The organism is Streptomyces sp. NPDC003016, from assembly GCF_053591455.1.
On the sequence record NZ_JBSFTV010000004.1, the window covers coordinates 20781 to 130673 of the forward strand.

112 protein-coding genes, 1 tRNA gene and 1 pseudogene (1 of these 114 cut by a window edge) are annotated in these 109893 nt (G+C 71.2%); 59 read left to right on the plus strand and 55 right to left on the minus strand.

What is annotated here, in order from left to right:
* Nucleotides 1-359: 359 nt before the first annotated feature.
* The 3 genes from ACWDZ4_RS04195 to ACWDZ4_RS04205 form a co-directional block, all read right to left on the minus strand.
* Complete coding sequence (locus ACWDZ4_RS04195; RefSeq protein WP_451506908.1) at nt 360-2339, minus strand: FUSC family protein; 1980 nt, start codon at nt 2337-2339, stop codon at nt 360-362.
* 148 nt (nt 2340-2487) lie between these two features.
* Nucleotides 2488-2739: a DUF2630 family protein gene (locus ACWDZ4_RS04200; protein WP_451506909.1), complete on the minus strand. Its 252-nt coding sequence runs from the start codon at nt 2737-2739 to the stop codon at nt 2488-2490.
* A 136-nt stretch (nt 2740-2875) separates the two neighbouring features.
* On the minus strand, nt 2876-3682 hold the full coding sequence (locus ACWDZ4_RS04205) for an alpha/beta fold hydrolase (RefSeq protein ID WP_451506910.1): 807 nt from the start codon (nt 3680-3682) through the stop codon (nt 2876-2878).
* A gap of 93 nt (nt 3683-3775) precedes the next feature.
* Here ACWDZ4_RS04205 and ACWDZ4_RS04210 point away from each other — a divergent pair, with 93 nt between their 5' ends.
* From ACWDZ4_RS04210 to ACWDZ4_RS04225, 4 genes are all read left to right on the plus strand, one after another.
* Nucleotides 3776-5143 (plus strand): aminotransferase-like domain-containing protein, encoded by a 1368-nt coding sequence (locus ACWDZ4_RS04210; protein ID WP_451506911.1) that lies wholly within the window; start codon nt 3776-3778, stop codon nt 5141-5143.
* A 62-nt stretch (nt 5144-5205) separates the two neighbouring features.
* The gene (locus tag ACWDZ4_RS04215; RefSeq protein WP_451506912.1) at nt 5206-6216 is read left to right on the plus strand and encodes an ATP-binding cassette domain-containing protein; all 1011 of its coding nucleotides are present in this window, start codon (nt 5206-5208) and stop codon (nt 6214-6216) included.
* Entirely contained in the window at nt 6213-7079 is an 867-nt protein-coding gene (locus tag ACWDZ4_RS04220) for an ABC transporter permease (RefSeq protein WP_451506913.1), read from the plus strand. The genes ACWDZ4_RS04215 and ACWDZ4_RS04220 overlap by 4 nt, the downstream gene beginning before the upstream one ends.
* A 109-nt stretch (nt 7080-7188) precedes the next feature.
* Nucleotides 7189-7812, plus strand: coding sequence for a tellurite resistance TerB family protein (locus ACWDZ4_RS04225; protein WP_451506914.1), 624 nt, complete (start codon nt 7189-7191; stop codon nt 7810-7812).
* Between the two features lie 33 nt (nt 7813-7845).
* Here the strand turns inward: ACWDZ4_RS04225 and ACWDZ4_RS04230 are convergent, their stop codons facing one another.
* Nucleotides 7846-8268 carry a hypothetical protein gene (locus ACWDZ4_RS04230; RefSeq protein WP_451506915.1) on the minus strand — a complete coding sequence of 141 codons (423 nt, stop codon included), beginning with the start codon at nt 8266-8268 and terminating at the stop codon, nt 7846-7848.
* Nucleotides 8269-8407: 139 nt separating this feature from the next.
* On the opposite strand from ACWDZ4_RS04230, the gene ACWDZ4_RS04235 reads away from it, so the two are divergent.
* On the plus strand, nt 8408-8845 hold the full coding sequence (locus tag ACWDZ4_RS04235; protein ID WP_451506916.1) for a VOC family protein: 438 nt from the start codon (nt 8408-8410) through the stop codon (nt 8843-8845).
* A gap of 150 nt (nt 8846-8995) precedes the next feature.
* Here ACWDZ4_RS04235 and ACWDZ4_RS04240 read toward each other — a convergent pair whose 3' ends face one another.
* Both ACWDZ4_RS04240 and ACWDZ4_RS04245 read right to left on the minus strand, forming a co-directional pair.
* A complete protein-coding gene (locus tag ACWDZ4_RS04240) occupies nt 8996-9976 on the minus strand; it encodes a hypothetical protein (protein WP_451506917.1) in 981 nt (326 codons plus the stop codon).
* 276 nt (nt 9977-10252) lie between these two features.
* On the minus strand, nt 10253-11671 hold the full coding sequence (locus tag ACWDZ4_RS04245) for a TerD family protein (RefSeq protein ID WP_451506918.1): 1419 nt from the start codon (nt 11669-11671) through the stop codon (nt 10253-10255).
* A gap of 126 nt (nt 11672-11797) precedes the next feature.
* On the opposite strand from ACWDZ4_RS04245, the gene ACWDZ4_RS04250 reads away from it, so the two are divergent.
* Entirely contained in the window at nt 11798-12217 is a 420-nt protein-coding gene (locus ACWDZ4_RS04250) for a hypothetical protein (protein WP_451506919.1), read from the plus strand.
* A gap of 53 nt (nt 12218-12270) precedes the next feature.
* Here ACWDZ4_RS04250 and ACWDZ4_RS04255 read toward each other — a convergent pair whose 3' ends face one another.
* The 7 genes from ACWDZ4_RS04255 to ACWDZ4_RS04285 all read right to left on the minus strand — a co-directional run bounded on the left by ACWDZ4_RS04255 (nt 12271) and on the right by ACWDZ4_RS04285 (nt 17456).
* Complete coding sequence (locus ACWDZ4_RS04255) at nt 12271-12513, minus strand: DUF397 domain-containing protein (RefSeq protein ID WP_451506920.1); 243 nt, start codon at nt 12511-12513, stop codon at nt 12271-12273.
* Entirely contained in the window at nt 12510-13379 is an 870-nt protein-coding gene (locus tag ACWDZ4_RS04260; RefSeq protein ID WP_451506921.1) for a helix-turn-helix domain-containing protein, read from the minus strand. Before ACWDZ4_RS04260 ends, ACWDZ4_RS04255 begins: the two co-directional genes overlap by 4 nt.
* 12 nt (nt 13380-13391) lie before the next feature.
* Nucleotides 13392-14501, minus strand: coding sequence for an LLM class flavin-dependent oxidoreductase (locus ACWDZ4_RS04265; RefSeq protein WP_451506922.1), 1110 nt, complete (start codon nt 14499-14501; stop codon nt 13392-13394).
* 100 nt (nt 14502-14601) lie between these two features.
* Nucleotides 14602-15873 (minus strand): cation:proton antiporter, encoded by a 1272-nt coding sequence (locus tag ACWDZ4_RS04270; protein ID WP_451506923.1) that lies wholly within the window; start codon nt 15871-15873, stop codon nt 14602-14604.
* Between the two features lie 3 nt (nt 15874-15876).
* Nucleotides 15877-16347 carry a cation:proton antiporter regulatory subunit gene (locus tag ACWDZ4_RS04275; protein ID WP_451506924.1) on the minus strand — a complete coding sequence of 157 codons (471 nt, stop codon included), beginning with the start codon at nt 16345-16347 and terminating at the stop codon, nt 15877-15879.
* A 417-nt stretch (nt 16348-16764) separates the two neighbouring features.
* Nucleotides 16765-16935, minus strand: a complete 171-nt coding sequence (locus tag ACWDZ4_RS04280; RefSeq protein ID WP_451506925.1) for a hypothetical protein — start codon at nt 16933-16935, stop codon at nt 16765-16767.
* A 113-nt stretch (nt 16936-17048) separates the two neighbouring features.
* Nucleotides 17049-17456: a hypothetical protein gene (locus tag ACWDZ4_RS04285; RefSeq protein ID WP_451506926.1), complete on the minus strand. Its 408-nt coding sequence runs from the start codon at nt 17454-17456 to the stop codon at nt 17049-17051.
* Nucleotides 17457-17590: 134 nt separating this feature from the next.
* Between ACWDZ4_RS04285 and ACWDZ4_RS04290 the strand changes: the two genes are divergently transcribed.
* Entirely contained in the window at nt 17591-18175 is a 585-nt protein-coding gene (locus ACWDZ4_RS04290) for a DM13 domain-containing protein (RefSeq protein WP_451506927.1), read from the plus strand.
* Nucleotides 18176-18211: 36 nt separating this feature from the next.
* Here ACWDZ4_RS04290 and ACWDZ4_RS04295 read toward each other — a convergent pair whose 3' ends face one another.
* Entirely contained in the window at nt 18212-18667 is a 456-nt protein-coding gene (locus ACWDZ4_RS04295) for an ATP-binding protein (protein ID WP_451506928.1), read from the minus strand.
* Nucleotides 18661-19581 carry an MEDS domain-containing protein gene (locus ACWDZ4_RS04300; RefSeq protein ID WP_451506929.1) on the minus strand — a complete coding sequence of 307 codons (921 nt, stop codon included), beginning with the start codon at nt 19579-19581 and terminating at the stop codon, nt 18661-18663. The genes ACWDZ4_RS04295 and ACWDZ4_RS04300 overlap by 7 nt, the downstream gene beginning before the upstream one ends.
* A 249-nt stretch (nt 19582-19830) precedes the next feature.
* Here ACWDZ4_RS04300 and ACWDZ4_RS04305 point away from each other — a divergent pair, with 249 nt between their 5' ends.
* Nucleotides 19831-20232, plus strand: coding sequence for a VOC family protein (locus tag ACWDZ4_RS04305; RefSeq protein ID WP_451506930.1), 402 nt, complete (start codon nt 19831-19833; stop codon nt 20230-20232).
* 77 nt (nt 20233-20309) lie between these two features.
* Here the strand turns inward: ACWDZ4_RS04305 and ACWDZ4_RS04310 are convergent, their stop codons facing one another.
* Entirely contained in the window at nt 20310-20507 is a 198-nt protein-coding gene (locus ACWDZ4_RS04310) for a hypothetical protein (RefSeq protein WP_451506931.1), read from the minus strand.
* A gap of 349 nt (nt 20508-20856) precedes the next feature.
* On the opposite strand from ACWDZ4_RS04310, the gene ACWDZ4_RS04315 reads away from it, so the two are divergent.
* From ACWDZ4_RS04315 to ACWDZ4_RS04340, 6 genes and pseudogenes are all read left to right on the plus strand, one after another.
* Entirely contained in the window at nt 20857-21060 is a 204-nt protein-coding gene (locus tag ACWDZ4_RS04315; RefSeq protein WP_451507092.1) for an acyl carrier protein, read from the plus strand.
* On the plus strand, nt 21057-22310 hold the full coding sequence (locus tag ACWDZ4_RS04320) for a beta-ketoacyl-[acyl-carrier-protein] synthase family protein (protein WP_451506932.1): 1254 nt from the start codon (nt 21057-21059) through the stop codon (nt 22308-22310). Before ACWDZ4_RS04315 ends, ACWDZ4_RS04320 begins: the two co-directional genes overlap by 4 nt.
* 53 nt (nt 22311-22363) lie before the next feature.
* On the plus strand, nt 22364-23278 hold the full coding sequence (locus tag ACWDZ4_RS04325; RefSeq protein WP_451506933.1) for an alpha/beta fold hydrolase: 915 nt from the start codon (nt 22364-22366) through the stop codon (nt 23276-23278).
* 210 nt (nt 23279-23488) lie between these two features.
* Entirely contained in the window at nt 23489-24367 is an 879-nt protein-coding gene (locus ACWDZ4_RS04330; protein WP_451506934.1) for a chaplin family protein, read from the plus strand.
* Between the two features lie 235 nt (nt 24368-24602).
* The gene (locus ACWDZ4_RS04335; RefSeq protein ID WP_451506935.1) at nt 24603-24839 is read left to right on the plus strand and encodes a hypothetical protein; all 237 of its coding nucleotides are present in this window, start codon (nt 24603-24605) and stop codon (nt 24837-24839) included.
* Between the two features lie 90 nt (nt 24840-24929).
* Nucleotides 24930-25175 (plus strand): annotated as a pseudogene (locus ACWDZ4_RS04340) (flavoprotein); the annotation flags it as partial.
* 37 nt (nt 25176-25212) lie between these two features.
* Here the strand turns inward: ACWDZ4_RS04340 and ACWDZ4_RS04345 are convergent.
* A complete protein-coding gene (locus ACWDZ4_RS04345) occupies nt 25213-25722 on the minus strand; it encodes a hemerythrin domain-containing protein (protein WP_451506936.1) in 510 nt (169 codons plus the stop codon).
* 118 nt (nt 25723-25840) lie between these two features.
* Between ACWDZ4_RS04345 and ACWDZ4_RS04350 the strand changes: the two genes are divergently transcribed.
* Nucleotides 25841-26791, plus strand: a complete 951-nt coding sequence (locus tag ACWDZ4_RS04350; RefSeq protein WP_451506937.1) for an endonuclease/exonuclease/phosphatase family protein — start codon at nt 25841-25843, stop codon at nt 26789-26791.
* Here the strand turns inward: ACWDZ4_RS04350 and ACWDZ4_RS04355 are convergent.
* Nucleotides 26788-27207 (minus strand): ATP-binding protein, encoded by a 420-nt coding sequence (locus tag ACWDZ4_RS04355; protein WP_451506938.1) that lies wholly within the window; start codon nt 27205-27207, stop codon nt 26788-26790. The two genes, ACWDZ4_RS04350 and ACWDZ4_RS04355, sit on opposite strands and share 4 nt — an antisense overlap.
* A 255-nt stretch (nt 27208-27462) precedes the next feature.
* On the opposite strand from ACWDZ4_RS04355, the gene ACWDZ4_RS04360 reads away from it, so the two are divergent.
* Entirely contained in the window at nt 27463-27759 is a 297-nt protein-coding gene (locus ACWDZ4_RS04360) for a DUF397 domain-containing protein (RefSeq protein ID WP_451506939.1), read from the plus strand.
* On the opposite strand, the gene ACWDZ4_RS04365 is transcribed toward ACWDZ4_RS04360, so the two are convergent.
* Together ACWDZ4_RS04365 and ACWDZ4_RS04370 are read right to left on the minus strand one after the other, a co-directional pair.
* The gene (locus tag ACWDZ4_RS04365; protein WP_451506940.1) at nt 27756-28175 is read right to left on the minus strand and encodes an ATP-binding protein; all 420 of its coding nucleotides are present in this window, start codon (nt 28173-28175) and stop codon (nt 27756-27758) included. The genes ACWDZ4_RS04360 and ACWDZ4_RS04365 overlap by 4 nt on opposite strands.
* 76 nt (nt 28176-28251) lie before the next feature.
* Nucleotides 28252-29427, minus strand: coding sequence for a PP2C family protein-serine/threonine phosphatase (locus ACWDZ4_RS04370; protein ID WP_451506941.1), 1176 nt, complete (start codon nt 29425-29427; stop codon nt 28252-28254).
* Nucleotides 29428-29626: 199 nt separating this feature from the next.
* Between ACWDZ4_RS04370 and ACWDZ4_RS04375 the strand changes: the two genes are divergently transcribed.
* The gene (locus tag ACWDZ4_RS04375) at nt 29627-29959 is read left to right on the plus strand and encodes an STAS domain-containing protein (protein ID WP_451506942.1); all 333 of its coding nucleotides are present in this window, start codon (nt 29627-29629) and stop codon (nt 29957-29959) included.
* Nucleotides 29960-29976: 17 nt separating this feature from the next.
* On the opposite strand, the gene ACWDZ4_RS04380 is transcribed toward ACWDZ4_RS04375, so the two are convergent.
* The 7 genes from ACWDZ4_RS04380 to ACWDZ4_RS04410 form a co-directional block, all read right to left on the minus strand.
* A complete protein-coding gene (locus ACWDZ4_RS04380; protein WP_451506943.1) occupies nt 29977-30420 on the minus strand; it encodes a response regulator in 444 nt (147 codons plus the stop codon).
* Nucleotides 30417-31976, minus strand: a complete 1560-nt coding sequence (locus ACWDZ4_RS04385; protein WP_451507093.1) for a sensor histidine kinase — start codon at nt 31974-31976, stop codon at nt 30417-30419. Before ACWDZ4_RS04385 ends, ACWDZ4_RS04380 begins: the two co-directional genes overlap by 4 nt.
* A 95-nt stretch (nt 31977-32071) precedes the next feature.
* Nucleotides 32072-33277, minus strand: a complete 1206-nt coding sequence (locus ACWDZ4_RS04390; protein WP_451506944.1) for a PP2C family protein-serine/threonine phosphatase — start codon at nt 33275-33277, stop codon at nt 32072-32074.
* Between the two features lie 141 nt (nt 33278-33418).
* Nucleotides 33419-33919, minus strand: a complete 501-nt coding sequence (locus ACWDZ4_RS04395; RefSeq protein ID WP_451506945.1) for a MarR family winged helix-turn-helix transcriptional regulator — start codon at nt 33917-33919, stop codon at nt 33419-33421.
* A gap of 108 nt (nt 33920-34027) precedes the next feature.
* Nucleotides 34028-34921 carry an RNA polymerase sigma factor SigF gene (locus ACWDZ4_RS04400; protein ID WP_451506946.1) on the minus strand — a complete coding sequence of 298 codons (894 nt, stop codon included), beginning with the start codon at nt 34919-34921 and terminating at the stop codon, nt 34028-34030.
* A gap of 163 nt (nt 34922-35084) precedes the next feature.
* Entirely contained in the window at nt 35085-36245 is a 1161-nt protein-coding gene (locus tag ACWDZ4_RS04405; protein ID WP_451507094.1) for a serine/threonine-protein kinase, read from the minus strand.
* 163 nt (nt 36246-36408) lie between these two features.
* Nucleotides 36409-36885: a carboxymuconolactone decarboxylase family protein gene (locus ACWDZ4_RS04410; protein WP_451506947.1), complete on the minus strand. Its 477-nt coding sequence runs from the start codon at nt 36883-36885 to the stop codon at nt 36409-36411.
* Nucleotides 36886-37010: 125 nt separating this feature from the next.
* Between ACWDZ4_RS04410 and ACWDZ4_RS04415 the strand changes: the two genes are divergently transcribed.
* Nucleotides 37011-37973, plus strand: coding sequence for a LysR family transcriptional regulator (locus tag ACWDZ4_RS04415; protein ID WP_451506948.1), 963 nt, complete (start codon nt 37011-37013; stop codon nt 37971-37973).
* Here ACWDZ4_RS04415 and ACWDZ4_RS04420 read toward each other — a convergent pair.
* Together ACWDZ4_RS04420 and ACWDZ4_RS04425 are read right to left on the minus strand one after the other, a co-directional pair.
* Nucleotides 37917-38237 carry a DMT family transporter gene (locus tag ACWDZ4_RS04420; protein WP_451506949.1) on the minus strand — a complete coding sequence of 107 codons (321 nt, stop codon included), beginning with the start codon at nt 38235-38237 and terminating at the stop codon, nt 37917-37919. The genes ACWDZ4_RS04415 and ACWDZ4_RS04420 overlap by 57 nt on opposite strands.
* A gap of 34 nt (nt 38238-38271) precedes the next feature.
* Entirely contained in the window at nt 38272-38634 is a 363-nt protein-coding gene (locus ACWDZ4_RS04425) for a DMT family transporter (protein ID WP_451506950.1), read from the minus strand.
* A gap of 1015 nt (nt 38635-39649) precedes the next feature.
* Between ACWDZ4_RS04425 and ACWDZ4_RS04430 the strand changes: the two genes are divergently transcribed.
* Nucleotides 39650-40363, plus strand: a complete 714-nt coding sequence (locus ACWDZ4_RS04430; protein ID WP_451506951.1) for a transglycosylase family protein — start codon at nt 39650-39652, stop codon at nt 40361-40363.
* A gap of 113 nt (nt 40364-40476) precedes the next feature.
* Here ACWDZ4_RS04430 and ACWDZ4_RS04435 read toward each other — a convergent pair whose 3' ends face one another.
* Nucleotides 40477-41094 (minus strand): isocitrate lyase/phosphoenolpyruvate mutase family protein, encoded by a 618-nt coding sequence (locus tag ACWDZ4_RS04435; RefSeq protein ID WP_451506952.1) that lies wholly within the window; start codon nt 41092-41094, stop codon nt 40477-40479.
* Between the two features lie 808 nt (nt 41095-41902).
* On the opposite strand from ACWDZ4_RS04435, the gene ACWDZ4_RS04440 reads away from it, so the two are divergent.
* Nucleotides 41903-43249, plus strand: coding sequence for an LCP family protein (locus tag ACWDZ4_RS04440; protein ID WP_451507095.1), 1347 nt, complete (start codon nt 41903-41905; stop codon nt 43247-43249).
* A 461-nt stretch (nt 43250-43710) separates the two neighbouring features.
* Here the strand turns inward: ACWDZ4_RS04440 and ACWDZ4_RS04445 are convergent, their stop codons facing one another.
* From ACWDZ4_RS04445 to ACWDZ4_RS04475, 7 genes are all read right to left on the minus strand, one after another.
* Nucleotides 43711-45573, minus strand: a complete 1863-nt coding sequence (locus tag ACWDZ4_RS04445) for an ABC transporter ATP-binding protein (RefSeq protein ID WP_451506953.1) — start codon at nt 45571-45573, stop codon at nt 43711-43713.
* Nucleotides 45570-46004: a lasso peptide biosynthesis B2 protein gene (locus ACWDZ4_RS04450; RefSeq protein WP_451506954.1), complete on the minus strand. Its 435-nt coding sequence runs from the start codon at nt 46002-46004 to the stop codon at nt 45570-45572. Before ACWDZ4_RS04450 ends, ACWDZ4_RS04445 begins: the two co-directional genes overlap by 4 nt.
* Nucleotides 46001-46255 (minus strand): lasso peptide biosynthesis PqqD family chaperone, encoded by a 255-nt coding sequence (locus ACWDZ4_RS04455; RefSeq protein ID WP_451506955.1) that lies wholly within the window; start codon nt 46253-46255, stop codon nt 46001-46003. The genes ACWDZ4_RS04450 and ACWDZ4_RS04455 overlap by 4 nt, the downstream gene beginning before the upstream one ends.
* Nucleotides 46256-46283: 28 nt before the next feature.
* Nucleotides 46284-48140, minus strand: a complete 1857-nt coding sequence (locus tag ACWDZ4_RS04460) for a lasso peptide isopeptide bond-forming cyclase (protein WP_451506956.1) — start codon at nt 48138-48140, stop codon at nt 46284-46286.
* Nucleotides 48141-48164: 24 nt separating this feature from the next.
* Nucleotides 48165-48275 (minus strand): keywimysin-related RiPP, encoded by a 111-nt coding sequence (locus ACWDZ4_RS04465; RefSeq protein ID WP_451506957.1) that lies wholly within the window; start codon nt 48273-48275, stop codon nt 48165-48167.
* A 1175-nt stretch (nt 48276-49450) separates the two neighbouring features.
* Nucleotides 49451-50569, minus strand: a complete 1119-nt coding sequence (locus ACWDZ4_RS04470) for an NADH:flavin oxidoreductase (protein ID WP_451506958.1) — start codon at nt 50567-50569, stop codon at nt 49451-49453.
* Nucleotides 50570-51093: 524 nt separating this feature from the next.
* Nucleotides 51094-51237, minus strand: coding sequence for a hypothetical protein (locus tag ACWDZ4_RS04475; RefSeq protein ID WP_451506959.1), 144 nt, complete (start codon nt 51235-51237; stop codon nt 51094-51096).
* Between the two features lie 195 nt (nt 51238-51432).
* On the opposite strand from ACWDZ4_RS04475, the gene ACWDZ4_RS04480 reads away from it, so the two are divergent.
* From ACWDZ4_RS04480 to ACWDZ4_RS04490, 3 genes are all read left to right on the plus strand, one after another.
* Nucleotides 51433-54195, plus strand: a complete 2763-nt coding sequence (locus ACWDZ4_RS04480) for a hypothetical protein (RefSeq protein ID WP_451506960.1) — start codon at nt 51433-51435, stop codon at nt 54193-54195.
* Between the two features lie 595 nt (nt 54196-54790).
* Nucleotides 54791-56011: a Shedu anti-phage system protein SduA domain-containing protein gene (locus ACWDZ4_RS04485; RefSeq protein ID WP_451506961.1), complete on the plus strand. Its 1221-nt coding sequence runs from the start codon at nt 54791-54793 to the stop codon at nt 56009-56011.
* Entirely contained in the window at nt 56008-56334 is a 327-nt protein-coding gene (locus ACWDZ4_RS04490; RefSeq protein WP_451506962.1) for a hypothetical protein, read from the plus strand. The genes ACWDZ4_RS04485 and ACWDZ4_RS04490 overlap by 4 nt, the downstream gene beginning before the upstream one ends.
* Before the next feature lie 288 nt (nt 56335-56622).
* Here ACWDZ4_RS04490 and ACWDZ4_RS04495 read toward each other — a convergent pair whose 3' ends face one another.
* The 3 genes from ACWDZ4_RS04495 to ACWDZ4_RS04505 all read right to left on the minus strand — a co-directional run bounded on the left by ACWDZ4_RS04495 (nt 56623) and on the right by ACWDZ4_RS04505 (nt 57592).
* Nucleotides 56623-57024, minus strand: a complete 402-nt coding sequence (locus ACWDZ4_RS04495) for a PIN domain-containing protein (RefSeq protein WP_451506963.1) — start codon at nt 57022-57024, stop codon at nt 56623-56625.
* On the minus strand, nt 57021-57269 hold the full coding sequence (locus ACWDZ4_RS04500) for a hypothetical protein (protein ID WP_451506964.1): 249 nt from the start codon (nt 57267-57269) through the stop codon (nt 57021-57023). Before ACWDZ4_RS04500 ends, ACWDZ4_RS04495 begins: the two co-directional genes overlap by 4 nt.
* Before the next feature lie 249 nt (nt 57270-57518).
* Nucleotides 57519-57592: transfer RNA gene (locus ACWDZ4_RS04505), tRNA-Gly, on the minus strand.
* A gap of 441 nt (nt 57593-58033) precedes the next feature.
* On the opposite strand from ACWDZ4_RS04505, the gene dcd reads away from it, so the two are divergent.
* Both dcd and ACWDZ4_RS04515 read left to right on the plus strand, forming a co-directional pair.
* A complete protein-coding gene (gene dcd, locus ACWDZ4_RS04510) occupies nt 58034-58609 on the plus strand; it encodes a dCTP deaminase (RefSeq protein WP_093799907.1) in 576 nt (191 codons plus the stop codon).
* An 8-nt stretch (nt 58610-58617) separates the two neighbouring features.
* The gene (locus ACWDZ4_RS04515; protein WP_451506965.1) at nt 58618-59121 is read left to right on the plus strand and encodes a phosphoribosyltransferase; all 504 of its coding nucleotides are present in this window, start codon (nt 58618-58620) and stop codon (nt 59119-59121) included.
* A 95-nt stretch (nt 59122-59216) separates the two neighbouring features.
* Here ACWDZ4_RS04515 and ACWDZ4_RS04520 read toward each other — a convergent pair whose 3' ends face one another.
* From ACWDZ4_RS04520 to ACWDZ4_RS04535, 4 genes are all read right to left on the minus strand, one after another.
* Complete coding sequence (locus ACWDZ4_RS04520; protein ID WP_451506966.1) at nt 59217-60140, minus strand: Yip1 family protein; 924 nt, start codon at nt 60138-60140, stop codon at nt 59217-59219.
* Nucleotides 60141-60252: 112 nt separating this feature from the next.
* Entirely contained in the window at nt 60253-60402 is a 150-nt protein-coding gene (locus ACWDZ4_RS04525) for a hypothetical protein (RefSeq protein WP_451506967.1), read from the minus strand.
* A gap of 444 nt (nt 60403-60846) precedes the next feature.
* Nucleotides 60847-63123 (minus strand): (Fe-S)-binding protein, encoded by a 2277-nt coding sequence (locus ACWDZ4_RS04530; protein WP_451506968.1) that lies wholly within the window; start codon nt 63121-63123, stop codon nt 60847-60849.
* 141 nt (nt 63124-63264) lie between these two features.
* Nucleotides 63265-63756 (minus strand): sugar transferase, encoded by a 492-nt coding sequence (locus tag ACWDZ4_RS04535; protein ID WP_451506969.1) that lies wholly within the window; start codon nt 63754-63756, stop codon nt 63265-63267.
* Nucleotides 63757-63936: 180 nt separating this feature from the next.
* On the opposite strand from ACWDZ4_RS04535, the gene dnaK reads away from it, so the two are divergent.
* Genes dnaK through ACWDZ4_RS04555 form a run of 4 tightly spaced genes read left to right on the plus strand, consistent with a single transcriptional unit; the run spans nt 63937 to nt 68157 of the window.
* Nucleotides 63937-65793, plus strand: a complete 1857-nt coding sequence (gene dnaK / locus ACWDZ4_RS04540; protein ID WP_344489166.1) for a molecular chaperone DnaK — start codon at nt 63937-63939, stop codon at nt 65791-65793.
* Nucleotides 65790-66467 (plus strand): nucleotide exchange factor GrpE, encoded by a 678-nt coding sequence (gene grpE, locus ACWDZ4_RS04545; RefSeq protein WP_451506970.1) that lies wholly within the window; start codon nt 65790-65792, stop codon nt 66465-66467. The genes dnaK and grpE overlap by 4 nt, the downstream gene beginning before the upstream one ends.
* A 48-nt stretch (nt 66468-66515) precedes the next feature.
* Complete coding sequence (gene dnaJ / locus ACWDZ4_RS04550) at nt 66516-67706, plus strand: molecular chaperone DnaJ (RefSeq protein WP_451506971.1); 1191 nt, start codon at nt 66516-66518, stop codon at nt 67704-67706.
* Between the two features lies 1 nt (nt 67707).
* On the plus strand, nt 67708-68157 hold the full coding sequence (locus ACWDZ4_RS04555; protein WP_451506972.1) for a heat shock protein transcriptional repressor HspR: 450 nt from the start codon (nt 67708-67710) through the stop codon (nt 68155-68157).
* A gap of 456 nt (nt 68158-68613) precedes the next feature.
* Here ACWDZ4_RS04555 and ACWDZ4_RS04560 read toward each other — a convergent pair whose 3' ends face one another.
* Complete coding sequence (locus tag ACWDZ4_RS04560) at nt 68614-69624, minus strand: LuxR C-terminal-related transcriptional regulator (RefSeq protein ID WP_451506973.1); 1011 nt, start codon at nt 69622-69624, stop codon at nt 68614-68616.
* An 84-nt stretch (nt 69625-69708) separates the two neighbouring features.
* Nucleotides 69709-70719, minus strand: coding sequence for a helix-turn-helix transcriptional regulator (locus tag ACWDZ4_RS04565; RefSeq protein ID WP_451506974.1), 1011 nt, complete (start codon nt 70717-70719; stop codon nt 69709-69711).
* A 104-nt stretch (nt 70720-70823) separates the two neighbouring features.
* Here ACWDZ4_RS04565 and ACWDZ4_RS04570 point away from each other — a divergent pair, with 104 nt between their 5' ends.
* Both ACWDZ4_RS04570 and ACWDZ4_RS04575 read left to right on the plus strand, forming a co-directional pair.
* The gene (locus ACWDZ4_RS04570; protein WP_451506975.1) at nt 70824-71042 is read left to right on the plus strand and encodes a hypothetical protein; all 219 of its coding nucleotides are present in this window, start codon (nt 70824-70826) and stop codon (nt 71040-71042) included.
* On the plus strand, nt 71039-71359 hold the full coding sequence (locus ACWDZ4_RS04575) for a (2Fe-2S)-binding protein (RefSeq protein ID WP_451506976.1): 321 nt from the start codon (nt 71039-71041) through the stop codon (nt 71357-71359). Before ACWDZ4_RS04570 ends, ACWDZ4_RS04575 begins: the two co-directional genes overlap by 4 nt.
* A gap of 148 nt (nt 71360-71507) precedes the next feature.
* Here ACWDZ4_RS04575 and ACWDZ4_RS04580 read toward each other — a convergent pair whose 3' ends face one another.
* On the minus strand, nt 71508-71924 hold the full coding sequence (locus tag ACWDZ4_RS04580) for a pyridoxamine 5'-phosphate oxidase family protein (protein WP_451506977.1): 417 nt from the start codon (nt 71922-71924) through the stop codon (nt 71508-71510).
* Between the two features lie 120 nt (nt 71925-72044).
* Between ACWDZ4_RS04580 and clpB the strand changes: the two genes are divergently transcribed.
* Complete coding sequence (clpB, locus tag ACWDZ4_RS04585) at nt 72045-74630, plus strand: ATP-dependent chaperone ClpB (RefSeq protein WP_451506978.1); 2586 nt, start codon at nt 72045-72047, stop codon at nt 74628-74630.
* A gap of 123 nt (nt 74631-74753) precedes the next feature.
* Entirely contained in the window at nt 74754-75290 is a 537-nt protein-coding gene (locus tag ACWDZ4_RS04590; RefSeq protein ID WP_451506979.1) for a YbjN domain-containing protein, read from the plus strand.
* Between the two features lie 132 nt (nt 75291-75422).
* Here ACWDZ4_RS04590 and ACWDZ4_RS04595 read toward each other — a convergent pair whose 3' ends face one another.
* On the minus strand, nt 75423-76634 hold the full coding sequence (locus tag ACWDZ4_RS04595) for a pyridoxal phosphate-dependent aminotransferase (protein WP_451506980.1): 1212 nt from the start codon (nt 76632-76634) through the stop codon (nt 75423-75425).
* 143 nt (nt 76635-76777) lie between these two features.
* Between ACWDZ4_RS04595 and ACWDZ4_RS04600 the strand changes: the two genes are divergently transcribed.
* The 15 genes from ACWDZ4_RS04600 to ACWDZ4_RS04670 all read left to right on the plus strand — a co-directional run bounded on the left by ACWDZ4_RS04600 (nt 76778) and on the right by ACWDZ4_RS04670 (nt 91299).
* A complete protein-coding gene (locus ACWDZ4_RS04600) occupies nt 76778-76987 on the plus strand; it encodes a hypothetical protein (RefSeq protein ID WP_451506981.1) in 210 nt (69 codons plus the stop codon).
* Between the two features lie 339 nt (nt 76988-77326).
* The gene (locus ACWDZ4_RS04605; protein WP_451506982.1) at nt 77327-77845 is read left to right on the plus strand and encodes a DUF2617 family protein; all 519 of its coding nucleotides are present in this window, start codon (nt 77327-77329) and stop codon (nt 77843-77845) included.
* 54 nt (nt 77846-77899) lie between these two features.
* Nucleotides 77900-79519, plus strand: coding sequence for a polyamine aminopropyltransferase (locus ACWDZ4_RS04610; RefSeq protein ID WP_451507096.1), 1620 nt, complete (start codon nt 77900-77902; stop codon nt 79517-79519).
* A gap of 99 nt (nt 79520-79618) precedes the next feature.
* Entirely contained in the window at nt 79619-80473 is an 855-nt protein-coding gene (locus tag ACWDZ4_RS04615) for an SRPBCC family protein (RefSeq protein ID WP_451506983.1), read from the plus strand.
* A gap of 106 nt (nt 80474-80579) precedes the next feature.
* Nucleotides 80580-81368, plus strand: a complete 789-nt coding sequence (locus ACWDZ4_RS04620) for an aldose epimerase family protein (protein ID WP_451506984.1) — start codon at nt 80580-80582, stop codon at nt 81366-81368.
* A 36-nt stretch (nt 81369-81404) separates the two neighbouring features.
* Nucleotides 81405-81944 (plus strand): orotate phosphoribosyltransferase, encoded by a 540-nt coding sequence (pyrE, locus tag ACWDZ4_RS04625; RefSeq protein WP_344489117.1) that lies wholly within the window; start codon nt 81405-81407, stop codon nt 81942-81944.
* A 198-nt stretch (nt 81945-82142) separates the two neighbouring features.
* Entirely contained in the window at nt 82143-83165 is a 1023-nt protein-coding gene (gene fbaA, locus ACWDZ4_RS04630) for a class II fructose-bisphosphate aldolase (RefSeq protein WP_451506985.1), read from the plus strand.
* A gap of 230 nt (nt 83166-83395) precedes the next feature.
* Nucleotides 83396-83809 carry a DUF3151 domain-containing protein gene (locus ACWDZ4_RS04635; RefSeq protein ID WP_451506986.1) on the plus strand — a complete coding sequence of 138 codons (414 nt, stop codon included), beginning with the start codon at nt 83396-83398 and terminating at the stop codon, nt 83807-83809.
* A gap of 188 nt (nt 83810-83997) precedes the next feature.
* A complete protein-coding gene (locus tag ACWDZ4_RS04640) occupies nt 83998-84840 on the plus strand; it encodes a tryptophan 2,3-dioxygenase family protein (RefSeq protein WP_451506987.1) in 843 nt (280 codons plus the stop codon).
* Complete coding sequence (gene kynU, locus ACWDZ4_RS04645; protein WP_451506988.1) at nt 84833-86137, plus strand: kynureninase; 1305 nt, start codon at nt 84833-84835, stop codon at nt 86135-86137. Before ACWDZ4_RS04640 ends, kynU begins: the two co-directional genes overlap by 8 nt.
* Before the next feature lie 62 nt (nt 86138-86199).
* Nucleotides 86200-87072 (plus strand): alpha/beta hydrolase, encoded by an 873-nt coding sequence (locus ACWDZ4_RS04650; protein WP_451506989.1) that lies wholly within the window; start codon nt 86200-86202, stop codon nt 87070-87072.
* 85 nt (nt 87073-87157) lie between these two features.
* Complete coding sequence (locus tag ACWDZ4_RS04655; protein ID WP_451506990.1) at nt 87158-87985, plus strand: NAD(P)H-binding protein; 828 nt, start codon at nt 87158-87160, stop codon at nt 87983-87985.
* 130 nt (nt 87986-88115) lie between these two features.
* On the plus strand, nt 88116-89402 hold the full coding sequence (locus tag ACWDZ4_RS04660; protein ID WP_451507097.1) for a sensor histidine kinase: 1287 nt from the start codon (nt 88116-88118) through the stop codon (nt 89400-89402).
* Nucleotides 89399-90067 (plus strand): response regulator, encoded by a 669-nt coding sequence (locus ACWDZ4_RS04665; protein ID WP_451506991.1) that lies wholly within the window; start codon nt 89399-89401, stop codon nt 90065-90067. Before ACWDZ4_RS04660 ends, ACWDZ4_RS04665 begins: the two co-directional genes overlap by 4 nt.
* 20 nt (nt 90068-90087) lie before the next feature.
* Nucleotides 90088-91299: a cytochrome P450 gene (locus ACWDZ4_RS04670; protein ID WP_451506992.1), complete on the plus strand. Its 1212-nt coding sequence runs from the start codon at nt 90088-90090 to the stop codon at nt 91297-91299.
* A gap of 217 nt (nt 91300-91516) precedes the next feature.
* Here the strand turns inward: ACWDZ4_RS04670 and ACWDZ4_RS04675 are convergent, their stop codons facing one another.
* On the minus strand, nt 91517-92332 hold the full coding sequence (locus ACWDZ4_RS04675; protein ID WP_451506993.1) for a diacylglycerol kinase: 816 nt from the start codon (nt 92330-92332) through the stop codon (nt 91517-91519).
* Nucleotides 92333-92497: 165 nt separating this feature from the next.
* On the opposite strand from ACWDZ4_RS04675, the gene ACWDZ4_RS04680 reads away from it, so the two are divergent.
* Entirely contained in the window at nt 92498-93781 is a 1284-nt protein-coding gene (locus tag ACWDZ4_RS04680) for an adenylosuccinate synthase (RefSeq protein ID WP_451506994.1), read from the plus strand.
* Between the two features lie 86 nt (nt 93782-93867).
* Here ACWDZ4_RS04680 and ACWDZ4_RS04685 read toward each other — a convergent pair whose 3' ends face one another.
* The 3 genes from ACWDZ4_RS04685 to ACWDZ4_RS04695 form a co-directional block, all read right to left on the minus strand.
* The gene (locus tag ACWDZ4_RS04685) at nt 93868-95565 is read right to left on the minus strand and encodes a serine/threonine-protein kinase (RefSeq protein ID WP_451506995.1); all 1698 of its coding nucleotides are present in this window, start codon (nt 95563-95565) and stop codon (nt 93868-93870) included.
* 81 nt (nt 95566-95646) lie between these two features.
* Nucleotides 95647-96120, minus strand: coding sequence for a MarR family winged helix-turn-helix transcriptional regulator (locus ACWDZ4_RS04690; RefSeq protein WP_451506996.1), 474 nt, complete (start codon nt 96118-96120; stop codon nt 95647-95649).
* On the minus strand, nt 96117-96740 hold the full coding sequence (locus ACWDZ4_RS04695) for a DJ-1/PfpI family protein (protein WP_451506997.1): 624 nt from the start codon (nt 96738-96740) through the stop codon (nt 96117-96119). The genes ACWDZ4_RS04690 and ACWDZ4_RS04695 overlap by 4 nt, the downstream gene beginning before the upstream one ends.
* A 160-nt stretch (nt 96741-96900) precedes the next feature.
* On the opposite strand from ACWDZ4_RS04695, the gene ACWDZ4_RS04700 reads away from it, so the two are divergent.
* The 3 genes from ACWDZ4_RS04700 (at nt 96901) to ACWDZ4_RS04710 (ending at nt 99837) form a co-directional block, all read left to right on the plus strand.
* The gene (locus ACWDZ4_RS04700; RefSeq protein ID WP_451506998.1) at nt 96901-98259 is read left to right on the plus strand and encodes an aminotransferase class III-fold pyridoxal phosphate-dependent enzyme; all 1359 of its coding nucleotides are present in this window, start codon (nt 96901-96903) and stop codon (nt 98257-98259) included.
* Between the two features lie 132 nt (nt 98260-98391).
* Nucleotides 98392-99093: a GntR family transcriptional regulator gene (locus ACWDZ4_RS04705; RefSeq protein WP_451506999.1), complete on the plus strand. Its 702-nt coding sequence runs from the start codon at nt 98392-98394 to the stop codon at nt 99091-99093.
* Between the two features lie 93 nt (nt 99094-99186).
* Nucleotides 99187-99837: a hypothetical protein gene (locus ACWDZ4_RS04710; protein ID WP_451507098.1), complete on the plus strand. Its 651-nt coding sequence runs from the start codon at nt 99187-99189 to the stop codon at nt 99835-99837.
* Between the two features lie 24 nt (nt 99838-99861).
* Here the strand turns inward: ACWDZ4_RS04710 and ACWDZ4_RS04715 are convergent, their stop codons facing one another.
* Nucleotides 99862-100617 (minus strand): SLATT domain-containing protein, encoded by a 756-nt coding sequence (locus tag ACWDZ4_RS04715; RefSeq protein ID WP_451507000.1) that lies wholly within the window; start codon nt 100615-100617, stop codon nt 99862-99864.
* 258 nt (nt 100618-100875) lie between these two features.
* Between ACWDZ4_RS04715 and ACWDZ4_RS04720 the strand changes: the two genes are divergently transcribed.
* The 7 genes from ACWDZ4_RS04720 (at nt 100876) to ACWDZ4_RS04750 (ending at nt 107307) form a co-directional block, all read left to right on the plus strand.
* Entirely contained in the window at nt 100876-101211 is a 336-nt protein-coding gene (locus tag ACWDZ4_RS04720) for a YbaB/EbfC family nucleoid-associated protein (protein WP_451507099.1), read from the plus strand.
* A 71-nt stretch (nt 101212-101282) separates the two neighbouring features.
* Nucleotides 101283-101882: a recombination mediator RecR gene (recR, locus tag ACWDZ4_RS04725; protein ID WP_451507001.1), complete on the plus strand. Its 600-nt coding sequence runs from the start codon at nt 101283-101285 to the stop codon at nt 101880-101882.
* Entirely contained in the window at nt 101875-102537 is a 663-nt protein-coding gene (locus tag ACWDZ4_RS04730) for a DUF5063 domain-containing protein (protein WP_344489056.1), read from the plus strand. Before recR ends, ACWDZ4_RS04730 begins: the two co-directional genes overlap by 8 nt.
* Before the next feature lie 229 nt (nt 102538-102766).
* Nucleotides 102767-104038, plus strand: coding sequence for an aspartate kinase (locus ACWDZ4_RS04735; protein WP_214899771.1), 1272 nt, complete (start codon nt 102767-102769; stop codon nt 104036-104038).
* The gene (locus ACWDZ4_RS04740) at nt 104035-105093 is read left to right on the plus strand and encodes an aspartate-semialdehyde dehydrogenase (protein ID WP_451507002.1); all 1059 of its coding nucleotides are present in this window, start codon (nt 104035-104037) and stop codon (nt 105091-105093) included. The genes ACWDZ4_RS04735 and ACWDZ4_RS04740 overlap by 4 nt, the downstream gene beginning before the upstream one ends.
* A 295-nt stretch (nt 105094-105388) precedes the next feature.
* Nucleotides 105389-106048: a SigE family RNA polymerase sigma factor gene (locus tag ACWDZ4_RS04745; RefSeq protein WP_093799857.1), complete on the plus strand. Its 660-nt coding sequence runs from the start codon at nt 105389-105391 to the stop codon at nt 106046-106048.
* Complete coding sequence (locus ACWDZ4_RS04750) at nt 106045-107307, plus strand: hypothetical protein (protein ID WP_451507003.1); 1263 nt, start codon at nt 106045-106047, stop codon at nt 107305-107307. The genes ACWDZ4_RS04745 and ACWDZ4_RS04750 overlap by 4 nt, the downstream gene beginning before the upstream one ends.
* A 68-nt stretch (nt 107308-107375) precedes the next feature.
* Here ACWDZ4_RS04750 and ACWDZ4_RS04755 read toward each other — a convergent pair whose 3' ends face one another.
* Both ACWDZ4_RS04755 and ACWDZ4_RS04760 read right to left on the minus strand, forming a co-directional pair.
* A complete protein-coding gene (locus tag ACWDZ4_RS04755; protein WP_451507004.1) occupies nt 107376-108242 on the minus strand; it encodes an SURF1 family protein in 867 nt (288 codons plus the stop codon).
* A gap of 122 nt (nt 108243-108364) precedes the next feature.
* Nucleotides 108365-109893 carry the 3' portion of a prolyl oligopeptidase family serine peptidase gene (locus ACWDZ4_RS04760; protein ID WP_451507005.1) on the minus strand. The gene runs 274 nt beyond the window's last position, so only the last 1529 of its 1803 coding nucleotides appear in the window; its start codon lies beyond the right edge, outside the window; it ends in the stop codon at nt 108365-108367.

Genomic DNA, 109893 nt, shown 5'->3' on the forward strand with positions numbered 1-109893 from the left:
CCCCCCGCCCCTTCCCGAACCGGGGGCAAGCCCCCCGCCCCTTCCCGAACCGGGGGCAAGCCCCCCGCCCCTTCCCGAACCGGGGGCAAGCCCCCCGGGCCCCCGGACGCCCTCCGGGCGTGTCCTCGATCGCCGGACGGGCTCAATTTCTGCGCGGTGGCGGGAGGGGACGCGCCGGGGCGCTCCCCGCAGGGCGTTGAACGCAACCACCCCGAAGAAATCCCCGTACCCGAACGTTCGACGCCCGAGGAGACGCCCCGGCGCGGCACCGACCCCGAAGCCCCGCGCTTTCAAGCCCCGGCGCGGCACCGACCCCGAAGCCCCCGCGAAAGACGCCCACCGCCCCCGGCCCGGCGACGTCACCCCCGTGGTCGCACCGGCGAAGCCACCGCCCGCGCCGCCGCCACCTCCTGCCGCAGCGGCGCGAGGACGCTCTCGTCGTCGCCGGGGAGGTCCGTCCGTACCTCCACCAGCGTGTCGCTCGCCCGCAGCCCCTCCGCCAGCTCGCGCAACTCCCGTGCAACCTCCGCCACTTCCGACTCGCCCGGTGGCTGCGCCCCGTGGTTGACGCGGACCCGGGCCGCCGTCGTCGCGTCCACGATCCGCTCGGTCGCGACCACCAGCGGCCACCATGCCGCCGCCCGCGCCCCGGTCGGCGGCGGCTCGGTCAGGGCGCGCTGGAATTCGGAGCGGACGACCGACAGGTCCCGGTAGAGACGGCGCCGCAGCCGCTGCCGCAGCCGTTCGCCCTGGAAGCTGGGCGGGCCGAACGCGCACTCCACATAGCCCGCCGTGTCCGCGACCGTGTCCGCGAGCCGCGCGCCCACCCGCGTGCTCCAGCTCTCCGGCCACAGCAGGTACCCGGCCAGCAGCGAGATCGCGCAGCCGAGGAGGCTGTCGTACAGGCGCGGCAGGACCAGCCCGAACCCCTGGTGGTTCAGCACGTCCGACAGCAGCAGGATGACCGGCGTGATCGCGGCCGTCTGGAACGCGTACCCCTTCGCCGTGAAGACCGGGATGAGCGCGGCGAGCACCACCATCACCGGTACGTCCCACCACCCGCGCTCCAGCTCCGCCAGGATCGCGGCGGCGACCACCAGACCGAGCGCCGTCCCGAACGCCCGCTGCACGGCCCGCGAGAAGACCGACCCGAAGTCCGGCTTCAGTACGAACACCACGGTCAGCGCGACCCAGTAGGAGCGCGGTACGGAGACGAGCGAGACGAGCGCCTGCGCCAGGCCGATGCACAGGGCGAGCCGCAGGCCGTACTGCCAGGAGGCGCGGGAGAGCAGGACGTTGCGGGTGGCGCGGCGGACGCGTACGCCGAGGGCGGCGGGGCGGCCGAGCCGGTCGTCGACGTTGGCGTACGGGTCCGCCGCGTCGGAGTCGGTGCTGAGGACGACGGCCGCCGCGTGCCGCAGCGCGTGGTCGACGGCGCGCCCGGACTGCGAGGTGGGCGCGGGCAGGTCCGTCCCGGCCTCGGCCGCACCCGCGCGCCCGTCCGCGACCGCGTCCGCCAGCCCCCGCACGGCGGCCGGGATCTCGGGCGGCAGCGGCCGCCGCCGCAGATGCGCGGCGGGTGCCGACTCGACGAGCGGTACGACGACGTTGAGCTGCGCGAGCAGCCGTACGAGCGGACTCCTGCGGCCGTGGTCGCGGGCCCGCCGGGCGAGGACGAGGTCGTACGCCGTGTTCAGGGACTGCGTGACGGCCTGGCGCCTGGTGTCGTACGTGTCCGGGTCCCGCCCCGCCGCCTCCAGCAGATCGGCGGCCGCCCGGTACGTGTCCGCGACCGCGTCCCGTTCCGGCACCCCGCCCCGCAGCGGCCAGGCGACCAGGGTCAGTACGAGGACGAAGAGGCCGCCCAGGGTGAGCAGCAGCGGCGCCGTCCACCAGGGGTCCGGCATGGGCAGCCCGGCTCCGACGACGGCCTGGAGCAGGAGCAGCAGACCGGACACGGAGGCGACCGCACCGATCGTCGAGATCATCCCCGACACGAGCGCGACCAGCGTCAGGGCTCCGACGGCGAGCCACCCGTGCCCGTACACGAGCGTGCCGAGGGTGACGCCGACCGCGCCGAAGAGCTGCGGGACGGCGATGTTGAGCAGGCGCATCCGGTACGCGTCGGCGGTGTCGCCGATGACGCCGGACAGCGCGCCCATCGACACGAGCGCCCCGTACACCGGCCGGTCGACGGCGAACCCGACGGCGAGCGGCGCGGCCATCGCGATCCCGGCCCGGACGGCGGCGGCCCACGGGACCGGTGCCCGCTGTGGTCGCAGCCCTTGCGTCAGCCACTCGGGCGGCGTCAGCCGGCCCCCTGCTCTCTGCTCAGCCATGCCCTCAACAGCTCGAAGTCGAACTCCTTGTGCACGTCAGCGACTCGGAGCGGCATTACTGTCCACAGCCTGTGGACAACTTGTGGGAGCGGGACATCTCCGCGTTTATGCGTCCACTTCCTGTGGATTTCTGTAGGTTCCTGCGGATTCAGTTCTTGTAATTCTCGACCTCGACCGCCGGCCGCACCTTCGCCTCACCCGGATCCTCGCCGAATTCCGACTTCGCGCGGCGCTGGCGCAGCAGGTCCCAGCACTGGTCGAGCTGGACCTCCACAGCCTTCAGCCGGGTGCGCTCGGTGTCGTCGAGGCCCAGGTTCCGGGTGGAGCGCTCGCGCAGCTCGCGTTCCTCGCCGACCAGACTGTCGATGGTGTCGAGAATCTTCTGGTTGGCGTCTTCCATGGCGGCTCGCCTCCGTCGGATCGGTCGGACCGGTCGGATCGTTCGGACCACTCCAGTACCCCACCCCCACCCCAGCACACCTCCAGCCGCTGTGCAGCTCCAGCGCGCGGTTACGGCGTCACCGGCGTCACCGGCGTCACCGGGCGAGGCGGGCGCAGCGGTCCAGGTGGGCGCGCAGGGCGCTGTTGAAGACGCCGGGGCGTTCCAGGTTGGGAAGGTGGGCCGCCGACTCGACGACCGCGAGCGTCGAACCGGGGACCGCCGCGTGCATCGCCTCGGCGTCGGAGACGGGCGTGTACGTGTCGTCGCGGCCCACCACGATCAGCGTGGGAACGCTCACCCGCGTCAGCAGGTCGCGGTAGTCGGGCCGCTCCGCCCGGCCGCGCAGGGCGGCCGCCGCGCCCTCCGGGGAGGCGGCGGTCATCATGCGGTGCACATGGGCCGCCGCCTCGGTGTTGTACGGGGCGACCATCTTGTCCAGCACCTCGTCGGCGTACCCCTTCATGCCCTCACCGAGCAGCCGGTCGGCGAGGGAGTTGCGCCACCGCTTGCCGTCTTCCGTCTCGGCGGCGGGGAAGGTGTCGGCGAGGACCAGGCCGGTGATGCGCCCGGGGAAGAGGCGGTAGCACTCCATGACGATCTGGCCGCCCATGGAGAGCCCGCCGAGCACGGCGCGCTCGATGCCGAGGTGGTCGAGCAGGGCCGCGATGTCCGTGGCGAAGACGGAGAGCGGGGTGGTGCCGGGGACGACCTGGCTTTCGCCGTAACCGCGCAGGTCGGGGACGATCACGCGGTGGGTGGCGGAGAAGGCGTCGACCTGCGGGGCCCACATCGTGCGGTCGAAGGGGTGGCCGTGGACCAGGACGAGGGGGGCGCCGCTGCCCCGGTCGGTGTAGCCGACGGTGATGCCGTTGACGTCTGCTGAGAGCTGCGCGGTGGTCATGTGCAGGAGGCTAGACGTGGTCAACTACTCGGTGCAATAGGATCTTTGCTCTCGGTGCAATGTCGGTGCGGAAGCGGAAGAGCGGAGGCCCTGATGGCGGAGGATTTCCGGCGGGTGGCCGATCAGGTGGCCGCCGAGATCGCGGCGGGCCGGCTGCGCCCCGGCGACCGGCTGCCCACGCAGCGCGCCTTCGCCCGCAGCCGCCGGATCGCGAACTCCACCGCGATCCGGGTGTACGGCGAACTGGTGCGGCGGGGCCTGGCGGTGGGCGAGGTCGGGCGCGGCACGTTCGTCCGGGCCGCGCCGCCCTCGCCCGGACACGCCCTCGCGGAGGAGGCGGCGGCGGACGGCCCCGCAATCAATCTGGAGCTCAACTACCCCGTGGCGGAAGGCCAGTCGGAACTCATGGCGCGGTCGCTCACCGGCCTCCTGCGCCCCGACGTCCTGGAAGCGGCCACCCGCCCGGCAGCCGCCGACGGCACCCCCGCCGCGCGGGAGGCGGCAGCGTCGCTGCTGGCCAGGGGCGGCTGGCGGCCGGACGCCGGGCAGCTGCTCTTCGCGGGCAACGGCCGCCAGGCCATCGCCGCGGCCATCGCCTCGTGCGTAGGCCCGGGGGGCCGGCTCGGCGTCGAGGCGCTGACGTATCCGCTGGTGAAGGCCGTCGCGGAACGCCTCGGGGTGAGCCTGGTGCCGATCGCGGCGGACGGTGACGGCCTGTGCCCCGACGCGCTGTCCGCCGCGCACCGGAGCGCGCCGCTCAGCGCGGTGTACGTACAGCCGACCCTGCACAACCCGACGGCGGTGACGATGAGCGAGGAGCGCAGGGCCCACCTGGCGGCGGTGTGCGCCCGGCTGGGCATCGACGCGGTCGAGGACACCACCTGGGCCTTCCTCGCCCCCACGGCCCCCGCTCCCCTGGCCGCCCACGCCCCCGGCCGCACGGTCCTCGTCGACAGCCTCTCCAAGCGCCTCGCCCCCGGCCTGACCACCGGCTTCCTGGTCGCCCCCACCGCCCGCACCGGCCTGCTCGCCGACGCCCTGCGCTCCGGCGCCTGGACCGCCGCCCGCTTCAACCTGGAGGCCGCCGTCCGCTGGATCACCGACGGCACGGTGGCCGCCGTCACCGCCGCCAAGCGCGCGGACACCGCCGCCCGCCACCGCCTCGTCCGGCGTCACCTGGGCGGCTTCCGCGTCCGCACCGACCCGCACGCGTACTACTGCTGGTGGGAGCTGCCCGCGCCCTGGCGTACGGACACCTTCGTCGCGGCGGCCGCGGCCCGGGGCATCGCGCTCTCCCCGGGCCGGGCCTTCGCCGTACCCCCGCACACGGCCCCGGACGCGGTCCGGATCGGCCTGGCGTCCCCGTCCGCCGAGGCGCTGTCGTACGCCCTGGGGGTGCTCGCCGAACTGGGCCGGTCCGAGCCGATCCGAGCCGTAGGACCAAAGAACGATTACTTCTGAGGGCGGGGGCGGTCAACACTGGGAAAGAGGTTCCGATCGACCTCCCCGGAGGGGCGGAAGACATGAGTGGACACCCCGGCCCGGAGCTCGCCGTCGAGACGACGGGCCTGGTCAAAGTGTTCGGTGGGAACCGGGCCGTCGACGGCATCGACCTCGCCGTGCCGACCGGCACCGTGTACGGCGTCCTCGGGCCCAACGGCGCCGGCAAGACCACCGCCGTGAAGATGCTCGCGACCCTGCTGCGCCCGGACGGCGGCGAGGCGCACGTCTTCGGCAAGGACGTGGTGCGGGAAGCCGACGCGGTGCGCGGGAGGGTGAGCCTCACCGGTCAGTACGCGTCGGTCGACGAGGACCTGACCGGTACGGAGAACCTGGTGCTCCTCGGCCGCCTCCTCGGCCACTCCAAGCCCGCCGCACGCGCCAGGTCGGCCCAGCTCCTGGAGGCGTTCGGGCTCGCGGAGGCGGCCGGCCGGCAGGTCAAGAACTACTCCGGCGGCATGCGGCGCCGCATCGACATCGCCGCGAGCATCCTCAACACACCCGACCTGCTCTTCCTCGACGAGCCGACGACCGGCCTCGACCCGCGCAGCCGCAACCAGGTGTGGGACATCGTGCGGGCGGTCGTGGCGCAGGGCACGACGGTGCTGCTGACCACGCAGTACCTGGACGAGGCCGACCACCTGGCGTCCCGCATCGCCGTGATCGACCGGGGCAAGGTCATCGCCGAGGGCACGAAGGGCGAGCTCAAGGCGTCGGTCGGCTCCGGTTCCGTACACCTGCGGCTGCGCGACCCGGCGCAGCGCCCCGAGGCCGAGCGGGTGCTGACGCGGGCGCTGAACACCGCCGTACAGCTGGACGCGGACCCGGTCGCCCTGACGGCGACGGTCGACGGGCACGCGAGCGACCTCGGCGCGGCGGAGCAGGCCGCGCGGGCGCTGTCGGAGCTCACGGCGGCGGGCATCACCGTGGACAACTTCGCGCTCGGCCAGCCCAGCCTCGACGAGGTCTTCCTGGCCCTGACGGATCAGAAGAGCGAGACGGCGGACGAGACGACGGCAGGAGCCACGGCATGAGCACCGTCGCGACCAAGGACAAGAACAAGGGCCTCGACGCACTCGCCCTCGAAGCACCGAAGGCCGGGGAACTGGCCGCGCTTCTCGTGAGCAAGGACCGGCCGCGGCGCCCCAGCGCGCTCTCCGCGTCCCTCACCTTCGGCTGGCGCGCCATGCTCAAGATCAAGCACGTGCCGGAGCAGCTCTTCGACGTGACGGCGTTCCCCATCATGATGGTGCTGATGTACACCTACCTCTTCGGAGGAGCGCTGGCCGGATCGGTGGCGGAGTACATCCAGTTCCTGCTGCCCGGCATCCTGACCATGAGCATCGTCATGATCACCATGTACACGGGTGTCTCCGTCAACACCGACATCACCAAGGGCGTCTTCGACCGCTTCCGTACGCTGCCGATCTGGCGCCCGGCGCCGATGGTCGGCTACCTGCTCGGTGACGTGATCCGCTACCTGATCGCGTCCGTCGTGATGCTGACGGTCGGCCTGATCATCGGCTACCGCCCGCACGGCGGGGTGCTCGGCGTCGTGGCCGGTGTGGCGCTGCTGATGGTCTTCGCGTTCGCGTTCTCGTGGATCTGGACGATGTTCGGCCTGTTCCTGCGCACCGAGAAGTCGGTGATGGGCGTCAGCATGATGGTGATCTTCCCCCTGACGTTCCTGAGCAATGTCTTCGTCGACCCGAAGACGATGCCGGGCTGGCTCCAGGCGTTCGTCAACAACAGTCCGGTGACGCACGTGGCCACGGCGGTGCGGGAACTGATGGCCGGGAACTGGCCTGCCGCCGACATCGGCTGGACGCTCGGCTGGTCGGCGGTGCTGCTGGTCGTCTTCGGCACGGTCACGATGCGGCTCTACAACCGCAAGTGACGGCCTTCTTTACTCCGGCTTTGCCCTGCGGGAACCCGGTCACTCCCTGAGACGTTCACCTGACAGAACGCGAAGGCAATCGACAGCCGTACAACCCGAGGTGGCACCAGTGGTGAATTGGGACCGGATCAAGGACCAGGCCAAGAGCTTCCAGCAGTCCCAGAGCAATCGGGGCACGGGCGGGGGGCACGGGCAGGGCGGGGTCCACGGCCAGGGCGGGGTCCACGGGCAGAGCGGGGTCCACGGACCGGGTTCGGCCTCGGGCTCGTCCTCGGGCTCGTCCTCGGGCGGGTCCAAGGCCCAGCTGATCGGGCTGTTCAAGACCCAGCTCGCGTCGGTCAAGACCGAGCTCAAGAGCGGCGCCTACCGGGACGCCAGCATGGCGATGTGCGCACTGGTGGCGGCGGCCGACGGGCAGGTGGAGCCGGCGGAGCGACAGCGTGTGGAGGAGCTGATCGTCTCCAACGAGGTCCTGCAGAACTTCCCGGCGGACCAGCTCCGCCAGCGCTTCAACCAGCATGTGGACCGGCTCCTGGCCAACTTCGAGCTGGGCAAGGCCGAGGTGCTCCAGGTGATCGGCAAGGCCGCCAAGAAGCCCGCGGAGGCCCGCGCGGTCATCCAGACCGGCATGGTCGTCGCAGGCGCCGACGGGTACTTCGAGCCGTCCGAGCAGTACGCCATTCGCGAGGCCTGCGCCGCTCTCGGTGTGCCGCCCACGGAGTTCGGCATCTGAGCGCTGCGCGCCACCGGCCCCGCCGCGCCGTAGTCAGCGGCCGCGGCTGCCACGCCGCTCCCCGCTCTCGTGCGGGACGACGACGATCTGGTGCGCGTCCTCGTAGACGACGCGCCCCGGATCGGCCGACCGCACGAGCTGCCACTCGACGCCGTGGGCCGCCAGGATCTCCAGATAGCCGCCCACACGTGCGATCAGCTCCACGGCGGTGGGCTTGAACCAGGCCGCCGCGCCCGGATTGACGCGCTCGTCGTAGACGGCCGGGTCGACGGTGCTCGGGTCGGTGTACGCCGCGTCGTACCAGTCGTTGTGCGTACGCCGGAACCGCTCCTGCGCAGCGGTCAGCTTCCCCTCCCGCGCAAGGCCGTTGACGAGCCCGAAGACCCCGGGAAAGTTCCCCCGCGCCCGGGGAACCGTGCCCTGGAACCGTACGTACTGGATCGGATCATGAGCCATCACGTCATCGTAGGCACCGGCACCGGCACCGGCCCTGCGGCAGCGATCACGGCCACGTGCGATCGATGCGGTCGCATCGCACCGCGTAGGCGGCCGGGCCCATGGAGACGACGAAAGACCCCGCCTCTACGATGAACCGATGGCGTCGATCAAGCAGTTCCAAGTCACCTTCGACTGCGCAGAACCTGAGCGCGTCGCTCGTTTCTGGTCCGAGGTGTTGGGGTACGTCGTACCGCCGCCACCGGAGGGTTTTGCTACGTGGGACGATTTCGATCGCTCGCTGCCGCCTGCGTATCAGGGGCCGGCGTTCGCATCATGCGCTGATCCCTCAGGCGTGGGCCCGCGACTGTTCTTCCAGCGCGTTCCCGAAGGGAAGGTCGTCAAGAATCGGGTGCATCTGTGCGTGCGGGTCGGCACCGGGCTCGTGGGTGAAGAGCGCCTGGCCGCGCTTGAGGCCGAATGCGCACGACTGGTCCCGCTCGGCGCGGTACGCGGGCGCCTCCTGCTTGCCGATGACGACAACGAGTCGTGCCTCGTGATGCAGGACATCGAGGGCAACGAGTTCTGTCTCGACTGAGTGGCCGCGAACGCGGCACCTTCAGGAGTCGACTGGTGCAGTCGCCAACCGTCCTGATCCAGAACCACTCTTCGGGACCGGGCCGTACGGGGTGTCGAAGGCGGCTCGTACGGCCTCGGCCGGTCGGTCAGCCTGCGGACTCGAACGGGCTCAGCCGCCATCCCACCTCCGCCTGTACTGGCCCGGTACCGGCTCCGAGCCGTGGGGCGGGTACTTCGCGGTGTGGGCCTCCCAGGCCGCGTCCTGGCGGCAGCGTCCGCAGTGCGTCTCGTCGTCCAGCGGGCGGAAGAGGTGTTCGGGGCCGGGTCCCTCGCAGGTGACGAGGGGCTTGGGCCGGGGCGGGGCGTCGTGCGAAGGGCGGTCGTGCGACGGGCGTACGACGGCCCGCTCCTGCGGCATTTTCTCGGTCAGTCGGTGCCGCAGGAACCCGACGGCGGACCGGACGCCGGTCGGTGGCAGTCCGCTGGTCAGCGCGTGACGCAGGTCCGCTGCGCTGATGCCCCTGCGCAGCCAGTCGGCCGCGACGGCGGAGAGCGTACGGGCCTCACGCTCACCCAGGTGCAGTTCGCGCCGCGTCTGGCGCAGGGACAGCAGCACGTTCTCCGCGAGTGCGCGTTCGGAGTCGTCGGTGACCTCTTCGGTGACGCCCTCGGCGGCAGGGGCCGCCGGTTCCGTTTCGGGCTCCTGGGGCTTGGGGGGTGGGTGGGGAGTGTTCTTCTCCCCGTTGTTGTCCCCCGGAGGGGAGTCACCGACCACCCGAGGAGCCGGTTCACCGACCGTCCGCATGTGCGTACTCGGCAGACCGCCGTCCCGGACGGCCGTCGCCTCCTGGGGGGTGAGGCGGACGTTGGCGAGGAGCTGGTCGGTCACCCACCGGCCACGCTCGTTCTGGTGGCGCCACTCGTGCAGGAAGCCGCAGGCGCCGAGGAGTTGCTTGACCTTCTGGTACGCCCGGCCCTTGATCCCGAGACGTTCCGCGTGCGCGCTGAGGGACTTTGCGGTCGAGCCCTCGGGGAGACCCTGTACGTACAGGAGCAGGATCTTCGCGTCGCTGTTCAGACGCGGATGTTGCACGACGTCGTGCGAAGCCTTCGTGTAGCGCCGAAGGGGCGCGATAGCATGCCGAAGCATCCTCGGGACTCCTGTTGGTCCTCGAAGGTGAAGGTCCTCGGATGGTGTTCCAGCACCGCCGGGGACCGCCCCGTGTCCGGTCGGACACGAAGGGTGATGATGTGGTCACCGTACAGCACCGCGCCCAACTCCCGCATATGCCCAGCGAAATGCCCCCACGGGCCGGTTCAGGCCGGGGAGCCCGGCAGCGGCGCACCGTTCCGGCATCGGCATCGGCATCGGCTGCGGCATCGCGGCGGAACCGGCCGGCACGGCCACCGCCTCTCCGGAGTCTTCTCAGACCGCGCGGACCTTCATCCGCCACGAGCCTTCGGTGGACTGGAACAGGAGGAGGAGGGGCCCCTGGGCGAGAGGAGCGCTCACCCTGCTGCTGCGACCGGCCTCATTGACCAGGAGGCTCTGGGGGGCGTCGGCGATGGCCGTGTGGCCGGCGACCTCGTATCCGTACATGAAGTGGTCGCTCCCCCCGGTCTGATCGCGGAACCTCACCGTGAGATCTGCCACCGGCCCCAGGTAGAGCAGCGCTTCAGGACCGCGGCCGGTCAGTTCGCTCTCAAGCCGGCGTGCGTGGGCGAGTGGCTTGAAGGTCAGCGTCCACCGATGGTCAGCCTGCACGCGCAGGCGCAGCGGGTGGCCTTCGAGCGCATCGACAGCCGCAGTGCCGTGGAAGTTCTCCAGAGCGGAATTGAAGACCAGTTTGTCGTCCTTGTTCCGCTTGTTCAGGCTGTAGACGCAGAAGTCGCCGTCGCCTTCACACACCATCTCGACCAGGACGGGACCCGGCGGAACGCTACGGTCCACGGTGACGACCTGCCTCCCCTTCCCCTCGACGGTGTACGGCTCGAAGACCGGTCCGAAGGTCCACGCGCCCCCGGGAGAAGCCTGCGTCGGCGAGACAGGCGGTGCCGTGGGAACGGCTGCCGGGGCGGGCTGGGGCGGTGCGAAGGGCGACGGGGCGCTGGGGGCGGGCTGGGGCGCTGCGAAGGGGACCTGACCGGCGGATACGGGCGCCGTCGGTGCGAACGGAGGCGGACCACTGGTCTTCGACAGCCCCGTGAGCGGAACCGGGCCGGGCGACGGCGGAACCGGAACCGGAAGCGGTACGGGCGGCGCGGGAGCCGTCCCCCCGGCCGTCCCCCCGGCCGTCCCCCCGGCCGTCCCCCCGGCCGTCCCCCCGGCCGTCACCGCGATGCCGAAGTCCGTCGCGAGGCCCGCCAGTCCGGAGGCGTAGCCCTGGCCCACCGCACGGAACTTCCAGCCGCCCGCGCGACGGTAGAACTCGCCGAAGACGAACGCTGTCTCCGTCGTAGCGTCCGTCACCGTGTAGCGGACGACCGAGACACCGTCCGGTGCGAACGCCTCCACCGTCGGTTCCCCCAAGGCCCCGACCGTGCCGTTGTCCGTCGAGCACACGACCAGGACGCGTTCGACCGTCGCCTCGATGCGGGGCAGATCGAGTTCGAGCCACTGCGCGGAGGCGTCACGGGCGTCGCCCACGTGCCGTACCGCGCCCGAGGGATGGACCGGCCTGCCGTGAAAGACCATGTCGGCGTCCCTGCGCGCCCTGCCGCTCACGTCCAGCAGCAGAGCACAGGCGTCGACCAACGGGGCTCCGGGCCGGAGTTCATGGCGCACGGCGACGCGGAGAGCGACGGTCGGTACGAAGGAGTTGGCACCCTTGGCTATGTGGTTCATGCCGGACATCATGCGGGACGTACTCGGCGGAGGCGACCAATCCACTTGGCCGCACGTCGACGTACTCGCATGCATCTGAGTACGTGCGCTCTGGTCGGTCACGAGTGGAGGCGGAAGTCTCGGGCCATGCGACAGCGACTGCCGGAACCCGTTCTCCACCTGTTGGTGACCTTCGTGCCCACTGTGGTGGCGGTGGCGGCGTGGGCCGCCTGGCTGGGCTGGGACCAGCACTACGACGTGCAACCCGACGGGTCGTCGACCGGCCCGTACGAGGCGTGGCAGGTGATCGGACTGGTGCTGACGCTGCTCGCGCCGGTGTACTGGGCGGCGTCCCGGCACCACTTCGCCCTCGCCGTGCCCGGCGTCCCGCTCGGCCTCACCGTCGCGGCCTTCTACGACTGGTCGGACGACGCCAGCGGCCTCTTCATGGTCGGCGTGGTGACGGTCCTGATGGGGAGCCTCGCCGTGACCGCCGCCTTCGCTGCCGTAGTCGCCTCCGTGAAACGACGAGGACGTCGGTCCGACGCGGCACCGATCGGAGCATGACGGCCTTCAGGACCTCAACCAGGTCCCGAAGGCCGACAGTTGGCCGGACGGAGTCAGGCGCGGGCGTACGAGACGAACGCGGCCCAGGAGTCCGGGGCGACCGCGAGCTGCGGGCCTTCGGTGACCTTGGAGTCGCGGACGTGGATGGTGGTGGGGTGCGCGGCGACCTCGACGCACTGGCCGCCCTCGCCGTCGCTGTAGCTCGACTTGCGCCAGTCGTAGGCGACTTCGACGCACGTACCGCCTTCACCGCCGCTGTAGCTGGACTTGAACCAGTGGAGTTCCGTGGTGTTCATCGTTCTCCCAGCATCTTCTCGATCAGTGCCAGCGACTCCCTGGGCGTGAGAGCCTGGGCTCGGATGATCCCATAGCGTTCGGTGAAGGTGCTGACCCCTTCGGAGTCAGTGATCAGCCGGGGGTAGCCCTGGATTTCCGTGTACGCAACCTGATGGCGCCCTCTGGGCGTCAGAAGAGTGAACGGCCCGTCCATGCTTGGGTGTTCCTCGCGGCCGGTTGGCATTACCTGTAGCTCGATGGGGCGCATTCGACCGTATCGCAGCAGTTGCCTCAACTGGTCCTTGTGGACACTTTGGCCGCCGATCGGTCGTTGGAGAACCGCCTCCTCAAGTACGTAGCTGAAGGTAGGCGCCGGCCAGCGTTCGAATATTTGCTGACGCGCGAGCCGGTCTGCGAAGCGCTTTTCGATCGTCTCCTCGTCCAGCAAGGGACGACGCTGGGTGAAGACTGCTCGGGCGTAGTCCTCTGTCTGAAGCAAGCCGGGCATGGCCTGGTTGGCGTACTCGTGGAGCACGACGGAGTCCGCCTCCGCCTTCGCGTAATCACGAAACCAATCCGGGTGCCGCGTCCGAGCCCGCGCCTGCGCCTCCCGTACGTCCGGAATCGCCGCCCGCAGCACCCCGCCCGCCTTCAGCGCGCCGTCGGCCCGGTCCAGGAACTCCGGCTGCGGCGTCCGTACGCCCCGTTCCATCGCGGAGATGAGGTCGAGACCGCAGTGGGTCGCCGTGGCCAGTTCCCTCTGGCTCATGGCGAGGTTCTCGCGCAGCACCCGGATCTGTCTGCCGATCGCACGGAACAGGTGCGCGGTGCCGTCCGCCTCCGAGGGCAGCTCGGGGCGTGATTCCTGGTTCACGGATTCCGTCATGCCGTACCGCCTTCATGACGTCACCTCTTCGCTGTCTTCCTGTTCCTGTGCGGTCGCCGCGGCCACCCGGGACGCGTGGCTCGGCGCGTCCGGCACGTTCGCCGGGCGGTTCTTCGCGAACTCCTCGCGCAGCACCGGGACGACCTCCTCGCCGAGCAGGTCGAGCTGTTCCAGGACGGTCTTGAGCGGGAGGCCCGCGTGGTCGAGCAGGAACAGCTGGCGCTGGTAGTCGCCCGCGTACGCGCGGAAGGCCAGCGTCTTCTCGATGACCTGCTGCGGCGAGCCGACGGTCAGCGGGGTCTGCTCGGTGAACTCCTCCAGGGAGGGCCCGTGCCCGTACACCGGCGCGTTGTCGAAGTACGGACGGAACTCGCGCACCGCGTCCTGGGAGTTCTTCCGCATGAACACCTGGCCGCCGAGCCCGACGATCGCCTGGTCCGGGGTGCCGTGCCCGTAGTGGGCGTAGCGCTCGCGGTACAGCGCGACCATCCTCTTGGTGTGGTCGGCCGGCCAGAAGATGTGGTTGTGGAAGAAGCCGTCGCCGTAGTACGCCGCCTGTTCGGCGATCTCGGGGGAGCGGATGGAGCCGTGCCAGACGAAGGGCGGTACGCCGTCCAGCGGGCGCGGTGTGGAGGTGAAGCCCTGGAGGGGCGTGCGGAACCTGCCCTCCCAGTCGACGACGTCCTCGCGCCACAGGCGGTGCAGCAGCGCGTAGTTCTCGACGGCGAGCGGGATGCCCTGGCGGATGTCCTGCCCGAACCACGGGTAGACGGGGCCGGTGTTGCCGCGTCCCGTCATGAGGTCCACCCGGCCGTCGGCCAGGTGCTGGAGCATCGCGTAGTCCTCGGCGATCTTCACCGGGTCGTTGGTGGTGATCAGCGTGGTGGACGTGGACAGGATGATGTTCTCGGTGCGCGCGGCGATCCAGCCCAGCATGGTCGTGGGCGACGAGGGGACGAAGGGCGGGTTGTGGTGCTCGCCCGTCGCGAAGACGTCGAGTCCGACCTCCTCGGCCTTGAGCGCGATGGCCGTCATGGCCTTGATGCGCTCGCGCTCGGTCGGCGTCCTGCCGGTGGTGGGGTCGGTCGTCACATCGCCGACGGTGAAGATCCCGAACTGCACAGCGCTCACCTCCGAGGCGGGGAAGCCTCTAGTTGAATATTGAACAAATACTGCAACGGTGCGCTCTCCCGTCGTATTCCACGGCGGCCCGCAGTCCCGCTCAGGCGCCGCGTTCCGGCTCCGGCGCCACGTGCGCCGTCAGGCCGACCGCCTCGCGGTGGAGGGACGGCGGGCCCGGCTCCCGCGCCCCGGCCGTCCGCCCGGCCCCCTTCCCCCGCCCCCGTCCCCGCCGCATCCGCGAAACCAGCGGTTCGGTCCAGCGCGCCGCCAGGGGGCCCAGGAGGACCAGGATCAGCACGTACGCCGCCGCGATCGGCCCGATCCGGGGTTCCGTCGCCACCGCCAGGCCCGCGATCACGATCGAGAACTCGCCGCGCGCCACCAGCGCCCCGCCCGCCCGCAGCCGGCCCCGCGTGCCGATGCCGGCCCGCCGGGCGGCGTACCAGCCGGTGAGGATCTTCGTGAACGCCGTCACGACGGCCAGCAGCAGCGCGGGCAGCAGCACCGGCGGGATGTCCGCCGGAACGGTCGACAGGCCGAAGAAGACGAAGAAGACAGCGGCGAAGAGGTCCCGCAGGGGTGCGAGGAGCGTGCGCGCGCCCTCCGCCACGTCCCCCGACAGCGCGATGCCGACCAGGAACGCGCCGACCGCCGCCGAGACCTGGAGCTGCTGCGCGACACCGGCCACCAGCACCGTCAGCCCGAGTACGACGAGCAGCAGCATCTCGGGGTTGTCGGACGACACGGCCCGGCTGATGAGGCGCCCGTGGCGCAGCGCGAGGTACAGGACGATCCCGACCGTACCGAGCGCGATCACCAGCGCCACGCTGCCGCCCGCCAGGCCGACGCCCGCGAGCAGCGCGGTCAGCAGCGGCAGGTAGACCGCCATCGAGAGGTCTTCGATCACCAGGATGCCGAGCACGGCCGGGGTCTCGCGGTTGCCGAGGCGGCCCAGGTCGGTGAGGACCTTGGCGATGACGCCCGACGACGAGATCCAGGTGACGCCCGCGAGCGCGACGGCGGCGACCGGCCCCCACCCGAGGAGGAGCGCGGCGGCGGCGCCCGGTGTCGCGTTGAGGACGAAGTCCACGGCGCCCGACGGGTACTGGGTCCTGAGGCTGGTGACCAGCTCGGACGCGCTGTACTCCAGCCCGAGCAGGAGCAGCAGCAGGATGACGCCGATGTCGGCGCCGACGGCCACGAAGTCCTCGCTGGCGTCGAGCGGCAGCAGCCCGCCGTGCCCGAAGGCGAGTCCGGCCAGCAGATAGAGCGGTATGGGGGAGAGGCCGACCCGTCCCGCCAGTCTGCCGATGAGGCCGAGCGCGAGGATGAGCGTGCCGAGTTCGATCAGCAGCGCGGCGGTGTTGTGCACGGTTCAGCCCCCCGCGATGATCCCGGCGAGCGCGTCGACGCCCTCGCGCGTGCCGACGGCGACCAGCGTGTCCCCGACGGACAGCCGGAAGTCCGGTCCGGGTGACGGCGACACGGCGGTCCGCCGGAGCACGGCGACGACCGAGGCGCCGGTGCGGGTGCGCGCCCGGGTGTCGCCGAGCGGCCGTCCGGCGTACGGGGACTTGCCGGTCACGGGGATGTGCTCGGTGACGAGGTCGATCCCGTCCGTGCGCACGGCGTCGGCGGGCTCCGCGTCGATGAGGTGGGAGAGGGCCGTGGCCTCGTCGGGCGTCAGGGGTACGGAGAGCAGGCACGCGTCGGGGTCGTCGCGGTCGTAGAAGCCGAGGAAGCGCCGCCCGTCCTTGTGCGCGACGACGGAGATGTGCTGGCCGCTGTCGGTGGTGAAGTCGTACTGCGTGCCGACGCCCGGCAGCGTGGTGCGGCGCGTACTCATGCTCTGCCTCCCGGTCTGCTGCCCGGCCGCGGCAGGGACGGACTTCCGGGCGGCGGCCGAAAGCACACAAAGCGGCCGGCTGCTTTGCCTACGCATTACCCTACTCCGGGCTCGGGCGGGGCTCCTGTCGGGCGTAAGCGCAGCTCAGGCGCTGTGGGGAAGGCGCGGGGAAGGCGGCGGCGGTTCCGGTCCGGCCCGGGCCCGGGACCGCCGCCGCCTTGTGTTCCGGGCGTTCCGCTACGTGTTCCGGGCGTTCCGCTACGGGGCGAACTCGTGCGGCAGGCGGTCGAGTGCGGAACTCTTCCGTACCTCGTCGGTGGCGACGACCCGGGTGACCCGCCGGCGCTCGGCCGGGTCGACGGTGCCGGACTGCGGCGGGCGAGCCCACCACCGGTTTCTACGGCCGGGGAGGAGCCGTCAGGGGCGGCATCCGGCCGTCGGGCCCTCTTCGCCGCCGCTTTCGCCGCCCCTGTCGCACTGCTGCGGCTCGTGCCGCTCCGGGGACGGGTCCACGGCGGACGGATCGGACGAGCGGGCGACTTCGGCGCGCAGCATGGCGTTCAGGGCGGCGTACGGATCGATGGGCATGGTGAACGTCCTTACGGTCGAGGGGGTTCAGCGCTGAAGCGAGGCGCAGGCGCGTGGCGCGCAGGCGCGTGGCGCGCAGGCACGTGGAGCATGGCGCGCAGGCGCGGGCCCCCTCAGCAGCGCAGCACCACACACCGCCGTACCGCGCGCGCCAACGGCCCCTCGACCGGCAGCCCCAAGCCCCGGGGCCGGGCCGCCGGGCGCGGGAGCCGGTGCCCGCTCCGCGCACGCCGGTACGACACCACCACCCCCGCGCTTGCCGTGCGGCCCCTCGCGCGCCCCCGCCGGGCCCCGCGGGACCCCTCGCCGCCCCCGCGCGCCTCACTGTCGGCGGCGTCCGACGGCTGGCCCTCGGCCCCGGCCCCCAGCGCCGCTTCGGCGGCGGGCATCACCGGCGACCGGGCCTGTACGGCGCCCCTCTCGCCCAGCACCACGGCGAGAACCGCGGTGAGTACCAGCAGCGCCGTCAGCACACCGCGTCGCACCGCGCGCGGGACCGGGCCGGGGCACAAGGCAGGCATGTGCGTCTCGTCCCACGACCGGGCCGGTTTTTAGCCGTACGACACGGAAATCCCCTCCACCGGGCTAGCGCCGTAAGGCTTTCGTCACCGGAACAGCCGAAGCCGGAGCGGGCTTTCGGGCGTTGAATGGGCGCATGAATCGCATACTCGGCAAGCCCGTGGTCGTCGGAGCGCTGCTCGCCGCCGTCGTGGTGGCCGGCGTGGGTCTGTACTGGTTCCAGCCGTGGAAGCTGTGGGTGGACGACACGGTGCGGGACGAACTCCCTGTCGCGGCCCCCGCCACCCCACCGGCCGCCCCGGCCATCCCGGACACCGAGACGACCACCCCGGCCACCCCGGCTGCCCCCTCCGCCCCTTCCATCCCCCGGACCCTTGCCTCCGGCTCCCTGATCAGCCACGAGCACCGCACCACCGGTACGGCGAAGGTCATCCGGCTCCCCGACGGCTCCCACACCCTGCGCCTGGAGAACCTCGACACCAGCAACGGCCCCGACCTGCACGTCTGGCTCACCGACGCGCCGGTGAAGGAGGGCAAGGCCGGTTGGCACGTCTTCGACGACGGCACGTACGTCAGCCTGGGCAAGCTGAAGGGCAACAAGGGTGACCAGAACTACGCGCTGCCCACCGGCCTCGACCTGAAGGGCCTCACCAGCGTCAGCATCTGGTGCGACCGCTTCGACGTCTCCTTCGGCGCCGCCGAACTCACCGCCCCCGCGTAACCCGCGTAACCCGAGTAACCGGCCGGACCGGTCGCCTCAGCCCGGCAGCACCATGGCGAACGTCACCACGCTCCCGGCCGGCCCACCCGTTCCACCCGCCTCGCCCGCCCCGCCCGTGATGGCCAGCCGGTCCGTGATCAGGCGCGTGAGCCACAACCCCCGGCCGCAGTGGCTGCCGCCGAGCCCCGGCGCCAGCTCCGGGATGACGGAGGGAGCGAAACCGGGCCCCGAGTCGCTGACCGTGCATTCGAGCGCGCCGGAGGCGCGGCGCAGCAGCAGCCTGCCGCCCCCGCCGCCGTGCTCGACGGCGTTCGTCGCCACGGCGTCCGCCGCGAGGACGAAGTCGCCCCTCCGGGGCTCCGCGAGTCCCGCCCAGGCGGCGTACTGGTCGACCAGTACGCGCAGCCGGGGCAGGTCGTCCTGGACGAACGTGAGCTCCAGCAGCCGCTCCCGCGGTCCGCCGCCGTTGAGGTGCACCCCTCCGGTCACCATTCCCGGACCGCCTCCGTCAGCGTGAGGCGCCGGACCCTGTCCGAGCCGAGTCTGCGCAGCAGCACCGCCTGTGCGGTGCCGCAGCGGATCTCGACGCCGCCGTGTCCGGCGGTCCCGGCGGTCCCGGTGGCCCCGGCGGCGTGGTGGATGTGATCGACGAGTTCGATGAGGTCGAGGGCGCACCGTACGCCGAGGAAGTGCAGAGACATCAGATCCACCAGCAGCCGGGATCCGGCGGTCCGATCGAGGGCGTCGCGCAGGGCGGTCACGAAGGGCTCACGCGTGGCGTGGTCGGCCTCGCCCGCGATCCTGACCGAGTCGTCCGCGTGCAGGATGCGTAACTCCCCGAGGGCGGAGAGGAGCGAGCGCGGGTGCGCCTCGGACATGGCGTCGAGTACGTCGCCGTCGAACGCGCGCCGGTCGTAGGAACAGATCTCGTTGTAGGGCCGGCCGTCGAAGAGGTGCCCGGCGTGGGACTCGCGGTGCATCATTGCGGCGACATCGGCGTCGAGATCCGCCACCCAGTGCATGTCGATGAACGCCCGCAGCCCCCGGTACCCCTGCGCGACGGCGAGCGAGGTCTCTTCGCGCAGGCGCTCCCACTGCCGCTCGGGGGTGAAGCGGCGATCGGGCCGGATGAGCGCGCGCATGCTGCTGTGCGTCAGCTGTCCCCGCCCGCGGGCCTCGGCGAGCAGCGGGCTGGTCCCGTCCAGGCGCATGCGTACGTCGTCGGGGTCGAGCTGCGGCGCCGCGAAGACGATCACTTTCTCGCCGCGCGCCAGCCCGGAGCGGGTGTAGGTGACGAGCGCGTCCCAGTTGGCTTTGTCGTCGTCGTAACCGAGGAACGCGTGGTCACCCGCCCGCATCCCCTGAACGGGCATCAGGCCCGGGTGCGTGTATGCCCGTTCGTCCATCGCTTCCAGGGGCCCCTTCCCACTCTTCGCCCAACCCTATGGATACCGGACCGGTCCGGGCAGCCGTACCGGAAGCCGGTCGCCGGCACTCGAAAGAGGTGGCCGCGCCGCAGGTCCCGGCCGCTGCCCGCATCACATGACAGATACGGGAGTCCGTCCTAGGATCGCCCGTACGGCATCGCGTGTCGGTCACCGGCCGGGTGAGGCATGGAGGTAGCCCGTGAGTTTGCCTTACGGAGGCATTCCACAGTGTCGGTACAGCTGAATCACACCATCGTCCACTCCCGGAACAACCGGGAATCCGCCGAGTTCTACGCCCACTTCCTGGGCCTGGAGATCTCGGCCGAGTGGGGCCCGTTCATCGCCATCGAGCTGAGCAACGGCGTCACGCTGGACTTCGCGACCGTCCCCGCGGAGACGATCGCCGCCCAGCACTACGCCTTCCTCGTCACGGAGGAGGAGTTCGACGGCATCTTCCAGCGCGTCAAGGGCGCCGCGATCACGTACTACGCCGATCCGCACGGCAAGCGGCCGGGCGAGATCAACCGCAATGACGGTGGTCGCGGCATGTACTTCGTGGACCCGGTCGGCCACTTCCTGGAAGCGATCACCCGCCCGTACGGCAGCGGCGGCGAAGAGAAGCAGAAGTGACGCGGTGACGCGGTGACGCGGTGACGCCCTGAGCGGAGGGGCCGGCAAGACGCTTCCCGGCCCCTCCGCCTTTCCTGTCACTTTTCCCGCGGGTCCTGCGGGCCGTAGTGGCTCTGGAACATGTCCACGCCGCCGGTGATCAGGCGCTCGGTGAGGCCGTCGTCGATGGCCGTGCCGTACGCGCCGAAGACCATGTGCGGGAAGGCCGGCAGCGCGTACAGCTGGATGATCGCGGTCTCCAGGTCGGGGACGACGAGCTGCCTCTGCCCTGCCATGCCCTGCCGAGTCCGGGGAAACGGTGCGGTTCGGCCGCGACCAGGTTGCGCGGGGCGATGACCTCCTGGTGGGTCCTGACGGCGTTCACCCAGGTCCTGGCGGCGCCGACGAGCGCGACCATCTCCCCGGCCCCCGGCCCCCGTCCCGCGAGACAGGCCGCAGTCGGCCGGCGGACTGCACGTGCACTGAAATCCCCCCGGTTTCAGCGAATTTACGTACGCACGCACTAGTCGTCATTACATCGGGCGAATGAGGTGCGGAGCCTTCCGGGCAGGCGCGTATAAAGGTTGCCGGACGAACTCAGAGGAGCGACCGGTGGCCAGTGCGACAGACGTCGTCAGCGCGTTGATGGTGCAGGAATTCGGAGTCGACCCGGCGGCTGTCCGCCCGGAGATCCCGCTCTACGAATTGCGCATGGATTCGCTCGCCCTGGAGGAATTCCGCGTCATCATCGAGGGCCGGATGAAAATCGACCTGGAGGACGCCTCGCTGACCTCCAGGAACACCGTGGGCGAGCTCGTGGCCCTCGTGCACAACAGGACCCTCGGGTGACCAGGCCGGCTGCTCCGCCCTTCACGGCGGCGGTGACGGGGCTCGGCCTGGTCACGGCGGCAGGAGTGGGAGCCGACGAGGTGTGGCGGAACGTCACGCGCGGTGAGGTCTCCCCGTCGTCCGTGGTTCCCCGGGAGGAACTCCGCGACCTGCCCTGCGACTTCATGTACTCCATCGGCGCCGGCGACCTGGACACCGCGCAGCGCCTCGGCGTGGCGGCCCGACGGCTGATGGACCGTTTCTCCCAGCTCGCCGTACTGGCCGCGCGCGAGGCCGTCGCGGACGCCGGACTCGATCCCTCGGTCTGGGACAGCGACCGGGTCGCGGTCGTCATCGGCTCCGCCCACGGCGGCCTCCCCTTCTACGACGACCAGCACGCCGTACTGACCGAGCAGGGCCCGCGCCGGATCTCGCCCAAGATCGCCCCGCTGACCATGGTCAACAGCGCGGCCAGCAGCGTCTGCATCGACCTCGGCGTCCGGGGACCGAGCATGGCGGTCTCCACCGCCTGCTCGTCGGGCACCGTGGCGATCGGCACCGCGCACCAGTTGCTGCGCGCCGGTGTCTGCGACATCGCCGTGGCGGGCGGCGCCGAGTCGGTCTGCTCACGGCTGCTGATCGCCAGCGCCTGCCAGTTGCGGGCGGTGTCCACCCGCCGCGACGACCCCGCCTCGGCCTGCCGGCCGTTCGACGCGGACCGCGACGGCTTCGTCGTCGGCGAGGGCTCCGGCCTGCTCGTCATGGAGCGCCCCGAGCACGCCCGGGCCCGCGGCGCCCGGGCCCGGGCGGGCATCGCCGGGTACGGCGCGTCCAGCGACGCGTACGCGCTTGTCGCCCCCGACCCCGAGGGCAAGGGCATCGAGAGCGCCCTGCGTACCGCGCTGACGGACGCGGGCGTCACGCCGTCCGACATCGGCCACGTCAACGCGCACGGCACCTCGACCGTGTTCAACGACCTCATCGAGGCGACCATGCTGCACCGGCTGCTGGGTCCGGGTCCCCTCGTCACCTCGTCCAAGGCCATGACCGGCCACACCCTGGGCGCGGCCGGCGGAATCGAGACCGCCCTGACCGTGCTCGCCCTGGAGAACCAACTCGTCCCCCCGACCGCCAACCTGGAGTCGCTCGACCCGCGGATCCCGGTCGAGGTGGTCGCCAAGGCCGCCCGCCCGGCGGCGTTCGACTGCGCGGTCAAGACATCGCTCGGTTTCGGCGGGCACAACGCCGCGCTCGTCCTCACCCGCGGCTAGCCGGCCGGGGGTGGGACGCGACCGCGATCCGCCTGTTGAAAAGGAGAAGAAGCGTGCCTGAGGAAACCGTCCGCTCTCTGTCGGTGGACGGGCTGCGCTACTCCTACCGCCTGTTGGAGCGGACCGGTTCGGTCACCGGCCCGGTCACCGAACCGGTCGTGGTTCTCGGCGGCGCGCTGCAGGGAATGCTCGGCTGGCCCCAGATCGAGGCACGGCTGGGACCGGTCGCGACCGTCGTGACCGCGGACCTGCCGGGTATGGGAGGTGCGGCGCCCCTGCCGCCCGGCCCGAGCGCGGACCTCCTGTGCGCGGCCATCACCCGGATCATCGACGAGCTCGCCGTGCCGCGTGTCAATCTCTTCGGCTTCTCCTACGGCGCCGGCCTCGCCTTCCGCTGTGCCCGGCGCAGCCCGGACCGCATCGCCCGGCTTGTCCTCGGCGGGGTCCCGGCGCACTTCACCGACGCTCAGCAGGCCCACTGGCAGCGGGCCACCGACCGGCTCGCCGCCGGGGACGGGGACGGCTTCGCCACTCTGGTGACGGAACTCCTGATGTGCCTCGATCCGGAACGGTACGTCGCCCGCAGAGACCTCGCCCACCGGTACGTCAAGCGGTCCTTGCTGCACGCGGCCGCGCACTCCCCGCACGTCCTGGACTCCGTGCGCCGCGCTCTCGGCGAACGGCCGGACTTCTCGGGCGGCCTGTCCGGGGTGCCGGCACTGGTTTTCGCCGGGGAGCACGACACGGTGACCTCGCCGGAGCGCCAGCGCGCCTTCGCGGCGACCATCCGGGGCAGTCGTTTCACCATGATCCGGGACGCCGATCACTGGGTCGTACTCGAAAAGGCCGAAGAGGTCGCGGACCTGGCACTGCGCTTCTTCACCGACCGCCCGCTGGATTCGGCCGGTTATCTGACTTCAATTCCGCATCGGGAGCGGGTTTCCGAAGAAGACGGGGCCTTCGGGTGACGTCAGGGAAACAGAGCCTTTTGCCGAGTTTCCTCGGCGCGTTCCGATCGTTACGGATGTCGACGGCTGTGCGCCGCGACTTGACCGGTCGATAACGAGTGCGTCAGCCAGTGGTTCTCAGTCCGGACGAAATGTCCGGCCGATCGAACTTCCCTCATCGCGCGTGAGCAATCGGCTCACCCGCACGCATCAAAGACAGGGAATGGCAAAGTGCGACAGGTATTGAGCAGAGGCGTACTCGCTGCGGCGGCCGCCTCCGGGGTCCTCGCCATGACCGGCGGCTACGCTCACGCGGATGTCCAGGCACACGGCGGAGCCGGTAATTCGTCGGGCGTCGGGTCCGGCAGCACGGCCCAGGGCCCCGCACACACTCCGGTGAACATCTGCGGCAACACCGTCGACGCCGTCGGTGCCTTCAACCCGGCGGTCGGCAACGACTGTGCCAACGGCGAGGAGGGTATGCCGCCGTCCTACCGGGACCACGGCGAGGGCGCGCCCGGCAAGGGGCACCAGGGCAAGGCGCACCCCGGCATCGATCACCCGGACAACGAGTTCCCGGACCACGGGTTCCCGGACAGGGAGCACCCGGACAGGGAGCACCCGGACCACGAGCACTCGGGTGACGGGCGCTCTGAGGGCGGCCACCCCGGTGACGGGGGTCCCGGCCATGGGTGGTCGGGCGAGGAGCCGCCCTGCGACGAGGCGCCGGGCGGGAAGCCGCCGGTCGGCGTGGACCCCGGCGAGGAGACCCCCGGGGCGAAGCCGCCGACCGCGAAGCCGCCGACTGCGAAGCCGCCGGTCGACGCGGAGCCCGGTGCGGAGGCTCCCGGGGGCAAGCCGCCCGTCGGCAAGCCGTCCGGCGAGAAGCCGTCCGTCGACGGACCTCCCAAGGTCCAGCCGGTTGTGCACGAGGTCCCGGCGGGCGAGGCCCCGGCCGACGAGACCCCTGTGAAGGAGACCTCGGTCGTCGGAGCCCCGGCGCTGGCCCACACGGGCAGCGGCGAGATCGGAACTGCCGCCGCGATCAGTGCCGCGCTGCTCGGCGGCGGAGTGCTGATGGTCCGCCGTCGCAGGGCCGCGCGGGTCTGAGCCGCCGGTCGCCGGTGTGTCCGATGGAGCGGGTTCTCCGGAGCCTGCTCCATTGCCGTGTCCGGACCTTTTCAATCCCGGCATCCGGGTGAATCGCAAGAAGCGTCCCGGGCTTCAGTTTCTCTCCGTCCGGGCCTTCGTTAGTCCAGGTGTAAGTGGCATGGAACAGCAGCGTCAGAGTGTTATGGGATTCGTAGGTCGTGGCTTTACGCCAGCACAAAAAAGGATTACTGGAATGAAGTACATGAAGGCCGCTTCGGCCATTGCCATTTCGATGATCGCTGCGGGAGCGGCGTCGCCGGCCATGGCCGCCGGCCAGCTGGGCGATGCTGTCGTCGACTCCGTCCCGCGGACCGCGACCAAGGCCGTGCAGCACCTCAACGAAGGCGATTCCAAGGAGCTGGTGCTGGAAGGTGCCGAAGGTGCCGTGGAGGCCACCAAGACGCTCGGTGGCCTGCCGCTCGGGAGCTGAGGCAGCGCCCGCCCTTCCGCGCAGGGCTGCGAAGGCCGGTATGTACGCCATCGGGTGTGCGTACCGGCCTTTTCGCGTGCGTGCGTACGTACGGGGCGGGGCGGGGCGGGCGTGGTGACGGCCGCCCCGGCGCGGGGGTGGGACCGGGAGGCGGCCGAGCGCGTCGGACCGACCCTGCCGGAGACGGGCGTGTGCGGCGGCTCGGGCCTGTTCGAGGCGCCCGACGCGGCAGTCGCTGGGGCGGGGGAAGAGGGCGATGGTGGCTGCTGTGCCGCTCCGGCCGCCCAGGTCCTTCAGGCCGGTACCGGCGGGACGGCCGCTTCCGGCGGGTGCTGATCGGCCGACGGATGGGGCGGGCGGGCTGCCTCCGGGGTCACTCCGAGTTCGCGATGACCTTGCGTACGTTCTCCAGGCTTCCGCAGTTCTGCTGGAGCAGCCGGTCGCGCTCGCGGACGAACGCCGCGCCGAGCTCCGCCCGTCGCTCGTCCTTCACGAGTTCCCTGGCGTGGTTGAGGAGGGTGCGCTCTTCCTCGTCCGTGTGGTGGGTGATGGCCTCCGAGAGCTCCTCCAGCTTCTCGTCCCACTCGTCCGAACCCACCTCCGACACCTCCAGCAGCGCCGCCAGGGCCTTGTTGCCCTCGGTGTGTTCCTCCTCGCCGTGCTCGACCTCCTCGTCGTCGACCTTCTTGTAGCGCCGCAACGCCGGATAGACCTCGGCCTCCTCGGCCTCGCCGTGCGCGATCAGCAGGTCCGCGAACTCGCGGAGCGCGGCGGCCCGGTCCGCCTCCACGCTCCGCATCGCGTGGAAGAGGTCCTCCATCCGCCGGTGGTCCTGGATGATCAGTTCCACCACATCGGTCGTCTCGGTAGCGCTCCGGGTCATTCCGTCCGCCTCCTGGGTCTGGATGCTGGGGTACGTCGTTCCATCCGCCTTCCCGGCATTTCGTCCGTCACTCTCCGGCAGTTGCCGTGGTGAGCGGCGCGGCCCTACGGTCGGGGCGATGAGCCAGGAGCGCGACAGAAGCCGGTGGAGCGGGCGGGGGCGTGTGCCGGTCCCGCTCGCCGCGGTGGTCGCCGGTCTGCTGGTGCTCCATGCCGCTGTGCCCGACGGGGGCGGCCGCTTCGGCAGCCTCCTGGAGACGTTCCTGCCCTGGCTCGGTCTGGCGGTCCCCGTACTGCTGGCCCTGGCGCTGCTGCGCCGCTCCCGCCCCGCCCTCCTGGCGCTGCTGCTGCCCGTCGTGGCCTGGCTCGGCTGCTTCGGCGGGCTGCTGCTGCCGGCGGACGGTCCGGCGGCGTACGACGTCGTCGCGGTCCAGCACAACGTCAGCGACGAGAACGCCGACCCGGCGGGCACCGCGCGGGCCCTGATGAAGACGCGCCCCGGCCTCATCGCCCTCGAGGAGCTGACCCCCGGCGCGCTGCCCGCCTACGCGGCGACGCTGGCGCCGGAGTATCCCCACCACGGGGTGGTGGGGACGGTCGGGATCTGGTCGAAGTACCCGCTGGCGGGCACGCGGCCTGTGGACATCAGGCCGGACGGCATCGGGGCGGACTGGAACCGCGGTCTGCGGAGCGAGGTGCGGATGCCGGAGGGCGGGCCGGTGGCCGTGTACGTCGCCCACCTGCCGTCCGTACGCCTCGGACCGACCGGGTTCGGCTCCGGGCGGCGGGACGAGAGCGCCGCTCTGCTGGGCGCCGCCGTCGCCGCCGAACCCCTGGACCGGGTGATCCTGCTGGGCGACCTCAACAGCACGGTGGACGACCGGGGGCTGGACCCGGTCGTCCGGCGGGTGGACACGGGGGTCCGGGGCTTCGCCTTCAGCTGGCCGGCCCGGTTCCCCGTGGCGCGGATCGACCAGATCATGGCCCGGAAGGCAACCGTCACCGAGGTGTGGTCGCTGCCCGCCACGGGAAGCGACCACCTGCCGATCGCCGCCCGCATCAGGTTTTAGCGACGCACGCACTCGAACCACACTGTCTTGCCGCCCCTGCCCGGTTCCGGAAACACCCCCCACCGGTCGCTGACAGCCTCCACGAGCGCCAGTCCCCGCCCGCCGTCGTCCAGCGGCCCCGCGCTGCCCGCCTCCGGAAGCCGCGGGCACGTGTCCGCCACCTCCACGCGCACGCCGTCCTCCGCGCGGAGGATCAGCACCGAGCAGTGTCTTCCGGGCACATGGCGCACGACGTTCGCCACCAGCTCCGTGAGCGCCAGCTCCGCCGCGTCGGAGACCTCGGCGAGCGCCCAGCTCGCGAGATACGACCGCAGGATGCGCCGCAGATGCCGGGCCGAATGCTCACCCACGGTGAAGCTCGCCCCGTAGCCCGGGGTCTCAACTTCCCTGCTCTGTTCACCAGTTACGTGATTCACGTCACCAGGATGTGGCCTCCTGGCTACGCTCGGCCACGGCTGGAAGAAAACATTACGTTGTGTGATCTTGATCTTGAGTCGGGGAGAACCCGTACGGCCACCATCCGTGGCCTCGATCCCCATGCCTCCGCGCTCGACTCCTACGGCGCCGACCGTACGCGGAGACGGAGGCGCGGACGGCGTACATCTCTCGGAGAGCTGTGACTCCGGGCGCATGGGGGTGGACTCCCAAGTGATCAGGGAACGTTCGGCCGGATGTGCTCGCCCGCAGACTGCGGCTCTCTCCTGAGGACTCGGCTGTCTTGCCCGCCCGCGTGGTGGAGGATCGCTGGGGAGGCCGGTCGGAGCCTGACGGGCGCCCAGTGGCGCAAGTCGACGTACAGCGGAACCAGCGGCGGCGAGTGCGTCGAGGTCGCCGGCCTCTCCGCCCCCATCGCGGTCCGGGACTCCAAGGACTCCAAGGACCCCGAGGGCCCCGCCTTCACCGTCACCCCCGCCGCCTTCTCCGCCTTCGTCGCGGCGGTGGCGGCTTCGGCCCGCTGGGTGCTCTAGATGCTGATGGCCGCGCAGATCTTCTTGCCGCCCTCGGAGGTCGGGGCGACCGTGACGAAGCGGGACAGGAAGTTGACCAGGGTGAGGCCGTAGCCGCCCTCGTACCCCGTGATGTCGGGGTGGCGGGGGCGTGGGCGTGCCGGGCTCGGGTCCTGCACGGTCACCTTCACCGTGGTCCGGCCCGCTGCCAGGCGCAGCTTGGTGATGCCGCCCGCGTGCCGCAGCGCGTTCGTGACCAGCTCGGAGACCACCAGTATTACGTTGTCGGTGGTCTCCGGGCCGGGCACCTGGGCGAGGCCGGACAGGAACGCGCGCGTGGCATCGCGCGCTTCGCCCGCCGTGGCGGGACGGACCGTCCGGTGGGCGAAGCGGACCCGGTGGCTCTTGTGGTCACTGATGGCGTGCGGGTGGTTCATGTAGTTCACCCTCGGTGGCAGGAAATCAATCTCCGGTGACCTTGGGGCTTCTGCCCTGTTTCACACCGCGTTAACTTCAGCCCTCGTTCCGGCCGAACCAGTCCAGGCACACGACGAGGGCGTCGTCGGCGATGTCCACGTCGGCGTCGCGGGTCGACGCCAGTTCGCGCAGGACCGCGCGGGGGACGGCCGCGGCGGGCAGGAGGCCGGCCGCCTGGACGGCCCGTGCCAGGGCCCGTTCGCCGTACGCCTCTCCGGCGCGGGTCGCGGCGGCGTACACGCCGTCGCTGACGAAGATCAGCCGGTCGCCGGGGAGCGCGCGGAACTCCTGGGCGACGTACGCCGTCTCGTCGAACATGCCGAGCGGGAGCTGCGCCTCGAAGGTCATGCGCTCGACGGTCTTGTCGCGCTGGCGCCACAGCTGGGGGGACCCGGCGTCGACCACCTGCGCCCGGCCGGTGGCCAGTTCGAAGGAGAGGAGGAGGGACGAGACGTACGCCGCTCCGCGGTGCTGGCCGTAGATGGCCTGGTCGGCGAGCGCGGCCTGGTCGGCGATGCCGATCCCGGCGCGGCGGGCGTTGCGCAGCGCGTTGACGGCGAGGTTGGTGAGGAGGGACGCCTCGATTCCCTCACCCATTCCGTTGGTGACGGTGAGGGTGAGGGTCTCGGCGGTGGTGGCCCAGTCGAAGTTGTCGCCGTGGATGGCGTACGCCGGCTCCAGCTGGGCTCCGATGGCGTACTCCTGGCGGGAGCAGGCGCGGCCGGGCAGCAGCTGCCACTGCATCTCGGCGGCCAGGGTGAGGCGGCTGACGCGGCGGGCCTGGAGGTACAGGTCGGTGTCGCGCTCGGCGACGATGATCTCGTGGCCGAGGAGTTCGGCGATCTCGGTGAGTTCTTCGATGGTCTCGGGCGTGCATCTGTGTCTGGAAAGCCTCACGGTCAGGATGCCGAGGCGGTCCCCGCGCACGGTCACCGGAAGGTGCAGGTCCACCGCGCCGTCCTCGGCGACGTACTGCCCGTACGGCTCCTGGCTGCCGAAGGCGCGGCCTTCGGGGCTGGCGTGGACGGGGAAGGACTGCGCGGTGTGGGGCAGGGCGGTGACGGGCTGGAGGACCGTGAGGCTGTAGTCGGCCATCAGCAGGTCGACGGAGGTGGCTTCATAGTGCTCGACCAGCGCGGCACGTGCCGTATCGAGGAGGGCGTGCGGTGCGGCGGTGCGTACGGCACGCTCCACGGCCAGGAAAGACGTCACGGTCGGTCGGCCTCTTTTGTCAGGAGTGGGGTACTGGGGGTCGGTGCGAACTGTTGACAAGTAGGGAGTGTTGCCAAGTGGCAACTGTTCGCCCTAGGGTGATTCTGCCGCACCATCGGGGCAGCCTCGCCGGCACCAGCCGGTTTCCGCTGCCACATCTGAGGGGCCAGTTGTGCACACTTGTAGCACCGATCAGCGCATGCTCCTTGTCAGCCACCGATCCGAACGCGCTCACATTCTCGCTCTGCGCGGCGAAGTGGACCTGAATTCCGTCGAACCCCTGCGCCTGGCGCTGGACCGCGCCGGGCGCCAGGGAGAGGCGCCGGTCGTACTGGACCTGTCGGCCGTCCGGTTCGCCGACACCGCGATGATCAACGCGTTGCTGCGGGCGCGTCCCCGGCTCGGGGACCGCCTGCGCCTCGCCGCGCCCCCGGCGCCGGTCCTGCGCCTGCTGCGGGTCCTGGGACTGGACACCGCCTTCATCATCCGCGACAGCCGGGACGCGGCGATCGGCGCCGTACCCGGGCCGTAGCAGGACCGGGGCGGAGGTCAGTGGCGGGGCAGCCTCACCACGGTGACGAAGAAGTCGTCGATCTGACGGATGGCCAGAATGAACTGGTCCAGGTCGACGGGCTTGGTCACATAGGCGTTGGCGTGGAGCTTGTAGCTGCGCAGGATGTCCTCCTCGGCCGAGGAGGTGGTGAGGACCACGACCGGAATGTGGCTGAGGTCCGGGTCGGACTTGATCTGCTCCAGCACCTGGCGGCCGTCGTACTTCGGCAGGTTCAGGTCGAGGAGGATGAGGTCGGGCCGCGGCGCGTCCGTGTACTCCCCGCGCCGGTAGAGGAAGTCGAGGGCCTCCAGGCCGTCCCGTACGACGTGGAGGGTGTTGCCGATCTTGTTGTCCTCGAACGCCTCGCGGGTCATGAGCTCGTCACCCGCGTCGTCCTCGACGAGAAGCACTTCTACCGGCTCGGGCTGCGGGGTGGTCATGCGGGGTTTCTCCCGGTGGTGACGGGGGCCTCCTGGGGCCCTTCGGCGGACGGCTCCGAAGCCGTCTGCGACGCGGCGTCGGGGAGCGTGAAGACCAGGCGGGTGCCTTCGGCGCGTGTGGTGTCGATCCAGATGCGCCCGCCGCTGTGCTCGACGATCTTCTTGCACAGGGACAAGCCTATTCCGGTGCCGGCGTAGGTGTCGCGGGCGTGCAGCCGCTGGAAGATGACGAAGACCTTGTCGGCGAACTCGGCGGGGATGCCGATGCCGTTGTCGGCCACCGCGAACTGCCAGAAGCCCGGCTCCTCTCCGCGGTCGACGGTGATCTCCACGTGCGGCGTGCGCTCCGGGGCGCGGAACTTGACCGCGTTGCCGATCAGGTTCTGCCACAACATGGTGAGCAGGGTCGGGTCCCCCGTCACCTGCGGCAGCTCCTGCGGCCGCTCGACGCGCGCGTCGGTCTCCTCGATGGCGGCGGCCAGGTTGCGTACGGCCCGGTCGACGACCGTGTCCAGTGCCACGGCCTCCTGGGCGTCGTTGAGACGGCCCACGCGGGAGAACGTGAGCAGGTCGTTGATGAGGACCTGCATGCGCTTGGCGCCGTCGACCGCGAAGGCGATGTACTGGGTGCCGCGCTCGTCGAGCTGGTCGCCGTAGCGCTTCTCCAGCAGCTGGCAGAAGGAGGCGACCTTGCGCAGCGGCTCCTGGAGGTCGTGCGAGGCGACGTACGCGAACTGCTCCAGCTCCTCGTTGGACCGCCGCAGTTCGACGGCGTGGGCGTCGAGGTCCGCCGCCTGCCGGGTCAGCGCGGCTTCGCTGGACTTGGAGGTGGTGAGTTCGGTCACCACGCGCCGGCGCATCGCCTCCACGGCCCGCGCGACCGCCTGCAGATCGGCGGGCCCCCGGGCGGGGATGTGGTGGTCGAAGTCCCCGTCCGCGACGCGCCGGGCGGCCGTGCGCACCGCCGCGAGCGGACGGGCGACGGTGAAGTGCAGGAGGACCGCCAGCGCCACGCCGGTCAGCAGGAACGCGACGATGACGGCGTAGAGCGCGCGGTCCCGCTCGGTACGCGCCGCTTCGAGGGCCGCGCGCGCCCGGGTCTGGTCCTGCTCCAGCCGGGTCTGCTGGGCGTCGAGCCGTTCGCGTACGACGTCGAAGGGCCGCTTGCCCTCGGCCACGGAGGCGGCGGCGTCGTCGCCGGTCTCCCGCTCGCCGGCGATGGCCGGGGCGGCGAAGTCCTCGCGCCAGGTGCGCGCCGCCCGGTCGACCGCGCGGAGGTCGGCGGCCTGACGGGGCGAGCGGCGGGTCAGCTCCGCCAGCCGTTCGCGCGCACGGGTCTCGGCGGTGAGTCCGCGCCGGTAGGGCTCCAGCAGCGCCTTGTCACCGGTCAGGAGGTAGCCGCGGACGCCGGTCTCCTGGTCCAGCAGGGCGGCCTGCAACTGGAAGGCATCGGCGCGGGCCGGGGCGATGTCGTCGACCAGGTGGTCCGCGGCTTCGGTGGTGCGCGACAGCACGGCCGCTCCCACCCCGGCCGCGACGACGGTCATGGCGCCCATGACGGCCAGGGCGAGCAGGAACCAGCCCCGCACGGTCAGGCGCCGGGTCGGCTCGGGGCCGGCGGACGGGTCCTGGCGCCGGCGCTGTACGGGTGTCACGTGGTGCTCTTCCATTCCAGGTGGAGTACGGCGACGTCGTCGGCCAGTCCGCCGCTGTCCGCCGCGAGTGTCTGCGCGGTGTGGATGAGGGAGTCGACGAAGGCGTCGGCGGGCCGGTGCGCGTGGCGGCGGGCGACGTCGAGGAGCCCCTGCTCGCCCAGGCGCTCCGTGCCCTGCCCGGTGCGCCCCTCGATCAGTCCGTCGGTGAACAGCACCAGGGCCGAGCCGACCGCCACCGGGAGCGGGGTGACCGGCCACCTGGCCATGCCGGGCAGCAGCCCGAGCACCGGGCCTCCCGGTACCTCCTCCAGGTGTACGCCGCCGTCCGGCGAGCGCATCAGCAGGCCGGGGTGACCGGCCCGCAACACGTTCACGTGACTCTCCCCCGCGGTGTGGCTCAGGCAGGTGAGGGTGGCGAAGATCTCCGGTCCGGAGCGTTCCGCGACGAGCATCCGCTCCAGCAGGCCCAGCAGCTCCTCGCCGCGGGACCCGGCCAGCACGAACGACCGCCAGGCCACGCGCAGGCACACACCCAGGGCGGCTTCGTCGGGGCCGTGGCCCGACACGTCGCCCACCACCGCGTGCGTCGTGCCGTCGGGGGTCTGCACGACGTCGTAGAAGTCCCCGCCGAGCAGCGCCTGGGCGCGGCCCGGCTGGTAGCGGGCGCAGACCTCGACGCTCTTGTCGAGCAGCAGGGGGGTGGGCAGCAGGCCGCGTTCGAGCCGGGCGTTCTCCTGGGCGCGCAGCTGGCCGGCCTGGAGGGCCGAGGCCGCCTGCTCGGTCTGCTTGCGCTGGATCGCGTAACGGATGGCGCGTACGAACAGGTCCGCTTCCAGCCGTCCCTTGATGAGGTAGTCCTGGGCACCCGCCGCGACCGCCGCCAGACCGGCCTGCTCCTCGGCGAGCCCGGTCAGGACCACCACCGCGGAGCCGTCCGCGTGCCCCAGGACCTTCTCCAGGGCCTCCAGGCCCTGGGCGTCCGGCAGGTGGAGGTCGAGCAGGATGCAGTGCGGCCTGTCCGAGGACAGCTGGTCGAGAGCGGCCGCCAGGGACCTGGCCCAGCGCAGTTCTATGGAGACACCGCCGTCGGCCACCAGCTCCTCGACGAGCAGCGCGTCGCCCGGGTCGTCCTCGATGAGCAGCACGGTCGGCTGTTCCCAGTTCCACAGGGCGGTCTGGGCGGGGTCGGAGAGCGTCCCCATGTCCGGGTCTCTCCTCTCGCCACGGTCGACCTGGTCCGCAGGGCTGTCCGGTGCGTCCGCGAAGAGGTGGGAACGGTCTATTGCCTTCTGATGATAATTGTTGTGGGGGGTGGGCTCTGGCACCCGGGCCTCCGTCCCGTCTCAGGCGGGGCGCACCACACGCATACGGGCGTCGTCCGCGGCGCCGCCGTCGATCACCGAGGCGGCGGCGTCCCTGAACGCGGCGAGACCGGTGGCCAGCTGCGCCAGGGCTTCGGACGGCATCGTTTCGAGTACGGGACCGAGCTCCCGCACCTGGCACTCACGTACCTCACCGAGCAGCGCCCGCCCCGGCCTGCTCAGGTACAGCTGCACTTCGCGGCGGCTGGACGGACTGAGGCGCCGCTCCACCAGGCCGGCCGCCTCCAGACGGTCGCACAGCCGGCTCGTGGCGGGAGGACTGGACCCCAGCGCCTCGCCCAGCGTCCGCAGGTTGCCGCCCTCCAGGCGCTCGATCGCCAGCAGCGCACGGAGCTGCGACGGCGAGATCGGCCCGGAGGGCGCCTTCATCTGCGCCCTCCCCCAGAGGACCGCGAGCAGGTCCGTCACGTCGGAAGCGGTGTGCGCCAGGTCTTGGAGGCGCGACGGAGGGCTGGGTGGCATCGTTCCACTGTGCCACTTCGGAGGCGGTGCTGTCAGTACGGGCGGGGGCTCCGGTACCGGCCCGTACTCCGGCACCGACGGCCGGGGGAGGTCCACCGGGGTCTCCGCTCAGTCCTCGACCAGCATCTTGGTGCGCAGCCGCTTCAGGACGCGCGACAGGAGCCGGGAGACCTGCATCTGGGAGACGCCGAGCTCCTCGCCGATCTGCGACTGGGTCATCTCCTGGCCGAACCGCATTTCGATGATGCGGCGGTCGCGGTCGTCGAGCTCCTCCAGGAGCGGCGCCAGCGTGTGCAGGTCCTCCACGCTCTCCATCGCCGGGTCCGCCTCGCCCAGCCGGTCGGCGAACGTCCGCCCGTTCGCGTCGGACCCCTCACCGCCGTCACCGGGGGCGTCGAGGGAGCCCGCGGTGTAGCCGTTGGAGGCGACGAGGCCCTCGATGATCTCGTCCTCGGAGAGGGAGAGGTGCTCGGCGAGCTCCTTCACCGTCGGATCGCGGTCCAGGCGCAGGGAGAGTTCCTCCTTGGCCTTGGCCAGGTCGACACGCAGCTCCTGGAGCCGCCGGGGGACGTGGACGGCCCAGCTGGTGTCACGGAAGAACCGCTTGATCTCACCGACGATGTACGGCACGGCGAAAGTGGCGAACCCCACTTCGCGGGAGAGGTCGAACCGGTCGATGGCCTTGATGAGGCCGATGGTGCCGACCTGGACGATGTCCTCCATGTCGCCGCCGCCGCGGTTGCGGAAGCGGCCGGCGGCGAACCGGACCAGGGACAGGTTCATCTCGATGAGGGTGTTGCGGGCGTACTGGTACTCGTGCGTGCCCTCTTCGAGCACCTGCAACTGGTCGAAGAACAGCTGCGACAGGGCCCGGGCGTCCTTCGGCGCGACCTTGCCCGCGTCCTCGATCCAGGGCAGGTCACCGATCAACTCCGCCTGCGGCTGCGGCGCCGGCGTGTCCGTCGTCATCACGTCGGTAGCTCCCACAGGCATCGTCGTCATGTCCTCGCCCTCCCAATCAAGTCTGCAAACCCTTCAAGGTGCGCTCCTGCCCGGGACTCACGCACTCATTCCTGGAATTTTTCATTTACTTCCGACCACCGGTGCCGCGGGGGTGCCGGACACGGTCACCACCGTGTGCTTCCTCACCCCGCCTCACCCCGCCTCACTCCTGTGAGGACTCCGCGGTGATGTCGGGGCCGGGCTCCGGGGTTTCGGCGGAGCCGGTGTCGGGCGCCATCCAGGCCATCCCGACGAGTACCGCCACGAGGAAGGCGATGACACCGGCGATCGCACTCGCGACCCGGGGTCTGCGCCGTACGAACACCCGCGTACTGGGGCGCTGGGCGGGCGCCGCGCGGCGCCGGGACGCCGGCCGCGCCGTGCCGGTCGCCGGCAGGGCGTACGTGTTGGTGGCCCCGGGCGCGGGCTGGTCCGCCGGCAGCGGCGCCGGCTGCCGCTGCCGATGCCGTGATGGCTGCGGCTGTGGCTGCGGGGCGGTGAGCGGCCGGGAGTGTCCCCGCCAGGTGTCCTGGCGGAACCAGTCGGCCACCTGTTCGGCCGTGGGCCGGTCCTCGGGCTGCTTGGCGAGCAGCCCCAGCAAGTACGTCTCGAAGGGGCCGGGTACGTCGATCCCGAGCTCGCGCGGCGGTACGGGGGCGGCGTCGACGTGCTGGTACAGCGTGCCGGTAGCGGTATCGGCCTGGAACGGCGGACGGCCCGCCAGCAGTTGGTAGAGGACGCAGCCGAGGGAGTACATGTCGGAGGCCGGGCCCGCGGGCCGGCCCAGCGCGCGCTCCGGCGCCAGGTAGAGGCTGGTGCCCACGATCTGGCCGGCGGTGGTGAGCGCGGTGGCGGGGTCGTCGACGAACTGGGCGATGCCGAAGTCGGCGATCTTGACCGTACCGTCGAAGCTCGTCATCAGGTTGCCGGGCTTGATGTCCCGGTGCACGACTCCCTGGCGGTGGGCCACGGCCAGCCCGGCTGCCGCCTGGGCTGCGATCGAGGCGACCCGGTCGGCCCGCAGCGCGCCCTCGGTGACCAGTGTCTGCGCCAGGCTCGTCCCCTCGACGAGCTCCATGACGAGGTAGAACTGGTCCTCCCACGCCCCGAAGTCGAACACCGCCACCAGGTGCGGATGACTCAGCCGGGCGGCGGTCTGGGCCTCCAGGCGGAACCGGGCCGCGGCCGACGCGTCGGCCCCGTTGCCAAGCAGCAGCTTGACGGCGACCGGCCGGCCCAGCACCTCGTCCGTGGCCCGCCAGACCTCGCCCATCCCGCCCCGCCCGATGGGTGTGTCCAGCCGGTATCTGTCCGCCACCAGCACTTGCGCACCCACCCCGATTTCACTCTGACAATCCCAAGTCAGCTGAACCTACTTCACCGGGCCGGTGCCCCTGCATCTGAGGGCGGCAACGAGGAATCCCACCGAGGCCGGGGCGTGGCTGCCGACAGGCCGTCAGCTGCCCGCCGCCGCGCCGGCGCCGGCGTCACCCACCGGGGCGTCCGGGTGGGTGACGGGCGTCCGGCGGCTGGATCCGGGCGGTGACGGAGACGCGGTCGAGGGCGTTGGCGAGCGCGACGGTCATGATGACGTGGGCGAGGTTCCGCGGTCCGAGGACGTGCTCGGCCTCGCCGTAGACCTCCTCCGGCACCCCCTCGGGGGCGAGCCGGGTGATCGCTTCCGTCAGTGCGAGGGCGGCCCGTTCGGTGGGGGTGATCAGGGCCGACTCGCGCCAGCCGGCCAGCTGGTTCAGTCGCTGCGGGCTCTCGCCCAGCCGCAGCGCCTCCTCGGTGTGCCGGTCCAGGGAGTACGCGCTGCCGTTGAGCTGGGACGTACGGATCTTCAGGAGTTCTCGCAGGCGGCTGTCGAGCAGCCCTTCCCCGCGCAGCGCGTCCTCGGCGGCGGCCAGGGCCCGGTAGCCGTGCGGGGCGGCGACGTTCAGGTTGATGCGTTGCCTGTGCATGCCGTCTCTTCTCGGAGGGTGGTCTCGTCCCGGAGGGTGGCCCTCCACGATCGGACGGCCGCACATCGGGAACAATGGCGATCTGCGAAACGGTCGTTCGGGGAAACTCATCGGTGGGGGACGGATTGGAACGGCATGAGATCGAGACGTTCCTGACCCTGGCCGAGGAGCTCCACTTCCGGCGCACCGCCGAACGGCTGGGGCTGTCCCAGGGCAGGGTCAGCCAGATCGTCCAGACACTGGAACGCCGCATCGGGGTACCGCTGTTCGAGCGGACCAGCCGCCGGGTGAGCCTGACCCCGGTCGGCCGCCGGCTGCGTGACGGGGTGGAACCCGCCCACCGGCGCATCCAGGAGGAGATCGCCAGGGCGATCGCCGCCGGCCGCGGCATCCAGGGGGTGCTGACCGTGGGGTTCGTGGGCGCCGGTGCCGGTGAGGTGCTCCTCCAGGTCATCGACTTCTTCCGGGCCCGCCACTCCGACTGCGAGGTGCGCATCCGCGAGATCCAGTTCGGTGACGCGTTCAGCATGCTCAGGGACGGTGAGACCGACATGATGGTCGCTTCCTTCCCGGTCCGGGAGGACGACCTGGTGACCGGCCCGGTCCTGGTCCGCGAACCGCAGATGCTGGCCGTGTCGTCACGGCACCCGTTCGCCGGGCGCCGCTCCGTCTCGATGGAGGACCTCGCGCGCGACGCGGTCCTCAGCGTCACCTCCACGCTGGCGGACTACTGGATCGAGGCCCGTACTCCCAGCCGTACCCCCAGCGGCAAGGTGATCCGGCGCGGGCCGACGGTCAGCACCTTCCAGGAGATCCTCGCGCTGGTCGCCGCGGGCGAGGGGATCTTCCCCGTCGGCGCCCAGGTGACCCGCTTCTACGCCCGGCCCGACATCGCCTACCTGCCGATCGACGACGCGCCGCTCCTGTCCTGGGGTCTGGTGTGGCGCGGCGCCGGGGAGTCCAGCCGGATCCGCGCCTTCGCCCGGGCCGCCCGGGACGTCACCGGTGTGCGGGGCCCGGAGGCGGAAGGGTCAGACGCCGGAGGAGACCTTGAGGAGTACGGCGCCGCCGATGATGGCGGCGAATGAGGCGAGCTTGGGAGCGGTGATCTTCTCCTTGTAGATGAGGGCCGCGAGGACGACGGTGCCGACGGAGCCGATGCCGGTCCAGAGGGTGTAACCGACACCGACGTCCATGGATTTCAGGGCCAGGCTGAGCGTGTAGATGCCGCCGGCGGCGGCGAGCAGGGTGAAGACGGACGGCCACAGCTTGGTGAAGCCCTTGGTGGCGTTGGTGCCGAGGGCGAAGGCGATCTCGAAGACGATGGCGATCGCGAGGTAGATCCAGGGCATGACGTACTCCTTCAGGAGAGGGGGAGAGGGGGCTCTAGGCGGCGAGTGACGTGGCCTTTTGCGGCGACGCGGTGGCGACGAGCCGGTCGGCGAGCTTGAGGCCGAGAACACCGCCGATGATGAGGACGAACGCGAGGACCTTGCCGACACCGAGGTCCTCGTCGAAGATCACCGTGCCGAAGGCGACCGTGCCGACCGAGCCGATGCCCGTCCAGACGGTGTAACCGACGCCGACGTCCAGCGACCTGAGCGCCAGGCTGAGGAAGAAGATCCCGCCGGCCGCCGCGGCGGCGGTCAGCAGCGACGGCCAGAGCTTGGTGAAGCCGTCGGTGGCGTTGGTGCCGAGGGCGAAGACGACCTCGAAGACCGAGGCGACGAGCAGGTAGATCCAGGCCATGACGGCTCCTTGGGGAGATGCGCTGACGGGTTGTCGGTGACCACCCCAAGGTCCTCCAGCTCCCGGCCCGGAACAATGGCGATCTGCGGAACGATCGATTACCGACGCTCACCGGCGGCGGGTCGGACGGTGCTCCTCCCTGCCTCCGCGTCCCCGTGCGCCTTGCACCGGCCGGGGACGGCCCGGGAGCCACCCCCACCGCCGGTGTCATGCCTGCCGCATGGGCAGGAGGAGTCCGCCCAACCACCCTTGCCCCATCACGACTTACGCCCGCAGGGCCACCAAGAGTCTCCTCCTCACCCTCTCCGCCGCAGCCGTCGCCACGACCCGACCACGGCCGGCGAGGCCACCGCGGCCCCGGCCCCGGCCCCGGCCCCGGCCCCGGCCCCGGCCCCGGCCCCGGCCCCGGCCCCGGCCCCGGCCCCGGCCCCGGCCCCGGCCCCGGCCGCGTCCACCGCGTTGCCCGCCCTGACGTGGCGGCCCTGCGCCCGGCACGGCGGCCCCGCCGGACAGGAGTGCGCCGAGCTGCCCGTACCGCTCGACTACCGCGACCCGGCCGGCCCGCAGCTCGCCCTCGCCGTGTCCCGCCTGCGCAGCGACCGGCCCGAGGCGCGGCGCGGGCGCTCACGGGAGTCCTTCGGGTGCGTACGGAAGGCAGGGCGGCGATACGGCGGCACCGGGCTCCGAGGAGCCAGAAGGCGTGCGCGTGGAGGGACAGGGGGGCGGCGAAGGGGATGCCGCGGAGAGTCAGGAACTGCGGGTGCAGGAGGAGCTTCCAGCGCGCCACCGTACCGGCCCCGGCATCTGCTCCGGTGCGCTGTACGCCGCCACCGCGTCGGCGGCGGTCAAGGGGGGTCGGCCGCCGCTCGGGACAAGCCTCCACCCGGGTGAAAACCCGCACGTCGAACTCCGCATACCCACCTAAAAGCATATCGGTGGGTTATTCCTTGCATGCCCATCGGCCGTGACGACCACTGCGTCACGGCGCTGCCGGAGCACAGCGGAGGAAACCCGGATGTCGCCTTCACCCCTCGTCAAGCGGACTGCTGAAACGATCCTGCCTCTGCTGTTGGCCCTGTTGAGCGTTCTGGGGCTCGCCGGTCAGAGCACCGCGCGAGCCGATGTGCGAGCCGATGCGCGGTCCGATGTGCGGTCCGCCCCGTCGGGAACCGACTGGGAGACCATCGCCGCCTGCGAGAGCAACGGCCGCTGGAACATCAACACGGGCAACGGCTACTACGGCGGCCTGCAGTTCGCCCCCTCCACCTGGCGCGCCTACGGCGGTCACCAGTACGCCCCCCGCGCCGACCTCGCCTCACGGTCGGAACAGATCGCCGTGGCCCAGCGCGTAGCCCGGGACGTCGGTCTGTCCGCGTGGCCCCAGTGCGGCCGCCGCGCGGCGGCCCACGCCGGAAGCTCGGGAACCTCCGACGCCACCCCCCAGGCCCCGAGCACGAGGTCCGGCGGCAGCACCCACCGCACTCCGAGCACGGGCGCCGGCGGCAGCACCTACCAGCCCCCGGCGGTGTCCCGGGTGCCGGCGCAGCGCTCCGGCGAAGCCGTCGGCGGGCCCACCTACACCGTGCGCGAGGGCGACTGCCTCTCCGCCATCGCGTACCACGCCGATGTCCCCGGCGGCACCCAGGCCCTGTACGAACTGAACAGGCACATCCTCGACGAGGGCCCGGACCGCATCTACCCCGGACAGCGCCTGCGTCTGCGCGCATGAGGCCCGGCACCCCGGACCGGCAGACCCCGGACCGGCAGATCCTGAACCGGCAGACCCCGGACCGGCAGACCCCGGACCGGCAGACCCCGGCCCACCGCCGGCCGCCCGTACGGTCACTTCCCGAACAGGCCGTTCAGCGCGGAGAAGTCCAGCGAACCGTCCAGCGCCCCGTAACTTCCCTCGCCCAGCAGCTCCACGGCGGCGTCACGAGCCGCGGTGTACGCGGCCTGCGCCACACCCGTGCCGACGCTGATCCGGCGCACTCCGGCTTCGGCCGGCTCGGCGACGGCCGGACCACCGGGCCCCGCCATGACGTTCACCGGCAGCGGACCCCGGGCCAGCTCGCGCAGGACGTCCAGATCGAGGAGTCCGGGGACGAAGACGCCGTCGGCGCCCGCCTCCGCGTACGCCGCGGTCCTGGCGGTCACCTCGGCGAGACGGCCGTCCTCCTCACCGATGCCGAACAGGTAGACATCGGTACGGGCGTTGACGACCAGCTCCGGCAGCCCGGCACCGGCCGCCGCGTCACGGGCCGCGCGGATACGTTCCGCCTGCTCCCCGGCGGTGAACAGCGGCCCGCCCGCCGCTCTGGAGCCCTCCAGGTTGATGCCGACCGCACCGGCGGCGACCACCTCCCGTACCGTCGCCGCGACGTCGTCGTAACCGCCCTCGACATCGACGGCCACCGGCACGTCCACGGCCGCCACGATCCGGGCGGCCGCCCCCAGCATCTCCGCCCGCGTGGCCTGCTGCCCGTCCCGGCGCCCGAGCGACCAGGCGACACCGCCGCTTGGTCGTGGCGACCGCCCGCGCGCCCGCCGCGACGATCACGACCGCGCTGCCCGCGTCCCACGCGTTCGGCAGTACGAGGATCTCCTCGCCCAGGGCGCGCAGCCGCAGGGCCTTCTCCTTGGTACGGACGTCAACAGCCATGGCCTTCCTCCTGATTGCCGGGTAATCGTCATGCGGTAGTGCCACCGGGCACAGTGTTCCGGTTCCTGCCCGACGGCCTGCCCCCGAAGGCTCCGAAGGCTTTGACGGCTCCTGCGGCGCCGGGGCTCGTGACGGCCGCCTGGGTGTACGTAGAAGCGGCTCGGCGGGAGCCGGCGTACACCACGGTCGTCGCAGTCCTGACCGGGCCGTACGAGAAGCAGGCGGTGACCCGCACCCGGACCGGCCGGTCCCCCGGGCGGACACCGGTGGCGGGCGCGGCCGGCCCGGTGGCCCTGCGCGTGCGCAAGCTGCCCGGCCGGCGGGGCGACCGCGATGCGGTCCTCTCCGGTTTCTGTGTCGTCCCTCTCGTCGTGCGACGAGAAATTCCTGCGCCCCCTCCCCAACAGGGACGGTGATCCGGGCCGTTGGCCGAGGGGTGTCTTCGCCTGACGGATTTGCCCCCTCTGCGCGACTGTAAAGTTCACGCATCGCATGCAACGGCGGTCGAGGACGGACGAATACGAAGGCCCGGAGGACGCCAGAGTGGGTACGCAGGACAGGCGGCGGCACGGTCGCCGGGCACAGCCGACACGGCGCCGCCGCAAGGTGGAGGAGCGGCCGGCCCGGCTGACCCGGCGCGGGCGAATAGCGCTGTGGACCGGCGGGACGCTGGCCGTTCTCGTACTGGCGGCGGCAGGGGCCGGGGCCTGGGTCTACACGGGCCTGGACGGGAACATCAATTCCGCGGACCTGGACAACAAGCTGGGCGGCGACAGGCCGGTCAATCTGAGTCCGGGTTCGAAGAACATCCTGGTGGTGGGCTCCGATTCGCGGGACGGCAAGAACGCGAAGTACGGCCGGGACCTGGACACCATGCACTCGGACACGCTGATGGTCATGCACCTGTCCGCGGACAGGGAATGGGCCACCGTGGTGTCCCTGCCGCGCGACTCGTGGGTGAGCCTCCCGGCCTGCGACCGCGGCGACGGCACGACGTCCGGCCCCCGCCATGCCAAGATCAACACTTCCTTCGCCATCGGAGGCACGAGCGGCGAGGTCGCGGGAGCCGCCGCCTGCACGATCAAGACGGTGGAGCAGTCCACCGGTCTGCGGATCGACCACTTCATGTCCGTCGACTTCCAGGGCTTCAAGGGCATGGTCAACGCCCTCGACGGCATCGAGGTCTGCCCCGGGACGGCGATCCGTGACGAGAAGGCGCACCTCGACATGGAGGCCGGGTGCCAGACCGTCCAGGACGAGCAGGCCCTCGGGTACGTCCGTACCCGCTACAGCGTCGGTGACGGCTCGGACCTCGGACGCATCGGCCGCCAGCAGGAGTTCATGGAAGCCCTCGCCGCCAAGGCGAAGCAGAAGCTCACCAGCCCGGCCGCCCTGTACGGATTCCTGGACTCCGCCACCAAGTCCCTGACCACGGACGAGAAGCTGGCGGGGATCAAGCCGCTGACCGGCCTCGCGAACGAGATCAAGAGCATCCCGAGCGACCGGCTGACCTTCCTGACCGTGCCGAACTACGGGCGCGAGGCGGACGATCCCTCCGACAAGGCCAACGTGGTGTGGCAGTACCCGCAGGCCGCCGACCTGTTCACCTCGCTGGCCAAGGACCAGGAGGTCGACAAGGAGAAGCTGACGGCCGACTCCAAGGGACCGGTGTACGCCGCCACGGTGCGCGTACAGGTCCTCAACGGCAGCGGGATGCCCGGCCAGGCCGCGAAGGTCGCCGAAACGCTGAGGTCCGCCGGCTACACGGTCACCGGCACCGGCAACGCCCCCGCCTCCGCGGAGAAGAGCGCGGTCACTTATCCCCAGGGCCTCGCAGAGCAGGCCGGGGTACTCGCGTCCCGGCTGCCCGGTGTCACGGCGAAGCAGGAGGCGAGCGCCGCGGCAGGCACCGTCACCCTCGTCGTGGGCACGGACTTCACCACCATCCGCTGACCGCCCCGAACCATGCCCGCCGTGCCCGCCGTACCCACCGCGCCGCCCGGCCGTGCGCGGCGTGGGGACAGCGGGGCCGCCCCCCTGAGCAGACCCGTCCCCGGGCCGTACGGGCCGGGGTGGCTACGCGTTGTCCACAGCCGCGTGGGGGAGGCCGGCGGAAAGCCGTGGCTGTGGACAGGCCCCGAGGACGCCGGACGGGCGCTGCCCCGCGTTGTCCCCCGTGTGCCTCCGGCGTCCCGTACGGGAGTGGACGGAGGGAAGCGGCGCGTACCGGTCCGGGCCGTACGGGCGCATCGACGGCGTACGGTCGCCCCCCGCGTCCCTGCACCAGGCGTACCGGGCCGGACCATGCCGAAGCGCCCGCCCTCCGTCGGCGTACGCGTGCCCGCCGTCCCGCCCGCCCGAGCCGGCCGGCGGACGCGCTCGGCACGCACGTGGCACGAGGTCTTCGAACCGGTTCACAGCGGGTGGCGGGGGCGGGTACGGGTGGTCGTGACGGCGGAGGTCCGGGTGCCGGCCGGGCGGAGCATCTGTCCGGCGGCCAGCTCGCGGTAGACGGGGCTGCTGGTGAGCAGTTCCTCGTGGCGTCCGCAGGCGGCGGCGCGGCCGTTGTCCAGTACGACGATCCGGTCGGCGTGCTGCACGGTGGAGAGCCGGTGTGCGATCACCAGCACGGCGCACTCCCGGGTGACGTCCCTCATCACTGTGGTGAGCGCCGTCTCGTTGATGGTGTCGAGGTGGGAGGTGGGCTCGTCGAGCAGGAGGAGCGCGGGGCGGGCGAGCAGGGCACGGGCCAGGGCGACACGTTGGCGTTCTCCCGCCGAGAGGGTGCCGCCGCGTTCGCCGAGCACTCCTGAGAGGCCGCCCGGCAGCCGCCGTACGACACCTTCGAGCCGGGCGAGTTCGATGACGTGTCGTACCTCGGCCTCGGTGGCGTCGGGCACGGCGTAGGTGATGTTGTCCCGCAGCGTGCCGTGGACGACGTGGGTGTCCTGGTCGACGACGGCGATGCGTTCACGGCAGGCGGCGCGGCTCAGTCCGCCGGCGGGCAGGCCGTCGAACAGCAGGGCCCCGGAGTCCGGTTCGTAGAACCTGGACACCAGGGCGAAGACCGTGCTCTTTCCGGCGCCCGACCGGCCGACCAGGGCGACCTGCTGCCGGTGCGCGACGCTGAAGGACAGGTCCCGCAGCACCGGCCGGCCCGGGACGTAGCCGAAGCCGATGTCCCGCAGGGCGAGGGCGGGCTCCTCGGACGAGGCGGTCTGCCGGGCCGGTTCGCGCGTACGTGCCCGAACAGCCGGTGTCTCCCCCTGCGGAGGTTCCGCGGGCAGGGACAGCGCCTGCTCGATGCGCTGGTAGGCGCCCATGCCACGCTGGATGAGGCCGACCGCGCGGAAGACCGACGACAACGGCAGCACCAGGTAGGAGGCGTACAGCAGGAAGGCGACCAGATCGCCGAGGGAGTTGGTGCGGCCGTCGACCCGCAGGCCGCCGATCACCAGGACGATCAGGAAGGAGCCCTGGACGGCGAGTTCGACCGCCGGGCTCATCACGGACGCGAGCTTCGCGGTCCGTACGCCCGCGCTGTAGGCGGCTTCGACCCGTACCCCGATGCGGGCCGCCTCGCGGTCCTCGGCGCGGTGGACCCGGACCATCGGGAGGGCGCCGAGCGCACGTTCCAGATCGGCGGCGATCGCGCCGACGGAGTTCTGCATACGTTCGGACGCCGCCCTGATGCCCTTCAGCAGCGAAGCGACGATCGCGGCGGCGGCGGCCACCGTGAGGGCGACCAGGAGCAGCAGCAGCGGGTCGATCCACACCATGAGGACGACGGCGCCCGCCGCGACGAGGACCCCCGTCACCAGGTCGACCAGCGCCTGGGACACGACCTCCCTCAGCAGGGTGGTGTCGGCGGTGACCCGGGAGATGAGGTCGCCGCTGCGGTGCCGGCCGTACTCCCTCATCTCCAGCCGGAGCAGCCGCGCCACCAGGCTGTGGCGCAGCCCCCGTACGACGCCTTCGCCCATGCGCTCCAGGACGAAGCGGCCCACCGCGCCCGTCGCCGCTTCGGTGACGAACAGCGCGGCCAGGAGCAGCAGCAGCGGCCACAGCACCTGTCCCTGTCCGCTCGCGTCCACGACGTGTTTGGCGACGAGCGGCTGGGCGAGTCCCAGGGCGGAGCCGACCAGGGTGAGCGCGGTGGCGACGGCGACGGAGGCCCGGTGCCCGGTGGTGAGCCGGTACATGGTGGCGACCGCGGCCCGGGTGGAGCGATCGTCCTTGGCCGCCGGCTGAGCCGGGTCCGCGTCGGTGCCGGTCATCGATCCGGTCGGATCGCGAGGGCGACCGTCATCAACCGCGTGAAGTAGTCGTCGGGTACGTCCTCGTCCACGGGGCGGCCGTCCGCCTCGATCCAGGCGTGCGCCGTGAAGGGCGGCACCACACGCACCCCCGTGCACCAGGTCGGCCAGGTCCCCGAGAGGCGGCACACGAGCGCCGCGCCCAGGGAACGCGGCAGGCAGCCCTTCGGACCGGCGCAGCGCAGGCTCACCGCGCACATCGCGTCCCGGGCGTTCTTGGCCTGTGCGGCGGTGGCCGGGGTGGCCCCCCGGCGGACGAGGCCGAGTACGGCACGGATCCGGCGGGGCGGCAGGAGGGAGAGGGCGACGGCGGGCAGCAGGACGGCACGGGCGGCCAGCCGCCGCGCGAAGGGGACCCCGGAGGGCCTCTCCAGTGCGCTGGGTGTCGTCATCGGGCCAGCCCCGAGGCCCGCAGTTGCCGGACGAGGGCGTCGACGTCCTGTTTCGCCCGGTCGGGACCGATGTCGAACGCGTCGGTGAGCGCGGCGACCGCGTCGGCTTCGTCGCCGCCCGCCATCAGCGTGCTGACCACCAGGGTGGCGGTGGGGTTCAGCTCCCAGTACTCCCCGGCGCGTTCGTCCAGGAGGACCGTGCCGTAGTCGGTCTCGGCAGTGGAGACATCGGCGCCGAACTTCAGTGCCATGTGTGTGCCTTTCCGCTGGGAGCTGTGGTCATGAGGACGCGGGCGCCTTGCGCCCGGTCGTCCGGTCGAGGCCGCGCAGCCACACTTCGGCGGCGATGGTGGAGTAGAGGATCGCTTCGTGCAGTTCGGGTGTGCCCGGCCGCTGGGCCAGCCGGCGCAGGGCCGCGCCGTCGACCAGTCCGAGCTGTTCCAGCCGGGAGCCCTCCCAGAGCGCCAGCAGGTCGGCGCGGTGTTCGCGCAGTCCGTCGGCGGCGTCCATGGACGCGGCGGCCTTGTTGGTACGCCGCAGGCACACGTCGGGCACGATCCCGCTCATGGCGGTGGTCAGGAGGGGCTTGTACCGCCAGGGCGTGACGCGCTCGCTCGGGCGGACCGCGAGGCATGCCTCGATCACCCGGTCGTCGAGGAACGGTGAGGCCATCGGCACCCCGGCCCGGGCCGCCATCCGGTCCCACTGGCGGAGGATGCGGGTACAGGAAAGGATCTGTTCGAGATCGGTGTGCAGGCCGCGGTCCGGGTGGAGCGGGACCGCGTGCGCGGCGGCCTCGCGCAGCGCCCGCCGGGCGGCCCGTTCGGCGTCGGGGGTGACCCAGTCGAAGAGACGAGGGGGCATGCCCCAGCCGAGGCCGGTGCTGACGGTGGCGGGCGCGGGGCTCCGCAGGCGACCGCTGGAGTCGGCCAGCCACTTCCCGTACGGCCGCGCATCGGCCAGCGCACGTGCCGTGTCCGCGAGCGGCCACTCCCACAGGGCCCGGAAGCCGCGCAACTGGCGGACGGCGAACCACGGGCGGGTGCGCAGCAGCCGGTGGTAGTACGCCTCGGAGCACCAGGCCACGTGATCACCCCCGATGCCGGTCAGGTGCAGTCGGCTGCCGCGCTCGGCCAGGGCGGGCAGGTGGTGCAGGACCCGTGAGCGGTCCATGACGCCGATGGTCGGTTCGTCCAGCAGGTCGTCGATGGAGAGCAGGTCGCCGTAGACCAGCGGCGAGGCGTCGGCGTCCCAGACGACGTGCTCGACGTCCGGCAGGGACCGGGCGGCCTGTTCGGCCCAGTACAGATCGGTGTCGGCGGGATCGCGCCCCGGCCAGGTGCTCGCCACCACGCGGGCCGGTGACCGCGCGGCCAGAAAGCAGACGGAGGTGGAGTCGAGGCCGCCGGACAGGTCGCAGCTGACCACGCCTCCCTGGCGGGTACGGGCATCGACGGCCTCGGCGAGGGCTTCACGGACGAGGGGTGCGCCGTCGGCGAGCGTGCGCACCGGCTCCGGCGGTGTCCACCAGCGCGAGTGGCGTACGGTCCGCCCGTCCGCCGCGACGATCAGCGCGTCGTGCGGGGACACCGCGGTGACGCCCCGCCACATGGGCGCCTCGGCGAGCGGATGGGGAACCGGCCACAGCAGCCGGACGGCCAGCTGCTCCTCGTCCGGGGCGGTGCCCAGAGCGGTGGCGAGTACGTCGGCGCGGGTGGCGGCCACCTGTGTTCCGCCGACGTGGGCATGGAAGACCAGCCGGAGACCGGACGCGGTGCCCTGCACCCTGATCCGCCCGTCGAGCGCGGCGACGAGGTGGAAGCTCCCGGGGAGGGAGCGGGCCAGTGCGTCGAGTCCGGCGAGATCGCGCAGCCGCGCGGCATGCCGTTCCAGCTCTGCGGCGCCGACCGGACAGCAGCCGATGACGGCGAGGGCCGTGCGGCCGGCGCGCGCGGTGACGATCTCCTGGTCGTGCCACTGCCCCACCAGCCAGGGCCGGCCCGAGGCGTGCTTCAGGGTCCGTGTTCCGGGGAGGGAGAGGGAGCGGGCCACGGCGGCCGCGTCCTCACGGTCGGTGAAGACCGTGAAGTGCGCGTCACCGGGGCCCGCCCCCGCACTCTCGTGCAGCTCAGTCATGACGTCGGATCAGAGCCTCGGCCGTCAGTTCTTGCTCAGGAGCAGCCGGTCGTTGCCCTTGAACTGCAGCAGCCCGGTCTTCTTCCGGAACGTCCCGAGCCGGGCGAGTGTCGGTGCTTCGTATGCCTTCTTCATGACTTCTCCTCACGTACGGGTGTCACGGCCGTCTCCCTGGCCGGCGGCGCACCGGAAGCCGGTCCGCCGCCGCCCTGCCCAGGGCTCATCGGGAGTCCGGAGCGAAGGAGCGGGCGTACGCACATAGCTACCTGTACACATCGGTGCCGTGACAAGGCCGGCGGGGAAAATAGGATCAAATGCAAATTCGGATGCGAGCGGGCGACCGCGCTGCGTCTCATGAAGTCCGTCGAGAACGGAACGCGGGGCGAGCGGGGTGCGTACGAGCGTGCAGAAACGTTTCGACCTGGCATCGCAGAACACACAACGGGCGCGGCGGGAAAGCGGACCAAGGGGTGCGGGACGGAGCCGCCGGGGCGCACTCCGGTCTTGTCACCGCACTTACTTGCTCCGGACGGGGAAGTACAGGGCCTGCTTGAACCCGTAGCTGTGGGACTGGCTTCCGGTGGTGCGGCGGTTCGCCGCGCGTCCGGCCGAGGTGATCAGGCGGGAAGCGACGGTCGACCCTGCTGTCCCGGTCGGAGACGTCCGGGACGGCCGCGGTGACGAAGGTCTTCCCGGACCCGTTCGCCTCTCCGGGGAAGCGCAACCCGCCCGTCACGATCGCCGATGCCGTCGCCCGGCTCGCGAAGGCCGGCCTCCTGCCGCGGCACCTCGGGTGCCGGATGACGCGCTGGTGGCGGGTGGTGCGAGGGTGGCGCACGGCGCCTGAACCGGGCCGGACACCAAAGAAGCCCCGGCCGCCGGCCCGGGGCTTCCGTATGGAACGCATGGAGCGGGTGACGAGAGCCGAACTCGCGCTCCGAGCTGGGGAATCTACGGCGCTGGGGCCATCGAAATGCCTCTGCCTGCTTGTTTGGCCTGCAGCGCGTGAGCTTGGCATGGTCTTTGAGAACCGTGCTTGACCGCAGTTGGCCGCTCCGGAGGGCACGGGTGGGGCACGAACACTCGGAAGTACATGGCCTTGAGAGTGCGACCGTCCTGACAACCTGGGTGTCGCTGATCGGCTCACCGGACCATCAAGCACACTGCTTTCGCAAGCGTGCCCACAACGACGCGCCTGGCTGCGGGCATCAACCTGAGTACGCAGCCAGCACCCGGTCCCAACCGTCAGTGCGTTCGGAGAGGTGACAGTGCCCGGGTGCTGACCCGCCGCGTTCCCCGTCACGACCTGATCAGTGCAGGGTCTTCAACATCTCCGCGCCGAAAGGCGTGATGTCCTCGGTGCGCCCGTCCAGGGTCTTCGCTGCCCACTCGGGGTCGGCGATCAGCGCACGGCCGATGGCGACCATGTCGAATTCATCGCGCTCCATCCGGTCCAGCAACTGTTCGATGCCGGTGACTTTGGAGTTGTTGCCCTGGAAAGCGTTGAAGAAGTCACCGTCCAGGCCGACTGAGCCGACGGTGACCGTCGGCCTGCCGCTGATCTTCTTCACCCATCCGGCGAGGTTCAGGTCGGAGTCGTCGAACTCCGGCAGCCAGTAGCGGCGGGTGGACGCGTGGAAGACATCGACACCGGCCTCGGCCAGCGGCGTGAGCAGGTCCTCCAGTTCCTCGGGCGTCTGCGCGAGCTTCGCCTCGTAGGCATCCATCTTCCACTGGGACATGCGGAAGAAGAGGGGGAAGGAGTCGGACACGGCCGCGCGGCAGGCCGCTACGATCTCGGCCGCGAAACGGGTTCGCGCGATGATGTCGCCGCCGTAGGCATCGGTACGACGGTTGCTGCCGGCCCACAGGAACTGGTCGATCAAGTAGCCGTGTGCCCCGTGGAGTTCCACGCCGTCGAAGCCGAGACGCTCGGCGGCGGCCGTCGCGTCGGCGAACGCGGCGACGACGTCATCGAGGTCCTTCTGCGTCATGGCGCGGCCCTTGGGCTCGCCCGTCAGGGACACGCCCGAGGGGCCGACCGGCTCCGCGTCCGCCACCGGCGGGGCACCCTCGGTGCGTGTGACACCCACGTGCCACAGCTGCGGGATGATCGCGCCGCCCGCCTGGTGCACGGAGTCCGCGACGCCGGCCCAGCCCGTGAGCGCGTCCTCGCCGTGGAACCGCGGGACCCGGTCGCTGGTGCCCGCAGAGTGATGGTCGATGTAGGTGCCCTCGGTGATGATCAGCCCCACACCGCCGGCGGCCCGTCGGCTGTAGTAGTCCGCCACGTCCTGGCCCGGGACGCCGTTCGGGGAGAACTGCCGGGTCATGGGCGCCATGGCGATCCGGTTGCGCGAGGTGAGCCCGCGGACCGCGAACGGGCGCGAGAGGGTGGCTGCTGCGCGGCTGGCGTTCACGTCTGTCACGTCATGTCCTGTTCATAGGCTCGGGGTGTCCATCCGTCGCCAACCTTCGCGCGTTGCCTCGGCATCCCCGCTCCGAGCCAGATGTGGTCAAGGTCTCCACGGTCCTGTGGGCCTTTCTGGCTCGGTCACGTCGGCGCACCACCGCGAGGCGCGCCACCGTGAACCACCTGAAGGTCGAGCATCTGCCCGGCGGCGGCGACGCCAGGCCCGTACAGCTGTGGTTCCCGAGCACCGGCGCGAGGGATGGACGGCGTGGGAGTGGGCTGGGCAGCACAGAAGGCCCGGGGCATCGTCCTGGGCCTTCGTCGCCACCGCCCCTGCGGCCCCGGCCCCGGCCCCGGGCCTGTCCCCAGACCCCCGGCCTCCTGGTCGGCCACACTGCCGCGCCTGACGGCACCGCCACCCCGGGGCCCCATCGCCGCCTCCACGCCGCCGACCACCACCGCGACCACTGACCGCACCTCATGGGGAAGCCCCGGGGCGATCCGGACCCGGGGCTTCCCCGTACAGGGGCGGCGGCTCGCTCACCTGCTCTGCCACCACACCAGGCCGCACGCGACGAGGGCCGAGCCCGCCGCGGTGGCAACCCCGCGTACGGCGCCGAACAGGGCGGCGCGTCCCAGTCTGCGGGCGGTGTGCTGTCGCTTCCGCTGCGTCATCCTGCTCATCGGGGTCTCCTCCGGCCGGTCGCGCCCGGTACTGCTCCGAGCTCTCGGCCCGAGTTTTCTGCGGCGTTGTGGCAGAAACCCGGAGCGGCGGGCACACCGGGCGAATTCCTTCTACGCTGCTGGCCGGCGAGGTGCCCGCTGTGCCCGCTGCGGGTGGGACAGGGAGCGGCGCCGGGCAGAAAAGGGGGAGAGCGGGTGACACGGCGGTCTCAGGACTCCCGGAAGCTCTACGAGCAGTTGCGTGCTCTGGAGCAGCGTGCGGAGGCCGTACTCGGCCGGCCCGACCGGCGGCCTTCACGGAGAGAGGTCAGCCAGGCGCTCGGCAAGCCTCCGTACAACAGGAGGGTCAAGAGCCAGCGGATCAGCGCCTGGGTGCCTCTCCGAAGGGACAGGGATCCCCAGGTCCCGAGCGAGAGGAGCAGCGACGACGTTCTGGCGCTGGTGCGGCTGTGGAGCTCCTGGGCGGGTGAGGAACCCGATGAGCGCTACTGGCGGAACCTGCTGGAGAGGGCCCAGCCGATACGGAAGCTCCGCTCGGCTCCGGCTGGCTCCGGCCGGCCGATCCGCGAGTTCACCGATCCGTTTGCCCTGGAAGTGCACGAGGCTGTCGACGGCGGTGGCGCCGACTCGGACCTGCCGCTCCTGCCGCTCTACGCCAAACGCAAGCACGACCAGTGGCTTTCCGACGCGGTGAAAAGTGTTGCTCAGCGCGAGGACGGAGACCAGGCCGGCGCCATCGCCGTACTCGTCGGTGAACCCTTCACGGGAAAGACAAGGGCGTGCTGGGAAGCGCTCCGCCTGCTCCCCTCGGATTGGCGGCTCGTCCATCCCCTCGTACCGACCGCCGCTGAGGCCCTGATCGCCGCGTTGGACGACGTCGCTCCCCGCACCGTCCTGTGGCTCGACGAGATCGACCGGTTCCTGAGCGGCGACCTGGGCGAGCGGGCAGCCGCCCGGCTGCGCGAGGTGCTCACCGACCTGCGGCGGGGCCCTCTGCTCGTCCTCGGGACGACCCGGCCCGAGGAGTGGTCAACCCTGTTCAAGCCCCGCAGGAGAGGTGACCGCAGGGATCCGCACGCGCAGGCCCGCGCCTTGCTCACCGGCAAGCACCACCGGGTACCGGATGCCTTCGAGGAATCGGACATGTCCGAGCTGCGGCGCCTTGCCGCTGCGGACCCCCGGCTCCAGGAGGCGCTGGAGCGTGCCGAGCAGAGGCAGATCACCCAGTACCTCGCCGGTGGCCGCGCTCTCGTCGACCGGTACGAAACCGCCACAGCCCTGTCGCGGGCCCTGATCGAATCGGCCATGGACGCCCGCCGCCTCGGGCACGACGTGGCTCTTCCGCAGCTGCTGCTGGAAGCGGCGGTCCGTCATTACCTCACCGACCGGCAGTACGAGATGGTGGCGGACGGCGACATCGAGCACGCCTTCACGGAACTGGGCGAAACCTGGCGCGGCACCCGCGGCCCCCTCACGCACATCACCCTCCGCGAACCCGCACAACCCCTCCTCCACACGGACAAGGTCAGACTCGCGGAGTACCTGGACCAACACGGCAGGAAGACCCGGCGGACCAACGCTCCGCCGGCGGGACTGTGGGACACCTTGGCGGACTACGCGGCGCGGGAGTCCCTGACAGCCCTGGCTGAGTCGGCGAGGGAGAAGGGGCATCTGCGGGTCGCCCTGCGTCTGCTCACGGCCGCGGCCGAAGCAGGAGTGCCCAGGGCCGCCATGGCGGCGTCCCAGACCCTGGAGGAAGAGGGGAGATGCGACGAGGCACTCCTGTGGTGTCTGCCCCTCGCCGACGCCGGGGACCCCGAAGCCATGTCCCGGGTGGCCGGGATCATGGAGATGACCCGCCGACCGGATGAAGCCGTTGCCTGGCACAGGAGAGCCGCCGAAGCGGGACGTTCCGATGGCTGGCTCTACGCCGGCCTGCTTCTGCAGGACGTCGGAAACCATCGGGAAGCGGAGTCCTGCCTCAGACGCGCCGCGGATGCCGGTGTCTCCGGCGGACCAGGGGCAATGGCCGGCCTGCTGGAGCGAATGGGCCGTACGGAAGAAGCACTCGCCCATTACCGGCAGGAGGCCGAGGCCGACGGCGGGTACGCCGTGATCGAGACGGCTGCCCTGATGCGGAAGCGCGGTGACAGCGGCGCCACCGTTCTGGCCTGGCTGCTTCCGCGCGCAGGGGAAGAAGGCAGAAAGGGGGAGGTGAGGATTCCTTGGGCATGGTGCGCGTTGGTTGAGCACCTGGCCGAGGACGCGCGACTCCGATGCCGTTTGCGGAGCCTTCTCGACTCGGAAGGGCCGGAAGGCAAGGACGCCGAAGTACAGATTGAGTGGGGCACCCTGTTGGACCAGGCGGAAGTGATCGCAAGGGGAGACCACCGGGAGAGAGGAACGAGTGCCGCCGAGGCGCTGCGGCAGGAAGGCCGCCTGGAGGAAGCACTGGCGCTGTACGAGGAGGATGCGGCGGCCGGTGGCGGGCGGGACGCGGCAGCGCACGTTGCCGCTCTGCACGAGCAACTGGGCAGGCCCTCGGTGGCTGCCGCCTGGTACCGGCGGGCGGCGGAAGGAGGGAATCTGGACGCCCTGCGTCAGACCGCCCGTCTGATGACGGCGGCCGTGGGCCCGGACGAGGCCCTCGCCTGGCTGAGGTCGTGCGCGGACCGGTTCGCCGAGGACGGCTATCCGGACCAGCGGTCCACCGTGGCCGAGCTGTTCCACGCCGCAGGCCGCACCGACGAGGCGCTCGACTGGCTCCGCCTCGCTTCGGGGGCCGGTGACCCGTACGCCTGGCACCAGTACGCGGAGCTGCTGGAGTTGGCAGGCCGTACGGAGGACGCGCGGCGGATGCGGCGGCACGGCTGGGAGCCCGACGGTGAGATCTCGGCACCGTGGAGTGCGGCTCCGCCGGGAGACCTGTCCTTGGTGCAGCCGACCGCGCAGCCCTGAGCGAACGGACGGGCCGGGCCCCAACCGGCCCCGCAGTGCGGGGCCGGGAGTGTCACGTTGTGCGGACGGGCGCCGGGTTCAGCCGCCCCACCCCGTTGGCACGCGAACGGCACACCGCCCCTCAGGTGGCCCGGACAGCAACAAAGCCCCGGGCTGCCCGCCGGCCCGGGGCTTCCGCGCAGAACGGGTGACGGGAGTCCGACTCGCGCTCTGAGCTTGGGAATCACCCGGCGCCTGCCCTGTGCACGGCTTCTGACCTGTGCAAATGACAACTCGGTCCCGTCTCTTCAGCGTCCTGGCGGCCCCCTGTTGTCCGCTGTTCACCGCCTCTACTGGCACGTAGTGACACCGTCCCCTTGGGTGGCGCGCGCGTGCGTCGGAGACCGCATCCTGCCGAGGCGAGACGTCAGATCGAGACAACGACGGGGCCTCAGGTCTCGGACCCTGGGGCTGCTGTGCACCGCTCCCAGGGTCACGGTTGGGGCACAGAGCGCGGAGGGCCGCCTCACCCTGCGGACACTCGTTTGATCGAGCCGGTCCGGCCACGATCCACTCGCCCCGGGTCGTTGTCAGTGCCTCCTTCTAAGGTCACCGCATGACGACCTTCCGTTCCGGTTCTACGCTCTGGCAGATGGTCAGCGGAGCTCGGGAGCTCACTGAGCACCCGAGCGTGCTGGAGCGCATCGATGCAGTGCTGCGCATCATGGGTCCTGCTTTCGGCAGGACGGGGTACGGCAAGGGCAGGCCGTTGGTGAACGCCTTGGAGGATGTTGCCCAAGAATCTCTCCTGCTCGGGGACTTCGCTCTTGCGCAGCGGTTCCAGCGCTTCGCCGCCTACGCCGACGGCGAACTGTTCCTCGAAATCCTGGAGAACTACTACGACGAGAATGCTCGGCATCGTAGCGAGGAGGGCATGCGCAGGCTGGTGGCCATGGGCGCCGATCGAGCGGTGGCCGTTTTGGACGCCCTCTCCAAGGACAACCCCGAGGCGACGGTGGCCGATGCTCGGGACCTCTTTCGCGGTATAGCCCTGTCCGTGGACCACTTGGGCCTCGGTACGGGGGAGGGTGGGATCCGGCTGCCCACTCGAGAGAGGAGGCGACTCCAGCAGTACGGGCACATGGAGCTGGTCCTGAGGAACCTGCCACGACCGGCCTCAACCGAGGCCGCGCGAATGGTAGGCGACTTCCTGGCGGACGCCGACGCGGGGTTGCTCGCCCAGTTGCTGGAGCTGAAGGCCCGGAGAGCAGGTCTCGACGCTCTCCGGGTTGCAGTGGAGGACGAGACGAGCTCCGAGAGCACACTCCACGCCCGTCTGAAGAATCAGGAGTGGATCTTCGGCGGTGCTTATGTGGCAGAGCTGGCACGTCGGCAGTACACCTCGGACACGATTCTGGACATCCCCCTTCTGCGTGGTGACGGGTCCCTTCATGTGGTGGAACTCAAGCGTGCCAACATCAAGGACCTGGTGATACGCCGCAGCGGCCACCTCATGTTGGGTGCCGCGGCCCACCACGCGGTGTCGCAGGCGCAGAACTACCTCCGCACCATGGACGAGAACCGTAAGGGGATCCTCGCGCGCCATGGCGTCGATACTCGTAGGGCCTCGGCGACGGTTGTGATCGGGCATCCGAGGTTCGTAAGTGGGGGCGTTACCTCCCAGGAGATCGCGGAGACACTGCGCACCTACAACACGCACGCGGCACGCATTGAGGTGATCACGTACGGAACCCTGCTGGGCTCAGCAGCCCGGATGTTGGCCCTCGCATCAGCGCAGCAGGACCCTGCTCACCAGACCGAGGAGCCCCCGGCATGACCGAAGACGCGCGTCCTGCGATCGAACAGCTGCTGGCCCGCCTGTGCGGTGGCGTGATCACGGGCAAGGATTACGTCGGCTACTTCCTCAACGAGCACGGGGAAGAACTCGTCTTCGCCCAGCGCCGGGGAGAGAGGACCGGCCGGCTCTGGCACAGCGATGCCGACTGGCAGCTGTTCCGCGTCGGCGACCATTCCATACGGGTCGGCACCGTGATGGACGGGGTGGTCACCGTGGGCGACCTGATCATCGATCGCGCTGAGGCGACGTGGCTGTCCTCGTGCCTCGCGGCCTCTCGCCACCTGCGTCAGAAGCGCGGCTGACACGTCGCTCGGCGAATGGACAACGAAGAGGGCCCAGGTCGCTGACCTGGGCCCTCTTTCAAGAGCGGGTGACGAGAATCGAACTCGCGCTCTGAGCTTGGGAATCAGCGGTTCTTGGACTGTCGAAGGGGCTCTGACCTGAGCTTTCCCCTTGGATGGGGTGGATGGCTATGGTCCCTGGGATCTGTACGTGACCGCTGTTGTCCGCTCCGCTGGGCACGGATGAGGCACGGGTGGTGGCAGTGCAACGGAACCTGCCAAGTTGCATGCTCCGGGTGGGCCGGCGGGTCAGAGCGGGATGATGCGGACCTGGTTGCCGCAGAGCTTGGTCATGTCGTCGGTGTCGGACGTCAGGAGGGCGACCGGCTTCGGCTGGCGCAGTGCTACCTCGGCGACCGTGGCGTCGATGGCGTACTTGTGACCGTGCAGCCCGGCGCCTTTGAGGAGCTCCGCTGCTGCTTTGGCCGCTTGTTCGGTGACCGGCTCCACCTTGATGCGGGACAGGGCCCAGTTCAGGCGTGGAATGTTGGTGCGGGAGTGGCTGACTTCCACGATGGTGTTCGCCCCGATCACGAGGTCGGCTCCCATGCCGTGGAGGACCTGCAACATCGCGAAAAACTTGCGGTCCTGCGTGATCCAGGCGGAGAGTCCTTCCGAGTCCAGGACAACGGTCTCGATGCGCTCGCTCACGCGGCGTCCGCGTTCTTGGAGGAGCCGGCAGTGCCGAAGATCTTCGCGTGGGCTTCGGCGAGCTCCTCGTGGCTGAAGCGTCCGTGTTCTTCCTCGTGGCGGCGAAGGTCGTCGCCCAGCAGCTGGTGCCGGATCTGGCGGGCCACGGCTTCCGCTACATAGCCGGAGACGTTGTCCGTGAGCTTGCGGAGCTCCGCCACCTGGTCGCTGGGTAGCGTGACGGTGATGCGAGTCGTTGAGGACATGCGGCAAGCATACCGGAGTATGCGCGAAGGGTCTCGTCATGGCTGCCCCGGGAGGGGGCGCCAAGGACCCCGAGTCAATTCGGTCGTCTTTCCGGCGACCCGGCTCGGGGAGCTCGGGTAACGGCAGTAGTGGGGCCGATGCGATCCATCCGGTGGCAAGGCGGGTGAGTGCGGTGGAGGCGTATTGCCTGATGCGTAACAAGCCCAGACAGCAAAGAAAGCCCAGATCGCTGATCTGGGCCTTCATCGTGGAGCGGGTGACGAGAATCGAACTCGCGCTCTGAGCTTGGGAAGCTCATGTTCTACCATTAAACTACACCCGCGCAGCGAGCCGTTGACCGGCGTCGCGTCGTCCGACAGTGTACCCCACCCCCCGGCCCCGTGTCTGTGGTGGCAGTTTTCGTGTTCGGGCGGGGGCGTACCTCGGAGGGCGGAGTGCCGCCTGGAGGGGCGTCCTCTTCATCCCCTAATGTGGCGTTCTCGTCCACGCTTTGTTGGGGAAGGGACTTGATGGACTTGATGGAGCCCACCGTCGTCCGCTGTGCCGAAGGGCACGTGTTCAGCACCACATCGTTCCCATTGCAGCGGCTCGGAGCCGGCCGGATCGGGCCGGGGCGGCTCATCCGCTGTCCGCGCTGCGCCCGGCTGCGGAATGCCGTGCCGGTGGTGCTGGAGCAGCGTTAGCGCAGGGAGTGACCGGCAGTGAGGGGCGCGCGGGGCCGTTCGATTGGGGCGGGCCCGCGCGTTCTGCGTATCCTCGGGGCGTGCTTCTCTCAGACAAGGACATCCGGGCCGAGATCGACGCCGGACGCGTGCGTATTGATCCGTACGACGAATCCATGGTGCAGCCCTCGAGCATCGACGTGCGGCTCGACCGCTACTTCCGGGTGTTCGAGAACCACCGCTACCCGCACATCGACCCTGCTGTGGAGCAGTCGGACCTGACGCGGGAGGTGGAGCCGGAGGGGGACGAGGCGTTCATCCTGCACCCGGGTGAGTTCGTGCTGGCGTCGACGTACGAGACGATCACGCTGCCGGACAACCTCGCGTCGCGGCTGGAAGGCAAGAGCTCGCTCGGACGGCTCGGGCTCGTCACGCACTCGACCGCCGGATTCATCGACCCCGGATTCTCCGGGCACGTGACGCTGGAGCTGTCGAACCTGGCGACGCTGCCGATCAAGCTGTGGCCCGGTATGAAGATCGGGCAGCTGTGCATGTTCCAGCTGAGCTCGCCCACCGAGTTTCCGTACGGTTCCGAGCGGTACGGGTCGCGTTATCAGGGGCAGCGCGGGCCGACGGCCTCGCGGTCCTTCCTCAACTTCCATCGGACGCAGGTGTGATGCCGGGTATGGGTAAGAGTGACGTGCGGGAGAACCTGACGTACGAGGGGTTCGGCAACGCGGTGCGCGAGCTCGCGCAGACCATCGCCGACGACGGGTACGAGCCCGACATCGTCCTGAGCATCGCGCGCGGCGGGGTCTTCGTGGCGGGCGGGCTGGCGTACGCGCTCGACGTCAAGAACATCCATCTGGTCAACGTCGAGTTCTACACCGGGGTCGGTACGACCCTGGAGATGCCGGTGATGCTGGCGCCGGTACCGAACGCGATCGACTTCAGCCACAAGAAGGTGCTGATCGCCGACGACGTGGCGGACACGGGCAAGACGCTCAAGCTCGTGCACGACTTCTGCCTCGATCATGTGGCGGAGGTGCGCAGCGCGGTCATCTACGAGAAGGCGCACTCGCTCGTGAAGTGCGAGTACGTGTGGAAGCGCACCGACGAGTGGATCAACTTCCCCTGGTCGGTCGCTCCGCCGGTGATCCGTCGGGCGGGGCAGGTCCTCGACGCCTGACGAGGCGGAGAAGCGGAGAAGCGGGAAGGGCCCCGGCGCGGTGTCGCGCCGGGGCCCTTCTTCCGTTGCCGTGCGGGGTGCGCCGGCGGGGTGCGTCAGATCGTGCCCAGCTTGATCAGGGACAGCAGCGCCACCAGCTGGATCGCGGACGAGCCCAGGGCCTTCTGCCACGGCAGGTCGTGCGACTTGCTCACCATCGAGGTGAACAGGGCGCCCGCCGCCAGCCAGGTCACCCAGCCGAGCACCTGGACCAGCCCGTTCTCGCCGCCCAGGAACAGCGCGAAGACCAGGCGTGGGGCATCCGACAGGGACATGATCAGCATCGAGAGGCCGACGGTCGGCTGCCAGGAGCCGTTGCCGCCGAGCTGGCGGGCGAGCGTGTGCGTCACCGCGCCCAGGATCAGACCGCAGACGACCACCGCGACGCCGGTGGTGAGGACATACGGGATGACGTTGGTCAGGGTCGCGTTGATGACCTCTTCGCGGGCCTTGTCGAAGCCGAAGATCGCGAGCAGTCCGTAGAGGAACGTCACGGCCAGGGCCGGGCCCCAGACCGGGTAGTCGCGCATCTGCCAGAACGTCGGTCCCGGGCGCAGCACGATGCCGCTCAGCAGCTGCTTCCAGTGCAGGCGCGGGCCCGCGGGCGGGGCGGGGCTGTCGCCGGCGTGGTAGGTGCTGCCGTCGCCGTACGGGTCCTCGCCGATGCTGAACGCCTGGGTGTGACCCGGATTGTTGTTGCTGTTGGCGTACGGGTCACCTCCTGCGGGGCCGCCGTGGCCTCCGTGTCCGCCCTGGGCGTGGCCCGGGTGCGGCTGCGGGTTGGGGTCGCCGAAGTATTCGGGCTCGCCGTGCTGTCCGCCGTACTGCGGTGTCTGCGGCCACTGCTGCTGGCCGTACGGGTCCTGAGGCGGTGTTGCCTGCTGCCCGTACGGCTGTTGCTGCCGTTGCTGCGGTTGCCGCTGCGGTTGTTGTTGCGGGGTGCGGTTGTCCCGGCCGCGTCCGATCCTGAATCCAGCCACGAATCGAACGTACCTGGTCCGGATGGGTGGCATACCGGGCCTGCGGCAACAGGCCCGGCTTTGCGGCCGAGCTGTGACATCCCCTAGGGGATCGGACGGGACCGGACGGGCGTCAGCCCGAGCGGGTGAGGCCGGGTACCGGGGAGCCGGCCGTGGAGAGGCCGACGGCCGTCGGACCGATGCCCCTGCCGGTCGTGGAGATCCTGGCGCCGTCGGAGCCGGACGCCACCACGTAGCCGTTCTCGGCGTTCTCCCACGGCACGCCGGCCGTCAGGTCCGCCCTGCCGCCCTGCCGCCCTGCCGTCGGGCTGCGGCGGCGGTGGCCAGGGCGGTGCGGAGGTGCTGGTGCATACGGGGTTCTCCTGCGGCCTGCCGGGGTGCACGGGGCATCCGGTCGATGGGGTGCGCGTTACGCCCGTGTCTGGGCCGGGTCGGCGGCGTGGACACGAGGGTTCGGCGCAGAGGAGACCGCCGATGGGGCGGGAGAGTTGTACGAGGCCCGATCACATCTTCGGGGATTCCGCTGAATCTCCGAGGGCCGGCCGCATCTCCGAGGGCCGGCCGCATCTCCGAGGGCCGGCCGCATCTCTGAGGGCCGGCCGCATCTCCGAGGGCTCCGCGGCGACGCGCCCCGCACGCCGACGGCCGGCCCCGCCAGGAAGGCGGGGCCGGCCGTCGGTATGGCGCGGGGCGGTTCGCGAGGCGGTTACGGAACGGGCTGCTGGTCCGCCGCCGACTCGGGCTCTTCCGTACCGGACGGGCCGGACGGATCGGCCGGGGTCTTCACCGAGTCGAGGAGCAGCTGCGCCACGTCCACGACCTGGAGGGATTCCTTCGCGACGCCGTCGTTCTTCTTGCCGTTGACCGAGTCGGTGAGCATGACCAGGCAGAACGGGCAGGCCGTCGACACGATGTCCGGGTTGAGGGACAGCGCCTCGTCGACGCGCTCGGTGTTGATGCGCTTGCCGATCCGCTCCTCCATCCACATCCGCGCACCGCCGGCGCCGCAGCAGAAGCCGCGCTCCTTGTGGCGGTGCATCTCCTGCTGGCGCAGGCCCGGGACGGCCGACATGATCTCGCGCGGGGGCGTGTAGACCTTGTTGTGGCGGCCCAGGTAGCAGGGGTCGTGGTACGTGATCAGACCCTCGACCGGCGTCACCGGGACCAGCTTGCCCTCGTCGATGAGGTGCTGGAGCAACTGCGTGTGGTGGATGACCTCGAACTCGCCGCCCAGCTGCGGGTACTCGTTCGCGATCGTGTTGAAGCAGTGCGGGCAGGTCGCGACGATCTTCTTCGACGACTTGGGCTTGCGGGTCGACGGATCTTCGTCGTCTTCGCCGTACGCCATGTTCAGCATCGCCACGTTCTCCTGGCCGAGCTGCTGGAACAGCGGCTCGTTGCCCAGGCGGCGGGCCGAGTCACCGGTGCACTTCTCGTCGCCGCCCATGATCGCGAACTTGACGCCCGCCATGTGGAGCAGTTCGGCGAAGGCCTTGGTGGTCTTCTTCGCCCGGTCCTCCAGGGCGCCCGCGCAGCCGACCCAGTAGAGGTACTCGACCTCGGACAGGTCCTCGATCGTCTTGCCGACGATCGGCACCTCGAAGTCGACCTCCTTGGTCCACTCGACGCGCTGCTTCTTGGCCAGCCCCCAGGGGTTGCCCTTCTTCTCCAGGTTCTTGAGCATCGTGCCCGCCTCGGACGGGAACGCGGACTCGATCATCACCTGGTAGCGGCGCATGTCGACGATGTGGTCGACGTGCTCGATGTCGACCGGGCACTGCTCGACGCACGCGCCGCAGGTGGTGCAGGACCACAGCACGTCCGGGTCGATGACGCCGCTCTCCTCCAGCGTGCCGATCAGCGGACGCTCGGCCTCCGCGAGAGCGGACGCGGGCACGTCCTTCAGCTGCTCGGCCGTCGCCTTCTCGTCGCCCTCCATGGTCTTGCCGCCGCCCGCGAGCAGGTACGGCGCCTTGGCGTGCGCGTGGTCGCGCAGCGACATGATCAGGAGCTTCGGGGAGAGCGGCTTGCCGGTGTTCCAGGCGGGGCACTGCGACTGGCAGCGGCCGCACTCGGTGCAGGTGGAGAAGTCGAGGATGCCCTTCCAGCTGAACTGCTCGACCTGGGAGACGCCGAAGGTGTCGTCCTCGCCCGGATCCTCGAAGTCGATCTCCTTGCCGCCGCTGGTCATCGGCCGGAGCGCGCCCAGGGCGACGGACCCGTCGTCCTCACGCTTGAACCAGATGTTGGGGAAGGCGAGGAAGCGGTGCCACGCCACACCCATATTGGTGTTCAGCGAGACGGTGATCATCCAGATCAGCGAGGTGCCGATCTTGATCATCGCGGTGAAGTAGATCAGCGTCTGGAGCGTGGGGACGCTCAGCCCGTCGAAGGCGAGGACGAGCGGGTACGACACGAAGTACGCGGCGTCGTAGCCGTCGACGTGGTGGATCGCGCCTTCGAGACCGCGCAGCACCAGGATCGCCAGGCCGATCGTCAGGATGATGTACTCGACGAAGTACGCCTGCCAGGCCTTGGAGCCCGCGAAACGCGACTTGCGGCCGGCCCGGGAGGGCAGGTTGAGCAGCCGGACCGCCATCAGGACGAGGATGCCCACCACCGTCATCAGGCCGATGAACTCGATGTACATCTCGAACGGCAGGAAGCCGCCGAGGACCGGCAGCACCCAGTCCGCCTGGAACAGCTGACCGTACGCCTGGGCGAGGGTCGGCGGCAGCGTCAGGAAGCCGATCGCGACGAACCAGTGCGCGACGCCGACGATCCCCCACTTGTTCATCCGGCTGTGGCCGAGGAATTCCTTGGCCAGGGTGATCGTGCGCTGCTTCGGGCTGCCGGTGCGGCTGCCCGCGGGGACGGGCTGGCCCAGCTTGACGAACCGGTAGATCTGCGCGACGGCTCGGGCGATGAGCGCAACGCCGACCACGGTCAGGACCAACGACACGATGATCGCGGCGAGTTGCATGAGGGGGCTCCTCGGGCGTGCGAGGGTGGGAGTTTTATGGGATTACTAAGCGGTAACTTAATCAGTCCGTGCTGAGCGTACCCACTTATGCCGCCGCACTGTAGTTGCGCATGCGGTGATCTGTGTCGCGTAAGGGTTCCCTCAGCCCCGTGCGGCGAGGACCGCGGGAACGGTGCGGGCGAGGATCGCCAGGTCGAGACCGAGCCAGTGGTGCTCGATGTAGTGCAGATCCAGTATCTCCATCTCCTCCCACGGCAGGCCCGGCCGCCCGCCGACCTGCCACAGGCCGGTGACGCCCGGCCGCACCAGCAGGCGCACCCGGGTGGCCGACGGATGGTCCGGGGGCAGCGCGCGCGGCCCGACCAGGGACATCTCGCCCCGCACCGCGTGGAACAGGTGGGGGAGCAGGTCGAGGCGCGACCGGCGCAGCAGCCGGCCGGTCGCGGTGCGGGGGTCGGTGCGCAGCGTCAGCATGCCGAAGGGGCGCCCGGCCAGGCCGGCGCGGGTCCGGCGTACGAGAACCGGGCCCGGCGACGTTACGGCCACGGCCGCGGCGGTGAGGAGCAGGGCGGGGAGGGCGAGCAGCAGCAGGACGGGGGCGACCGTCAGGTCGAAGATCCGCTTTGCGGGCATGTGCTGTACTTTTTCATGCCTTTCGCCCTGAGATGGCACTCCATCGAGTGGCGGCGTGCCGCACGCCTGCCCATAAGGGCCGCATAAGAGTTGAGTCTCCCTGACTCAGGTCTGTTGACGTGGCGGGCTACGTCATGCATCCTTGAGTCTGTTCCACTCAAGTCAGCTGGAGGAATCGAAATGGCACGTGCGGTCGGCATCGACCTGGGCACCACCAACTCCGTCGTCAGCGTTCTGGAGGGCGGCGAGCCCACCGTCATCACCAACGCCGAAGGGGCCAGGACCACGCCGTCCGTCGTCGCTTTCGCGAAGAACGGTGAAGTGCTGGTCGGCGAGGTTGCCAAGCGCCAGGCGGTCACCAACGTCGACAGGACGATCCGGTCGGTCAAGCGCCACATGGGCACCGACTGGAACATCGAGCTCGACGGCAAGAAGTTCAACCCGCAGCAGATGAGCGCCTTCATCCTGCAGAAGCTGAAGCGCGACGCGGAGGCGTACCTGGGCGAGAAGGTGGCCGACGCGGTCATCACCGTCCCGGCGTACTTCAACGACTCCGAGCGTCAGGCGACGAAGGAGGCCGGCGAGATCGCGGGCCTGAACGTCCTGCGCATCGTCAACGAGCCGACCGCCGCCGCCCTGGCGTACGGCCTCGACAAGGACGACCAGACGATCCTCGTCTTCGACCTCGGTGGCGGCACCTTCGACGTCTCGCTGCTGGAGATCGGCGACGGCGTCGTCGAGGTGAAGGCCACCAACGGTGACAACCACCTCGGTGGTGACGACTGGGACCAGCGCGTCGTCGACTACCTCGTGAAGCAGTTCCACTCCGGCCACGGCGTGGACCTCTCCAAGGACAAGATGGCGCTCCAGCGTCTGCGCGAGGCGGCCGAGAAGGCCAAGATCGAGCTGTCCTCCTCCACCGAGACCTCGATCAACCTGCCGTACATCACGGCGTCGGCCGAGGGCCCGCTGCACCTGGACGAGAAGCTCACGCGCTCGCAGTTCCAGCAGCTGACCGCCGACCTCCTGGACCGCTGCAAGACGCCGTTCCACAACGTCATCAAGGACGCGGGCATCCAGCTCTCCGAGATCGACCACGTCGTTCTCGTCGGTGGCTCGACCCGCATGCCGGCCGTCGCCGAGCTCGTCAAGGAGCTCACGGGCGGCCAGGACGCCAACAAGGGTGTGAACCCGGACGAGGTCGTCGCCATCGGCGCCTCGCTCCAGGCCGGTGTCCTCAAGGGTGAGGTCAAGGACGTCCTGCTCCTCGACGTCACGCCCCTGTCTCTCGGCATCGAGACCAAGGGCGGCATCATGACCAAGCTCATCGAGCGCAACACCACGATCCCGACCAAGCGCTCCGAGATCTTCACGACGGCCGAGGACAACCAGCCGTCCGTCCAGATCCAGGTCTACCAGGGCGAGCGCGAGATCGCGGCGTACAACAAGAAGCTCGGCATGTTCGAGCTGACCGGTCTGCCGCCGGCCCCGCGCGGGGTCCCGCAGATCGAGGTCGCCTTCGACATCGACGCCAACGGCATCATGCACGTCGCCGCGAAGGACCTCGGCACCGGCAAGGAGCAGAAGATGACCGTCACCGGCGGCTCCTCGCTGCCGAAGGACGAGGTCAACCGGATGCGCGAAGAGGCCGAGAAGTACGCGGACGAGGACCACAAGCGCCGCGAGGCCGCCGAGACCCGCAACCAGGCCGAGCAGCTCGTCTACCAGACGGAGAAGTTCCTCAAGGACAACGAGGACAAGGTTCCGGGTGACGTGAAGACCGAGGTCGAGACCGCCGTCGGCGAGCTGAAGGAGAAGCTCAAGGGCGAGGACACGGCTGAGATCCGCACGGCGACGGAGAAGGTCGCGGCCGTCTCCCAGAAGCTGGGCCAGGCCATGTACGCCAACGCCGAGGGCGCCCAGGCCGCGGGCGGCGACGCTCCCGGCGCCGAGCAGGCCAAGGCGGACGACGACGTCGTCGACGCCGAGATCGTCGACGACGAGAAGGACGCCGGCCGTCAGGGAGGCGCCGCATGACGGAGGAGGCTCCGGGCTTCGAGGAGAAGCCCGACGTCCCTTCCGGCGCCACTCCCGAAGACGCCGAACCGCAGGCTGCCGCGCCCGACACGGCAGGGACCGACTCCGCGGAGGAGTCGGACCCGGCAGCCCCGGCGGGGGACGTACAGGACGTAGCTCTGACGGCGCAGCTGGACCAGGCACGCATGGCGCTCAACGAGCGCACCGCGGACCTCCAGCGGCTCCAGGCGGAGTACCAGAACTACCGTCGCCGTGTGGAGCGGGACCGGGTCACGGTCAAGGAGGTCGCCGTCGCGAACCTCCTGACCGAGCTCCTCCCGACCCTCGACGACATCGGCCGCGCGCGGGAGCACGGCGAGCTGGTGGGCGGGTTCAAGTCGGTGGCCGAATCGCTGGAGACGGTCGCCGCCAAGATGGGCCTGCAGCAGTTCGGCAAGGAGGGCGAGCCCTTCGACCCGACGATCCACGAGGCGCTGATGCACTCGTACGCACCGGACGTCGAAGAGACGACGTGCGTCGCGATCCTGCAGCCGGGCTACCGGATCGGCGAGCGGACCATCCGCCCCGCGCGGGTCGCGGTGGCCGAGCCCCAGCCCGGAGCCACGCCCGCCAAGGCGGACGAGCCCGCGGCCAAGGCTCCGGACGAGGAGAGCGGTGGCCCGGACGAGGGCTGACGTGACCAGGAGCAGTACACGTAACGGCAGGAAGGAGGGGCGTCGGGGATGAGCACGAAGGACTTCGTCGAGAAGGACTACTACAAGGTTCTCGGCGTCCCGAAGGACGCCACCGAGGCCGAGATCAAGAAGGCGTACCGGAAGCTCGCCCGCGAGTTCCACCCGGACGCCAACAAGGGCGACGCCAAGGCGGAGGAACGCTTCAAGGAGATCTCCGAGGCGAACGACGTCCTCGGCGACCCCAAGCGGCGCAAGGAGTACGACGAAGCGCGTGCTCTGTTCGGGAACGGCGGCTTCAGGCCGGGCCCGGGCGCCGGGGGCGGCACCTTCAACTTCGACCTGGGCGACCTCTTCGGAGGCGCCCAGGGCGGGGCCCAGACCGGCGGTGCCGGCGGGTTCGGCGGCGGCCTCGGGGACGTGTTCGGGGGCCTGTTCAACCGGGGCGCCGGTCCGGGTGCGCGTACGGGTACGCAGCCGCGCCGCGGCCAGGACATCGAGTCCGAGGTGACGCTCAGCTTCACCGAGGCGGTCGACGGGGCCACGGTCCCGCTGCGGATGTCCAGCCAGGCGCCCTGCAAGGCGTGTTCCGGCACCGGCGACAAGAACGGCACGCCCCGCGTGTGCCCGACCTGCGTCGGTACGGGACAGGTGTCGCGCGGCGGCGGTGGCGGCTTCTCGCTCACCGACCCGTGCGTCGACTGCCGGGGCCGCGGGCTCATCGCCCAGGACCCCTGCGACGTGTGCAAGGGCAGCGGCCGCGCCCAGTCCTCGCGCACCATGCAGGTCCGCATCCCGGCGGGCGTCTCCGACGGCCAGCGGATCCGGCTGCGCGGCAAGGGCAGTCCCGGTGAACGGGGCGGCCCGGCCGGCGACCTGTACGTCGTGGTCCACGTGGACCCGCACCCCGTCTTCGGCCGCAAGGGCGACAACCTCACCGTCACCGTGCCCGTCACCTTCGTGGAGGCGGCGCTCGGCGGCGAGGTGAAGGTCCCGACGCTGGGCGGGCCGCCGGTCACCCTCAAGCTGCCGGCCGGTACGCCGGGCGGCCGCACGATGCGCGCCCGCGGCAAGGGCGCGGTGCGCAAGGACGGCACCCGCGGCGACCTGCTGGTCACCGTGGAGGTCGAAGTGCCCAAGAGCCTTGACGACAAGGCCCGCCAGGCACTGGAGTCCTACCGTGAGGCGACCGCGGGGGAGGACCCGCGGGCGGAGCTGTTCCAGGCCGCGAAGGGAGCATGAGATGGACCCGCGCCAGCGTCGCAATCCGTACCAGCTGACCGACGAGACGCCGGTGTACGTCATCTCGGTCGCGGCACAGCTCTCCGGTCTGCACCCGCAGACCCTGCGGCAGTACGACCGCCTCGGCCTGGTCTCCCCCGACCGCACGGCCGGGCGCGGCCGGCGCTACTCGGCCCGTGACATCCAGATGCTCCGCCAGGTGCAGCAGCTGTCGCAGGACGAGGGCATCAACCTGGCCGGCATCAAGCGCATCATCGAGCTGGAGAACCAGGTGATCGCGCTCCAGCAGCGCGTCGCCGAACTCTCGGCGGCGGTGGAGGGCGCGGCGACCGCGCTGCAGCAGCGCGAGGCGCAGGTGCACGCGTCGTACCGGCGCGACCTGGTCCGGTACGAGGACGTGCAGCAGGCGAGCGCGCTGGTGGTCTGGCGGCCGAAGAGGCCGTCGGAGTAGCTCCGTCGGACACGCGAAGGCCCGGCACCCCGTGAGCGGGGGCCGGGCCTTTCGCTGTCGGCCGGGCCGGTTCGGCCGATCTTGAAGGTGGAGTCCGCGCCGGTGGATGCCGGCGGTGGTGTCGCGGTACGCGGCATCGGCCGGATCACCGCCGGCGCGGGCGAAGGTCCCGGCCGCGCTCTCCGACCGGTACCCGCGGTAGGTGGCGGCTCACCGACGGGCGGCGACCAGGCGAGTGCGTGCCTTGCGCACACCGTCCGCGCAGGTGACCGCGGCCTGCGCGGCGGTGGTCGCGCAGGCAGCGCGCAAACGCTGAGGCATGGAGATGCGGAGTCGCTCCCGGTCCGGTCCGAGGGGCACCAGGGACGTGGGGGGAGCGCCGGACGTGACCGTCCCACGGGGGCCGCATCGGCCTTCGATGTCGCCGAGACCTGTGCCGGTGGCGATGGTGTACAACTACCGCTCTGCCAGGTCGGATCGGGGCAGTTGCGAACGGGGCGCCTCGGCGATGCCGGACTGGACGAGCAGCGCCCCGAGGTGGGTCCGGCCCGAGGCGTTGAGCGCCTGCGCGAGTTTGGCGATGTGGGCGCGGCAGGTCCGTACGCTGATACCCATCTTGCGGGCCACCACCTCGTCGGTGTTCCCCTCGACCAGGAGCCGCGCGATGCTGCGCTGCACGGCGGTGACGGGGGCGCTGGGGGACACCGGGGGCAGCTGCTCCGCGATGGGGGTGGCCTGGGCCCAGAGGACCTCGTAGACCTGGACGAGGTAGGTGACGAGGGCGGGGTGCCGGATTTCGAGGGCGACGTCGCGCTGGCGGGTGGCGGGGATGAAGGCGACCGCGCGGTCGATGATGATCAGCCGCTCGACGGTCTGCTCCACGGTGCGCACCTGCAGCTGTTCGGGGGTGAAGTGCTTCAGGTAGTCCCTGAGGTGCGGGCTGTAACGCGCCGAGTGCTGGTAGATGTGCCGGAGGTCGACGCCCCGCTCGCTGGCGGACAGGGCGTGCGCCAGTGCCTTCCGCAGGGCGTTGGGCGGCCGGGTGCTGCCCGGCTGCACCGTCAGCATCTCCTCGGTGGCGGCGCCGATGGTGTCACCGATGACAGAGCCGATCAGCGGCTTTCCTTCGAGCACGGTGATGGCGAGGTTGGGGTCCTCGCTCGCGAGGGCCGTCAGCGGGGCCAATGAGCCGGTCAGCTCGGCGGTGAGACGTACGCGCTCGTGGATCTCCCGTGTGATGGGCTGCAGCAGGTGTGCCAGCGCGGCGGACGGCGGCACGGGACGCATCCACGCGGCGTCCCGGGGATCGGCGTGCAGCAGCGCCATGTCGATGAGGCACGGGGCGGGTGCGAGGTCGGCGCGTGCGATGCGTCCCTTGCGGAGCGCTTCGGTGTAGAGCCGGATCGCGGGGTCGCACAGTTCCCGGCTGCCGTGTGAATGCGCTGGTTCTTCCCCATCTCCGCTCATCTGGGCTCCCCCCGTTTTTTGCAGTGCAACAAGATGACGGTGGCGAAATCGTAGCCAGGAGGAGAGTGTGGGCGGTGGACGCGGTCAGTGATCCTGCTCCAGGATGCCGGACTGGGCGATGAGGTAGCCGAGTTGGGCGCGGCTGCCGCTGCCGAGGGTGGTGGCGAGCTTGGCTATGTGCGCGCGGGCGGTTCGTACGTTCATGCCGAGCCGGCGGGCGATGGCCTCGTCGACGTACCCCTCGACGAGGAGCTTGGCGATGGAGCGCTGGACACCGGATATGCCGTCGGGGGTGTGCTTGTAGCAAACCTGCTCCTGGAGCGGTACGCCTCGCTGCCAGAACTGCTCGAAGACGCCGATCAGGTACTGGACGAGCCCGGGGTGGCGCAGTTCCAGGGCGACTTGCTGGTCGTCGCGGGCCGGGATGAAGGCGACCGTCTGATCGCAGATGATGAGCCGCTCGACGAGTTCTTCGAGCGTCCGGATCTCGACCTTTCCGTCGGCTATCCGGTCCACGTAGGCCATCGTGCCCTGGCTGTGGCGGACGGTGTGCTGGTACAGGGTGCGCATCCGGACCCCGCGGTCTATCAGCGGCCTGTCGCGTTCGAGGGCCTGGTTGAGAATGTGCTCGGTGCGCCGTCCGCCGGGCTGGATCGTCAGTACCTCGTTGCGGCACTCCGCGGTGGCGAGGTTGAGCGCCGCGTTGATCCGGGAGAAGCCTTCCAGCACAGTGATCGCGTGCGTGGGCGCCGGGTCCTGGGCGCTGATGGCCATGAACGGCTCGAAGGATTCGGTCAGTTCGAGGGAGTGGCGTCTCCGGTCCTGGATTTCGCGTTCCAGGGGGTGGAGCCGCTGCGCCAGTGCGACGGACGGTGGAACCGGACGGAGCCACGTCTCGTCGTCCGGATCGGGATGGAGCAGGGCGAAATCCAGCAGGCACGGGGCCGTCTGCACCTCGGCGCGGGCGATCCGTCCCGCGCTCAGGGCGCTGGCATAGAACTCCGCCCCGTCGTCACACAGCTCAGTGACAGCATGGGGATGTGTCGGTTTTGATGCATTTATAGGCAAATCTCCACCCCCCAGGGTCCTGAACATACAGGAACATGATGCATCGGTTCTGTGGCGTTGACGTGCCTGAATGAGCCATCGTCTTTGTGACACGGGGGAGAGGAAACCTTCAAGTGAGGACGAAGCCGACCATGTACAAAATATTGCTTCGCTCGGCGCTTGCCGTTGCTTTCTCTGCGGCCGTGGCTTTCGGGGCCCTGGGTGGCAGCGGCGTGATGGAATCGCCGCTCGACACCGGCTGGGGCAACGCTCAGCCGGCCGGCCCGCCGGACACCGGCTGGGGCAACGTACAGGCGGAAGGCCCGTCGGACACCGGCTGGGGCGTCGCGCCGGCCGAGACGGGCGCATGACCGTTCCACCGGACGACCGCACCTTCAGACGCGAGATGGCCACCGCTTACCGCTCGGGGTGGCACTTCATCGACCTGGTCACGGCCATTCCCCACCGTGGCGACTCGCTGATGGTCACCCTGTTCGGCGAGCCGATCCTGGTCGCGCGTGAAGAGGATGAGGACGTCCGTGCCTACCGGTGCCTCCGCAGGCCCCGTGGGGCGCCGAAGCCCGTTCGCTGTGCCGTGCGCTACGGCATGGTGTTCGTCAATCTCGACCAGCGTGACCACCAGCTGTTCGAACCAGAAGCCAGCACGGCCACCCCCCGCAGCGCCTGAAGCGATTCCCCCGTCGTTACAAATCGCTCAGGCGCTCCCCCACACAGCGGCGCCATCGTGGAACCTGAACACGATGGCGCCGCTGTGCTGTCCGGGCCCGGACCGGGGTCCGGGTCCTGACCCGGTCCTGACCCGGTTCCGACCCGGATCAGGCCGCGCCCGGGGCGCGGCCCATCGCGCGGTCCAGGGTGATCTCGATCAGCACGCGGTCCGGGTTCGGCGCCGGCGTGCGCGCGTACCGCTCGGCGTAGCGGCGTACCGCCTCCGCGATCAGCTCCGGTTCCGTACGGACGACCGCGCGCCCCTCCAGCGTCGCCCAGTGGCCGCCCTTCACCTGGCAGACGGCGACCCGTGCCCCTTCCGCCCCCGCCGCCTGCACGTTCGCGACCTTCGTGCTGGTCTTGTTGGTGATGACGCGGGCGAGCCCCGCCTCGGGGTCGTACGTCACGCCGACCGGGACGACGTGCGGCGAGCCGTCCGGGCGCGGGGTTGTCAGCGTGCACAGGTGGTACTCGCGCCAGAAGGCGAGGTACTCCGGACCGGGGTTGCGTACGTCGATGGTCATGGTGGCAGCGTAGCCGCGCTACCTTTCTTCGCCTTGAGTGGAATAGACTCAACTTTGCGCATGCTGAACAAGTCATAGCTGAGGGAGAAAGTCCCCGCCCGCCGAGGAGGAGAGAGCGCAGTGGACGCAGAGCTGACCAACAAGAGCCGGGACGCGATCCAGTCGGCGAGCAGTCGCGCCGTGCAGGACGGGCACGCGGACCTCACCCCCGCGCATCTCCTGCTGGCCCTGCTCGCGGGCGAGGACAACGAGAACATCATCGATCTGCTGGCCGCCGCCGAGGCGGACCAGGCGGCCGTACGGGCCGGGGCCGAGCGCGTGCTCGCCGCGCTGCCCAGCGTGACGGGGTCGACCGTCGCTCCGCCGCAGCCCAATCGTGAGCTGCTCGCGGTGATCGCCGACGCCTCGCAGCGGGCGAAGGAGCTGGGCGACGACTACCTCTCCACCGAGCACCTGCTCATCGGCATCGCGGCCAAGGGCGGCAAGGCCGGGGACGTACTGTCCCGGGAGGGCGCGAGCGCCGCGAAACTGCTGGAGACGTTCGAGAAGATCAGGGGAGGACGCCGGGTGACCACACCCGATCCGGAGGGTCAGTACAAGGCCCTGGAGAAGTTCGGCACCGACTTCACGGCGGCCGCGCGCGAAGGCAAGCTCGACCCGGTCATCGGGCGGGACCAGGAGATCCGGCGCGTCGTGCAGGTGCTGTCGCGGCGTACGAAGAACAACCCGGTGCTGATCGGTGAGCCCGGCGTCGGCAAGACCGCCGTGGTCGAAGGACTCGCCCAGCGCATCGTCAAGGGCGACGTGCCGGAGTCGCTCAAGAACAAGCGGCTGGTCTCGCTGGACCTGGGTGCGATGGTCGCCGGGGCCAAGTACCGCGGCGAGTTCGAGGAGCGGCTCAAGACCGTCCTCTCCGAGATCAAGGAGAGCGACGGCCAGATCATCACCTTCATCGACGAGCTGCACACCGTCGTGGGCGCCGGCGCCGGCGGTGACTCCGCCATGGACGCGGGCAACATGCTCAAGCCGATGCTGGCCCGCGGCGAGCTGCGCATGGTCGGCGCGACGACCCTCGACGAGTACCGCGAGCGGATCGAGAAGGACCCCGCCCTGGAACGCCGCTTCCAGCAGGTGCTGGTCGCCGAGCCGAGCGTCGAGGACACCATCGCGATCCTCCGCGGCCTCAAGGGACGGTACGAGGCCCACCACAAGGTGCAGATCGCGGACTCCGCGCTGGTGGCCGCCGCGACCCTCTCCGACCGGTACATCACCTCCCGCTTCCTCCCCGACAAGGCCATCGACCTCGTCGACGAGGCCGCCTCGCGCCTGCGCATGGAGATCGATTCCTCGCCCGTCGAGATCGACGAGCTCCAGCGCTCCGTCGACCGGCTGAAGATGGAGGAGCTCGCGCTCAAGAACGAGTCCGACCCGGCGAGCAGGCAGCGGCTGGAGAAGCTCCGCCGCGACCTCGCCGACAAGGAGGAGGAGCTGCGCGGTCTCAACGCCCGCTGGGAGAAGGAGAAGCAGGGCCTCAACCGCGTCGGTGAGCTGAAGGAGACCCTCGACGACCTGCGCGGCCAGGCCGAGCGCGCCCAGCGCGACGGCGACTTCGACACCGCCTCCAAGCTGCTGTACGGCGAGATCCCCCGCCTGGAGCGCGAGCTGGAGGAGGCCGCCGCCGCCGAGGCGGAAGCCCGTACCGACACCATGGTCAAGGAGGAGGTCGGCCCCGACGACATCGCGGACGTGGTCGGCTCCTGGACCGGCATCCCCGCCGGACGCCTGCTCGAAGGCGAGACGCAGAAGCTGCTGCGCATGGAGGACGGACTCGGCAAGCGCCTGATCGGACAGCACGAGGCGGTACGGGCGGTCTCGGACGCGGTACGCCGCACCCGCGCCGGCATCGCCGACCCCGACCGGCCGACCGGCTCGTTCCTCTTCCTCGGCCCGACCGGTGTCGGCAAGACCGAGCTGGCCAAGGCGCTCGCGGACTTCCTCTTCGACGACGAGCGGGCCATGATCCGCATCGACATGAGCGAGTACGGCGAGAAGCACAGCGTCGCCCGGCTGGTCGGCGCCCCGCCCGGCTACGTCGGCTACGAGGAGGGTGGCCAGCTCACGGAGGCGGTCCGCCGCCGCCCGTACAGCGTCGTACTCCTCGACGAGGTCGAGAAGGCGCACCCCGAGGTCTTCGACGTCCTGCTCCAGGTCCTCGACGACGGCCGTCTCACCGACGGCCAGGGCCGGACGGTGGACTTCCGCAACACCATCCTCATCCTGACCTCCAACCTCGGCAGTCAGTACCTGGTCGATCCTCTGACCAGCGCGGAAGTGAAGAAGGAGCAGGTCCTGGAGGTCGTACGGGCCTCCTTCAAGCCGGAGTTCCTCAACCGCCTCGACGACCTGGTCGTCTTCTCCGCGCTGTCGGGGGACGAGCTGGCACACATCGCCGAGCTCCAGCTCGGCCGCCTCGCCAAGCGCCTCGCCGACCGCCGCCTCACCCTCGACGTCACCCCGGCCGCCCTGGCCTGGCTGGCGGACAAGGGCCAGGATCCGGCCTACGGGGCCCGGCCGCTGCGCCGCCTCATCCAGACGGCGATCGGCGACCGGCTCGCGAAGGAGATCCTGGCGGGCGAGATCACCGACGGCGACACGGTACGGGTGGACCGTTTCGAGGACGGACTGGTCGTGGGCGCCGCCCGGTAGCGGTTTCGGCGCAGTCCGGCGGAGTTCAGCGGAGGGCGGAGGACCCCGGCGCGCTTTCGCGACTAGGGTCGATGTCAGGCAGCCACCCGAGACCCCACACGCGAGATCCCAGGAGTACTGAACATGTCTATCGACCCGTCCTCGATTCCCAACTTCGGGGGCCAGCCCGAACCGCAGCCGGAAGGGCCGGCCGGCCCCGTCGTCCCGGACCAGGACCTCGTCAAGCAGCTGCTCGACCAGATGGAGCTGAAGTACGTCGTCGACGACGAGGGCGACCTCGCCGCGCCGTGGGAGGAATTCCGCACGTACTTCATGTTCCGCGGCGAGGACGACCAGCAGGTCTTCTCGGTGCGGACCTTCTACGACCGGCCGCACGCGATCGAGGAGAAGGTCCAGCTCCTCGAACTGATCGACGACTGGAACCGCCGCACGCTGTGGCCCAAGGTCTACAGCCACACCCACGACGACGGCACCGTCCGTCTCATCGGTGAGGCGCAGATGCTGATCGGCACCGGCGTCAGCCTGGAGCACTTCGTCTCCTCGACGGTCGGCTGGGTGCGCGCCTCGATCGAGTTCGACAAGTGGCTCGTCGAGCAGCTCGGCCTGGAGAGGGACGTCGACTCCGCCGAGGGTGACGGCGACAGCGGCGACGACGCCTGAGCGGCGGCGCTGCACGGCGGAACCGGGGCGATCGTCACCAGGCGCGCCCCGTAGCCCGGCGACAGCCCGGCCGGGGTGGTGGTCACCACGACCGCGGCCCCCGGCCGGGCTTTCCCGTGCCGGGCGGCAGGGTCAGCCGCCGGCCAGGCCCTTCAGCCGGGCGACCGCGTCCTGGAGCACGTCGGTCCGCTTGCAGAACGCGAACCGGACGAAGGGCGCGCCCTCCTCGCGGTGGTCGTAGAAGACCGCGTTCGGGACGGCGACGACGCCCGCCCGCTCGGGCAGGGCGCGGCAGAAGGCGAAGCCGTCGTCGTGGCCGAGCGGGCGGATGTCGGTGGTGATGAAGTACGTGCCGGCCGGCCGGTGGACGCCGAAGCCCGCCTCGGCCAGGCCGGCGGTCAGCAGGTCGCGCTTGGCGAGCAGGTCCGCGCGGAGGGTCTCGAAGAAGGCGTCGGGCAGGCGCAGGGCCTCGGCGACGGCGTACTGGAAGGGCCCGGCCGACACGTACGTCAGGTACTGCTTGGCGCTGCGGACGGCCGTCACCAGGGCGGGGGACGCGGTGATCCAGCCGACCTTCCAGCCGGTGAAGGAGAACGTCTTTCCCGCTGACGACACGGTGACCGTGCGCTCGCGCATGCCGGGCAGCGACGCGAGCGGGATGTGCTCGCCGTCGAAGACCAGGTGTTCGTAGACCTCGTCGGTGACGACGAGGAGGTCGCGCTCGACCGCGATCGCGGCGATCGCGGTCAGCTCCTCGCGGGACAGGACGGTGCCGGTGGGGTTGTGCGGGGTGTTGAGGAGGAGGAGGCGGGTGCGGGGGGTGACGGCGGCGCGGAGTTCGTCCAGGTCGAGTACGTACCGGTCCTCGTGCGGGCGCAGGGTGACCGGGACGCGGGTGCCGCCCGCCATCGCGATGCAGGCGGCGTACGAGTCGTAGTACGGCTCCAGCGCGACGACCTCGTCGCCGGGCTCCACCAGGGCGAGGAGGGACGCGGCGATCGCCTCGGTGGCGCCGGCGGTGACGAGCACCTCCGTGCCGGGATCGTGGGACATCCCGTAGAAGCGCTCCTGATGGGCGGCGATCGCGGTACGCAGCTCGGGGACGCCGGGGCCGGGCGGGTACTGGTTGCCGCGGCCGTCGCGCAGGGCACGGACGGCCGCCTCCCTGATCTCCTCGGGGCCGTCGGTGTCGGGGAAGCCCTGGCCGAGGTTGATCGAGCCGGTGCTCAGGGCCAGCGCCGACATCTCCGCGAAGATCGTCGTCCCGAACTCCGCCAGCCTGCGGTTGAGCAGGGGGCGGTGGCCGTGGTCCCGGCCGTGTGCTTGGTCTGTCGGCGTCGTCATGACGGCCATCCTGGGCCGAAGCTCTGGAGTTGCTCAAGTCTGCTTTGGCTCCGCACCGCCGAGGGCATCACCCGGTCACGCAAGACACGCACACGGAAGAAGCGAGCACCTCGCTTCGGGGGACCGGAAGGACGGTGGGGGCCGTGGGGATCGTGGGATTCGGCCTGCTGGTGATCGTGGTGCTGGCGATCGTGGGGCTGACGGCGCTCGCGGGCAAGCGCGGCCGGGGGCCGGGCGGCCACCACAGCGGTGGCGGCAGCTGGTGGGAGGGCAGCCGGAACGCTGGTTCGTCCTGCGGCGGGGGCGGTTGCGGCGGGGGCGGGGGTGGTTGCGGCGGGGGCGGAGGCGACTGACACGGGGCAGTCGCCTCCGCTTCCACCGCAACCCGGAGCCGTCGCTCCCTGTACCACACCAGCACTGCGCGGAACGTCAGGCCCATGCACCCGGCGGGTCAACTCCTGCCGGGTGCTTTTCTGTTGAACAGTTGAACCGGTGGTCCCCCGGGGGGTGGAAACCACGTCAAGTTGGGTAAAAGCGCTGTGACCGCAGCACCCTACGTGATTCCCTCGCTGTCGAGAACACCAGCCCTCGGACCTCATGTGGACCCGAGCAGGCGGTCCCCGAATTCCCCCACACCGCATCCCGGGTGACCCCTGTCTGCCTTTCTAAACGCCTGTTTGCGGAGCCCACTCATGCTCACGACCCTCAAGACTGCCTACACCGACACGCGCGCCGCCGATCTGGCCTGGGCGCTGGGGCTCGGGCCGCTGCCGGCCCTCGCCGCGCTCGACCTGCGTCTGGGCGGCGCCACAATCCAGTTGAGGCTCCTCGGGGCCTCTCACCAGGTGCTCCTGGAGGAGGACGGAAGCGCCTGTTCCGAGACGGTCGCCTGCATGTCCGGCACCAGTGCGCCGTTGCCGCTGGGCGTGGCCAAACGGCTCGGAGCGTGGGAGTACGAGTTCGCCGCCCGTGTGGAGACGCTCTCCCAGGGGCAGTTCGCGGGCCGGGCGCAGGAACTCCTCGCGCTCGTCGCCGAACACCCCCACGGCCTGGCGGGCACGTTCCCCGGCAGTCCGCACGCGTTCACGGCGATGCTGGCGCAGCGGTACGAGGGCCAGGTGCGGTGGCGCACCTGGCACGCGTATCCGCAGGAGGGCCGGTTGGTGGCGACGCGATCACGGGTCGGCACACGTATGCCTGCGACTCTGTAGATGCACTCTTACGGGTGGCGGTCGGTCGGTCTGCCGTGACGTAGCGTTCCCATGGTGATCGATGCGCCTGTGTCGCTGTCGGCGCCGGAAGCCCCGGCGGCCCTGCCTGTGCGTCCGCGGACCGGCCGTTTCCTGGTGCTCGGCGCGGTCTTCGTCTGCGCCGCGTGCGGCCTCGTGTACGAACTCGAACTGGTCGCCCTCGCTTCGTACTTGATCGGGGACTCCGTCACCCAGGCGTCCGTCGTGCTCTCGGTGATGGTCTTCGCGATGGGCATCGGCTCGCTGCTCGCCAAGCGGCTGCGGTGCCGTGCCGCGGTCGGGTTCGGCCTGGTGGAGGCCGCACTGGCCCTGGTCGGCGGCACCTCGGCGCTGGTGCTCTACACGACGTTCGCCTGGTTCGGCGGGGCGCGGTACGCGCTGGTCGGCTTCTCGCTGGCCATCGGGGTGCTCATCGGCGCCGAGATCCCGCTGCTGATGACGCTGATCCAGCGCATGGCCCGGCGCGGGGAGGGCCGGGACACGAGCGGCGACGTGGCGGACCTCTTCGCCGCGGACTATGTCGGGGCGCTGGTCGGCGGCCTCGCCTTCCCGTTCCTCCTGCTGCCGCTGTTCGGTCAGCTGACCGGGGCGCTGCTGACCGGGGCGGTCAACACGGTGGCGGGCGGGGCGCTGGTCCTGTGGCTCTTCCGGCACGAACTGACGCGGCGTGAGCGCTGTCTGCTGGTCGTCGCGAACGTGCTGGTGCTGGCGCTGCTCGCCACCGCGACGGCCCTCGTCGACGACTTCGAGCGGGCGGCGCGGCGGGCGGTGTACGGGGAAGGGGTGCGGGTCGCCGTGCAGACCGGCGTGCAGGAGATCGTCGTCACCGGCGGTCCGGACGGGCGGCTCGACGTCTTCCTCGACGGGCGGCTGCGGGTCAGCGGCCGCGACGAGCACCGGTACCACGAGGCGCTGGTCCACCCCGCGATGCGCGGACGCCACGCGCGCGTGGTGATCCTGGGCGGCGGTGACGGGCTGGCGGCGCGGGAGGTGCTGCGCTACCCGGACGTGGAGTCGCTCACGGTGGTGGAGCTGGACCCGGACCTCGTCGAACTGGCCCGTGACGACCCCGCCCTGTCGGCGCTGAACGGGGGAGCCCACCGGGATCCGCGGCTGCGGGTCGAGACCGCCGACGCCTTCACCTGGCTGCGGGACGGAGGGCAGGGCCGGCGGCCGTACGACGTGGTCATCTCGGACCTGCCCGACCCCGGCATCACACCGAGCACGAAGCTGTACTCCCAGGAGTTCTTCGGGCTGGCGTCACGCGTCCTGGCGGACGGCGGACGGATGGCCGTCCACGCGGGGCCGCTGGCGACCCGGCCGCGCGTCTACTGGACGGTCGACGCGACGCTGCGGGCCGCGGGGCTGCGGACGCGCCCGTACCGTACGACCGGCCGCCTCTCCGGCTTCGTCGCGGGCCCCGACCGCGACCCGGGCACGGCGGTGGCCCCGCACGACTGGGGCTTCGTACTCGCCGCGCGGGACGCGCGCCCCGCCCTCGGCCTCGCGGCCGGCGCCCCCCGGCTGCGGTCGCTGACACCGGCGGTGCTGCGGGCCGGGGAGCGGTCGGCACAGGAGGCGCGGGTGCCGGGAGTGGTGGCGTCGACGCTGGTGCATCCGCGGTACGCGCACTGACCGCCCGTGGTACCCGTCGGATCACCTGTGCGGATTCCCGGCACGGATTCCTCACCGGGACGGGTGCGGGGCGGGCATGCGTGAGTAGGCTCGGGTCCCATGGAGCATGAGGTGTTCGTTCCGGTTCCGGCAGAGGCCCTGCGACACGCGCTGGGGGACCCCGCCCTGGTCGCGCGCTGCGTGCCCGGCCTCCAGCAGGACGCCGACGAGGCGTCCGGTCCGCTCACCGGACGGCTGAGGGTCCGCATCGACGGCCACACGATCACGTACCGGGGGACCCTGCGCGTCACCGGCCGCCCGGACGGCACCTTCACCGTCGAGGGCCGGGGCACGGAGGCCCGCGGCACGGGGTCGGTCAAGGTGGTGCTGACGGTACGCCTGAGAGAGGCCGGCGGCGGTACGACGGTGACGTACACGGGCACGGCGAGCGGCGAGGGCCGTATCGCGGAGCTCGACGCGCCGGCGACGCTGTCCGCGTCCCACCGCCTGCTGGACCGCTTCACCACCCGCCTGGCGGAGACCCCGGCCGGTGACACGCGGGCGGACGCACGCACGGCGGCCGACGCCGAGGTCGTCGCCGACGCCGAGGTCGACGCCGAAGGGAGCGGCGAGCCGCGGCCGTCGGTCTTCGAGACCGAGGTGCCGCCGCCGTCGCTGGATCCGCTGGCCGACGTGCCTGACGTACCCGATGTGGCTGACGTGCCCGGCCTGGCGGACGTGCCCGGAGTGCCCTCCCCGCCGGAGCCGCCGGCCGAGGCGGCGCATGCGCGCCGCACCATGATCGGCCGCAGTGCGGAGGAGGTCGACCACGCGCCGCCGCGCGGGCGCTACGCCCCGGTCCCCGCCCCGCAGTCGACGTCGACGACCGACACCCTGCGCTGGATCGCCCCCGCCGCCGCGCTCGCGCTGGCCTCGGCGGTCGTGGTGGGACGGGTGCTGCGGCGCAGACGCTGAGCCCCGGCCGCGGGGAGCACGGGAGAAGGCGGGGAGCACGAAAGAACGCGGGGGAACAACGCCGTCGTGCACGCCCCGCCGGGCGGCAGACCTTAGGGTCGGGAACGTGAGCACCCAAGAGACGCGACTGGCGGCGGGCGACGCCGAGCTGACCATCGCCCCGGACAACGGCTGCCGCATCACCGGCCTGCGCATCGGCGGGACCGAGCTGCTGCGGCAGGGGGAGCGGTACGGCTGCTTCCCGATGGTGCCGTGGTGCGGGCGCATCGGCCACGGCAGGTTCCTCAGCGGCGCGACCCCGCACCAGATGCCCCTCAACTCCCCGCCCCACGCGATCCACGGCACGGGCCGGGACACCGCCTGGCACACGGCCCGCGCCGAGAAGAGCGAGGCCGCGTTCACGTACGACCTGGCCGAACCGTGGCCGTACCAGGGCCGGGTCACCCAGGCCTTCGGGCTGACCGGGGACTCCCTCACCCTGACGATGGGGATCGAGACGTACAGCGACTCCTTCCCGGCGCAGGCCGGCTGGCACCCCTGGTTCCTCCGCAACCTCGGTGGGGAGGACGTGCGGATCGATTTCACCCCCGCCTGGCAGGAGGAGCGCGGCGACGACCACCTCCCCACCGGGCGGCGGACCGAGCCCCGGCCCGGTCCGTGGGACGACTGCTTCGGGATGCCGGACGGCGTGGACGTCACGCTCACCTGGCCGGGGCAGCTGGAGCTGAAGGTGACCAGCCGTGCCGAGTGGGTCGTCGTCTACGACGAGCAGGCCGAAGCGGTGTGCGTGGAGCCGCAGACCGGGCCGCCGAACGGGATCAACACGATGCCGCGGTACGTGACGCCCATCGAGCCGCTGGAGACCGAGACCACCTGGACCTGGCGGCGGCTGTGACGCGGCGGCGGCGACGGCGGCTTTAAGCTCATGGGCATGACTGACGTACGTGGTGAGCTGCTCCAGCAGATCAAGGACAAGGCCGTGGTGCACGGCAAGGTGACCCTGTCTTCGGGGATCGAGGCCGACTGGTACATCGACCTGCGCCGGATCACGCTGGACGGCGAGGCCGCGCCGATGGTCGGCCAGGTGATGCTCGACGCCACCGCCGAGCTGGACTACGACTGCGTGGGCGGTCTGACGCTGGGCGCCGACCCGGTGGCCACCTCCATGCTGCACGCGTCGCACGCGCGCGGGCAGCGGCTCGACGCCTTCGTCGTACGCAAGGCGGGCAAGGCCCACGGCATGCAGCGCCGCATCGAGGGCACGGACGTCAAGGGCCGCCGCTGCCTGGTCGTCGAGGACGTCTCGACCACCGGCGGCTCGCCGCTGACCGCCGTCGAGGCGGTCCGCGAGGCGGGCGGCGAGGTCGTCGGCGTCGCGGTGATCGTGGAGCGGGGCGCGGCCCCGAAGATCGCGGAGGCGGGCCTTCCGTACATCAACGCCTACTCGCTGGACGAGCTCGGGCTCGCGTAACCGCACCCGCGCCCATCCTGACCTGCGCGTTCGACCGAGGGCGGATTGTTTCATGTGAAACGGTCCGCCCTTCGCGCATGTCCGGACCGTACGCAGGGTGGAGCCGGGGCGAGAGTCTGGAAAGATGGGGGCGACGATGACGTCGCCCCCAGGTCAGGGCCCAGCACCACACACCCGCACGTCATAAGGAGCGGACAGATGCCCATCGCAACCCCCGAGGTCTACAACGAGATGCTCGACCGGGCGAAGGCAGGCAAGTTCGCCTACCCGGCCATCAACGTGACCTCGACCCAGACCTTGCACGCGGCACTGCGCGGATTCGCGGAGGCCGAGAGCGACGGCATCATCCAGATCTCCACCGGTGGCGCCGAGTTCCTGGGCGGCCAGTACTCCAAGGACATGGTGTCCGGCGCCGTCGCGCTGGCCGAGTTCGCGCACATCGTCGCCGCGAAGTACCCGGTGACGATCGCGCTGCACACGGACCACTGCCCCAAGGACAAGCTGGACACGTACGTACGTCCCCTGATCGACGTGTCGGCCGAGCGCGTCGCCAGGGGCCTGGACCCGCTCTTCCAGTCGCACATGTGGGACGGCTCCGCCGAGACCCTCGCCGACAACCTGGCCATCGGCCAGGAGCTGCTCGCGAAGGCCGCCGCCGCGAAGATCATCCTCGAGGTCGAGATCACCCCGACCGGCGGCGAGGAGGACGGCGTCACCCACGAGATCAACGACGAGCTCTACACGACCGTCGACGACGCGCTGCGCACCGCCGAGGCGCTGGGCCTGGGCGAGAAGGGCCGCTACCTGCTGGCCGCCTCGTTCGGCAACGTGCACGGCGTCTACAAGCCGGGCAACGTCGTGCTCCGTCCCGAGCTGCTGAAGGACCTCCAGGAGGGCGTGGGCGAGAAGTACGGCAAGACGTCCCCGTTCGACTTCGTCTTCCACGGCGGCTCCGGCTCCACGGCCGAGGAGATCGCCACCGCGCTGGAGAACGGCGTCGTGAAGATGAACCTCGACACCGACACCCAGTACGCCTTCACCCGCCCGATCGCGGACCACATGTTCAAGAACTACGACGGCGTCCTGAAGGTCGACGGCGAGGTCGGCTCGAAGAAGACGTACGACCCGCGCACCTGGGGCAAGCTGGCCGAGGCGTCGATGGCCGCGCGCGTCACCGAGGCGTGCGCGAACCTGCGCTCCACGGGCACGAAGCTCAAGTAGCCACGAGCGGCACGGAGCTCAAGCAGGCACGCTCGTGTCGCGCGGCGTCCGCGCCACGCAGCCCGTACGTCCGTACACGCGCCGGGCCCGGCACTCCTCCCCGAGGGGCGCCGGGCCCGGCCCCCCTCGGGGAGGAGTGCCGGCCGGGGGCACGCCCGGAGGGCGCTCGGCGCGGCGGCCCGCGCCCCCGGCGGCGGCGACCGCGCCGCGCGCCAGGCAGACTGGGGCCCATGGCCATTCACCAAGACCTGCTCGGGGGACCGCCCCCGACCCACCTGCCCGACGACCCGGAGCCGCGCGAGCTGCTCGCGAACGGCACGGCGCCGTCCGACGTCGCCGCGAAGTACCCCGCGTCCTCGCTCGCCTGGGCGCAGCTCGCCGACGAGGCGTTCGAGAACGGCCGGGTCGTCGAGTCGTACGCCTACGCCCGCACCGGCTACCACCGCGGCCTCGACGCGCTGCGCCGCGCCGGCTGGAAGGGCCACGGCCCCGTGCCGTGGGACCACGAGCCGAACCGCGGCTTCCTGCGCGCGCTGCACGGGCTCGCCCGCGCCGCGCAGTCGATCGGTGAGCAGGAGGAGTACGAGCGCTGCTCGACGTTCCTGCGGGACTCGTCCCCGGCGGCGGCCGACACCCTCGGCTGAACCCCCGGCCGACACCCCCGGCCGCCCCCTGGGCCGACCAGGGGCGACAGCCGTGGAGGCCCGTGCCGTCAGGCGCGGGCCTCCCGTGTTCCGCGGACACGTCTTATGATGCCGGGAAGGGACCGGGGCTCCGTAGCCACAAGGAAGGGGCGGACCGCTACCTGGAAGTTCGTGTCGAGGAGACAGCGATGTCGCACACCCCCGATGCCCAGGCGGCAGGTTCGGACACCCCGAACCTCGATTTCGCGGGCACCACCCCCTACGAGGACTACGTCCGGGCGGACGTCCTCACCCACCTCCAGCACCCCCTCTCCGACGACCCCGGAGAGATGGTCTTCCTGGTGACGACCCAGGTCATGGAGTTGTGGTTCACCGTCATCGTCCACGAGTGGGAAACCGCGGCGAAGGCGCTCGGACAGGACGACCTGCAGGCCGCGACGGACGCGCTCAAGCGCTCCCTGCGCGAACTGGAGGCCCTCAACGCCTCCTGGCGGCCGCTCGCCCACCTCACCCCCGCCCAGTTCAACTCGTACCGCAGCGCGCTCGGCGAGGGCTCCGGATTCCAGTCCGCGATGTACCGCCGGATGGAGTTCCTGCTCGGCGACAAGTCCGCCTCGATGCTCGTCCCGCACCGCGGCGCCCCGCGCGTGCACGCCGAGCTGGAGAAGGCGCTGCACGAGCCGAGCCTGTACGACGAGGTGCTGCGGCTGCTCGCCCGGCGCGGTCTGCCGGTGCCGGACTCCGTGCTCAACCGCGACCTGTCGCAGAAGTACGAGCCCTCGCCCGAGGTCGAAGCGGTCTGGACCGAGCTCTACCAGGGCGACCAGAACGCCGAACTGGTGCGCCTGGGCGAGCTGCTGACCGATGTCGGCGAGCTGGTCTGGCGGTGGCGCAACGACCACCTCGTCGCGACCCGGCGCGCCATGGGCTCCAAGGTCGGCACCGGCGGCTCCGCCGGTGTGGCCTGGCTGGAGAAGCGCGCCACGAAGAACGTCTTCCCCGAACTCTGGACGGCCCGCAGCCATGTCTGATTCCCCCGGTTTCCCGGACTCCCCGGACCTCCAGGAGCGGGCCGCCGCGCTCGACTCCGCCGACGGCCTCGCCAAGCACCGCGAGCTGTTCGCGCTCGACGACGAGGGCATCTACCTGGACGGCAACTCGCTGGGCGCGCTGCCGCGCCACGTGCCGGAGCGGATGGCCGACGTCATCACCCGTCAGTGGGGCGAGATGCGCATCCGCTCCTGGGACGAGAGCGGCTGGTGGACCGCGCCCGAGCGGATCGGCGACCGGATAGCCCCGCTCGTCGGCGCTGCGGCGGGCCAGGTCGTGGCAGGCGACTCCACGAGCGTCAACGTCTTCAAGGCGGTGGTGGGCGCGGTCCGGCTGACGCCGGAGTCCAGGGACGAGGTCCTCGTCGACGCCTCGACCTTCCCCACGGACGGCTACATCGCCGAGTCCGCGGCCCGGATGACGGGCCGCCGGGTCGTCCCCGTCGCCCCCGAGGACCTCGCGGCCGCACTCGGCCCGCGCACCGCCGTGGCCCTCGTCAACCACGTCGACTACCGCACGGGCCGCCTCCAGGACCTGCCGGGACTCACCGCCGCCGCCCACGCGGCCGGGGCCCTGACGGTCTGGGACCTGTGCCACAGCGCGGGCGCGCTGCCGGTCGGGCTCGACGCGCACGGCGTCGACTTCGCGGTCGGCTGCACGTACAAGTACCTCAACGGCGGTCCCGGCGCCCCCGCCTACCTGTACGTCGCGCAGCGCCACCAGGCCGCCTTCGACTCCCCGCTGCCGGGCTGGCACTCGCACGCCGACCCCTTCGGCATGACGCCCGGCTACGCCCCGGCGGACGGTGCGGCGCGGGGCCGGGTCGGTACCCCCGACATCCTGTCGATGCTGGCGCTGGAGGCCGCGCTCGACGTGTGGGAGGGCGTCACCGTCGAGGACGTGCGCGAGAAGTCACTCGCTCTGACGGACTTCTTCCTGGAGTGCGTGGACCGGTACGTGCCCGACGGGCTGGTCGCTTCGGTGACCCCCGTCCCGCACCACGAGCGCGGCAGCCAGGTCTCGCTGCGGTGCGAGGGCGGTGCGGGGGGCGCCGACGCGGGCGAGGTCATGCGGGAGCTGATCGCGCGGGGCGTGGTGGGCGACTTCCGCCGCCCCGACGTGCTGCGCTTCGGCTTCACCCCGCTGTACGTCGGCTTCGCGGACGCGGAGCGGGCGGCGCGGGTGCTGGGCCGGGTCCTGCGTCAGGACACGGGCCGGGTCCCGGGGCAGGTTCCGCGTCACGTCGCGGGCGAAGACCTGGGAGAAGTGCAGGCCTGAGGGCTGGTAGCGTCCCGACACCTGGATCAATGGGCTGTACGCACGGAAGGGTTGGTCCCCGCATGCCGGACCCCTCAGCCGAACGGGACGCTGTCGAGGCGGAATCGGCTTTCTCCCACCCGGCGGTCGCGCCCGACGCGACCGCCGCGTACGGCGAGCACCCCGATCAGGTGGTCGACTTCTACGCGCCGCGCGACGGCCGGGAGCGGGCCCCGCTGGTCGTCGTCCTGCACGGCGGCGCCTGGCGGGCCCGGTACGACCGGCAGCACATCACGCCGTTCGCGGACTTCCTGGCCCGCCGGGGCTTCGCCGTCGCCAACGTCGAGTACCGCCGGGGCAGGGAACTGCCCCGGCAGCACGGGGAAGGCCCGGTGGCGGGGCGCTGGCCGGAGACGTTCGACGACGTGGCCGCGGCGATGGACCTGCTGCCCGGTCTCGTACGGGAGGCCCTGCCCGGCGCCGACCTCCGGCGCACCGTCCTCACGGGCCACTCGGCCGGCGGTCACCTCGCGCTGTGGGCGGCCGCCCGGCACGTACTGCCCCCCGACGCGCCGTGGCACCTGCCGGCGGCGCCCGCGCTGCGCGGCGTCGTCGCGCTCGCGCCGATCGCGGACTTCGGGGCCGCGCACGAGCTGGACGTGTGCGCGGGGGCGGCCGTCGAACTCGTGGGCGGCAAGGAGCACTTCGACGAGCGCAGGCGGTACGCCGATCCGGCCGCGCTGCTGCCGACCGGTATCGCCACGGTCCTGGTGCAGGGCCGCACCGACACCGTCGTGCCGCAGGCGGTCGCCGAGGCCTACACCGACGCGGCGGCGAAGGCGGGCGAGCCGGTCTGGCTGACCCTGCTGGAGGACGTCGGGCACTTCCCGCTGATCGACCCGGCGGCGGACGCGTGCGCGGTGGTCGCGGAGGAGATCGAGCAGCTCGCGTACTGAGCACCGGTCGCGCCGCTCTTTGCGGACCGGATCTGTCCGCAAGGGTTCCTACGGTGGCGGAACAAGCCGAGCCAGGGAGCCTGTAATGACGTTTCTCGTGACCGGAGCGACCGGGACCGTGGGCCGCCAGGTGGTCGCCGAGCTGCTCCGCAGGGGCGAGCGGGTGCGGGCGCTGACCCGTGACCCGGCGAAGGCGGACCTCCCGGCCGGGGTCGAGACCGTACGCGGAGACCTGACCGACCCCCAGACGCTGGTCCCCGCGCTGGAGGGCGTCACGGGCCTGCACCTGATCACGTTCGGGGGAGCGTACTTCGCGCCGCTGACCACGGGAGGCGAGATCGTCGCACTGGCGGCGAAGGCGGGCGTGCGGCGCGTCACGGTCCTCAACGGGGGCGGCCCGACCCCGCTCCAGGACGCGGTGGAGGCCGGGGACGTGGACTGGACCCTGGTCGTGCCGGTCGAGTTCATGGCCAACACGCTGGAGTGGGCGGAGGGGGTCCGTGCGGAGGACGAGGTGGCGGAGCCCTTCGTCGACCGGGTCAGCGCGATGGTCCACGAGGCCGACATCGGCGCGGTCGCGGCGGTGGCGCTCACCGAGGACGGGCACGCGGGGCGCACGTACATGATCACCGGACCCGAGACGCTGACCGTCCGCGACAAGGTGCGGACCCTGGCGGCGGCGCGCGGCCGGGAGATCGGCCTGACCGGGCTGAGCGCGGCGCAGGCGGCCGAGCGGTGGCGGCGGGCGGGTGTGGATCCGGAGACCGTCGCCTTCCTGCTGGACGTGTACGGGAACACCCCGCCGGAGGGCCGCACCGTCGTCGACACGGTCGAGCGGGTCACCGGGCGCCCGGCGCGCACCTTCGCGCAGTGGGCGGCGGAGCACGCGGACGCCTTCCGGGCGCGTGGCTGAGGGAGGGCGCGTAGTATCTGGGACGGACGCGGGAGGATCCCCACGGGGGCGGACGCCCGCGGCCGTCCGGGCGCCTACCGTTTCGTACGTGACCGAAACCGAGAACCGCAGCCCCGAGCTCCGCCTGGCGATGGGGGCGCTGAGTGGCCTCCGCGAAGACCTGATCGAGGGGATGCTGGCCTACCGTCCGCTGCCACGGATGCGCGTGGACCGTCCTTTCGCCCGCAAGCTGCCGACCCGGGTGAGGGAGTACGGGCAGTGGACGCCGCACGCGGTGGTGCTGGGCCTGGCCCTGCTGACCGTTCTGTCGGCGACCACGATCGGGGCGAACGGCCGGTTCTCGGGGGCCGGGATGCTGCTGATAGGCGCCGTGTCGGCCGTGCCGGTGGCGCTGACCCTGTTCCGCCCGGTCCTGGCGTGGTGGCTGTCGCTCGCGGCCACGCTGGTATCGGCCGGCCTGGCGAGCGGCGGCTACGGCGTCACGTATCCGTGGACCGAGAGCGCCTTCGTCGGGCACCTGGTGGTGATGGTGGTGGTGGCGGCCAGGACCCGGCCGCGCACGGCGGGCTGGATGTGGACCCTGACGCTGGTCTTCGGGCTCATGGTGTCGGCCAACAGCTACGGGTACTCCGACGACACCGGGGCGATGGCTTTCGTCTCCCTCCTCGCGCTGCTCGTCGTCACCGTGCTGCACGTCCGCCGGGAGGCGAAGGAGGAGGTCACCGTCCAGAGGACCGTCACCGCCGTGGAGCGCGACCGGCGCACTCTGCTGGAGGAGCGGACGACGATCGCCCGCGAACTGCACGACGTCGTCGCGCACCACATGTCGGTGGTCGCGATCCAGGCGGAGGCCGCCCCGTACCGGGTCGAGAACCCGCCGCCCGAGCTGGAGCAGGCCTTCGTGACGATCCGCGAGAACGCGGTGGCGGCGCTGACCGAGCTGCGGCGCGTGCTCGGCGTCGTACGGGCGGAGGACTACGAGGCGCCGGACGCCCCGCAGCCGACGCTGGCCGAGCTCGAGGGGCTGTTCGCCAACGTCCGGGACGCGGGCCTGACGGTGGACAGGACGGTGACGGGCGCGGTGCGCGAACTGCCGCCGGGCGTCGAGCTCTCGGCGTACCGGATCGTCCAGGAGGCGCTGAGCAACGCCCTGCGCCACGCGCCGGGTGCGACGGCGAAGGTGGAGGTGTCGTACGTGCTGGGGGGCCTGGGGCTGCGGATCGTGAACACGCCGCCGCGGGGGCTGGTCAAGCCGTCGCCCGGGGCCGGGCACGGGATCACGGGGATGCGGGAGCGGGTGTCGATGCTGAACGGGGAGATGACGGCGCAGGAGACGGGGGACGGCGGCTACGAGGTCGCGGTCTTCGTCCCGGTGGCACCGGCCCCGGCCGAGGCCGCGCCGGAGCCGGCCGCATGACCGCCCGCGACATCCGCGTACTGATCGTCGACGACCAGATCATGGTCCGCGAGGGCTTCACGGTCCTGCTGAACGCGATGCCGGAGATCGAGGTCGTCGGCGAGGCGGTGAACGGCCGCGAGGCGATCGCGCAGGTCGCCGCGTTGCGGCCGGACGTCGTCCTGATGGACATCCGCATGCCGGAGCTGAACGGCATCGACGCGACGCGCGAGATCGTCGCCGCCGACGCGGACGCGAAGGTGCTGGTCCTGACGACGTTCGACCTGGACGAGTACGTCTACCAGGCGCTGCGGGCCGGCGCGTCCGGTTTCCTCCTCAAGGACGCCTCGGCGCGCCAGCTGGCCGAGGGGGTGCGGGTGGTGGCGGCCGGGGAGGCGCTGCTGGCCCCGACGGTCACCAAGCGTCTGATCTCGGAGTTCTCGAAACTGGCGGAGGCTCCGCGCCCGCCCGCGCTCGCACAGTTCGGCGAGCTGACGGAACGCGAGACGGAGGTCCTGGTCCTGATCGCCCAGGGCCTGTCGAACGCGGAGATCGCGTCGCACCTGGTGGTCGCCGAGTCCACGATCAAGACGCACGTGAGCCGCGTCCTGGTGAAGCTGGGCCTGCGGGACCGCACCCAGGCGGCGGTGTTCGCGTACGAGGCGCGGCTGGTGACACCGGGGTAGCGGGCGGCTAGCGTCGGTCCATGGCAGAGACGTTCGACCCCTCGTCGCCCTCCTTCGTCGCCGACCCCTACCCCGCCTACGCCGAGCTGCGCGCCGGCGGCCGCGCCCACTGGTACGAGCCGACGCGGCAGTGGCTGGTCCCGCACCACGCCGACGTCTCCGCCCTCCTGCGCGACCGCCGCCTCGGCCGTACGTACCTCCACCGCTTCACGCACGAGGAGTTCGGCCGTACGCCGCCGCCGTCCGGGCACGAGCCGTTCCACGCGCTCAACGACCACGGGCTGCTGGACCTCGAAGCCCCGGACCACACCCGGATCCGGCGCCTGGTCTCCAAGGCGTTCACCCCGCGCACGGTGGAACGGCTGGCGCCCACCGTGCGGCGGCTGGCGGCGGAGCTGGCCGGGGCGTTCGTCGCGGAGGGCGGCGGGGACCTGCTGTCCGCCGTCGCCGAACCGCTGCCGGTCGCCGTCATCGCGGAGATGCTCGGCATCCCGGAGCCGGACCGCTCCCTCCTGCGGCCCTGGTCGGCGGACATCTGCGGGATGTACGAGCTGAACCCGACGGAGGAGACGGCCCGGCGGGCGGTCCGGGCATCGGTCGAATTCTCGGCGTACCTGCGGGAGCTGATCGCCGTACGCCGCAAGGACCCGGGCCCCGACCTCGTCTCGGCGCTGATCGCCGCGCACGACGACGAGGACGGCGGCCGGCTCGGCGAGCAGGAGATGATCTCGACGTGCGTGCTGCTGCTGAACGCGGGGCACGAGGCGACGGTGAACACGACGGCCAACGGCTGGTGGACGCTGCTGCGCCATCCGGAGCGGCTGGCCGCGCTGCGCGCGGACCACGGGCTGCTCCCCACCGCCGTGGAGGAACTGATGCGGTACGACACGCCGTTGCAGCTCTTCGAACGGTGGGTGCTCGACGACATCGAGGTCGGTGGGACGGTCATTCCGCGTGGCGCGGAAGTGGCGCTGCTCTTCGGCTCGGCGAACCGGGATCCGGCGGCCTTCGACCGCCCCGAAGCCCTGGACCTCTCCCGCGCCGGCAATCCGCACGTCTCGTTCGGCGCGGGCATCCACTACTGCCTGGGCGCACCGCTGGCCCGGCTCGAACTGGCCGCATCGTTCGGTGAGTTGCTGCGCCGTGCTCCCGCGATGCGGCTCGCGGCGGAGCCGGAGTGGAAGCCGGGGTACGTCATCCGGGGGCTGCGGGAGCTGCGCGTCGAGCTCTGACCCGTTGCGGCGATCGCGGGGACGGGGATCGGGGACGGGGGAGCCGGGGGACGGGGGAGCCGGTCAGGCCGGCAGGCCGCGGCGGCGCAGACCCCGCGAGCTCCGCCCACCACCAGCACCTCCGCCCACCACCACCGCCCACCACCACCAGCACCACCGCCCACCACCAGCACCGCCGCCGCCCAGGCCGCCACCGCCGCCCAGGCCGCCACCGCCGTCAGGCCGGCAGCAGCAGCGACCACGCCCCCGGCCGCACCGTCCACGTCCGCCGCCGGACCGGGCCCGACACCAGCGCGTCGGCCCGGTAGCGGAAGTCCGCCCCCGACACCGTCACCGCGAGCGCCTCCACCCGCACCTGCTCCCCGCCCTGCGGGCGGATCACCACCTCGGCGCGGCCGCCGCGCGAGCACAGCGAGACGTCCTCGACCGGCCGGTCCAGGTCGTTCAGCAGGACCCCGTCCGCCTCGACGCGCAGCCGGTACGTACGGGCGAGGGGTGGCGCGGGCCGCGGCGCGGGCCGCGCCAGCGCGCGTACCAGCGAACGGCACACCCCCCAGACGGACACGGCGGAGGCGACGGGCGACGGCGCGGCCGGGATCCGCAGATCGCCCAGCACCACCCCGTCGCTGTCGTCCACCAGCAGATCCAGCCGGCGCACCGCCCCTTCCAGGACCGCACGGGCCGCCGCCACCGCCCCCTTCGGCACCCCCAGCGCATGCGCGAGGTCCACCGAGGCCCCCACGGGGACGAGTGCGAGCGCGCCGTCGCCGAGGTCCCTCTCCCGGTGCAGCAGCGCCACCGCGCGCAGCAGCGCCCGGTCGTCGCCGACGACCACGGGGCGGCGGCCGCCCCGCCGCGCCAGGGCCCGCGCGAACTCCTCCGGCCCCTCGGGAAGGCAGATCCTGACGTCGGCACCGGCGCACAGGACGTCCTTCGCGATACGCACGGACTCGCCGTCCGTGCGCCGGGCGACCGGGTCGATGACCACCAGCAGCGGATGCGCGATGCGCGCGGCGGGCTCCGGAGCCGACACCTCGGTCCTTCCTCGGGTAGCATCTTTGTGCAAGAGCCCCTTGCGCTATTGCGCCAGGGGCTTCGTCTATTCCGGGGCAACCGGTCCGACGGCTCAGTATCGGGTGTACGCCGTACGTACGCCCCCTGACCTTGGACATGCCCCGCCCGGAAGGGGTGTACGCCTGTGCCCGCACTTGTGCTGCTCGGTGCTCAGTGGGGTGACGAAGGCAAGGGAAAGGCCACCGACCTGCTCGGTGGATCCGTTGATTATGTAGTGCGCTATCAGGGCGGCAACAACGCCGGCCACACGGTCGTCGTCGGCGACCAGAAGTATGCGCTGCATCTCCTCCCTTCCGGAATCCTCTCGCCTGAGTGCACGCCGGTCATCGGTAACGGCGTCGTCATCGACCCGTCGGTCCTGCTCTCCGAGCTGAGCGGTCTGAACGAGCGAGGCGTCGACACGTCCAAGCTCCTGATCAGCGGCAACGCCCACGTCATCACGACGTACAACGTCACGGTCGACAAGGTGACGGAACGCTTCCTCGGCAAGCGCAAGATCGGCACCACGGGCCGCGGCATCGGCCCGACGTACGCGGACAAGATCAACCGCACCGGCATCCGCGTGCAGGACCTCTACGACGAGTCGATCCTCACCCAGAAGGTCGAGGCGGCTCTGGAGATCAAGAACCAGCTGCTCACGAAGTTGTACAACCGCCGCGCGATCGAGGCCGGGCAGATCGTCGAGGAGCTGCTGACGCACGGCGAGAACATCAAGCAGTACGTCGCCGACACGACGCTCATCCTCAACAACGCGCTCGACGAGGACAAGGTCGTCCTCTTCGAGGGCGGTCAGGGCACGCTGCTCGACGTCGACCACGGCACGTACCCCTTCGTGACGTCGTCGAACCCGACCGCGGGCGGCGCCTGCACGGGTACCGGCGTGGGGCCGACGAAGATCAGCCGCGTCATCGGCATCCTCAAGGCGTACACCACGCGCGTCGGCGCCGGTCCGTTCCCGACGGAGCTGTTCGACGAGGACGGCGAGGCGCTGCGCCGCATCGGTGGCGAGCGCGGTGTCACCACCGGCCGCGACCGCCGCTGCGGCTGGTTCGACGCCCCGATCGCGCGGTACGCGACGCGGGTCAACGGTCTGACGGACTTCTTCCTCACGAAGCTGGACGTGCTGACCGGCTGGGAGCAGATCCCGGTGTGCGTGGCGTACGAGATCGACGGCAAGCGCGTCGAGGAGCTCCCGTACAGCCAGACCGACTTCCACCACGCGAAGCCGGTGTACGAGAACTTCCCCGGCTGGTCCGAGGACATCTCGAAGGCGAAGACCTTCGACGAGCTTCCGAAGAACGCGAAGGCGTACGTGAAGGCGCTGGAGGAGATGTCGGGCGCGCCGATCTCGGCGATCGGTGTCGGTCCCGGCCGCACCGAGACGATCGAGATCAACTCGTTCATCTGACCCGACGGAACGAGCGGTACGACGCGGGGCCCCGGTGTGGGAACACGCCGGGGCCCCGCGCCGTGTCCGGGTGGCGCGGGGCTTCGTCAGTCTGATCTCGTGTACGTGAGGGACTCGCCGCCGGCGGTGTTCACCCGGCGGAGCCGGCCGTCGGGGAGCAGCGTCACCTCGGTCGCGGCGCCCGGCGTGCAGGAGCTCATCGGCTCGCCGGTGGTGACGCGGGACGGGCCGATCCGCAGGGGCGAGCCGTCGCTCGGGTCGGCGGCCAGGTCCGCCTCGAAGACGCAGTGGTAGGTGCCGCCGCCCTCGGCCGGGCCGTCCGCGGTGAGGGAGAGGACGGGGGCGCCCGCCTTTCCCTGCCGGATGACGAGGCGCCGTGTGCTGTGCCCCGCTTCGCTGTCGAGGCCGCTGATCCAGGTGCCGAGGTATCCGGCGGGTATGGAGCCGTCCTGGGGGGCGGTGGAGGTGGGCGAGGGGGCGGGTGTCTTTTCCCTCTGCGTGGACGGGGCGGGGCTTTTGGTGCGGGTGTCCTGGTGGGAGGTGTGCTGTTCTTCGTTTCCCGTGTTCATGAAGGTGTACACGGAACCACCCGCGCCGAGCGCGACGACCAGCGCCACGGCGATCAGCGCGGCGGTCGCACGCCCGCTGCGGGGCGGTGGCTCGGGGGGCGGCGGCTGGTAGGCGTACTGCGGCGCGGGGTGGCCGTAGCCGCCGGGCGGGGTGGGGTGCGGCGGGGGTGCGGGGTGCGGGGGACGCGGCGGCGTGTGGTGCGGCTGGGGCCGGGCGTACGGGGTGGGCGGTGCCGGGGTGGGCGGCGTGACGACGGTCGGCATCGCGTGCAGGCCGGGGGTTCCGGGTGGTCCCGGATCGGCCGGGTTCTCGACGTCCAGGAGGTGTGTGGCGTGGCGGCCGAGGTGGGCCACCAGGGTTGCCGGGAGCCAGGGCTCGTTGCCGGCGCCGCCCCGGGTGCGCTCCAGGATGTCGGTGAGGGCGGGGCGTGCGGTGGGGTCTTTGTGCAGGCAGGCCCGGACGAGGTCCTGGAGGCCCTCCGGGATCCGGCCCAGCGCCGGTGGTTCGGTCGCGATGCGGTACATCAGCGCGTGGACGCCGCTGTCGGCCGTGCCGAACGGGAGGCGGCCCGTCGCCGCGTACGCCAGGACCGAGCCCAGGCAGAAGATGTCGCACGCCGGGGTGATCGGCTCGCCGCGGACCTGCTCCGGGGCCATGAACCCGGGGGAGCCGACCAGGGCGCCGACCCTGGTCAGGGCGACGGTGGTCGTGGCCGTCTCCAGGGCGCGCGCGATGCCGAAGTCGATGACGCGGGGGCCGTCGATGGTGATGAGGATGTTGGACGGTTTGAGGTCGCGGTGGACGAGGCCGGCCGCGTGGATGTCCCGGAGCGCGTGCGCGAGGCCCGCCCCCAGGATGTGGACGGACCGCTCCGGCAGCGGGCCGTGGCCGGCGGCGTGCCCGGAAATGACCGCCTGGAGGTCCGGCCCCGCGACGTACCCCGTGGCGACCCACGGGATCGCCGCCTCCGTGTCGGCGTCGAGAACCGGCGCCGTCCACTGCCCCCCGACCCGTCTCGCCGCCGCCACCTCCTGGCGGAAGCGGGCGCGGAACTCCTCCTGCTCGGCGAGTTCTTGCCGTACCAGCTTGACCGCGACCGTACGGCCGCGGTCGGAGCGGGCCAGGTAGACCTGCCCCATCCCGCCCGCACCGAGGCGTGCCAACAGCCGGTAGGCGCCGATCTGTTGCGGGTCTTTCGGACCCAGCTCCTCCATGACGGCGTCACCCCTCCCCCGAAACGTCCCCCAACGGACCGAGAGTAGTGCGCCGGTACGACAACGACGGGTTCCGGGTGCCTACGGTTGCGGGACGCGCGCGGGCTCCGCGACCGCTTCCAGCGCCTTGGAGAGCCGCTCCAGCACCCGCACCGTCTCGGCGAACCCCTCCTCGCCCAGCTCCGCCCCGAGCCGCGCCGCGAGCGCCGTGTGTCCCGGCTCGATCTTCCGTACGGCGTCCCGGCCGGCCGGGGTGGGCCGCAGCAGCTTGGCCCGGCGGTGGGCGGGGTTGGGGGCGTACTCCGCGAGGCCCTTCGTCACGAGGAGGTCGGCGATGCGCTGCACGCTCTGGCGGGTGATCCCCATGGCGCGGGCGATCCCGGCGACGGGCAGGGGCTCGTGGAGGACGGCGCCGACGACCTGCCACCAGGCGGCGGTCAGCCCGGCCGGGCGGGCCAGGTCCTCGGAGACGGCGAGGAACTGGCCGTTCAGACGGAAGACGCCGAGCGCGGTGCGGCTCAGCAGTTCCTGCTCCGGGGTGTTTTCGCCGCTCACGACTCCAGCACCTCGAAGGCCGACGCGTCCGAGTCGTGGAACAGCCGGTACCAGGCGTCGAGCTTCTCGCCCTCGTACACACCGAGGCGGGAGAAGACCTCGCGCGCGAACGCGACCGGCTCGGTCGGTCCCGCGGTGATCAGGAGGCCGTCCTCGGCGGTGACGGCGTCCGCCTCGCGGTAGTGCTCGCCGCCCTTGTAGCCGGTCGCGGCCAGGCAGAAGGACGCGGCGCCGGTGTGCGCGCGGTCGTCGAGCAGTCCCTCGCGCGCCAGCCCGGCCGTGGCCCCGCAGATCGCGGCGACCGGCACGCCCGCGTCGAGGAACGCGCGCGCCTTGCGGGCGAAGGGGGCGAGGCCGTCGGAGCCCGCCGTGGCGGCGGCTGCTGTCTCGGTCCAGAGGCTCGCGCCGGTGAGGACGAGCAGGGCGCTGTCCTCGGGGCGTACGTCGTCGAGGGTGAGGTCGGGCTGGATGCGCAGGCCGCCCATGGTCGTGACGGGACCGGTGGTCGCGGCGACGGTCCGGACGGTGTAGCCGTTCTGCGCGAGGTGGGCGGTGGTGTGGCCCGTCTCCCAGTCGGCGAAGGTGTCGTAAACGGCGAGGTGCACGGTCTTGGCTGTCATGACGGTCTCCCCGGTTCCGAAGTCTTATGACAGCATACTGCCTACTGGACAGCATGCTGTCAAAAGTGACCGGGGGCATCGACACCCTGCTCACCAAAGTGGCGCAGTCCATACAAGGTGGCCATGTCGTGCTCCATCCGGGCGTCTCTACGCTGGCCCCATGACCCCTCATGTCGATTCCCGGGCCGGCGCGGCCGTGAAGGCCGCAGACCGCGCCCACGTGTTCCACTCCTGGTCCGCCCAGGGCCTGATCGATCCGCTCGCCGTCGCCGGCGCCGAGGGTTCGTACTTCTGGGACTACGAAGGCAACCGCTACCTCGACTTCGCCAGCGGCCTCGTCTTCACCAACATCGGCTACCAGCACCCGAAGGTCGTCGCGGCGATCCAGGAGCAGGCCGCGACCCTCTCCACCTTCGCGCCCGCCTTCGCCGTCGAACCGCGCTCCGAGGCCGCACGCCTCATCGCCGAGCGCACCCCCGGCGACCTCGACAAGATCTTCTTCACCAACGGCGGCGCCGAGGCCGTCGAGAACGCCGTCCGCATGGCCCGTCTGCACACGGGCCGCCACAAGGTGCTGGCCGCCTACCGCTCGTACCACGGCGGTACGACCACCGCGATCAACCTGACCGGCGACCCGCGCCGCTGGGCCTCCGACAACGGCACGTCGGGGACGGTGCACTTCTGGGGGCCGTTCCTGTACCGCTCGCCCTTCTACGCCGAGACCGAGGCCCAGGAGTGCGCCCGCGCGCTCCAGCACCTCGAAGACACCATCGCCTTCGAGGGCCCGGCCGCGATCGCCGCGATCGTGCTGGAGACGATCCCGGGCACGGCCGGCATCATGACGCCGCCGCCCGGCTACCTCGCGGGCGTGCGCGAGATCTGCGACCGGTACGGCATCGTCTTCGTCCTCGACGAGGTCATGGCGGGCTTCGGCCGTACGGGCAAGTGGTTCGCCTCCGAGCACTTCGACGTCGTACCGGACCTGATGACCTTCGCGAAGGGCGTCAACTCGGGTTACGTGCCGCTGGGCGGCGTGGCGATCTCCGCCGAGATCGCCGAGACCTTCGAGAAGCGCCCCTACCCCGGCGGCCTCACCTACTCCGGCCACCCGCTGGCCTGCGCGGCCGCCGTCGCCACCCTCCGGGTGATGGAGGAGGAGGGCGTCGTCGAGAACGCCGCGCGCATCGGCGAGACGGTGATCGCCCCGGGCCTGCGCGAGCTGGCGGAGCGCCACCCGAGCATCGGCGAGATCCGCGGTACGGGCATGTTCTGGGCCCTCGACCTGGTCAAGGACCGCGAGACCCGTGAACCGCTCGTCCCGTACAACGCGACGGGCGAGGCCAACGCCCCGATGGCGGCGTTCGGCGCGGCCTGCAAGAAGAACGGCCTGTGGCCCTTCATCAACATGAACCGCACGCACGTCGTCCCGCCGTGCAACGTCACCGAGGCGGAGGCGAAGGAGGGCCTGGCGGCCCTGGACATCGCCCTGTCGGCGGCGGACGAGCACACCACCGCCTGACACGCCCCTCTTCCGCGGCGCCCCCTTCGCGCGCGTCCCGCCCGCGCGCGAAGGGGGCGCCGCCGCCCCTTCCCCCAGGCTCCCGGCAGCACCGCCTAAGGTGTCCGGAGCCGGACGAAGGGGAAAGACGCCATGCCCGCGAGCGGACCTGTGACCCGCAATACCCTGCGGCAGCAGATAGCCGACGCACTGCGTGACGAGGTGCTCGCGGGGCGTTTGCGGCCGGGGCAGGAATTCACCGTCAAGCAGATCGCCGACCAGTACGGGGTCTCCGCGACGCCCGTCAGGGAAGCGCTCGTCGACCTGGCGGCGCAGAGCCTGCTCGACTCCGACCAGCACCGCGGCTTCCGCGTCCGCGAGATCTCGGTGGAGGACTTCCGGGGCATGGTCGAAGCACGTTCCCTGATCGCCGACGGCATCTTCCGCAAGCTCGCCGAAAGCGGCCGGAGCGTGACGGGGGCCAGCGTGCTCATGGCCGTAAGACGCCGGGCGGACGAGGCGGCGCGGGCGGCCCGCGCCGGGGACCTGGACATATTCATCGGGTACGACCTGCGCTTCTGGCGCGAGCTCGGCGTCCTCGTCGAGAACCCGCACATCTCCACGTTCCTGCACCAGTTGCGGCTGCGCTGCTGGGTCTTCTCCGTCCCGCACCTGCGGGGCGACCCGGACCTCGGGGCCCGGATGTGGAACGGCCACTCGGACGTCGTGGACGCGGTGACGCGGGGGGACGTCGAGGCGGTGCGGGCGGTCATCGGGGCGTACCACGCGAAGATGCTGGCGTGGGCCGAGGGGCTCGAGAGCGGCGAACGTGGCGAGAGCGGCCGCATCGGTTGAACAGACTGGGGCGACCCGCGAACTGTGCGCGGCGACCCGGTAGCACTACGCTGCCTGGACTGCCGCACGAACCCAGTGGAGAGCGAGCCGTACGTGGCCTGTGACCTGTGGCTGGTCCCCCTCGTCGATGTGCTGTGCCACAGCCCCGACAACCCCTTCGCCGAAGAGATCGCGTCGTACGACAAGGCCCTCACCGAAGCGGGCCTGCCGACCGTTCCCGTGTTCGCCTACATGCCGGGCCTCTCGGGTGACGTCGCCCCGGTGGCGGGCTTCGACTACGACGCCCTGCACTTCCTGCGCCGCGCGTACCTGCTCCGGATCTGCGGCCTGGAGGTGACGCCGGTGGACGCCCTGGGCGGCGACTACGAGCAGCTCCTGGAGATGTTCGAACCGACGGCCCAGCAGTCGCACCTGGTCTGGCACTACGACCACGCGGGCGCGTACGTCCCGGTGGACTACGCGGCGCCCCTGTCCAACGAGGAACTCCTGGCCGGCGGCGGCCCGCTGGGCTCCACCCAGGGCCTGCTGCGCGAGCTGGAATTCGTCGCCCCCGCGATAGGCATCGATCCGGTGAACCCGCCGTCACCGCCCCGCCCGCCCGCCCGGCCCACCACCCTGGAAGAGCCGGCGGACGCCCTTCCGTACGACGACAGTCCCTTCGCCCGCGAACGCCACGTCTGGCTGGGCCTGCACGCGGCGGCGACCCGGAGCCTCGGCCAAGGCTCCATGATCATCTTCAGCTAGCCGTACGAAACCGCCGCGCCCGCCTCAGCGGGGCGACTCCGGGGGCCGCTGCCGCGGCATGTTCGGCCGCGTCCCCGGAGGCAACGTGTACCGCCCGGCCGGCGCCCCGCCGTCCGGGCGGGCCGTGCCGGCCCCCTCCGCGGGCCGCGTTCCCAGGGGCACGTACCCCGCCCGGAACTCCGTCATCCAGTCCGCGGTCTCCGACCGCACCAGCTCCGCCACGTCCTCCGAGAACCGCCGCAGCACGGTCAGGCACCGCTCGGCCGCCTCGCCGGCCGTCCCCTCCGCCGGGCCGAGGATCTCCCGTACGCTCTCCGACGCCCAGTCGAACTGCAACGCCTCCAGGCGCCGCTGCACCGCCTGCGCCGTGGCCACGTCCCTGACCCATCCCGACGTGAGCCCGAAGTACCGGTCGCAGGCCACGCACGCGGCTCCCAGCAGCAGCGCCAGGTAGCCCCACCCCGCGGCGCCGTCCACCGCCCCCGCCAGGTCGACGAGCGGCAGCGAGGCCCCGGTGATCACGCCGGCGGCCGTACCCGCCCGCAGCGCACGGGCCCCGCGCCGCTTCCAGGTCCGGTCGGCGAGGTACCAGCCGGCCGTGCGCAGCGCGTTCGCCTCCACCCACCGGTAGAGCTCGTCGAGGCGCTCCGCCGGCTCGCCCCAGTCGCCGAGGGGAAAGGGCCTCCCGGTCAGGTCGCCCTCGTCGTGCGACCGCTCGGGGGCGCCCCCGCCCTCCCCCCGGACCGGCGACCCCTCGGGCTGCATCTCCGGCTGGCTCACCGGGCACTCCTCTGCGCTTGCGCTGTATGCGTGATCCGTGACATTGCGTGAAGTGGTGTGGCGTGCTCTTCCTACCGCCGAATGGTGGGCCGTGGGGCCGATATACCGGTTTTTCCGGCCGGAACCAGGACGTGGTCAGCCGTAGGAGCCCGGCGGTCTCACTCGAAAGAGTCCCTCGCAGGGCATGGCGCGCGCTGCCCGTCGAACACGTAGGCTCGCCTTACCGAAACAATCGTCGACGAAGTGCCAGGAGTGACCGTGATTCCCGGTGGTGGCCAGCCCAACATGCAGCAGCTGCTCCAGCAGGCCCAGAAGATGCAGCAGGACCTCGCCAAGGCGCAGGAGGAGCTCGCGCGGACCGACGTCGACGGTCAGGCCGGCGGTGGTCTGGTGAAGGCGACCGTCAACGGCTCCGGAGAGCTCCGCGCCCTGGTGATCGACCCCAAGGCGGTCGACCCGGAGGACACCGAGACCCTCGCGGACCTGATCGTCGCCGCGGTCCAGGCCGCGAACGAGAACGCGCACCAGCTCCAGCAGGAGAAGCTCGGCCCGCTGGCCCAGGGGCTGGGCGGGATGCCGGGTCTGCCCTTCTAAGGCGGCCCCGCAGGAACTACCGTACGTACCAGGCAAGACCGCAGCACCGGCAGGGCAAGGAAGGCAATCCGTTGTACGAAGGCGTGGTCCAGGACCTCATCGACGAGTTGGGCAGGCTGCCCGGCGTCGGTCCCAAGAGCGCGCAGCGGATCGCCTTCCACATCCTCCAGGCCGAGCCGACCGATGTGCGCCGCCTCGCCCATGCCCTCGTGGAGGTCAAGGACAAGGTCCGTTTCTGCGTGGTGTGCGGCAATGTCGCACAGGAGGAGCGGTGCGGGATCTGCCGTGATCCGCGCCGCGACCCGGCGGTCATCTGTGTCGTCGAAGAGCCGAAGGATGTCGTCGCGGTCGAGCGGACGCGCGAGTTCCGCGGCCGCTACCACGTACTCGGCGGGGCCATCAGCCCCATCGAGGGCGTGGGCCCCGACGACCTGCGGATCCGCGAGCTGCTGACGCGCCTCGCGGACGGCACCGTCACCGAGCTGATCCTGGCCACCGATCCGAACCTGGAGGGCGAGGCGACCGCCACGTACCTGGCCAGGATGGTCAAGCCGATGGGTCTGCGGGTGACGCGCCTGGCCAGTGGACTCCCCGTCGGGGGAGATCTTGAGTACGCCGACGAGGTCACGCTGGGCCGTGCCTTCGAGGGGAGACGATTGCTCGATGTCTGATGCCAAGCTGCTGCATGCGGTGGTGCAGGACCCGGACGATTTCGCGGTCCAGATCGCCGACCAGATCGAGAGCTTCATCGTCGCCGTCACGGAAGTGGCGAAGGGCGACGAGCCCGACAGCGCGGTCCCGTTCCTGCTGCTGGAGGTGTCCCAGCTTCTCCTGGCCGGCGGCAGGCTGGGCGCGCACGAGGACATCGTTCCCGACGACCGCTACGAGGCGGACACCGGCCCGGAGCCGGACCCGGACGACCTGCGCCGGCGTTTCGCCGTCATGCTCGACCCGATCGACGTGTACTCCGAGGTCTTCGACCCGTACGAGCCGCGCAAGGCGCCCGTCGCCTGCCGCATCTCCGACGACCTGGCCGACATCATCACCGACCTGCGCCACGGCCTGGCCCACTACCGGGCGGGGCGGACCACCGAAGCGCTGTGGTGGTGGCAGTTCTCGTACTTCTCGAACTGGGGCCCCACCGCCTCCGCCTGTCTGCGCGCCCTCCAGTCCCTGGTGGCGCACGTCCGCCTGGACCAGCCGCTGCAGGAGCTGGACGGCCTGGACACGGACGAGGACCTGGACGAGGAGGACCTGGAGAAGGAAGCCGGCAAGGTCATGGCCGAGGAGCTGGCGGGCCCGCTGGGCCTGCACACGGCGACCTGAGACCTGCGGTGACCTGCGATGACCTGTGGTGCACGGGAGCGTGCGAGCGTGTGACCCGCCCCACGTTCCGCGTACCCGGAGTCCGCCGGGGCAGGCATTCCCACCGAGCGGGCGGGTCGCCGCATGGCCGGATCGTGAGCGGGACATCTCACGATGCGATATCACGTGGGCGGTCCCGCCCCGCTCGGTAAAATGAGCCGACCGCAGTAATGACTAACGAGGAGCGCACGTGGGCCTTGTCGTGCAGAAGTACGGAGGCTCCTCCGTAGCCGATGCCGAAGGCATCAAGCGGGTCGCCAAGCGAATCGTCGATGCCAAGAAGAACGGCCACCAGGTCGTCGTCGTGGTTTCGGCGATGGGTGACACGACGGACGAGTTGATCGACCTCGCCGAGCAGGTATCCCCCATCCCTGCCGGACGTGAATTCGACATGCTGCTGACCGCGGGTGAGCGGATTTCCATGGCCCTGCTGGCCATGGCGATCAAAAACCTGGGCCACGAGGCCCAGTCGTTCACGGGCAGCCAGGCAGGTGTCATCACCGACTCGGTCCACAACAAAGCGCGCATCATCGATGTCACGCCGGGCCGGATCCGCACCGCCCTCGACGAGGGCAACATCGCCATCGTCGCCGGTTTCCAGGGTGTGTCCCAGGACAAGAAGGACATCACCACCCTCGGCCGGGGCGGGTCGGACACGACCGCGGTCGCCCTCGCGGCAGCGCTGGACGCCGAGGTCTGTGAGATCTACACCGATGTGGACGGTGTCTTCACCGCCGACCCCCGGGTCGTGAAGAAGGCCCGGAAGATCGACTGGATCTCCTTCGAGGACATGCTGGAGCTCGCCGCCTCCGGCTCCAAGGTGCTGCTGCACCGGTGCGTGGAGTACGCACGCCGTTACAACATCCCGATCCACGTCCGCTCGTCCTTCTCGGGACTGCGCGGCACCTGGGTCAGCAACGAGCCGCAAGGGGACCAGCAGGTGGAGCACGCCATCATCTCCGGAGTCGCCCACGACGTCTCCGAAGCCAAGGTCACGGTCGTCGGCGTACCGGACAAGCCGGGCGAGGCCGCGGCGATCTTCCGGTCCATCGCGGACGCCGAGATCAACATCGACATGGTCGTGCAGAACGTCTCGGCCGCGTCGACGGGTCTGACCGACATCTCCTTCACCCTTCCCAAGACCGAGGGCCGCAAGGCCATCGACGCCCTGGAGAAGACGAAGAGCACCATCGGTTTCGACTCCCTCCGTTACGACGACCAGATCGGCAAGATCTCCCTGGTCGGCGCCGGCATGAAGACGAACCCGGGTGTGACGGCGGGCTTCTTCGAGGCACTTGCCGACGCGGGTGTGAACATCGAGCTGATCTCGACGTCCGAGATCCGCATCTCGGTCGTCACCCGCGCCGACGACGTCAACGAGGCCGTGCGCGCCGTGCACTCCGCCTTCGGCCTGGACAGCGACTCCGACGAGGCGGTCGTCTACGGAGGCACCGGGCGGTGACCGGCAAGCCGACGCTCGCGGTCGTCGGGGCGACCGGAGCCGTCGGCGCCGTCATGCTCCAGATCCTGTCCCAGCACGCCGACGTCTGGGGCGAGATCCGACTCCTCGCCTCCCCGCGCTCGGCCGGCCGCAAGCTGGTCGTGCGCGGGGAGGAGACCGAGGTCCTGGCGCTCTCGGAAGAGGCCCTGAGGGGCGTCGACGTCGCGATGTTCGACGTGCCCGACGAGGTGGCCGCGCGGTGGGCGCCCGTCGCCGCCGCCCAGGGCGCGGTGGTGGTGGACAGTTCCGCGGCCTTCCGGATGGATCCGGATGTCCCGCTGGTCGTTCCCGAGGTCAATCCGCATGCCGTACGGACCCGCCCGCGGTCCATCGTGGCGAGCCCGAACTGCACGACGCTGTCGATGATCGTGGCGGTCGGCGCGCTGCACGCCGAGTTCGGTCTCGCCGGCCTCGTCGTCTCCTCGTACCAGGCCGTGAGCGGCGCGGGCCGGGCCGGCGTCGAGGCACTGCGCACCCAGCTCTCGCTCGTCGCGGGTACGGAGCTGGGGACGCACCCCGGTGACGTGCGACGCGCGGTGGGCGACGACACCGGGCCCTTCGCCGCCCCGATCGCGCTGAACGTGGTGCCGTGGGCCGGCTCGCTCGAGGACGACGGCTGGTCGTCGGAGGAGCTCAAGGTCCGCGCCGAGTCGCGCAAGATCCTGGGCCGGCCCGGTCTGCCGGTGTCGGTCACATGCGTCCGGGTGCCGGTGCTCACCACGCACTCCCTGGTGGTGCACGCGCGCTTCGAGAACGAGGTCTCGGTCGAGCGGGCGCACGAGATCCTGGCGACCGCGCCGGGTGTGGTGCTGTTCGACGACCCGGCGGCGGGGGAGTTCCCGACGCCGGCCGACGTGGTGGGGACCGACCCGACATGGGTGGGACGGGTGCGGCGGTCGCTGGACGATCCGACGGCGCTCGAACTCTTCGTGTGCGGTGACAACCTCCGCAAGGGCGCCGCGCTCAACACCGCGCAGATCGCCGAGCTGGTGGCCGCCGAGCTGGGAGCGGCGTAGCCCGGCGGTGAAATCGGGGCGGTGAGAAGCGGAATCCTTTGTAGGATCTGTGAACGCTCTGTGATCAAGACGGATTCTGTACTACTTGAACCGGAGTGCAGTTCTGTTCGACTATTCGCTCCCCGCCTTACTGCAACCGGCAGTTGGGAGGGGAGCGTCTTTGCGATCGCCCCGGCAAAACGCCGCGACAATTGGGGCATTCAGGAGGGCGGGTGCGCATGCGGGCGTTTGTAACACCGTCAAAAGCGGTGCCTCGCGCGTACAACCCTGTCGGGGGGAAGCGTGTCCAACAGGCGTGGCAGAGGTACTCGACATCACAGTGGGCCCGGCTCGGGGCGCAGCAGTGCGCCCGCTCCGGCGGCCCCGCACGCCCGGCGGCATGCCGGTGATCGCCCCCATGCCGACCACACGTCCCGCCCGTATACCGTCCGCGCGTGAGGGCGCTGAGGACGTCATGACCGCGGGCACCACAGTCGATCACCTGACCGAGACCTACCGGGCTCACTACCGTTCCCTGCTCGGCCTCGCGGCCCTCCTGCTCGACGACACGGCCTCGTGTGAGGACGTTGTGCAGGAAGCTTTCATCCGTGTGCACTCCGCGCGCAACCGGGTCCGCGACCCGCAGAAGACCCTGGCCTACCTGCGCCAGACCGTCGTCAACCTCTCCCGCTCCACGCTGCGCCGCCGCATCCTCGGCCTGAAGCTGCTGTCGAAGCCGATGCCGGACATGGCGAGCGCGGAGGAGGGGGCGTACGACCAGCTGGAGCGTGACGCGCTGATCAAGGCGATGCGGGGACTCCAGCGACGCCAGCGCGAGGTGCTGGTCCTGCGGTACTTCGCGGACATGACGGAGGCTCAGTGCGCCGAGACGCTGGGGATATCCCTGGGTTCGGTGAAGGCGTACGGTTCACGCGGCATAGCGGCGCTCCGCGTCGCCATGGAGGCTTCGGCATGAGCGGAAAGCAAGAGCGGCACGGGCCGGACGGGCCGTTGAACGACCTGACTGGAAAAGCGACAGTGAACGACAGTCCGAACGAGCGCGACGAACCCGGCACGGACGACGGCCTCGGCACGAGCGACGGTCCCGCTGCGGACGACGCTCCCGATACGGGCGGCGGCCTGGGTACGGACGACGGCCTCGGCACGGGCGACGAGCTTGCCCTGCGCCGGATGCTGCGCGGCGCCGTGGAAGAGCTGGAGCCCTCCCGGGACGCCCTGGAACACCTGCGCAAGGCGGTTCCCGCCCGGCGCGCCAGACGGCGCCAGGCCGTCGTCGGCATGGCGGCCGCCGCGCTCTTCATCGGCACGGCTGTCCCCGCCTTCGTCCACGTGGCGAACTCCGACGAGGCGGCCGACGGCCGCCCGTCGATAGCGGGCCACGGGCGGGACACGCACGGCGGCACCGGCTGGGAGAAGGGCGTCGAGGGCGGCAAGGGCAAAAGGGTGGTGGAGAAGCCTTCCGAGAAGGAGCTCTCCCGAGAAGAGAAGAAGAAGCAGAGAAAGAAGGAGAAGGACGCCGAGAAGGGTTCTTCGGACGCCGGCAAGAGCCGCCGCACCGGTGGTGGCGCTGGCGGCGGCGGTGGCGGCGGCGGTGGCGCTCCGGACAGCCTGCCCGCGGCGACGCCGACCTGCGGCGCGAGCCAGCTCGCGGTCGTCTCGGCGGGTACCGGCGTGCCCGACGCCGAGGGCAAGGTGTACGGCACGTTCCGGGTCGTCAACGTCTCCGGCATGCAGTGCACGGTCGCCGGCCGGGGCTCGGTGTACGCGCAGCCGATGGGCGCGGCCGACCCCAGCCGTATCAACGTCGTCGACCACACTTCGGGCGACGCTGCGGCCGGTCTGCCGGACCCGTCCCTGGAGACGACCGGCCTGCTGCTGGAGCCCGACATGGCGTACGAGGTGAAGTTCGCCTGGGTACCGACGGAGAGCTGCCCGACGACCGACCCCTCGCCCGACCCCGTGCCCAGCGATCCGGGCCCTGACCCGGGCCCGACAGGCGGTACGGAAGACGGCGGGGCCGGCGGCACGGGCGACGGGACCGAGACGGAGAAGACCGGCATGGAGCCGCAGCTCGGCACTGAGGACGGCGGCACGGCGGACGGCAGTGTCTCGGTGAGCCACACACCGGAGGCGGGTGCGTCCAGCGCGGCGGCGACGATCTCCCACGCGTGCGCGGGGACGATCTACCGTACGGGCGTGCTGGCGGCGCAGTAGCGGAGCGCAGGGGTACGGCGACGGGGCGGGCACGGCCGGAGACGGCGCCCGCCCCGTCGCCGTACCCCTCAGTCGCGCCTGCCGTCGGGACCGGCCGCGTCGCCGGCGCCCGCGCCGACCGCCACCTCGGCGGCCTGCTGCCCGTCCCCGCTCTCCCGTACCTCTGTCACCCCCGGAGCCTCTGGGCCCTCCGGCAGGATTCCGAGGGCGAGGTCCCGGGCGGCCTCCGCCTCACGGCGCAGGAGCCGGAACCACATGAAGAGCACGAAGCCCGCGAAGACGAACCATTCGCCGGTGTAGCCGAGGTTCTGGAACGCCTTGAGATCGAGACCGCTGCCCTGCGGTGCGACCGCGGGGACGGGCCGCAGGCCGGGATCGCCCTCGGTGAGGGTGATCCAGGCGTCGTACACGTCGTACGGGACGAGATTGACGAGCGAGGCGGCGCTGATCATCCCCACCTGCCCCGCCGGCAGTCCGCCGCCGGTGTGCACGCCGTCGGTGCCCGAGTTCTCGGACGCCTGGAGCGCGCCGGTCACGGTGACCTCGCCCGAGGGCGCGGCCGCGGCCCTGCCCCCGGCGGGCAGCCAGCCGCGCACGACGGGCAGTGCCTTGCCGTCGTCCGTACGCAGCAGGGTCAGCACGTAGGAGCCGCGCTTGCCGTCGAGCTCCCGTCCGGGCACGACGAACTGCTCGACGTAGCGCCCGGTCGCGGTGGCGGGCCGCCCGGAGGTCTCTTTGTCGACGGGAAGCAGCTCTTCGAGGGGTACGGCGGCCTGCGTGCCCGGATCGGGCTTCTCCTCGGCGGCCTGGTGGGTCTCGACGCGGTCTTCGAACCGCCCGAGCTGCCAGGACCCCATGAAGACACAGAAGGGAATGGCCAGCACGACGAAGAGGTGGATCCCCCACCAGCGGGGCGTCAGCAGGAACCGGTACACCCCACCAAGGTACGGGCCCACCTCGCCCCGCACCCAGCCCGGGGTCTCCGGACGCGGGCGTTCCGGCCCGTTCGGGGGGCCGGACCCGGGGACCCGCCCCAGGAATCCGGCCCCCGCCCCCGCTAACCCAGATGCCGGGCGGCGAACTCCAGCTCCAGCCGGACCTGCTTGATCCGCTCCTCCACCACCAGCGACCCGTGCCCCGCGTCGTACCGGTACACCTCGTACACCGCTCCCCGCGCCGCCAGCCGGTCCACGTAGTTCTCGACCTGGCGGATCGGGCAGCGGGGGTCGTTGACGCCCGCGGAGATGTAGACCGGGGCCCGCACCGCGTCGACGTACGTCAGCGGCGAGGACGCCTCGAAGCGCTCCGGGACCTCCTCCGGCGAGCCGCCCAGCAGCGTGCGGTCCAGCGCCTTCAGCGCCTCCATCTCGTCGTGGTACGCCGTCACGTAGTCGGCGACCGGCACCGCCGCCAGCCCCACCGTCCACGCCTCCGGCTGCGTACCGAGACCGAGCAGCGTCAGGTACCCGCCCCACGAACCACCCGCCAGCACCAGCTTCGCCGGGTCCGCGAGGCCGGACGAGACCGCCCACTCCCGGACCGCCGCGATGTCCTCCAGCTCGATCAGCCCGACCCGGTGCTTGAGCGCGTCCGTCCACGCGCGCCCGTACCCGGTGGAACCGCGGTAGTTGACCCGCACGACCGCGTAGCCGTGGTCCACCCACGCCGCCGGCCCGGCCGCGAACGCGTCGCTGTCGTGCCAGGCGGGCCCGCCGTGGATCTCGAAGACCGTCGGGAACGGCCCCTGTCCGGTGGCCGGCTTCTGCACGAGCGCGTGGATCCGCCCGCCGGGCCCCTCCACCCAGGCGTCCTCCACCGGCACCGACGCCGGCGCCTTCGCCCCCGGCGGGTCGAGCACCACGCGCCCCGACGTCGACCGCACCACCGGCGGCCGGGCCGCCGAGGACCACAGGAACTCCACCGACCCGTCCGGCCGGGCCGTGGCGCCCGACACCGTACCGGCCGGCGTCTCGACCTCCACCAGCTGCCGCGTGGCGAAGTCGTACCGCCACAGCTCGCTGCGCGCCTCGAAGCTGTGGACGACGAGCAGCGCGGACCCGTCCGGATACCACTCGGCCGATACGTCGCCCGGCAGCTCGATCCCCAGCTCGGTCTCCTCGCCCGACGCCACGTCCCACACCATCGGCTCCCAGCGCCCGCGCCGCTGATGCCCGACCAGCAGCCGGGTGTCCCCGTCGACCGGAGCGAAGCCGAGCACCTCGAGCCCCAGCTCGGCCTCCCCGCCGCGGGTGTCGTCCAGCTCGGCCACACCGCTGCCGTCCAGCCGCATCACCCGCAGCGCGGAGTGCATCGCGTCGCCGTGCTCGGTGTGCTCGATCGCGACCAGCGTCCCGTCGTGCGACATGTCTCCGACACCGGCCGACTCCCGGTGCCGGTAGATCTCGACGGGCCCGGCGCCCGGCCGTACGACATGCACCGTGGACCCGTCCTCGTCGGTCGAGCGCCCCACCACCGCCGTCCCGTCCCGCCCGAGCGCGAGCCCGCCGGGGTACGACGGCTCCAGCCCCGGCGCCGCCGGCTCGTCCGCGCCACCCGCGAACGGCTGCCGCATCCAGACGCCGAACT

What these genes read in the sequence shown, in the direction of transcription:
- ACWDZ4_RS04195 (WP_451506908.1), bottom strand. Translation starts at nt 2,339, where the DNA reads ATGGCTGAGCAGAGAGCAGGGGGCCGGCTGACGCCGCCCGAGTGGCTG.
- ACWDZ4_RS04200 (WP_451506909.1), bottom strand. Translation starts at nt 2,739, where the DNA reads ATGGAAGACGCCAACCAGAAGATTCTCGACACCATCGACAGTCTGGTC.
- ACWDZ4_RS04205 (WP_451506910.1), bottom strand. Translation starts at nt 3,682, where the DNA reads ATGACCACCGCGCAGCTCTCAGCAGACGTCAACGGCATCACCGTCGGC.
- ACWDZ4_RS04210 (WP_451506911.1), top strand. Translation starts at nt 3,776, where the DNA reads ATGGCGGAGGATTTCCGGCGGGTGGCCGATCAGGTGGCCGCCGAGATC.
- ACWDZ4_RS04215 (WP_451506912.1), top strand. Translation starts at nt 5,206, where the DNA reads ATGAGTGGACACCCCGGCCCGGAGCTCGCCGTCGAGACGACGGGCCTG.
- ACWDZ4_RS04220 (WP_451506913.1), top strand. Translation starts at nt 6,213, where the DNA reads ATGAGCACCGTCGCGACCAAGGACAAGAACAAGGGCCTCGACGCACTC.
- ACWDZ4_RS04230 (WP_451506915.1), bottom strand. Translation starts at nt 8,268, where the DNA reads ATGGCTCATGATCCGATCCAGTACGTACGGTTCCAGGGCACGGTTCCC.
- ACWDZ4_RS04235 (WP_451506916.1), top strand. Translation starts at nt 8,408, where the DNA reads ATGGCGTCGATCAAGCAGTTCCAAGTCACCTTCGACTGCGCAGAACCT.
- ACWDZ4_RS04240 (WP_451506917.1), bottom strand. Translation starts at nt 9,976, where the DNA reads ATGCTTCGGCATGCTATCGCGCCCCTTCGGCGCTACACGAAGGCTTCG.
- ACWDZ4_RS04245 (WP_451506918.1), bottom strand. Translation starts at nt 11,671, where the DNA reads ATGAACCACATAGCCAAGGGTGCCAACTCCTTCGTACCGACCGTCGCT.
- ACWDZ4_RS04250 (WP_451506919.1), top strand. Translation starts at nt 11,798, where the DNA reads ATGCGACAGCGACTGCCGGAACCCGTTCTCCACCTGTTGGTGACCTTC.
- ACWDZ4_RS04255 (WP_451506920.1), bottom strand. Translation starts at nt 12,513, where the DNA reads ATGAACACCACGGAACTCCACTGGTTCAAGTCCAGCTACAGCGGCGGT.
- ACWDZ4_RS04260 (WP_451506921.1), bottom strand. Translation starts at nt 13,379, where the DNA reads ATGACGGAATCCGTGAACCAGGAATCACGCCCCGAGCTGCCCTCGGAG.
- ACWDZ4_RS04275 (WP_451506924.1), bottom strand. Translation starts at nt 16,347, where the DNA reads ATGAGTACGCGCCGCACCACGCTGCCGGGCGTCGGCACGCAGTACGAC.
- ACWDZ4_RS04280 (WP_451506925.1), bottom strand. Translation starts at nt 16,935, where the DNA reads ATGCCCATCGATCCGTACGCCGCCCTGAACGCCATGCTGCGCGCCGAA.
- ACWDZ4_RS04285 (WP_451506926.1), bottom strand. Translation starts at nt 17,456, where the DNA reads ATGCCTGCCTTGTGCCCCGGCCCGGTCCCGCGCGCGGTGCGACGCGGT.
- ACWDZ4_RS04290 (WP_451506927.1), top strand. Translation starts at nt 17,591, where the DNA reads ATGAATCGCATACTCGGCAAGCCCGTGGTCGTCGGAGCGCTGCTCGCC.
- ACWDZ4_RS04295 (WP_451506928.1), bottom strand. Translation starts at nt 18,667, where the DNA reads ATGGTGACCGGAGGGGTGCACCTCAACGGCGGCGGACCGCGGGAGCGG.
- ACWDZ4_RS04300 (WP_451506929.1), bottom strand. Translation starts at nt 19,581, where the DNA reads ATGGACGAACGGGCATACACGCACCCGGGCCTGATGCCCGTTCAGGGG.
- ACWDZ4_RS04310 (WP_451506931.1), bottom strand. Translation starts at nt 20,507, where the DNA reads ATGGCAGGGCAGAGGCAGCTCGTCGTCCCCGACCTGGAGACCGCGATC.
- ACWDZ4_RS04315 (WP_451507092.1), top strand. Translation starts at nt 20,857, where the DNA reads ATGGTGCAGGAATTCGGAGTCGACCCGGCGGCTGTCCGCCCGGAGATC.
- ACWDZ4_RS04335 (WP_451506935.1), top strand. Translation starts at nt 24,603, where the DNA reads ATGAAGTACATGAAGGCCGCTTCGGCCATTGCCATTTCGATGATCGCT.
- ACWDZ4_RS04345 (WP_451506936.1), bottom strand. Translation starts at nt 25,722, where the DNA reads ATGACCCGGAGCGCTACCGAGACGACCGATGTGGTGGAACTGATCATC.
- ACWDZ4_RS04350 (WP_451506937.1), top strand. Translation starts at nt 25,841, where the DNA reads ATGAGCCAGGAGCGCGACAGAAGCCGGTGGAGCGGGCGGGGGCGTGTG.
- ACWDZ4_RS04360 (WP_451506939.1), top strand. Translation starts at nt 27,463, where the DNA reads ATGTGCTCGCCCGCAGACTGCGGCTCTCTCCTGAGGACTCGGCTGTCT.
- ACWDZ4_RS04365 (WP_451506940.1), bottom strand. Translation starts at nt 28,175, where the DNA reads ATGAACCACCCGCACGCCATCAGTGACCACAAGAGCCACCGGGTCCGC.
- ACWDZ4_RS04375 (WP_451506942.1), top strand. Translation starts at nt 29,627, where the DNA reads ATGCTCCTTGTCAGCCACCGATCCGAACGCGCTCACATTCTCGCTCTG.
- ACWDZ4_RS04380 (WP_451506943.1), bottom strand. Translation starts at nt 30,420, where the DNA reads ATGACCACCCCGCAGCCCGAGCCGGTAGAAGTGCTTCTCGTCGAGGAC.
- ACWDZ4_RS04385 (WP_451507093.1), bottom strand. Translation starts at nt 31,976, where the DNA reads ATGGGCGCCATGACCGTCGTCGCGGCCGGGGTGGGAGCGGCCGTGCTG.
- ACWDZ4_RS04390 (WP_451506944.1), bottom strand. Translation starts at nt 33,277, where the DNA reads ATGGGGACGCTCTCCGACCCCGCCCAGACCGCCCTGTGGAACTGGGAA.
- ACWDZ4_RS04395 (WP_451506945.1), bottom strand. Translation starts at nt 33,919, where the DNA reads ATGCCACCCAGCCCTCCGTCGCGCCTCCAAGACCTGGCGCACACCGCT.
- ACWDZ4_RS04400 (WP_451506946.1), bottom strand. Translation starts at nt 34,921, where the DNA reads ATGACGACGATGCCTGTGGGAGCTACCGACGTGATGACGACGGACACG.
- ACWDZ4_RS04410 (WP_451506947.1), bottom strand. Translation starts at nt 36,885, where the DNA reads ATGCACAGGCAACGCATCAACCTGAACGTCGCCGCCCCGCACGGCTAC.
- ACWDZ4_RS04420 (WP_451506949.1), bottom strand. Translation starts at nt 38,237, where the DNA reads ATGCCCTGGATCTACCTCGCGATCGCCATCGTCTTCGAGATCGCCTTC.
- ACWDZ4_RS04425 (WP_451506950.1), bottom strand. Translation starts at nt 38,634, where the DNA reads ATGGCCTGGATCTACCTGCTCGTCGCCTCGGTCTTCGAGGTCGTCTTC.
- ACWDZ4_RS04430 (WP_451506951.1), top strand. Translation starts at nt 39,650, where the DNA reads ATGTCGCCTTCACCCCTCGTCAAGCGGACTGCTGAAACGATCCTGCCT.
- ACWDZ4_RS04435 (WP_451506952.1), bottom strand. Translation starts at nt 41,094, where the DNA reads ATGCTGGGGGCGGCCGCCCGGATCGTGGCGGCCGTGGACGTGCCGGTG.
- ACWDZ4_RS04445 (WP_451506953.1), bottom strand. Translation starts at nt 45,573, where the DNA reads ATGACCGGCACCGACGCGGACCCGGCTCAGCCGGCGGCCAAGGACGAT.
- ACWDZ4_RS04450 (WP_451506954.1), bottom strand. Translation starts at nt 46,004, where the DNA reads ATGACGACACCCAGCGCACTGGAGAGGCCCTCCGGGGTCCCCTTCGCG.
- ACWDZ4_RS04455 (WP_451506955.1), bottom strand. Translation starts at nt 46,255, where the DNA reads ATGGCACTGAAGTTCGGCGCCGATGTCTCCACTGCCGAGACCGACTAC.
- ACWDZ4_RS04460 (WP_451506956.1), bottom strand. Translation starts at nt 48,140, where the DNA reads ATGACTGAGCTGCACGAGAGTGCGGGGGCGGGCCCCGGTGACGCGCAC.
- ACWDZ4_RS04465 (WP_451506957.1), bottom strand. Translation starts at nt 48,275, where the DNA reads ATGAAGAAGGCATACGAAGCACCGACACTCGCCCGGCTCGGGACGTTC.
- ACWDZ4_RS04475 (WP_451506959.1), bottom strand. Translation starts at nt 51,237, where the DNA reads ATGAGCAGGATGACGCAGCGGAAGCGACAGCACACCGCCCGCAGACTG.
- ACWDZ4_RS04485 (WP_451506961.1), top strand. Translation starts at nt 54,791, where the DNA reads ATGACGACCTTCCGTTCCGGTTCTACGCTCTGGCAGATGGTCAGCGGA.
- ACWDZ4_RS04490 (WP_451506962.1), top strand. Translation starts at nt 56,008, where the DNA reads ATGACCGAAGACGCGCGTCCTGCGATCGAACAGCTGCTGGCCCGCCTG.
- ACWDZ4_RS04500 (WP_451506964.1), bottom strand. Translation starts at nt 57,269, where the DNA reads ATGTCCTCAACGACTCGCATCACCGTCACGCTACCCAGCGACCAGGTG.
- ACWDZ4_RS04515 (WP_451506965.1), top strand. Translation starts at nt 58,618, where the DNA reads ATGGGTAAGAGTGACGTGCGGGAGAACCTGACGTACGAGGGGTTCGGC.
- ACWDZ4_RS04530 (WP_451506968.1), bottom strand. Translation starts at nt 63,123, where the DNA reads ATGCAACTCGCCGCGATCATCGTGTCGTTGGTCCTGACCGTGGTCGGC.
- ACWDZ4_RS04535 (WP_451506969.1), bottom strand. Translation starts at nt 63,756, where the DNA reads ATGCCCGCAAAGCGGATCTTCGACCTGACGGTCGCCCCCGTCCTGCTG.
- dnaK (WP_344489166.1), top strand. Translation starts at nt 63,937, where the DNA reads ATGGCACGTGCGGTCGGCATCGACCTGGGCACCACCAACTCCGTCGTC.
- grpE (WP_451506970.1), top strand. Translation starts at nt 65,790, where the DNA reads ATGACGGAGGAGGCTCCGGGCTTCGAGGAGAAGCCCGACGTCCCTTCC.
- dnaJ (WP_451506971.1), top strand. Translation starts at nt 66,516, where the DNA reads ATGAGCACGAAGGACTTCGTCGAGAAGGACTACTACAAGGTTCTCGGC.
- ACWDZ4_RS04555 (WP_451506972.1), top strand. Translation starts at nt 67,708, where the DNA reads ATGGACCCGCGCCAGCGTCGCAATCCGTACCAGCTGACCGACGAGACG.
- ACWDZ4_RS04560 (WP_451506973.1), bottom strand. Translation starts at nt 69,624, where the DNA reads ATGAGCGGAGATGGGGAAGAACCAGCGCATTCACACGGCAGCCGGGAA.
- ACWDZ4_RS04565 (WP_451506974.1), bottom strand. Translation starts at nt 70,719, where the DNA reads ATGTTCAGGACCCTGGGGGGTGGAGATTTGCCTATAAATGCATCAAAA.
- ACWDZ4_RS04570 (WP_451506975.1), top strand. Translation starts at nt 70,824, where the DNA reads ATGTACAAAATATTGCTTCGCTCGGCGCTTGCCGTTGCTTTCTCTGCG.
- ACWDZ4_RS04575 (WP_451506976.1), top strand. Translation starts at nt 71,039, where the DNA reads ATGACCGTTCCACCGGACGACCGCACCTTCAGACGCGAGATGGCCACC.
- ACWDZ4_RS04580 (WP_451506977.1), bottom strand. Translation starts at nt 71,924, where the DNA reads ATGACCATCGACGTACGCAACCCCGGTCCGGAGTACCTCGCCTTCTGG.
- ACWDZ4_RS04590 (WP_451506979.1), top strand. Translation starts at nt 74,754, where the DNA reads ATGTCTATCGACCCGTCCTCGATTCCCAACTTCGGGGGCCAGCCCGAA.
- ACWDZ4_RS04595 (WP_451506980.1), bottom strand. Translation starts at nt 76,634, where the DNA reads ATGACGACGCCGACAGACCAAGCACACGGCCGGGACCACGGCCACCGC.
- ACWDZ4_RS04605 (WP_451506982.1), top strand. Translation starts at nt 77,327, where the DNA reads ATGCTCACGACCCTCAAGACTGCCTACACCGACACGCGCGCCGCCGAT.
- ACWDZ4_RS04615 (WP_451506983.1), top strand. Translation starts at nt 79,619, where the DNA reads ATGGAGCATGAGGTGTTCGTTCCGGTTCCGGCAGAGGCCCTGCGACAC.
- pyrE (WP_344489117.1), top strand. Translation starts at nt 81,405, where the DNA reads ATGACTGACGTACGTGGTGAGCTGCTCCAGCAGATCAAGGACAAGGCC.
- fbaA (WP_451506985.1), top strand. Translation starts at nt 82,143, where the DNA reads ATGCCCATCGCAACCCCCGAGGTCTACAACGAGATGCTCGACCGGGCG.
- ACWDZ4_RS04635 (WP_451506986.1), top strand. Translation starts at nt 83,396, where the DNA reads ATGGCCATTCACCAAGACCTGCTCGGGGGACCGCCCCCGACCCACCTG.
- ACWDZ4_RS04640 (WP_451506987.1), top strand. Translation starts at nt 83,998, where the DNA reads ATGTCGCACACCCCCGATGCCCAGGCGGCAGGTTCGGACACCCCGAAC.
- kynU (WP_451506988.1), top strand. Translation starts at nt 84,833, where the DNA reads ATGTCTGATTCCCCCGGTTTCCCGGACTCCCCGGACCTCCAGGAGCGG.
- ACWDZ4_RS04650 (WP_451506989.1), top strand. Translation starts at nt 86,200, where the DNA reads ATGCCGGACCCCTCAGCCGAACGGGACGCTGTCGAGGCGGAATCGGCT.
- ACWDZ4_RS04655 (WP_451506990.1), top strand. Translation starts at nt 87,158, where the DNA reads ATGACGTTTCTCGTGACCGGAGCGACCGGGACCGTGGGCCGCCAGGTG.
- ACWDZ4_RS04660 (WP_451507097.1), top strand. Translation starts at nt 88,116, where the DNA reads ATGGGGGCGCTGAGTGGCCTCCGCGAAGACCTGATCGAGGGGATGCTG.
- ACWDZ4_RS04665 (WP_451506991.1), top strand. Translation starts at nt 89,399, where the DNA reads ATGACCGCCCGCGACATCCGCGTACTGATCGTCGACGACCAGATCATG.
- ACWDZ4_RS04670 (WP_451506992.1), top strand. Translation starts at nt 90,088, where the DNA reads ATGGCAGAGACGTTCGACCCCTCGTCGCCCTCCTTCGTCGCCGACCCC.
- ACWDZ4_RS04685 (WP_451506995.1), bottom strand. Translation starts at nt 95,565, where the DNA reads ATGGAGGAGCTGGGTCCGAAAGACCCGCAACAGATCGGCGCCTACCGG.
- ACWDZ4_RS04695 (WP_451506997.1), bottom strand. Translation starts at nt 96,740, where the DNA reads ATGACAGCCAAGACCGTGCACCTCGCCGTTTACGACACCTTCGCCGAC.
- ACWDZ4_RS04700 (WP_451506998.1), top strand. Translation starts at nt 96,901, where the DNA reads ATGACCCCTCATGTCGATTCCCGGGCCGGCGCGGCCGTGAAGGCCGCA.
- ACWDZ4_RS04705 (WP_451506999.1), top strand. Translation starts at nt 98,392, where the DNA reads ATGCCCGCGAGCGGACCTGTGACCCGCAATACCCTGCGGCAGCAGATA.
- ACWDZ4_RS04730 (WP_344489056.1), top strand. Translation starts at nt 101,875, where the DNA reads ATGTCTGATGCCAAGCTGCTGCATGCGGTGGTGCAGGACCCGGACGAT.
- ACWDZ4_RS04750 (WP_451507003.1), top strand. Translation starts at nt 106,045, where the DNA reads ATGAGCGGAAAGCAAGAGCGGCACGGGCCGGACGGGCCGTTGAACGAC.